We start from the raw sequence: 115,343 nt of genomic DNA, 5'->3' as shown, positions 1-115,343 counted from the left end.
GGGAAAGGCGTGCGTGAGCACCGACCAGGTGCCGTGGTCGATGCCCCAGGAGTCGACGTCCGCGCCGACCCAGGTGGGGTGGACGACATCGCTGATCTCCTCGGCCAGTTCGGGCAGGCCGGGCGCCGGGTAGCGGACGTCGAACAGCTCCTGCGGGAAGCCGTAGAAGTCGTGGATCGTCTTCGGTCGGGGCATCGCCGTGACGGCGGTGGCGCCGATGTACCAGTGGGCCGACACCACCAGGATCGCGCGGGGACGCGGCACCGACCGGCCGAAGGCGCGCCACGCGGACGTGTACCGGTTCAGCTCCAGGGCGTTCATCGGGCTGCCGTGCCCGAAGAACGCCGCCGGCATCACCGTGGGGACCGTCTGGCTGCTCATGCTGCTCCCCCGACCTTGACGACGACCCGAGCGTAACCAGCCACCGGCGGGGGTGGGCGGGTCAACGCCCACCATGACCCGGTGGCGTCACAACGGGGTCGACCCTCGCCGACGTCGACCTCGGCCCCGGTGCGCCGGCTGGGTCGGCGCCCGTCAGGCGGACACCTCACGCCAGGCGGGATGGTTGCCCCGCCAGGCGCCGGCGAGGATGACCGCCGATGCCCGGCCCGGGCATTCCTGCACCCGGGACCGGCCGGAGGCGCCGCCGATCTGCACCTGCACGTCCCAGCGCTGCCCGTCCGTGCGGATGTACACGTCGCGGCGCCCGCGCTGGGACGTGTCGCCGTTCCACCAGTGCTCTTCGATCCTCACCTGGCGACCGTATAGCACTCGGCCGGTGGACGGCACGGGGGCACCGGAGCGGCTCGGCCGACCACCGGCCAGGGCGCCCGCTCCCGGGTCGAGGACGGCACGCAGGCGAGGAGACGGCCGCTCAGGCGGACTCCCCCGGCGCCAGGAAGCGGTAGCCGGGCACGGTCTCGGTGAACCAGCCGTTCACGCTGGCCAGCCCCCGGTCGTTGAGCTGGGCGTCGTGAATCGGGAACACCCGCTCCGCCCCGGCGGTCAGGGCGAAGTCGATCGCCTCGGTCAGTTTCAGCCAGGACGCCTGCGCCGGGACGAGCAGGGTCCGCACGGGCCGGTCCGGCGGGTACAGGGAGTCTCCCGGGTGGTAGACCTCGTCGCCGACCAGGTAGCCCAGGTTGGCGCAGTCGGGCTGACCGCCGTGGATGGCGGCGTGCCGGCCGCCGAGCGCGGTCACGGTGAGGCCGGCGGCGGTGAACCGCTCCCCGGCGCGCACCCGGGTCACGGGCAGTGGGACCAGATCGGGCAGCGCCGCGCCCTCGGGCGCGAAGACCGGCACCCCGAGGCCGGCCAGCCGGAGCACGTCCACGTGGTCGGTGTGCTCGTGGGTGACCAGCACGGCGTCCGCGCCGGCCAGGGCGCGCGGCTCGCTCCACGTGCCCGGGTCGATGACCAGCACGCCGCCGTCGTGCTCCAGCCGGACGCAGGCGTGGGTGAACTTGGTGATCCGCACCCGCCCGACCGTACGCCGTCGGCCCGCGACCGTCAGCCCTCCCGGCCCTCCCCCACGATCCGGTCGAACTCGGCGGGGCCGATCTCGCCCTCGCGCAGCCGCCGGGCGTTGGCGGCGAACCGGCCGATCGCCCGGCCCCGCGCCGCCGTAGCCGGGTCCGGCACGCCGTCCGGGTCGAGGCCGACGCACTCGTCGGCCACCTGCCGGGGGTCGCCGGAATCCGGGGACTCGCCGTGCAGCCGGCGCAGCGCCGCGCGCAGCTGCGCGTCGGCGGCCTCGCTCGTGCCCCAGGCGCGCGCCAGCTCGACCGTGCGCCCCAGGGTGTCCTCGCCGACCTTCTCCTCGCGCAGGGTGGCCCGCATCATCCGGAGGAACCGTACGGTGGTGGCGTCCGCGTCGTCCATGATCATGCCGGCAGGGTAACGAGCGGGTGCGACAGACTCAGTCGTGCCCGGCCTGGGCGCCGGGCCGGGGTGGGGTACCGGCGCGCTGGCCCGGTTCCACCACCACGAACTGGCCCATCATGCCGGCGTCCTCGTGGTAGAGCAGGTGGCAGTGGAACAGGTACGGCACGTCCGGGTCACCGTGGTCGGTGAAGCGCAGGATCAGCCGGACGGGCCGCTGGGGCGCGAGGTAGACGGTGTCCTTCCAGCCGCCCAGCGCGGGCGGCGGGGCTTGACCGCCGACCGAGAGCACCTGGAACTGCACGTCGTGCACGTGGAAGTTGTGCGGGGCGCCGTCCTGGTTGACCACCTCCCAGACCTCGGTGGCGTCCTTCGTGGCGGCGAAGTCGATCCGGTCCATCTCCATCGAGCGGCCGTTGATGCTACGGCCGGTGAGGGTGAACCGCCGGGTCTCGCCGGCGGACGCAGGGTCCAGCCGGTCGATCGGGACGAGGGTGTCGGGCACCGGCGGCGACGCCGCGAGGGTGCCGGCGGCGCGCAGTTGCAGCACGTCGAAGCGGTCCGCGCCGCCGGCGAACCGGTCGGCCAGCACGCCGGCGCCGAGGTCGGGCGGAGTGCTGCGCAGGGTCACCCGCTCCCCCGGGCGGACGTCCACCACGATCTCGGCGCGCTCGCCCGGGGAGAGCTGTACCCGGTTCACCCGGGCGGTGCGCGGCAGCAGCCCGCCGTCGCTGCCGATCAGCGCGAACGGCCGGTCGTCGGCCAGGCCGAAGTCGTACGTGCGGGCGGTGGAGCCGTTGAGCAGGCGCAGCCGGACGCGCTCGGTGGTCACGTCCAGGTACGGCCCGACGGTGCCGTTGACCAGCAGGGTGTCGCCGAGCACCCCGATGCCCGCGATCGCGTTTCGGGTCTTCTTGAACTCGCCGCTGCGGGAGAAGTTGCGGTCCTGCACGATCACCGGCACGTCGTCCACGCCGTAGCGGCGGGGCAGCGGCAGGGCCGCCTCCCGGTCGTCGTCGAGGATGAACATGCCGGCGAGCCCGCGGTAGACGTGTTCCTCGGTCGCGCCGTGCGGGTGCGGGTGGTACCAGAGAGTGGCGGCCGGCTGGTCGACCGTCCACGTCGGCGACCAGGTGGCGCCGGGCCGGATCGGCTGGTGCGGGCCGCCGTCCATCCGGGCCGGCAGGTGCATGCCGTGCCAGTGCACGCTGGTCTCCTCGGCGAGCCGGTTCACCACGTTCACCACCACCCGCTCGCCGCGCTTGGCGCGCAGGGTCGGCCCGAGGAAGTCGCCGTCGAACCCGGCGGTGCGGGTCAGCCGGCCGTCGCCGCGGAAGTCGCGCCGGCCGTCGCGGGCGAGCAGGTCGAACACCCGCCGCCCCTGGCCGTCGACCCGCGACGTCGCCAGCGGCGGCACGGCCAGAGGGCGGACGAAGTCGACCTGCCCGACCGTGTCGGTGCCGCCGCGCGCCAGGGCCCAGCCGCCCACGGCCGCCCCGCCGCAGCAGAGCACGAGCATCACGGCGAGCACGCCGACGAGCACGCGGCCCAGGGATCGTCGTCGGGTCGGCACGGCGGCACCTCCAGTAGATTGGGTACCTGTAGCCTTCCTTCCTATCGGGGTGCCGGCCAGCGGCTACGGCGGATCTCCGGGGCGGCTCCGGGACTTCCCCGACCGCAACGGCGGTGCGCGCGGCGGCGCGTCGGGGTCGAGCACACGGCGGGGCCCGGACGGCGTACACCGCCCGGGCCCTCGCCCACGACGCCCGCAGGAAACGCCGCGCGACCGCCTAGCGGCCGACGGAGGAGGCGGCGGCGGCCGCCACGATGGCGTCCTGTTCGGCGTCGTCCAGCACGCCGGATCCCACGAGCCCGTCGGTGACCGAGGCGACGTGCGCGACGAACGCGCCGTGGCTGCCCCAGTCGGCCTCGTCGCGGATCAGGTCGTTGACCGTGCACCCGCCGTCGGCGTACCGGTTCGGCACGGCGGTCGCGCCGCCCGCGTACACCTGACGGCGCAGGTCGGAGCGCGGGCAGGCGTCCGCCTCGGGCACGTACCGCAGCAGGTGCGAGCCGTACTGGACCGCCCGGTTGGGCGCCTTGACCCCGTTGCGGAACCACAGGTTGCCCTGGCCGTCCTGGGTCAGCCGGTAGGTCTCCGCGTCCCGGATCACCCGCACCGCCTTCGACAGCGGGTCGATCTTCAGCAGGTAGCCGTCGAGCGAGGCGTAGACGTGCTCGTCGGCGGAGCTGACGAGCAGTTCGTCGGCCACCCCGGAGTAGCCGCCGGGCATGTCGACGCGGTGGGTCACCGCGCCGGTCGCCGGGTCGAGCACGAACACCTCGCCGTCGGCGAGTCCCCAGATCATGCCGTCCGGCCCGGCGACGACCGAGGTGATCGCGTCGGCGCCCGGCACCGGGGTGTACTCGGCCGTCTTCTCGCCGGTCACCAGGTCGGCGGTGAACAGTTTCGCCTCCGTGGCGCGCGGCACGGTGCCCCCGCCGCCGCTGACCGTCGTGCCGGCCCAGAGCCGGTCGCCGACCACGGCCAGGCTGATCACGCCCTGGTCGGCGACGATGTCCCGGCGGGTGGTGCGGGCGCCGGTCGCGGTGTCGTACACGGTCAGCGCGCCGCCCCAGAGGCCGTAGTCGGGCGTGCTGCCGACGTAGACCCGGCTGCCGGCCGAGGCGAAGGCGATCGGGCGGTTCTGGCCCTCGGGTTGCAGCCGGAACAGCTCGCGCGGATTGGTGCCGAGGCGGTACGGCTGGGTGGGGTCGTAGACGAGTACCCCGCCGTACGGGTAGACGCCCTGGTACATCTTCCCGTCGTGCCAGCCGAAGCCGTCGGCCTGCCCGAGCCGGCCCACGTTCGTCGCGGCGCCGGTGGCCGGGTCGAGCACGGCGAGGTTGCCGTTGATGTAGAGGTTCGTCCAGATCCGGCCGTCCGGGCCGGCGGTGATGTTGTTGATGTCCAGCGCCTGCGGCGGGAACGGCAGCCGGTAGCGCTCGCTGGCGCCGGTCGCCGGGTCGTACCGCAGCGCCTGCCCGGCGTAGTTGCCGATAACGGCGTAGAGCTGGCCGTCGAGAAAGCCGAAGCCGATGCCCGCCCCGTCGCTGCGCACCGGCGCGCCCGCGGCGTCGCGCACCGGCCCGGCGGCGTCGGTCGGCAGGTCGTAGCGCCAGAGGTCGGTGCCGGAGGTGAAGTAGACCGACCGGCCGTCGGGGGCGAGCGGCGAGGTGCCCCGGGAGCCCATGGTGAAGCCGTCGGCCAGGACGGCGCCGGTGTCCGGGTCGAGCACGAGCGCCTGGAGCTTGCTGCGCTTGACGAAGAGCTTCCCGCCGACCAGGTTGATGTCGTACGGGTGGTTCGGGTCGCCGCGCAGCGCCTCCGGCCAGATGTCCCGCTTCTCCCCCGTGGTCAGGTCGAGGCGGATCAGGTGGCCGCCCGTGCCGACCGCCGCCCACAGCACGTTCCGCGCGGCGTCGACCGCCACGTCGATCACGTACTGCTCGCCGGGGTGCATCCGGCCGTGGTCACGGAACCCCTCCCCGGGCGCGTACGAGAAGACGTGCGCCCCGGGGTAGGTGCCGCCGTAGACCCGGCCGTCGGCACCGGGGCGCAGGCCGTAGAGAACGGTCTGCCCCGGCACGGGCGCGCCGAGGTCGACGGTGGCCCGGGTGTCCGGGTCGTACGAGTAGAGGTGGGCGTTGGGGTAGCTGCCCGCGTAGACGGTGCCGTCGCCGGCCTGCGTGATGCCCCAGGCGCCGGAGGAGTCGGGCAGGTAGGCGGTGTCGAGCAGTTCCCGGGTCACCGGGTCGGCCACGCTGAGCACCCCGGGCGAGCCCATCTGGACCCCGTAGACGACGGGCCGGCCGGCGGCGCCGGTGCCGTAGTGGCCCTCGAAGACGGTGAGGGCGGTCTGCTGGACCCCGAAGTCGGTGACCGCGCCGGGGGCGGGGGCGGCCGGCACGGCCGTGGCGGGGGCGGTGGGCAGCAGGGCGGCGGCGAGCGCCAGGACGACGGCGGGCACAAGGGGACGACGTAACGGCGACACGACGCGACCTCCACGTTCGACGATGCCCGGCACCCTATTACGGTGGCGTCCGGAACTCTAGAGGCACCGATGAATGCCTGCGCCCATCCGGCGCGGAGTCCGCGCCGAGGGCTCGACACGACACCATCCGCGTGGTGGGCTGTGACGGTTAGAGCCCGGACCGAAACCTGAGACTCTGGAGGTCGTGTTGCGACGTACCGCGCTCACCGCGGCCCTGCTGCTGGCCGCCGCCACCCTGGCGGTCCCGGCGGGGCCCGCCCACGCCCAGGCGTCCCCGCCCGGCACCGTCACCGACCTCGGGCCCGCCTCCGAGGTCACCTCGGTCAACGGCTCCGAGCTGATCGACGGGACGATCTACACCGCGACCGGCGGCGTGAACCCGGTCGTGGTGGGCGGCTACGACCTGGCCGCGCAGACGGTCGACCAGCGCTACGAGCTGCCGACCGGCGGCGGCGCCTGGGCCACCACCTCGGTCGGCACCGACCTGTACGTGGGCACCTACGAGCCGGGCGACCTGTACCGGGTGGACACCACCGGCACCGGGGTCACCAAGGTCGCCGACGTCTCCCCCGACCGGTACATCTGGGCCCTGGACACCGCGCCCGACGGCGTCGTCTACGGCGGCACCTACCCCGGCGGGCGGGTCTTCTCCTACGACCCCGCCACCGGCGCCACCCGCGACTACGGCGTCGCGGTGCCCGGCGAGCAGTACGTGCGCAGCATCGCCGTCGACGCGACGACCATCTACGCCGGCGTCGGGGCGCACGCCCACCTGATCGCGATCGACCGGGCCACCGGCGCGAAGCGGGAACTCCTGCCGCCCGAGTTCGCCGACCGCACCTTCGTCGGCACCCTCGCCCTGGAGAACGGCCTCCTCGCCGCGGCCCTCTCCCCCACCGGCACCATGCTGCTGATCGACACCGCGAACCCGTCGCGGTACGAGGTGGTGCAGACGCCGGACAGCTTCATCACCGCCATCGCCGTCGACCCGGCACGCAACGACGTCTACCTCGGCACCCGCCCCTCGGGCACGCTGCGCAGGTACGACCGGGACACCGGGCAGCTCAGCACCCTCGCCGTGCCCTACGACGGCGCCTCCTTCGGCCGGATCTTCGTCACCGGCGACCAGTTGCGCGGCGTCGTCACCAACACCGTGGTCACCTACGACCTGAACACCGGGGAGCTGACCGGCGTCGACCTCACCCAGGCCGGCATGCCGCCGGCGCCGGAACTGGCCATGGCGATCGCCACCGACGGCCCCCGGGTGTACGTCTCCGGCAAGGCCGGCGTGCAGGTGCACGACCTGGCGGCGGGCACCTCCACCCGGCGGTTCCTGCCCGGCGAGGCCAAGGCCATGACGCCCGTCGCGGGCGAGATCTGGATGTCGGTCTACACGCTGGCGTACCTGTTCCGGATGGCGCCCGACGGCGACCCGCGCCGGGTCGCCGCGATCGGCGCGGAACAGACCCGGCCGCTCGACGCCACCTGGTCCCCCGCCGACAGGCTGCTCGTCGTCGGCACCGAACCGGACTACGGCCGGTACGGCGGCGCGGTCAGCCTCTACGACCCCCGCACCGGGGCCCTGGACGTGCACCGCGACGTCGTCGCCGACCAGTCGATCCGGTCGGTGGCGGTGAAGCACGGCACCGCCTTCCTCGGCAGCAGCGTCAACGGCGGCTTCGGCACCACCCCGCGCGCCACCGAGGCCCGGCTCGCCGGCTTCGACCTCGCCAGCCGGACGAAGACCTGGGAGATCACCCCGGTTCCCGGCGCGAAGCAGATCGTCGACCTCGTGGCCACCGGCGACCGCGTCATCGGCCTCACCGAGACCGGCGTGCTCTTCGCCGTCGACCGGCGCACCCGCCAGGTCGTGTCGACCGCCGCCGTCGCCTCGGGTCAGAGCACCCTGGTGCAGGTCGGCGCGACGGTCTACGGCACCAACGGCAGGGACGTGTGGCAGCTCGACCCGGCGACGATGACGGTCACCCCGTTCGTCACCGGCCTGAACGCGCAGTGGTACGGCGGCGGGGCGCTGCTCACCGCCGCCCCGGACGGCTCGGCGCTCTACGCGCTGCGCGGCCGCAACCTGGTCCGCATCCAGCTCTAGGCACCGGCACGACGGCAGGCGGGCCGGCGATCGGAGGAGGTCGCCGGCCCACCGGCCGCGTCGGGGGTCAGCCCGTCACGGTGATCCGGTGCAGGTGCTCGCCGGCGCCGACGAAGAGCCGCCCGTCCGGGTGCACGGCGAGGAACTCCGCCGGCTGGTCCAGCAGTTGCCGCGTCGCGCCGGTGGCGAGGTCCACCTGGACCAGCAGCCGCCCGCGGACCAGCGCGTACAGCAGGTGGCGGGGTGCGTCGTAGCCGAGCTTGGCGCGGCTGTCGGCGACCCCCGGGGCGAGCTGGACGCGCTGGCTGACCGAGCGGGTGGCCAGGTCGACGGCGAAGAGCTGACCGCCGGCCAGCCCCCACAGCAGGCCGCTCCGGTCCACCGCCAGGGCGGGGATCGCCGTCGCGCCCGGCACCGGGACGAACTGGAACGCCTCGCTGTCGGTGGCGACGTCCCAGCCGAAGAGGCGCGCCTCGGTCTGGGTGGGCGCAGGGACGCTGTACCCGCCGGAGATCGAGGTGCCGCCCACGATCAGGCCGTTGACGTGGGTGAGGCTGACGATCGACTGGTCGGTCACGACCGGCCGGTGCACGCGCGCCGCTCCGGTGGCCTTCTCCACGACGGCCAGCGCCCCGCCGAGGGTGGTGTTGGGCATCGTGCCGTAGGCGACGCTGTCCCCGGCGTCGGTCAGCGCCCGCGCCCGCACCTGGTCGGCGGCCTTCAGGTCGAGCAGCTTCACCGGGTTGTCGGCGCTGCCGGGCAGGCCGGGCGAGTACTCGGGGCTGCTCCACGGCTTCGTCGGGTCGTACCGGTAGAGCCGCGAGTCCGGGTACGCCCCCAGCCACACCTGGCCGCCGCTCTCCAGCACGCTCTCCACCTGGGCGAAACGCTGGAACGTCGACACCCCGGTGTCCGGGTCGACGCGGGCGAGGCCGCCGTTGAGGTAGCCGCCGACCCAGACCGCGCCGGAGGCGCCGACGTGCAGCGCGGCGATCGGGATGGGCTCGCCGGGCACGTCCGTCTGCACCACGTCGGCGCGGCCGGTGACCGGGTTCCAGCGGAACATGTCGCCCCGCCAGAGCAGCCCGACCAGCGTGCGGCCCGGCCAGTCCCGGTCGGCGAGGGTGACCCAGCCGATGCCCCGGTTGTTGACCACCCGACCCGGGAAGACCAGCGGGGTGTCGGTGAACGTCCCGGTGCCCGGGTGGTAGCCGGTGAGCCGGCCGGCGCGGGTGAGGTAGACCAGGCCGCCGGGGCCGGGCGCGGAGACGTCCAGCCCGGCGACGTCGTCGATCAGGTCGGTCCACCGCCCCTGGGCGATGTCGTACACGCCGAGCCGGCCGTTGATGGCGGAGCCGAACCGGGCGTACACCCGCCCGTCGTGGGCGTTCAGGTCGTACACCGTCTGGCCGGTGCCAGCGCCGAGCCCGTCGGGCAGGGGCAGCTCCCGGATCTCGCCGCTGACCTTGTCGATCTCGAAGAGGTGGGCGTCCGGCTGGGTGCCGGCGTAGACCTTGTCGGCGGTGACGGCGAGGCTGCGGACGTACTGCGCGCCGGGGAGGACCTGGCCGTAGTCCCGGGTCGCTCCGGTGGCGGGGTCGTGGGCGAAGACCCGGGCGCCGGGGAAGGTGCCGCCGTACACGACGCCCGCGTCGTCCACGGCGATCCGCCAGATGTACGTCTCCGACGGCAGTGGCCGGCCGAGGTTCTCGACGGGACTGTCCGGGCCGGGCCGGCGGCGGTACAGGTCGCCGGTGCTGTACGCGCCGACGTAGACGGTGCCGTCGGGCGCGGCCGCCACCGCGTACGAGCCGGGTGCGCCGGTGAGTTCCTGGTCGGAGACCGTCCGGCCGGTCGCCGGGTCGATGGCGGCGAGCCGGGCCGGCTCGCCGGAGACGGCGGACCAGAGCACCGGCCTGCCGTCCGGGCCGGGTGCGACGGCCCCGCCGATGAGCAGGACGTCGCGCAGCGGGATGCCGAAGGGGTCGACGGTCACCCCGGCGGCCGGCTCGGCCGACGCGGGCGGCGCGGGCCAGGCGGCGGGGACGGCCGGGGCCACCGCGAGGGCGGCGGCGTAGCGGATCAACGTGCGGCGGTTCGTCATAAGCGCCTGCTCCTCTTCCCGCGACCGCCGGAGGCACCGGCGGTCGAGCCGTAACGGTCGGATCCGGAATTGCAGCGAAGGCACCCGGGCGATCTGACTGCCTCCCCGGAATCCGGGACCGACCCGTCGCGCGACGAGCACACGGCTCGGGGAGGGCACATAACGGTCCGGTCCGTTAAGGACCCTAGGAGGCCTATCCACCGGCGTCAACGCCCCGCCGCGGGGCAGCCCTCCGCCGGGCCACCGGGGCCCCTGCCCGGCCCCCGCCCCGCCCCGCCCCGCCCCGCCCTCGGGATCGTCGGTCGGGGGCGGGCGACGTCCGCGCCCGGCATACCATCTGCCGTGCGGCTCGGCGCAGCCGCGGGACAGGGGGACGAGGCGGACATGGGCGACTACGGGCACCCGTTGACCTTCGGGTCGTTCCTGACACCCGCCAACGCCGACCCAGGCCGGGTGGTGGGCCTCGCCGTGCTGGCCGAGCAGGTCGGGTTCGACCTGGTCACCTTCCAGGACCACCCGTACCAGCCGGCGTTCCTGGACACGTGGACGCTGATGAGCTTCGTGGCGGCCCGGACCCGCACCGTCCGGCTGGCCGCGAACGTGACGAACCTGCCGCTGCGCCCGCCGGCCGTCCTGGCCCGCAGCGTGGCGAGCCTCGACCTGCTCACCGGCGGCCGGATCGAGCTGGGCCTGGGCGCCGGCGCGTTCTGGGAGGCCATCGAGGCCATGGGCGGGCGTCGGCTCTCCGCCGGGCAGGGCGTGCGGGCCCTGGAGGAGGCGATCGAGGTCATCCGTCAGGTCTGGGACGTCGACGCGCGCGGCGGCGTCCGGGTCGACGGCGAGTTCCACCGGGTGGTCGGGGCGAAGCGCGGCCCCGCACCCGCCCACGACGTGGGCATCTGGCTCGGCGCGTACAAGCCGCGCATGCTGGCCCTGACCGGGCGCCGGGCCGACGGGTGGCTGCCGTCGCTGGGTTACCTCCAGCCCGGCGACCTCGCCCGGGGCAACGCCGCCATCGACGAGGCGGCCCGGGAGGCGGGCCGGTCCCCCGGCGACGTCCGCCGGCTGCTCAACGTGACCGGCCGCTTCACCCCGGTCGGCCGCGGCCTGTTGCAGGGCCCGCCCGAGCAGTGGGCGGAGGAACTCGCCGACCTCGCGCTCGGCGACGGGATCAGCACCTTCATCCTCGGCAGCGACGACCCCGAGGACCTGCGGCGCTTCGCCGCCGAGGTCGCCCCCGCCGTACGCGACCTCGTGGCCGCCGAGCGCACCGCCGCCACCGCGCCCGACACGCCGGAACCGGTGCCGGTGACCGCCCCGACGGAGCCGCCGGTCGAACGCCCGCCCGCCGGGACGGGAGCCTTCGCGGTCGTCCCGACGCCCGACGACGGCGTCCGCCGCAGCGCGATCCGGGTCTGGGACGAGACCACCCGGCCGACCGGCCCCGCGCCGGACCCCACCCGCACCTACACCCCGCACGACCAGGCCAGCGCCCAGCACCTCGTCGACGTGCACGACGGGCTGCGGGCGGAACTCGCCCGCCTGTACGACCTCGTCGAGCAGGTGGGCGCCGGGCTGCTCGACGCGGGCACGGCCCGCTCGCACATCAACACCATGACGATCCGGCAGAACAAGTGGACGCTGGGCACCTACTGCGAGTCGTACTGCCGGGTGGTCACCACCCACCACACCCTGGAGGACCGGGGGATCTTCCCGCACCTGCGCGCCGGCGACCCCCGCCTCGCACCGGTCATCGACCGGCTGGAGCAGGAGCACCACGCCATCCACGACGTCCTGGAGCGGGTCGACCGCGCCCTCGTCGCGTTCGTCTCCGTCTCCGACGGGATGGCCGAACTCCGCGCGGCCGTCGACCTGCTCAGCGACACGCTGCTGTCCCACCTCGCCTACGAGGAACGCGAACTCGTCGAGCCCATCGCCCGCCTCGGCCTGCACTGAGCCCGCCCCGGCCTGCGCCGAGCCCGCCCCGGCCTGCGCCGAGCCCGCCCCGGCCTGCGCCGAGCCCGCCCCGGCCTGCGTCGAGCCCGCCCCGGCCTGCGTCGAGCCCGCCCCGGCCTGCGTCGACCGGCCCGCGCGCGGCGGCCCGGTGACGGATGATCGAAGCATGGAGCGACGACCCGAGCGCGGGCACCGCTGCGTGCCGCACACCGCCGACGTCCGCATCGAGGCGTGGGCGCCGACCCGGGAGGAGTGCGTGGCCGAGGCGGTCGCCGCGCAGGTCGGGACGTTCGTCGACCCCGCCGGGGCGGCACCGGGCGGCGAGCGGGAGTTCCGTGCGCCGGCCGGCGACGACGAGGACCTGCTGGTGGCCGTACTCGACGAGGTGATCTTCCGGATGGAGACGGAGGGCGAGCTGCCGCTGCACACCGAGGTGGCCGACGACGGCGCCGGCGGCCTGACGGTGCGCTGGCGCACGGCGGGCACCGACGCCGTCGAGCTGGTCGGCGCGGTGCCGAAGGCCGTCTCCCTGCACGAGCTGCGCTTCGGCCGCGACGGCGGGGGCTGGTCCTGCGCGGTGACCCTCGACGTGTGAGCCGCCGGCTCAGCCCTTCACCACGCCGAGCGGCACCAGCCGGGCCACCTTCCGGCACAGCCCGGCACCCTCGGCCGCCGCCACCACCGCCGAGACGTCCTTGTACGCCGACGGCATCTCCTCGGCCAGGCCACGCCGGGACGCGCCGCGCACCGCGATGTCCTGCGCCTCCAACTGGCCGCGCGGGTCCTGGCCGCGCTCGGCCTTCACGGCCTGCTTGCGGCTCTGCACCCGCCCGGCCCCGTGGCAGGTGGAGGCGAACGCCGGCGCCCCCGGCACGCCGGTGAGCACGAACGAGCCGGTGCCCATCGAGCCGGGGATCAGCACCGGCTGGCCGACGTCGCGCAGGTCGTCGGGCAGGTCGGCGTGCCCCGGGGGCAGCGCGCGCGTGGCGCCCTTACGGTGCACGCAGAGCGCGCGCCGCTCGCCGTCGACGTCGTGGTCCTCGATCTTGGCGAGGTTGTGCGAGATGTCGTAGACCAGGTCCAGCCGGCTGCCGGTCACCCGGGCGAAGACCTTCCGGGCGGCATCGGCCAGCAGTTGCCGGTTCGCGCGGGCGTAGTTGGCGGCGGCGGCCATCGCGCCCAGGTAGGCGCGGCCCTCGTGGGAGGAGACCGGGGCGCAGGCGAGCTGCCGGTCCGGCACGTGGATGTTGTGCCGGGCCATCACCTTCTCCATCGCGCGGACGTAGTCGGTGCAGATCTGGTGGCCCAGCCCCCGCGACCCGCAGTGGATCATCACGCAGACCTGGCCGCGGCGCAGCCCGAAGGCGGTGGCGGCGGTGTCGTCGTACACCTCCTCGACGGCCTGCACCTCGAGGAAGTGGTTGCCGGAGCCGAGGCTGCCGACCTGGCGCGCGCCGCGCTCGATCGCCCGCTCGCTGACCTCGGCCGGATTGGCGTCGCCGACGGCGCCGTAGTCCTCGCAGCGGTGCAGGTCCCGCTCGACGCCGAAGCCGCGCTCGACCGCGTACCGGGAGCCGCCGCGCAGCACCGCGTCGAGTTCCTGACGCGAGGACAGGTGCCACACCGCACCCTTGCCCATCCCGCGCGGGGTGGCCTCACCCAGCCCGTCCATCAGCGCGTCGAGCCGGGGCCGCAGCCCGTCGCGGTCCAGGTCGGCGGCGAGCAGCCGGACCCCGCAGGAGATGTCGAAGCCCACCCCGCCGGGCGAGACCACGCCGCCGTGCGCGACGTCGGTGGCGGCCACCCCGCCGATCGGGAACCCGTAGCCCCAGTGCACGTCCGGCATGGCGTACGAGGCGTCGACGATGCCGGGCAGCGTGGCGACGTTCGCGACCTGCTCCAGCGACTTGTCCGCCCCGGCGTCGGGCAGCAACGACCGGGACGCGAACACCACTCCCGGCACCCGCATCGGGTCGTGCCGATCGATCCGGAAACGGTACGGCGACTCCTCGACCAGCTCCATTCCCGGCGGCTACCCGGGCGAGCGCCCCTTACACCCGCGTCCCGGTGTCGGCCCGCCCGGCCGGCCGGCGCATCGCCCACACACGGGGACCGCCGTCAGGCACCTCGACCTGCCCGGTCACGGCGAAACCGAGCCGCTGGTAGAACCGCACGTTCGGCTCCGACGAGGTCTCCAGCACCGCCGGCAGGCCGGCACGGTCGGCCTCGGCCAGGCCCGGCCGCAGCACCCGGGCACCCAGCCCCCGGCCCTGGTCGACCCGACGCACGCCGACGGTGGCGAGCAGGAACGCCGGCTCGGCCGACCGCAGCGAGGCACAGGCCGCGTCGGCGGCGCGCAGCGCCGCGTGCCGATCGCCGGCCAGCTCGGCGTTGCGCGCCGCGACGCCGGCCCAGACCTCGTCCGGCACCGGCCGGTCCGGGCGCAGCCAGACTGCCACCGCCGCGGGCCGGCCGGCGGGGTCCACCGCCGCCCAGACGTCGCCGTACGGCAGCCCGACCGCGTCGACGGTGCCGGCGAACATCGCCTCCAGCCGCTCCCGGTGCCGGTCGGCCGCCACCGTCCAGGCCATCCAGGGGTACCCGTCGAAGGCGTCGGCGAGCACGGCAGCCGCCTCGGCGGTCGACTCCGGCCCGATCCGGCGTACCTCGAACTCCATGCCGACCTCCTCGCGCACCGCCAACCGGTCGGCGCAGTGCGCGATCATGTCACGGCGTCCGGGGCCGGCGCCCGGGATTTTCGGGCCCGCGCCGGGTCCTCAGAGGCGGTAGAACGCGCGGTAGCGGCGGATGAGCCGCCACTGCACCAGCACCGCCGCCACGGTCAGCAGCATCATCACCAGGGTCGCGGCGGCCGCGTAGCCGTAGCGCAGGTACTCGAAGCCGGTGCGGTAGACGAACAGCGACAGGTAGGTGGTGGCATAAGGGGGCGGGCCGCCGTCGGTGACCACGAACGCCGGCACGAACGTGAAGTGCAGACTCTGGATGGCGTCGCGCACCGCCAGCAGCCCGAGCACCGGCGCCATCAGCGGCAGGGTGACCCGGCGGAACACGTCCCAGCCGGTGGCGTCCTCGATCGCGGCCATCTCGTAGACGTCGCGGGGCAGCGCGCGGCGGGCGGCCAGCAGCACCACGAACGTCTCCCCCATGGTGAACAGGCTCATCAGGATGATCGCGGCCCGGGCGTCGGTCGGGTCGGTGAGCCACTGCGGCGGGGTGCGGCCCAGCGCGGTCAGGCCGTTCTCCCCGCCGGTGCGCAGGAGCTGGTTGATCGGGCCGTAGAGCGGGTTGAGCAGCCACAGCCAGAGCAGCCCGTAGGCGATCTCGGGCACCGCCGTCGGCAGCACCGCCGCCGTGCGGGCGGGACCGACCCCGAGCGCCCGGCGGTGCAGCAGCAGCGCCAGGCCGAGCGCGAAGAGCACCCGCAGCGGTACGGCCACCAGCGCGAAGACCAGCGAGTTGGTCAGCGCCACCCGGAACACCGGATCGTCGACCAGCGCGGTGAGGTTGGCCAGCCCCACCCAGCGTGGCGGGCGCAGCAGGTCGTACTCGGTGAAGGCCAGCGCCAGGGTGACCGCCGCGGGCAGCAGCACCAGCCCGACCAGGCCCACCAGGTACGGCGCCAGCATCAGCGCCAACTGCCGGCGGGAGCGGCGGTCCGTGGTCGTCACGGGGCGTACCGGCGGCCGGAGTCGGCGTGGAAGACGTGCACGTCGGCCCAGCGCACGCCGACGCGTACCGCCGCGCCGCGCTCGGGCCGGCGGGGCGCGGGCACCCGGGCGACGACCCGGTGCCCGCCGGCGAGGGTCAGGTACGCGTACGCGTCCTCGCCGACCACCTCGACCCGGTCGACGGTGGCGTCCGCTCCGTCGGCGGCGTCGAGGGTGACCGCCTCGGGCCGGAAGCCGATCTCCAGCTCCTCGGCGGCCGGGACGGGCGCGCTGCCCGACGGCACGAGCGCCCCCGCGGCCGGGAGCAGGTTCATCGCCGGGGAGCCGACGAAGCGGGCGACGAAGCTGCTGGCCGGGGTGTGCCAGATCTCGTCGGGCGTGCCGACCTGCTCGATCCGCCCGTCGCGCAGCACGGCGATCCGGTCGGCGAGCACCAGGGCCTCGGTCTGGTCGTGGGTGACGTGGACCATGGTGGCGCCCAGCCGGTCGTGCAGGGCGCGCAGCTCGGCGCGCATCTCCACCCGCAGCGCCAGGTCGAGGTTGGACAGCGGCTCGTCGAGCAGGAACACGTCGGGCTCGCGGACCAGTGCCCGGGCCAGCGCCACCCGCTGCCGCTCCCCGCCGGAGAGCTGCCCGGGCCGCCGGTCCAGCAGAGCGGCGCAGCCGACGGTCTCGGCGGCCGCGCGGGCCCGGTCCCGGGCGACCGCGCGGGGGGTGTCGCGCACCTCGAGGCCGAAGGCGATGTTCTCGGCGACGGTCAGGTGGGGGAAGAGCGCGTACGACTGGAACACCATCGACACGTTGCGCCGGCCGGGACGGTCGGCGGTGACGTCCCGGCCGGCGATGCGGACCCGGCCGGCGGTGACCGGTTCCAGGCCGGCGACCACCCGCAGCACGGTCGACTTGCCGGCCCCCGACGGGCCGAGCACCACCAGCAGTTCCCCCCGGGCGACGGTCAGGTCCACCTCGTGCAGCACCGTCGAGCCGCGGTAGGCGGCGGAGACGCCTGCCAGGGCGAGGCCGGGGTCGCTCACCCGTGCTCGCCGCGGGCGAACAGGGGGCGGGTCTGCTGGTCGAGGTCGCGGATCACGTCGTCGAGCCGGTCGCCCCGGTGCATGGCGTTCTCCAGGATGCCGTACGTCACGTCCTCGATCTCGGGCCAGGTGGAGACGGTGGGCAGCGCCCGGACGGTGGGGATGGCGTCGAGGAAGACCTTCGCGCTGCGCGGCGGCTGGGCCGGGCCGAGGAACGCCGGCGACTGCGACACCCCGATGTGGGACGGTACGGTGCGGCCGGTGGCGGCGATGATGCGCTGGCCCTCCTCGGCGATGGCGAACTCCAGGAACCGCCACGCGGCGTCCTTGCGCTTCGCGCCCCGGGTCATGCAGTACGCGTCCGAGTGCAGCACCCCGACCTGCTCCTTGTAGACGGGCAGCGGGGCGACGTCCCACTCGAAGCCGGTGATGGAGCGGAACGTGGTGGTGGAGCGGCGGGAGCTCATCAGCATGGCGAGCCGGCCGTTGGCGAACCGCGACTCGTCGTCCTCGGCCTCCACCTCCTCGTCGGTGGGCACCACCCCGTACGCCAGCCGCAGGTCGACCAGGTTCTTCAGCGCCTCCCGGGCGGGCGGGGTGTCCAGGGTCAGGCGCGTCGGCCTCGCCGGGTCGTCGACGAGCTGGCCGCCGTTGGACCAGACGAACGGGGCGAGCCGGATGATCGACGGCTCGACGCCGAGGCCGTGCACGGCGGGCCGCAGCGCCGCGCCCTCGCTCTCGGTGGCCTTGACGACCACGCCGCGGGAGTCGCGGGTCATCGCGGACGCGGTGGTGAGCAGGTCGTTCCAGGTCCAGCCGGCCTTCGGCTCGGGCACGCCGTACTTCGCGAAGAGGGTGCGGTTGTAGTAGACGGCGAGGCTGGAGACGTTCTGCGGCAGGCAGAGCTGCCGGCCCTTCCACCGGAACGCGTTCCACGCCACGGGGTAGTAGTCGGCCGGGTCGACGGCGTCGGAGGCGGCGAGCCGGTCGTCCAGCGGTTCGATGACGTCCTTGGCGGCGAACTGGCCGTAGAAGCGGTAGTTCATCAGGAACAGGTCCGGCGGGGCGCCGCCGGCCACCGAGGTGGCCAGCCGGGCCAGCAGGTCCTTGCGGTCGCTGGCCTCGACGAGCTGCACGTCGGCCCCGGGACGCGCCTTCTCGTACGCCTCGACGAGGGTGCGGTAGGCGGCGAGTTCCTCCGGCGCGCCGAAGACCAGCAGCCGCACCGGGCCGTCGTCGGACGACCCGGAGCCGGAACCGCAGCCGGAGGCGGCCAGCACGGCGGCGAGCAGCAGGGCGAGCAGCGCCTTCGGTCTCATCGTCGGTTCTCTCTCCGGTCGCATCGTCAGTCTCGTCCCGTCGGGTCGTCGTGGTGGAGGAAGCGCCGCTGGGCGAGCACGAAGACGGCCAGGGCCGGCACCGTGGCCAGCACCGCGCCGGCCAGGAACACCGGGAAGTTCGTCGGGTCCAGCACCGACAGGGAGCGCAGTGCCAGCGGCAGGGTGAACAGGTCGCGGTCGTAGACGTAGACCAGCGGGTCGAGGAAGTTCGACCAGGTGAGCACGAAGGTGAGCGCGGTGAGGCCGGCGGTGACCGGGCGGACCAGCGGGAGGGCGACCCGCCACCAGGTGCGCATCGGCGAGAGGTCCTCCACCAGGCAGGCGTCGTAGAGGTCCGCCGGCAGCGCCCGGAAGGCCAGGTAGTAGACCAGGACGTAGAGCGGCGAGGTGCCCAGCAACGCCGGGGCGATCAACGGCACCAGGGTATCGGTCAGGCCGAGCATCCGGAAGATCGCGAAGCGGGGCACCAGCAGCGCCGTGGCCGGCACCATCAGCGCGACCAGGGAGGCCGCCACGACGACGCCGGTGGTGCGCGGGGCGAGCCGGGCCAGCGCGAAGCCGGCCAGCGCGGCGACGAGCACGCTCAGCGGCACCGCGACGACCGCGACCAGGACCGAGTTGAGCGAGGCCCGCAGCAGCCCGCCCCACTCGACGGCCTGCTGGTAGCCGACGGTGGAGACCGGCTCCGGCACCAGCCGCGGCGTGGGCGGCGGGGGCAGGCCGGGCTCGGTGAGCGAGCCGGAGACCAGCAGCAGCAGCGGCGGGACGAAGACGAGCAGGACGAACGCCGCGCCGAGGGTGCGCCAGGCCCGGCCGGCCGCCTCGGGCAGCGGTGAGGGGCCGCTCGCGCGGCCCCTCACCCTGTCGTTGCCGATGGTCGACTTCCTCAGAGCGCGAGCTGCCAGGCGCCCAGGCCGTGCGAGGCGGCGTAGAGCACCCGCTTGCCGGGCACGACGGTCAGCCCGGCGACCTCGACGTTCGGCATGCCGCGGGCCGCCTTCACCCAGGTCGTGCTGCCCCTGGCCAGCCGCAGGACACCGAAGTCGGTGGCCGCGTAGAGGTCGCCGGTGACGTCGTCGCGGACCAGGTCGGTGATCGGCTGGTCGCCGAAGTCGTACGACCGGTCGGCCCAGGTCGCGCCGGCGCCGGCCAGTTTCACCTCGAACGCGTGGCCGAGGGTGGCCGGGGTGTTCGAGTTGAAGCCGCTGTAGGAGATCCATGCCCGGGCCGGGTCGGCCGGGTCGACGTGGATGCTGGTGACGAAGCGGTTGGGCGTGGCGGCGGTGTCGATCCGCGTCCAGGTGACCGCGGAGGCCGGCTCGGCGTCGACGTTGCGGGACACGAACACCCGCCCGGTGCTGGTGGCCGCGTACGCGGTGGACGAGTCGGTGGCGACCCGCTCGACCACCGAGACGGCGCCGCCGGCCCGGTCGCCCCACGCGGCGTCGGTCAGGTTGACCGTGCCCAGCGGCGCGAAGTCGCCGCACTGCGCCTCGAAGGTGCCGGTCCAGGTGTTGCAGATCCGGTCGGCCTCCGCCAGGCTCCGGTCGCCCAGGCCGAACGTCTTGGTCCGGTAGACGGTGCGGGAGGTGCCGGCGAACATCGTGCCGCTGACCTTCGGGTCGCTGATCACCGGGGCGTAGAACAGGGTGCCCGGGTGCCCGAAGATCGGGTCGGAGATCGAGATCCAGCCGCCCACGTCCCCGTTGTCGAAGTTCACCTCGGGCGAGGCGTCGTAGAAGGTGTGGAAGCGGAACTCCGGCTTGCCGACGTCGAAGCCCGACGCGCCGCCGTCACCGATCATCGTGTTGACCCAGCGGTTGCGCTGGCCCTTGTTCTCCCAGGTGCCGTTGTCCTGGGTGCCGCCCTGCAGCAGCGTGTGGTCGTGCGGGCTGGCCGACAGGCTGATGAACTGCAGCGTGTTCATGCCCTTGTTGATGCCGTCCAGCTTCGACGGGATCCGCGACAGCATCTGCTTGCAGCGGTCCTTCTGCGCCTGCGTGGCCAGGTTGCGGTCCGGGTTGTCGCACCAGGCCGACCGGTCCACGAACTGGCCGCTGGAGCGCATCACGCCGCCGTCGTTGGCCTCGAAGAACTGGTACGGGTTGCGCGGGTTGGTGACCAGCGCGTGCTGGTCGGGGTGCAGGCCGTTGGGGTGCAGTTCGTCGGTGCCGTCGTAGGTCATGTCGGTGCCGCTGACCCCCGCGTCGGTGGACAGCACCACCGCCCGCTTGTGGGCGACGGTCTCGCCGTAGACGTAGGCGCCGCCGGTGTAGACGATGTCCGGATGCCCGGCCGGGGTGTGCACGAAGACGTCGTACCAGCACTGGCCGGTGCACTGGTTGTAGGTCGCGAAGCCCGGGTCGGCCGGGTTGGCGCTGGTCAGGTCGGTGAACGCGGGGGCGCCGCCGGCCACGTCGTCGCTGCGGAACAGCCGCGAGTACGGGTTGCCGATGTTGCCCTCGTAGACGTACATCCGGGTCTTGCCGTTCGGCAGGGCGGTCACGTCGATCGCGGCCCGGGTCTGGAAGACGGCCGGGTTCAGCGACGGCTTGATCTGCGTCCAGGTGGCGCCGGCGTCCGCCGAGCGCCACACGCCCCGGGCGTACGAGGAGGCGTAGACGACGTTCGCGTCGCGCGGGTCGAGCTTGACGTAGCGCACCCCGCGCGGCGAGCAGGCGGCGGTGTTGTTGTACTCCGCGGCGTTGCCGGTGCACTGGGTGGCGTCGGCCGAGCCGTTGTGGATGAACCTCCAGCTCGCGCCGCCGTCGGTGGACTTGTAGAGGCCCCACTTCTCGGCGTCGGGCACCGGCCGCGTGACGCCGGTGCAGCAGGAGCCGGACATGCCCCGCAGCGCCGTGGTGGTGGCGACGTAGAGGGTCCTCGGGTCGCCGGGCTTGATCGTGATCTCGCCGATCCCCTTGCCGGCCAGGGCGTCCTTGCCCAGCGGGCCCTTCCAGGTGACCCCGCCGTTGGTGGACTTGTAGAGGCCGACGCCGGCGACGCAGCCGGAGGCGCAGGTGTTCGCCTCGCCCGTGCCGACGTAGATGGTCAGGCCGGTCCTGTCGTTACGGTCGATCTTGACCGAGCCGGCGGCGTTGATGCCGAGCGGCCCGCCCAGGTAGAACCACTTCGGCTCGGGCGCGAGGACGTTCAGGGTGCCCCAGACGCCGCCGCCGGCCGGCGTGACGTACGCCCGGCAGAGCAGGGCGCTGCAGTCCGGCGCGATGTCGATCGAGGTGACCCGGCCGCCCGCGACGTACGCGTTCGGCACGTAGTTGCCGGCGTTGCGGAACTCGGTGAACGGGTAGAGGGCCTCGTTCGGGCCGACGTTGACCCAGCCCCGGCTGCCGCCGGCGCGCCCCTCCGCGGCCGAGTACGCCGCCTTCGACCGGTCCATCTGGGCGATGCTGATCGTGTTGGCCGGGTACGCGCGCTCCAGGAACTCCTGCTGCGCGGCGTTGCCCGGGCCGTCCGGCGACATGCCGTCGTTGCCCGGCACGGCCTGGCGCAGCCGTTCCATGTGGGCGCCGAGCGCGCCGGGCATCTCCCCGTCGCCGGACGCGGCGGCGGGAGCCGGCACCTGGGCGCCGGCGAAGTGGATTCCGACGAGACCGGTCGATGCCACCAGGGCACCGACCGCCAGTCCCACGAGCAGGTGGCGACGTCTGCGCTTCACGAGGGTCCCTCCGGCGGATAGGGGCCGCCGCACGGTCCTCCGGATTGGCGACCGTCGCTGGCAGCGTCCACGGTGGAGGATGGCAGAGCGCATCGACGTGGGCAATCCCCCGCATGGACCGGGATCATCGTATGGTTGTCCGTGGTGGCGCTGCTCGCCTCGCCCGCCGCCGCGTACGTCACCGGCGCGTCCTGGCCCGTCGACGGCGGCATGTTGCTGATGGGACCGCAGGCCAACGCGCTCACCTCCCACGACTGGCGGTCGGTGCGAAAGTGACGTGACGGCCGTCGACCGGACTGTCCAATCCCGAATCCTCTTGTAGGGTCTCCCGAGCTAGATCAACTACACGGGGAGATGTCGTGCGGGCAGTCAGCAGGAGGACGTTCGGAAAGCTCGTCGGCGCGGCCGGCGCCGGTGCCGCCGGTGCCGGCACACTGCTCCACGGGCCGGCGCGGGCGGCGGACGGGTGGGTCGCCACCGGCACCGCGGTTGCTGGGCTGAGCAGCTTCGACGACGCCATGAAGTCGTTCATGCAGGCGCGCGGTGTCAGCGCCGGGCAGCTCGCGGTGGCGTACAACGGCCGGCTCGTGCTGGCCCGGGGCTACGGCAACAACTCGGCGGAGACGATCCAGCCGACGTCACTGTTCCGCATCGCGAGCCTCAGCAAGTCGCTCACCGCGGCGGCGGTGCTCCGACTGGCGCAGGACGGCCTGGTCGGCCTCGACGACCCGGTGACCTCGGTGCTGGACTTCATCCCGCCGACCGGGCAGTCCGTCGACCCGAGGCTGCCGCAGGTGACCCTGCGGCGGCTGCTGCAGCACCTCGGCGGCTGGGACCGGGACCTCACCTTCGATCCCCTGCACGGCCGGGACCACGTCATCGCGCAGGCGCTGGGCGTGCCGCTGGAGCTGCGCAAGGAGGACGTCCTGCGCTACATGGCCGGCCAGCCGCTGCAACACAACCCGGGCAGCACCGTGGCGTACAGCAACTACGGCTACTTCCTCGCCGGCCGCGTCGTCGAGAAGGTCACCGGCCTGTCCTACGAGGCGTACGTCAAGCAGAAGCTCCTCGCGCCGTTGGGCATCACTCGGATGGCGCACGGGAAGGCCCTGACGCGGTTCGCCGGCGAGGTCAGCTACCGGTCGCAGTACACCGGGCGCACCGTGCTGGACGACTCGGGCACCATCGTGCCGGCCCCGTACGGCACCTTCAGCATGAGCCTGCGCGACGCCAACGGCGGGTGGGTCGCCTCGGCGGTGGACATGGTCCGCTGGGCCACCATGCTCGACGGGGCCGGTGGCGTGCTCGACGGCGCCTCGCTGGCCAAGGTCACCGCGGTGCCTTCGACCGGCGTGAACGGCAACGGCTGGTACTACGGCCTCGGCTGGGCCGTGCGCCCCTTCGCCACCAGCGGCGGGACGAAGTACAACATCTGGCACACCGGCAGCCTGGCCGGCACCTACACCCTGCTGGTCAAGAGCTACCAGGGCATGAGCTGGGCGGCGCTGTTCAACCAGCGCGACGATCCCTCCGGCCTCAACTACGGCGACATCGACGGCGCGCTGTGGGCCGCCTCCCGCCAGGTGACCAGCTGGCCGACGCACAACCTCTGGTCGACGTACTTCAGCCCGTGGAGCACGGTGGTGGACAACACCACGGCCGGGCGCTTCACCGCCAGCAGCAACTGGGCCGTCTCGTCCAGCCTCACCGGCCGGTACGGCACCAGCTACCGTCGGGCCGTCCCGGTCGCCGCCAGCGACGTCGCCTGGTACAAGGTCGACGTCCCCGAGACCGGTACCTACCGGGTCGACGTCTGGTACCCGGCGTCCACCGGCAACAGCGCCGCCACCCCCTACATCGTGGCCACCTCGACGGGCAACAAGACGGTGCACGTCGACCAGCGGAGCAACGGCGGGAAGTGGTCCTCGCTGGGCACCTTCACCCTCGCCCGGGGCGACGGCAACAAGGTGGGTGTGAGCCGGTGGACCTCGGGCACCGGCTACGTGGTCGCGGACGCCGTACGCGTCACCCGGGTCTGAGCGTTTCGTGGCGGGGCGGGCGGGGCCCGACGCGCGCTCTGCGCTGGTGGCCCGGCCCGCCGGGCGGGCCACCAGCGCCGCGCGGGACAATGGGAGGTCCGCCCGCGTCCCGGCGAGCGGAAGGGTCACGATCGGCAGGAGAACGGTCAGCGTGTCGGAAACACCCCGGTCGTCATCGTCGGCGGCGGACGACCTGCGCGCGGACTGCGCCCGGTGCTTCGGGCTCTGCTGCGTCGCGCCGGCCTTCTCCGCGTCGGCCGACTTCGCCGTCGACAAGCCGGCCGGGCGCCCCTGCCCGAACCTGGGGTCCGACTCGCGCTGCGGCATCCACGCCGACCTGCGCGAGCGGGGCTTCCCCGGCTGCACGGTTTTCGACTGCTTCGGCGCGGGGCAGCGGGTGGCCCAGCACACCTTCGGCGGGCGGGACTGGCACGACGCGCCGGAGACCGCGGCGAGCATGTTCGACACGTTCGCGGTGATGCGGCCCCTGCACGAGCTGCTCTGGTACCTGACCGAGGCGCTCGCGCTGCGCCCGCCGCAGCCGCTGCGCGACGAGCTGGCCGGGGCGCTCGCCGAGACCGAGCGGCTGACCCGGGAGCCCCCGGAGACGCTGCGGGCGCTCGACGTGGACGCGTACCGGGGGCGGGTCAACCCGCTGCTGTCCCGCGCCGGGGACGCGGCCCGGGCACGGGGCGGCCGGGCCGGCGCGGACCGGCGGGGCGCCCAGCTGTTCGGCGTCGACCTGCGCCGGGCCGACCTGCGCCGGGCGAACCTGCGCGGGGCGCTGCTGATCGGGGCGGACCTGCGCGGCGTCGACCTCGGCCTGGCCGACCTGACGGGCGCCGACCTGCGCGGGGCGGACCTGCGCGGCGCGGACCTGTCCGGCAGCCTGTTCCTGCACCAGTCGCAGCTCGACGCCGCCCGGGGCGACCAGCACACCGCGCTGCCACCCGGCCGGACGCGCCCCGGGCACTGGTCGCCGCTGGCGCTCACCCCGGTACGCCGCGCACCGCGCTCCCCCGGGCGGCCCGGCCGTCCCACCCGGCGGCGCTGACCCCGCTCCCGCCCACCGCCCGGTGCCGCTGCGGGACGACGTTTCACCCCGTCGCCGCCGGGTAGCCGGGGCCGGAACGGCACCGGCGACGGGGAGGCAGCGGTGGGGTATCGGGCACGCGACGGCGAGCTGCCGGTCGACCCGGCGCACGCCGAGGACGAGGCCGGCCAGCGCCGGCTGGTCCAGGTGGAGGCGGACACCGACGTCCCGGCGCCGGACGACACGACGGCGAAGCCCGACCTGGTCACCGAGGACGACGGGTCCGGCGTGGCGGGCGGCGCGTCGGGCAGCTCCAGCGGCGGATCCGGCATGCCGGGTCACCCGGACGCGGCGCGTTGAGCCCGGGACCGGGCGTTTGCGATCACCTCACGGGGGCAGGAGTGCGGGCATGACCGAACAGAACCGTACCGACCGGGCCGCCACCGACGAGCCGGACGGCGCGACCGCCATGCAGGCGTCGCTGCGGCCGCCGGGTGAGTCCCTGAGCAGCACCGACGACACCGGCGACGACTTCGCGGACCTGCCGGCCGAGGACCGGCGCTCGGCCCGGGAGGTCAGCCGCGCAGGCTACGACGTGGCGGACGTCTCCGGCACCGTCGACCCGAACCGCGAGTAGTCGCCAACGCCGGCCGGCCGCCGGGGTGACCGGGTCAGCGGCCGACCGGGACCGCGGTGGCGCGGGCCTCGGTCATGCCGCGGTTGGCCAGCGCGTCGGCGCGCTCGTTCTCCGGGTGGCCGTTGTGCCCCTTCACCCACAGCCAGGTGACCCGGTGCCGGGCGCACGCGGCCTCCAGCCGCTGCCACAGGTCGGCGTTCTTGACCGGCTGCTTCGCGGCGGTCCGCCAGCCGTTGCGCTTCCACGAGGCGAGCCAGCTGGTGATGCCGTTGCGCACGTACGTGCTGTCGGTGTGCAGCTCGACGGTGACCGGCCGGGTCAGGCTCTCCAGGGCCTGGATGGCGGCCATCAGCTCCATCCGGTTGTTGGTGGTCGGGGTCGCCTCGCCGCCGCAGAGCTCCCGCTCGTGCGCGCCGTAGCGCAGCACCACGCCCCACCCTCCGGGGCCGGGGTTGCCGCTGCACGCCCCGTCGGTCCAGATCTGCACGACCCTGCCGGTCGTCTCGTCCGCCATGTCGGCAACCTACCGAATCCCGACCGGCTCTCCCGCCGTCGGGGCAGCCGACCCGGCGCCGCGGCCGTCGATCCTCGGACGGGAGGGCCGGCCCGCCGCCACGCCTACGATGACAACCGCACGCCCGCCGTCAGCCGTCGGCGTCGGTCCGGCCGCCGCGCACCGGCGGCGGGACCGTCCACGTCGCCGACCGGCGAGCCGGGTCGAGGCGGTCCCGGAGCCGGGCGACGACGTCGCCGGCAGCGGCGGCGACCATCGGCAGCAGCCGGGTGGAGCTCATCACCGCCAGTTCCTCCGCCGGGGTGGTGGCGCCGTCGAGGAACCGCAGCACGCGCTCGGCCGGGTTGCGGTCGAAGAGCCGGTCGAAGAAGTCCGGCCCGCCGACGCCGCCGGCGTCCAGCGCCCGGAGCGCGACCGCGTCCATCCAGCGGTGGCGACGGGGGTACGCGGGCCCGGGTACCGGCGGCCGGCCGGCCACGAGGGCAGCGGCGACCTGCTCGGCCTGGCGGCGCATGGCGGAGAAGGTGAAGCCGGTGGAGGGCCGGGTGGCGCCGCCCGCCGTGCCGAGGCGGACCACCCGGGGCGAGGGCCGGGCGTCGAACGGGCCGTCGGTCATGGGAATCACGCCGTTCTCCACCTCCCGCACCCGCAGCCGCGCCGGGTCGAGGCCGAGCAGGTCGCGGTAGCCGGCCAGCGCGGCGTCGTACCCGGCGTCGCTGAGCAGGTCGGGTGAGAACTCCGTGTACTCGACCAGGGCGTACCGGTCGCTGACCGGCAGGACGTAACCGAACGACACGCCCCGGGCGGGCTGCGGGGTGCGGAAGTCCATCAGGACGGCCCGGGCCGGGTCGAAGACCGGCGCGTCGGACTCCAGCCACCAGCCCCGGAAGTGCTGGAGCCAGTTGGTGCGGCCGGGCCGGCGGGGCGGCCGGGGCCGGGAGTCCAGCACCCACGACGCGCGGAGCGCCGGCCGGCCCCCGCCGACGTGCACCGTGACGTGCCCGCCGTCGTCGTACAGGGCGTCGACGGGCGCGACGATCCGCCGTACGCCGAGCCGCCGCTCGGCCTCGGCAGCCCGGTCGTAGACCGGGCCCGAGCGCACCATGGCGTACCGCAGCGGGGCGAGGTCCAGGACGCGGCGGCCGGCGGGCGTCGCGACCTCGACCTGTTGCCAGCTCGCGGCCAACAGCGGGTCCAGGTCGTTGCCGGGGTGGTCCCAGAACGCCCAGGTGCGGTCCTGGCCGCGCCGGTGGACCGGGTCGACGACGGCGACCCGCAGGTCACGCACACCGTGCCGGTCCAGGGCGGCGAGCACCAGCGACGCGGCACCGCCGCCGCCGACCAGGGCCAGGTCGACGTCCAGCGGTGCGGAGGTGGTCACGCCGACCACGCTGCCACACCTTTCCCGACGACCGGCCACCGGCCGGCCGGGCCGGCGGTCGCGGGCACCCGCCGGGCGCCGGACGGCGGTAGGGTGCCGGCGGTCGCCCCGCCGGGCGACGGGCACCGTCGCCACCACCCGGAGGGTCCGGACCGCATGAGCACCACGGCCGCCAACGCGCTCACCGCCCGCTGGGCGTCCACGCTGGACGGGGAGCAGACCGTCCTGTCCGGCGCGGGCGTGTACCCGCTGCTGGCGCTGCTCGCCCCCTACGCCGCCGGGCCGGCCCGCGACGAGCTGCTCGCGGTCGCCCCCGATCCGGCCCGGTTCGACCTGGACCGCTCCCCCACCACCCGGCTCGCGCTCGCCACCTGGGCGCGGCGGGATCTCCGGCTGACCGACCGGTGGCTGCGGGAGGTGCCGGCGGCCATGCGCGGGGAGTTGACCGGCGACGAGGCGCAGGACCAGCGGGCCCTCGACGAGTGGGCCGCCACCCACACCGACGGTCTGGTCCCCCGGATGCCGGTGCCGGTCACCCCGGACACCGCGATGGTCCTGGCCAGCGCGCTGTCGCTGCTGACCGAGTGGGCCGAGCCGTTCCGGGACGCCCGATGCGAGCCGGCCGACGGGCCGTGGCGGGGCCGCCGACTCGCCGGGCTGGGCCGGCTGAGCCACGACCTCGACGCGCTCCGGGTCGCCGACACCGCCGCCGGCCCGCTGAGCCTGCTGACCGTGCGCGGCACCGAGGACGTCGACGTGGTGCTCGCCCTGGGCGCGCCCGGGCGCACGGCGGCGGAGGTGCTGCCCGCCGCGATCGGCGGCCTCGGCGCGCCGGCCGCGCTGCCCGCCGCCGCCGGCCCCGGGGTCACCGAACAGGTCGTGGACGCGTACGACGACCGGCCGGAGCTGTACGTCTCCACGGTCGGCTTCACGGTCACCGCCGACCACGACCTGCTGAAGCGGCCGGCGACGTTCGGCCTGGCGACCGCGACCGGGGACGGCGACCACTTCCCCGGCATCGCCCGGCTCCTGTCCGTCTCGCAGGCGCGGCAGAGCGCGACGGCCACCTTCAGCGCGACGGGCTTCCGCGCCGCCGTGGTCACCGCCCTCTCCACGCGGGCGGGTTCCGCCCCGCCGCGACTCACCGCGCGCAGGCGGCGGGTGCGCCTCGACGTCGACCGCCCCTTCGGGTTCCTCGCCGTGCACCGGTTCACCGGGTTGGTGCTGCTCGCCGGCTGGGTGACCGATCCCACCGTGCGGGCCTGACGCCGGGCGGGCCTGGGACACCGACGCCAGGATCGGGACCACGGGGGCCGCTGCATGGCCGCTGTCGAGCTGCCCGCACAGATGGGGCACACCGTGCCGCGCAGCCCGACCGGAGCGTGCTGCGACGGGGTGTGGTCCTACAGGCGGGGCAGCTCGACAGCGCCCGTGGCACGCCACCAACCCATCGGGCAGAGCTGTCGAAGCGGTCGCCGCCCGACCGCCTCACCCGTCGCCGTCGACGCCGGCGGGCGCTGGTCTACGGTGCAGCCATGGCGCACGCCGACCCCGATCTGGCCATCGCCGCGGCGGAGGCCGGCGCGGCCGTCGTACGGGCCCGCTACGGCGGCACGCTGGACCGGTTCGACAAGGGCCCCGGCGACTTCGCCACCGTGGCCGACCTGGAGTCGGAGCAGGCCATCCTCGACGTCCTGTGCGGTGCGCGGCCGGACGACGCCGTGCTGGGGGAAGAGAGCGGGCACAGCGGCTCCCGCTCGGCGGCCCGGACCTGGCTGGTCGATCCGCTCTGCGGCACGCTGAACTACGCGGCACGGACCCCGCTCGCCGCAGTGAACGTGGCGTTGCGGGTCGACGCGGAGATCACCGCCGCGGCGACCGCCGACCCGCTCGCCGGGGAGTTGTTCTGGGTCGGGGACGGCCGCGCCCACGTGCGCCGCGACGGCGTCGACGAGGCCCTGGTGCCGTCGGCCCGGTCGCGGCTGGTGGACGTCGACCTCGACCCGCCGTTCCCGAACGCGCCCGTGTTCGACGCGCTGCGGCTGCTCGCCGATCCGGAGTTCGCCGCGCGGTTCCGCCCCCGGGTGCTCTCCACGACGCTGGCCCTGGCGTGGGTGGCCGCCGGGCGGCGGGCCGCGTACGTCACCGACCGGGACGTCCGGGACAGCGTGCACTTCGCCAGCGGCATCGCCCTGTGCCAGGCCGCGGGGTGCGTGGTGACCGGCCTGAGGGGGCAGCCCCTGCACACCGGCGTCGGCGGGCTGCTCGTCGCGGCGGACGCGGAGACGCACGCCGCCCTGCTGGCCCTGGTCGACCGGCAGTTCCGCGCGGCACAGGAGCGGACGGCTGTCCTGCCCTGACCGGCACGCCGGCCGACCGGGCAGCGCGTCAGGTGCTCAGCGGTCCCCCGCCCGGGTGCGGTAGACGACCAGCCGGCGCAGCGGGCCGGACTCGACGTCCGGGTCGTCGAAGTCGTCGGCCGGGTCGGTGGTCATGCCGAGGCGGCGCATGACCGCCTGGGAGCGTACGTTCGTCGCGGTGGTGATCGCCAGGATCTCCGGCAGCCCGACGGTGTCGAAGCCGTACCGCACGACGGCCCGGGCCGCCTCGGTGGCGTAGCCGTGGCCCCAGGCGGAGCGGGCGAGCCGCCACCCGGCCTCCACCCCGCTGACCGGGAGCCCGTCGTCGACGCGGTCCAGGCCGGCGAAGCCGATGAACCGGCCACCGTCGCGGACCTCGACGGCCCAGAAGCCGTAGCCGAGCGTGTCGATGTCGGCCTGGAACGACCGCGCCGAGGCGGCGGCCTGCTCGGCGCTGAGCAGCGGGCCGAGGTGCTCGCGCACCTCGGGGTCGGCGTTCATCGCCGCCCACGGGGCGAGGTCGGAATCCCGCCAGCTCCGCAGCAGCAGCCGTTCGGTCCTGATCTCCGTCACCGGGCGACCCTATCGGCCCCGCCGACATCCGGCACGCGGGATTCGCCCCGACACTGGCGCGCAGCCATTGACAACAATTAGTTACATATGTCACCTTAAATGCGTACTGCCGCGGGGCGGTACGCACGGGGAGGTCTATTACATGTTGAAGAGAGTCGTCGCCTCAGCCGCGGTTGTCGCCTCATCGTTGGTCGCCGGCGCACTGGTGGCTCCAATGGCCGCGCAGGCCAGCACTCGTTACGGGTGCACCTATCCGCGCGTGTGCTTCTACCTCACCCCCAGCGACTGGACGGCGCAGCGGCCGACTGCGGCGTACCAGGACGTTACCAGCACCTGGCAGACTCTCGGCTCGTCAAGCCGTGGCTCCGCCTACGCCTTCAACTCCCGCAACGACGACGTCGCCTACTTCCACTTCACCAACGGCAGGCAGATCTGCCTCCGCCCGGACAGCCCGCTCTACCTGTCCCAGTACGGCACCGTTGACAAGATCCGGATTTCCAGTTCGTCAACCTGTTAGCCTCGACGTTTTTCTGAGGGCCGCCCGGCCGGTAGGCCGGGAACGCGAAAGTGCCTTCCGGGCTGGCACGACGAGACATCCCAAGGTCTCGTCCGCCTGTTCCGGAGGGCACTTTTCCGTGCAGGTGGAACACCTCGCCACCGGTTCGGTGCGCACACGGCGACGGCGGCGACGCGGACGAGGCCGCCCGCCCCGCGGCATCGTCCCCGCAACGGGCCGGGACCGACCCAGGCCCAGACAGCCCGGCACTGACGGCATCGACCCCGGCCAACCCTCGCGGGCGGGCCGTGCCGGCATTTCCGCTGCTCCCTCCGCCTCCGGGGTGGACACGTGACGGCAACGAGGATTTCTCATTTTCACCGGATCGGGGGTCCAACCCTCCTAGGGTTGGTCACACCGGTGCTAGTCACGGAGTTGGCCACCCGAACGACGTCCCACGCAGTCAGCGGACGAAAAGTGAGGGAAGACGCGTATGAAGGTCACAACAGTTCTCGTATCGGCGGCGGTCGGCGTGGGCCTCAGCACGCTCCTGCTCCCGGGCGCCGCGCTGGCCGACACCGTCGTGTCACCTGCCACCACTCCGGTCGGCGGGACGGTCGTGCTCACCGCGACGACGTGCAACCCCAAGTCCGGCGACGCGATCTTCCACGTCACCGGTCCCGACCGCGACCAGAACGTCCGGTCCACCACGGCGGCGGCCGGCGGCGGTCTGAGCGCGGAACTCTTCACCGCCGGGTTCACCCTGGGCACCTACACGGTGACCGCAACCTGCGGCGACGGCAGCGCGGCCGGCAGCGCGACGTTCACCGTCACCCCGATCGGCGGCGCCCAGGCCGGCGGCCGCGACGACACCGACGGGGCCGGCGCGCTCGCCGCCGGTGGCGTCCTGCTCGGCTCCGCCGCCGGAGGCGCCCTGATCCTGGCCCGCCGCCGACGCCACATGGCCGGCGCCACGCTCTGACCGACGGCCGAGCCGTCCATCCCTGCGACGGGTGCCCGCACCGGTGAACGCCGGAGCGGGCACCCGGGCGAACGCGTACGGAGGTGGGAACGTGTCCTGGCGCAGGCCCGGATGGGCGGTAGCGGTCGTCGCCCTGCTCGGCACCACCGGGCTCGGCCTGGTCACCGCCGGGGTGGCGACGACCCCGCCGCGCCCGCCCCGGCCCGGGGCCGCCGACGCGCCGCCCGGGGCCCGTCCCGCGCCGCCGGTGCCGCCACTGGGCCGGGCCGAACCGGTGGACGTGCGGATCCCGGCCATCGACGTGCGGGCCCCGATCGTCCCGGTGGGCGCCGACGCCGACGGGCGCCTGGAGGTGCCACCGCTGGACCGGCCCACCCTCGCCGGCTGGTACCGGCACGGAGTCAGCCCCGGCGAGACCGGCAACGCGGTGATCGTCGGGCACGTGGACTCCGCCGCCGGGCCGGCCGTCTTCTTCGACCTCGGCCGGCTCCGGGCCGGCGACACGGTGCGGATCACCCGCGCCGACGCCAGCGTCGCGACCTTCGCCGTCGACGGTGTCGCGTCGTACCCGAAGGACCGCTTCCCCACCGACCTGGTCTACGGCCCCAGCGGGGCGGCCGGCCTGCGCCTGATCACCTGCGGCGGCCGGTTCGACCGGCGCGTCGGCGGTTACGTCGACAACGTCGTCGTCTTCGCCACCCGGGTGCCGTGACCCAGGATTCGCCGGGCCCGAGTACGGTGTCCGCGCGGATGCCGGCGACGCGGAGGTGGACGGGTGGCGCAGCGGGTGAGGGAGCGGCTGCGGTTGTCGGCCGTGTTCGACCGGCTGCTCGGCCGGCCGGTCCCCGGGCAGCGCGAGCGGGAGCCGCGACGGTCCAACCCGGACGCCGTGGTGGACTGCGCCGTCTACGTCGACGGACGGCGCGAGCCGGGCCGCCCGCACTACGCCGACGCGTACGCCCGCAGTCGCCGCAGCCGCGGCGCCTTCGTCTGGTTGGGTCTGCATGAGCCGGACCCGGCGGTGATGGCGGCGGTCGGCCGCACGTTCGGGCTGGACGACCTGACGGTCGAGCAGGCGCTCGCCGACGGCCACCGCCCCACGGTGCGGCGCGACGGCGGCGTGACCCTGCTGGTGCTGCGCACCGCCGGGTACGTGGAGCACGCCGAGCTGACCGACACCTCGGAGGTGATCGACACCGGGGACGTGATGGTGCTGCTCGGCGACCGTTTCGTCATCACCGTGCGGCACGGCGCCGCTGGCGCGCTCGCCCCGGTCCGCGCCGACATCGAGCGCCGCCCGGCAGTGCTCGCGGAGGGCCCGTGGGCGGTGGCGTACGCGGTCTGCGGCCGGATGGTCGACCTCTACATGGAGGTCGCCGGGCACGTGGAGCGGGACCTGGAACGGGTCGAGGAGACGGTCTTCGCGCGCGACAGGTCCGCCGACATCCAGCACATCTACCAGCTCAAGCGGGAGATCGTGGAGTTCAAGCGGGCGGTGCAGCCGTTGCAGGCGCCGCTGCGGTCGCTGCTCGACGAGCGCCCCGACAACCCGCCGCGCGGCCTGCGCCGCCGGTTCGTCGACGTGGACGCCCGGCTGACCCGGGCGGTGGACCGGGTCGCCGCCTACGACGACCTGCTCAACTCGATCCTGCAGTCCCGGTTGGCGCAGCTCGCGGTGGACCAGAACAACGACATGCGCAAGATCGCCGCCTGGGCCGCCATCGCCGCCACCCAGACCGGGATCGCCGGGATCTACGGCATGAACTTCGCCAACATGCCGGGGCTGGGCTGGCGCTACGGCTTCGCCGCCACGCTCGGCCTGATGGCGCTGGTCGCGATCGTCCTGCACCGCCTCTTCCGCCGCTCCGGCTGGCTCTGACCGGAGGTCGCCACCCGCCCGGTCAGGCCGAGCCGGAGGTTTCCCGGCAGCGGCCCCGCGAGTTGGCCTGACCGTCGGCCGCTACCCTCGCCCACGTGATGTGGCAGCGGTACGTGGCGGTGGGCGACAGCACCACCGAGGGGCTCGACGACCCCGACGGCGCCGGCGGCTACCGGGGCTGGGCCGACCGGTTCGCCCTCGCGGTGGCCCACGCGCAGGGCGGCCTGGAGTACGCCAACCTGGCAATCCGGGGACGCACCACTGCCCGCATCCGCGCCGAGCAGCTGCAACCCGCCCTCGACCTCGCGCCGGACCTCGCCACCGTGGTGGCCGGTATGAACGACGTGCTGCGCCCCTCCTTCGACGCCGACCGGGTCGCCGAGGACGTCGGGGCCATGCAGCGGGCGCTGGTCGGGCAGGGCGCCACGGTGCTGACCTTCACCCTGCCCGACCCGGTGCCGGTGATGCCGCTGGCGCGCCCGCTGCGCGGCCGGATGCTCGCGCTGAACGCCGCGCTGCGCGCCGTGACCGCCGAGACCGGGGCCACCCTGCTGGACCTCGGCGCCCACCCGGTCGCCTCGGACCCTCGGCTGTGGAGCGACGACCGGCTACACGCCAACAGCGCCGGCCACGAGCGGATCGCCGCCGCGCTCGCGCACACCGTCGGGCTGCCGGAAACCGACGACGGTTGGACGCGCCCGCTGGAGACCGCACCGCGCCGTCGGCGCCACGAGGTGCTCCGCGCCGAGCTGGCCTGGACCCGCCGGCACCTGCTGCCCTGGCTGGTCCGGCACGCGCGCGGGCGGTCCTCCGGCGACGACCGGGTCGCCAAGCGACCCGTGCCGCTGCCGGTCGAGCTGCCCCGATAGCGATGACCGAGAACACAGCAACTGAGGAGTCGCACCATGCCGGGTGACCTAGACACGTTTCACGGCCTACCGGTCGTCGACTTCACCACTGACGGTGACCTGCAGGAAGCAGCGTCGGTGGCCTGGCGCGTGAGTGGTGGCGGGTGCGACAGCGACCCGAGCTTCGCGGAGACGTGGCAGCGGTTCCTCCAGGCGGTCGACCTCGCCGGGGTACGAGCCCTGGTATTCGGCGGCTGGGCGGACGCATATGAGTTCGACCCCGCGCCCATTCTCGACCTGGCCGTCGCCGCAGCGGACCGACTGACCGGCCTGCGAGCCTTCCACTTCGGGGACATCCCCTACGAGGATTGCGACATCTCCTGGATCCGGCAGACCGATGTGACCCCCCTGCTGAGCGCCTACCCTCTGCTGGAGCGGTTCGAAGCGCGCGGCGGGCCAGGCATGGCCGTCTCACCGCTGCGCCACGCTTCGCTGCAGTACCTGGAGTTCGAGAGCGCTGGCCTTCCGGCCCAGGTGGCGCGCGGACTCTGCGCCTCCGAGTTGCCCGCGCTGAAGGAACTGGAGCTGTGGCTCGGAGTCCGGGATCGCGGGGGCGACACCACCGTTGCCGACCTGGCAGCGCTGCTCTCCGGCGAACGCTTCCCTGCGCTGCGTCACCTGGGACTGCTCAACAGCATGCTGCAGGACGAGATTGCTGCGGCGGTCGCCGAGGCTCCCGTCGTCGCACAGTTGCGGTCCCTGGCCCTGTCCATGGGCGCCCTGTCGGACACCGGCGCCGCGGCGCTTCTCAACGGCCGGCCGCTCACTCACCTGAGGTGGCTCGACCTCCAGCACCACTACCTCAGCGCGGCCATGATGCGTCGGCTGCGGGATGCCCTGGAGCCTTCCGGGGTCGAAATCGACCTCAGCGACGGTAGGGAGGACCCGGGCGACAGCAAGTGGCGCTACGTCGCGCTCTCCAGATGACATGTCGGCGGCTATCCGGCCCGCGCCACGCGCCCGCGTGTACCGGCCGGCCGGACGCCCAGCACCTGCCGGCGTTTGACCGCCGGGGCCGGGGGGAAGACGGTGCGCCCAGGGCCGATTCCCGAGGAGCGACGATGGCGGACGCAGGACGGGCCAGGAAGGCCACCGGGGCGCGCAAGGCCCCGATGAAGCGGACGGCGGCGGCGAAGAAGGTGGCGACGGCCACGAAACGGGCCACCGGAACGACCGCGGCCAAGACCCCGGGTGGGAAGCCGACGTCGACGACGCCCCGGGTGGCCCGGAAGAAGGCCACCTCCGCCACGGCGGCCCCCGCCCGCGCCCGGAAGGCGCCGGCCACGAGCGCGCCGGCGAAGAAGGCGCCCGCGAAGAAGACGGCGAAGGCCGCCGCGACCCGTGCCGCCGCGACCACGAAGGCACCGGCCCGCAAGGCGACGACCATGGAGTCCTTCGGCAACCGGCGGACAGCCCGGACGAGCGGCCGCTGACCCGGCCCGCGCGACGGGTGCTCCGGCGGCGGACCGCACCGTCGGCGGGCGGCGCCGGGTCGGACGCCCGCGTGCCGGGTCCGGACGCCGGTCGCGGCGGACCGTCGGCCAGAATGGGCCCGTGGCGACCAGACCCCGCCGGAGCGCGGCCGACGACCCCGACCGGACCTGCCCGTGCGGGTCCGCCCAGCCGTACGCGCAGTGCTGCGGGCGACTGCACCGGGGCGAGGCCGACGCGGCGACCGCCGAGGCACTGATGCGCTCGCGGTACAGCGCCTTCGCCGTCGGCGACACGGCGTACCTGCTGCGCAGTTGGCACTCGTCGACCCGGCCACGCCGGCTCGACCTGGATCCGGGCCAGCGCTGGACGGGGTTGGAGATCGTCGACGCCGACCGGGGCGGGCTGTTCGACACTGCGGGCGTCGTCGAGTTCCGCGCCCACTACCGCGCGGGAGGTCGGCCTGGGACGCAGACCGAGCGCAGCCGGTTCGTCCGCGAGGACGGCCGCTGGGTCTACGTCGACGAGTTGCCCGGCTGACACCGGCCCGGCAGCCGCGCCGGGCCGGTGCGCCGCGGCTACCCGCCGGTGGCGACGCCGGTGCGCAGGCCGAGACCGTCGACGGCCGCCGAGACGAGTTCGTCCGGCGCCAGCGAGACGTCGAGCACCAGCACCGACTCGTCCGGGTGGGGCTGCTCCAGGGTCGCCAGTTGCGACTCCAGCAGGCTCGCCGGCATGTAGTGCCCGGCGCGCTGGGCCATCCGGTCGCGGATCACCTCGGCAGACCCGTCGAGGTGGACGAACTCGACGCTCGGCGGCCCCTGGCGCAGCACGTCGCGGTAGGAGCGCTTCAGCGCCGAGCAGGCCAGCACCGTCGACACGCCCTCGGCGGAGCGGGCGGCCATCCACGCGGCCAGGTCGCGCAGCCAGGGCAGGCGCGCGGCGTCGTCCAGCGGCACGCCGGCCCGCATCTGCGCCACGTTGGCCGGCGGGTGGAACTCGTCCGCCTCGGCGAAGGTCAGGCCGGTACGGGCGCTGATGCCGCGGGCCACGGTCGTCTTGCCGGCCCCGGACACCCCCATCACGACCACGTGCCGGGTCGCGGCGGGAGTGCCCGGGCGGCTCTCACCAGTCATGGACGGTCCCGTCCTTGAGCCGGTTGAACGGCAGGTAGGCCGGCACGTACGGGAACTTCGCGGCGGCTTCCTCGTCGAGTTCCACGCCGAGCCCCGGCTGCTCCCCCGGGTGCAGGTAGCCGTCGGTGAAGGTGAACGACTGCCGGAAGACCTCGTTGGTGAGCGGCCCGTGCTGCATGTACTCCTGGATGCCGAAGTTGTGGATGGCGAGGTCCAGGTGCAGCGCGGCGGCCATGCCGACCGGCGAGATGTCGGTCGGGCCGTGGATGCCGGACTTGATCTGGTACTGGGCGGCGAAGTCGAGCAGCTTGCGCATGGCCGTGATGCCGCCGGTGTGGGTGACGGCGGACCGGACGTAGTCGATCAGCTGCTCGCGGATGAGGGTCTGGTAGTCCCACACCGTGTTGAAGATCTCGCCGATGGCCAGCGGGGTGGTGGTGTGGTGGCGGACCAGCCGCAGCGCCTCCTGGTTCTCCGCCGGGGTGCAGTCCTCCAGCCAGAACAGGTCGTACGGCTCCAGGGCCTTGCCCAGCTTCGCGGCCTGGATCGGGGTCATCCGGTGGTGGCCGTCGTGCAGCAGCGGCAGCTCCGGGCCGAACTCGTTGCGGACCGCCTCGAAGACGCCGGGCAGGTGGCGCAGGTAGGCGCGGGTGTCCCAGTCCTCCTCTGCCGGCAGCGGGGTGCGCTGCGCCGGCTCGTAGTCGTACCGCTTGCCGTCGGCGCTGGGCTGGGCGGCGACGCCGTACACGGCGTTGATGCCCGGCACGGAGGTCTGCACGCGGATCGACCGGAAGCCGAGCTCCAGGTGCCGGCGGATCGAGTCGAACAGCTCCGGGATGTCGCGGCCGGAGGCGTGGCCGTAGGCCATGATGCCGGTGCGGGAGGCCCCGCCCAGCAGCTGGTACAGCGGCATGCCGGCGGCCTTGGCCTTGATGTCCCACAGCGCCACGTCGACCGCCGCGATGGCCGCCATGGTGACCGGCCCGCGCCGCCAGTACGCCGAGCGGTACAGGAACTGCCAGGTGTCCTCGATGCGGTGCGGGTCGCGGCCGATCAGCAGCGGGACGACGTGGTCGCGCAGGTACGAGGCGACCGACAGTTCGCGGCCGTTGAGGGTGCCGTCGCCCAGGCCGGTGATCCCGTCGTCGGTGGTGATCTTCAGGGTGACGAAGTTGCGGTCGGGGCTGGAGACGATGACGTCAGCGGCGACGATCTTCACGGGATGCCTTTCTTCTACAGGTGCGCGGGGCGGCTAACGGAGAACGCTGCCCGTCTCGTGGCCGTCGAGAAGGGACAGTTCGGCGCGGCGGGGCAGCCCTTCGCAGTCGCCTCGGCTGGAGACCGCGAAGGCGCCGAGGGTGGCCGCGCGGCGCAGGCGGCCGGCCAGGTCGAGCCCGTCGAACCAGCCGGACAGGTAGCCCGCGGTGAAGGCGTCCCCGGCGCCGACGGGGTCGACGGCGGTCACGGTCAGCGCCCCGACGTGCTGGACGCCGTCCGGGGTGTGCGCCCGGGCCCCGTCGGCGCCCAGCTTGACCAGGACGGTGTCCACGCCCCGCCCGAACAGGTCCGCCACGACCGTGGACTCGTCGGCCCCCGGGTCGCCGACGAGGTCGAGTTCGTCGGCGGAGGCGATGACGATCGAGGCGTACGCCGCCAGCAGGGTGAGCACCTCGCGGGCGGCGTCCCGGGACCAGAGGCGGGCGCGGTAGTTGACGTCGAGGCAGACGGGGACGCCCGCCTCGGCCGCGGCCTCGGCGGCCCAGCGGGTGGCCGCGCGGGCGGTGTCGGACAGCGCCGGGGTGATCCCGGTCAGGTGCAGCATTCCGGCGCCGGCGGCCAGCGGCGCCCGCAGGTCGTCGACACGCAGCGCCGACCCGGCCGATCCGGCCCGGTGGTACTGCACCCGGGTCAGGTCGGCGGTGCGCTGCTCCAGGAACATCAGGCCGGTCGGCCGGTCCGGGTCGCGGGTCACGCCGTCGACACCGACGCCCTCGGCGCGCAACTGCCGCAGCGTGTACTCGCCGAACTCGTCGGTGCTCACCCGGCCGGCCCAGGCGGCCCGGTGGCCCAGCCGGGCCACCCCCACCGCCACGTTGGACTCGGCGCCGGCCAGGTGCATGGTCAGCGGTCCGCCGGCGGCGAGCGGGCCGGCGGAGCGCAGCGACACCATGGTCTCGCCGAAGGTGAGCAGGTCGGGTGCGGTCATGACGCGGCCGGCGCCCGCACGGCGGCGAGGTAGGTGCGGGCCCGGGTCCGCAGCGCGTCCAGGTCACCGCCGGAGGCGGCGTCGCCGACCAGCGGCCCGCCGACGCCGACCGCGATCGCGCCGGCCTTCAGGTAGCCGGGCACGTCGGCCAGGCCCACGCCGCCGACCGCGACGAACGGGATGTCCGGGAAGGGGTCGCGCACCGCCCTGAGGTACGCCGGGCCCCCGACCGACACCGGGAACAGCTTGATCGCCGACGCCCCCATCCGCATGGCGGTGTACGCCTCGGTCGGGGTGAACGCGCCGGCGGCGACCGGAATGCCCCGGCGGGCCGCCTCGGGGATCGACTCGACCACGGCCGGCGTCACCACGAACTGGGCGCCCGCGGCGGCCACGTCGGCCACGTCGGCGGCGGTGAGCACGGTGCCGGCCCCGACCAGGGAGCCGGCGGGGGCGACCCCGCGCAGCGCCTCGACGGCCCGCAGCGCGTCCGGCGTGGTGAGGGCCACCTCGACGAGGCGTACGCCCTCCTCCAGCAGGGCGGTGCCGGCGGCGATCGCGCCGGCGGTGTCGGTGCCCCGGATGACCGCGAGGATGCGGGCGTCGGTGAGTTCGGCGGTGAGGTCGAGGGTCATGTGATCACCATTCCGCGTAGGAGCCGTCACGGTGCCGCCACGTGGGGCTGCGCCACGCGTGGCCGCGCTTGTCCGCCGTTCGCACGGCGTGTTCGTCGATCTCGATGCCGAGTCCGGGTGCCGTGAGCCGCTCGACGTACCCGTCGACGAACGTCAGCGGGGTCTTGTCGAGGCAGTAGTCGAGCACCTCGGCACCGAGGTTGTAGTGGATGCCGATGCTCTGTTCCTGGATCAGGTAGTTCGGCGTGGCGAAGCCGACCTGCAGGCAGGCCGCGAGGGCGATCGGCCCGAGCGGGCAGTGCGGGGCGAGCTGCACGTCGTACACCTCGGCCAGCGCGGCGATCTTGCGGACCTCGGTGATGCCGCCGGCGTGCGACAGGTCCGGCTGGGCGACCGCGATGCCGGCCTGCAGCACCGGCAGGAACTCCTGCCGGCTGTAGAGCCGCTCCCCCGTCGACACCGGCGTGGTGGTGGAGCGGACGAACTCGCCGATGAGGTGCGAGTTCTCCGGGACCACCGGTTCCTCCAGGAAGAACGGCCGGTACGGCTCGAGCAGCGGGGCGACCCGGCGGGCGGTGGCGAGGGTGAACCGGCCGTGGAAGTCGACCGCCACGTCCCGCTCGTCGCCGAGCACCTCGCGGGCGGCTGCCACCCGCTGGACCACGCCGTCGAGTTCGGCGACCGAGGCGACCGGGCTCATCTTTCCGGAGGCGTTCATCTTCACCGCGGTCAGGCCGGTCTCGACGGCGGCGGCGATCTGGTCGCGGACCTCGGCGGGCTCGTCGCCGCCGACCCAGCCGTAGACCCGGATCCGGTCCCGGACCGGGCCGCCGAGCAGCTGGTGCACCGGGGCGCCGAAGTGCTTGCCGGCGATGTCCCACAGCGCCTGGTCGAGCCCGGACACGGCGCTGGCCAGGATCGGCCCGCCCCGGTAGAACGAGCCCTTGGTCATGACCTGCCAGTGGTCCTCGATGCGCAGCGCGTCCTGGCCGATGAGCAGTTCGCTGAGCTGCTCGACGGCGGTGCGGACGGTCTCGGAGCGGCCCTCGCAGGTCGCCTCGCCCCAGCCGACGACGCCGGAGGAGGTCTGCACCCGGACGAACAGCCAGCGCGGGGCGACGAGGAAGGTCTCGACCTTTTCGATTGTCGTCATGGCGTCCTCAGCCCTTCGTGGCGCCGGCGGTGAGGCCGGAGACGATGTACTTCTGCACGAACAGGGCGATCACCATGATCGGCACGGTGACCACGGTGGCCGCCGCCATCAGTCCGCCCCAGTCGATGCTGGCGTAGCCGACGAAGTCGAAGATCGCCACGGGAAGCGTCTTGGTGTCGGCGCCGGAGAGCACGAGGGCGAACATGAAGTTGTTCCAGGAGAAGATGAAGGACAGGATCCCCGCAGTGGCGATGCCGGGCACCGACAGCGGCAGGGTGATCCGCCGGAACGCGCCGATGTGGGTCAGCCCGTCGACGAGCGCCGCCTCCTCGAGTTCGGCGGGCAGGCCGTCGAAGTAGCCCATCATGATGTAGACGATCAACGGCAGCGACACGAACATGTGGCTGAGGATCAGCACGGTGAACCCGCCGACCATCTGCAGGTTCGAGAAGACGTAGTACCAGGGCACCAGCAGCGAGACGCCGGGGATGACCCGGGCCATGAGCACGACGAGCGCGGACTTCTTCATGTTGAAGCGGCTCATCGAGTACGCGGCGGGCACGCCGAGCAGGAGCGACAGCACGGTCGCCGCGAACGCCACCCAGAGGCTGTTGCCGATGAACTGGACGTAGTTCGCCTGCTCCAGCACGGTGCCGTAGTTGTCCAGCGTGGGCGAGAAGGAGAACGCCTTGTCGGTGTCGTAGATGTCGACGTTGGTCTTCAGCGAGGCGAGGATCATCCAGAGCAACGGCGCCATCAGCGAGAACACCACGACGACCAGGGCCACCGCCCGGAAGACCTTGAACGGCCTGCTCGGCTTCATCGGTCCAGCCCCTTCTTGCGGTAGGTCAGGGCCCACATCACCCCGATGATGATCAGGAAGAAGATGATGAGGACCGTCGACGAGACGCCGTAGTCGTTGTAGTCGAAGCTGAGACCGTAGGCGTAGACGTTGAGGGTCTCCACCTCGTGGAACGACCCGCCGCCGCGCCCCTTGGTGGCGTAGAGGATGTCGAAGGTCTTCAGGGCGTCGATGCCGCGCAGCAGGACCGCGACGATCACGGTGGGCATCAGCAGCGGCAGGGTGACGTGCCGGAAGCGCTGCCAGGTGCTGGCGCCGTCGATCAGCGCCGCCTCCTGCGGCTCGTCGGACAGCGACGTCAGGCCGGCGAGCAGGATCAGCACGACCATCGGCGTCCACTGCCAGATGTCGATGAACATCGTCGTGGGCAGGGCCGAGCTCTGCCCGGACAGCCAGGGCTGGGGGCCGATCCCGACCCAGCCGAGCACCTGGTTCGCCATGCCGATGTTGGGGTCGAAGATCAGCCGCCACATCATGCCGACCGCGACCGGGGTGGCGACCAGCGGCAGCAGGATCGCGACGCGGACCCACTTCTCACCGCGGAACGGCCGCCACAGCAGCAGGGCGATCGCCATGCCGAGCACGACCTCGAAGAGGAGCACGACGCCGGTGAAGAGGGCGGTGCGCCACACGGCCGGCCAGAAGCGGTCGGTGTCGGTGAGCACGTCGAGGTAGTTCTGGAAGCCGATGAACTCGCTCTCGGCGCGTACCGAGCCCTCGGCGTCGGTCAGGCTGAGGTACCCGGTCCAGGCCACCGGGAAGACGATCAGCAGGGCGACGAACGCCATGGCGGGTGCCGCGAAGAGCCACTTGCGGTGCTCGTTGGCCCAGCGCGACCAGGCTGAGGTCTCCGGGGACGCCGGACGCGCCTCGGTCGATCTTTTGACTGGTGTGGTGACGGCTGACATGAGGTCTCCGGGTGGGGGTCAGGGCCAGCGTCCCGACGCGGGGTGGCGGAGCCGGTCGGCTCCGCCACCTGCGCTTCGGGCTACTTCGCCTCGTCGTCGAGGAACTTCTGGAACGCCTCGTTGGCCGCGTCCGCCGAGGCGGCCGCGTCCTTGCCGGTGATCGCGTCGACGATCGGCTGGCCGACGATCTCCCGCGCCTGGGCGACCTTCACGACCAGCGGGCGGTCGTGGCCCACGCCGTTGGCGGTGCTGACCGTGGTGGCCTCGGCGAGGTCCTTCGGGTAGCTGGCCGAGCCCTCCGGGTTCTCCCAGACGGACGTGCGGGCGCTGGGGACGCCGGCCTTCTGCTGCGCCAGCGCCTGCTCCTTGCCGGCCGCCCACTGGATGAACTTCCAGGCGTTGTCCTGGTTCTTGGACGTCTCGTTGACGCCGAGCGCCCACGAGGGGATGTTGTACGGCTTCGAGCCGGCCGGGCCGGCCGGGAAGGCGGCGAACCCGACGGTCTCGGAGACCTTCGACTTGGCCGGGTCGGTGGCGTTCTTGTAGAGCGAGTTGGCCTCGGTGTAGAAGGCCGCCTTGCCCTGGGTGAAGATCGCCATCGCCTCGGACCAGCTCATGTCGGTGCTGATGTTCTCCGGGCCGTGCTCGCGCAGCAGCCCGCCGTAGTAGGCGTACGCCTGCTTGGCCTGGTCGGTGTTGACCGACGCCTTGCCGTTGGCGTCGACGAAGTCGCCGCCGAAGCTGTAGAGGAAGCTGGAGAACTGCGTGACGGCGGCCGCCTTGCCGGTGCGGGACACGAAGCCCGCCACGCCCGGGTTGTCCGCCTCGACCTTGGCCGCCTGCGCCTTGAGCTCGTCGAGGGTCTTCGGCGGGGCGGTGAAGCCGGACTTCTCCAGCAGGTCCTTGCGGTAGTAGAGGACCTCCTGCTCGGTGATGATCGGCACCCCGACCAGCTTGTCCTCGTAGCTGGTGGCCTGCACCGGCCCGGTCTGGAAGTCGCCGAACTCGAACGCGCTGTCCGACTTTGCCTTGTCCGTCAGGTCGGCCAGGTACTTGTTCTTGGCGAACAGCTTCCCCTCCTGGAGGGGCCGGTACATCATCACGTCGATGTCGCTGGATCCGGCGTTCAGCTTGACGTTGTACTGGTCGGAGAGCTGGTCCTCGCCGAGCTGGGTCACCTCGACCTTGAGGCCCGTCTGCTTCTCGAACTCCGGCAGCGCCTTCTTGATGTTGTCCGTCCAGACGTGGTTCACCAGCGTCACGCGCACGGTGTCCGAGCCGCCGGCGTCGTCCCCGCCACCGCAGGCGGACAGGCCGAGGGCGACGACCATCGCCAGGGAAGTCCCGATAACTGATCGACGTCTCACGTCCATCACTCCTTATGCCGTGGCCGTGGCCTGGCCCGAGGGTGGGGCCGCCACCTCCCTGTTTACATCCGCTTAACGCCGGGATGCTAGGCCGAAAAAGCAGATTTATTCAAGAGGTAGACCCAACTGATATGATCCGCCGTGTGAAACCGTCCTCCCCAGGGGTCGCAGTCGCCCCGATCGCCCCTGTCGAGGCCGGGCTGCACGCACGCGTCCTCGACCACCTCGGCACGGCCATCTGCGGTGGCGAGCTGGCCGCCGGGGCCGTCCTCAACATCGACGAGCTGGTCGAGCGGTACGCCGTGTCCCGCTCGGTCGTCCGCGAGGTCCTGCGGGTGCTCGCCTCGATCGGGTTCATCGAGACCCGCCGACGGGTCGGCGTCATGATCCGCCCGACGGACGCCTGGAACGTCTTCGACCCGCAGGTGATCCGCTGGCGGCTCGCCTCGTCCGGCCGCATCACCCAGCTCCGCTCGATCACCGAGCTGCGCACCGCCGTCGAGCCGCACGCCGCCCTGCTCGCGGCCAGCCGGGTCGGTCACGACGAGGCGAGCGACCTCGTCGGCCTCGCGGCGAAGATGTGGGCCGCCGGCAAGGCCGGCGACGAGGAGCGCTTCCTGCGGCTCGACATCGAGTTCCACCGGCGGGTGCTGGTCGCCTCCGGAAACGAGATGTTCGTCCGGCTGCAGGAGCTGGTCGCCGAGGTGCTCACCGGCCGGCACCAGCACCACCTCATGCCCCACCACCCGCACGAGCAGGCCCTCCAACTGCACGCGGAGGTGGCCCAGGCGATCCAGCGACGCGACGGCGAGCGCGCCCGGCAGGCCATGGTGCAGCTCATGGAGCAGGCCTTCGACGAGATGAGTTCGATCTGGGAGCAGACCGGCGAGACCGCCGGCCCCTGACCGCTGCCCCCGATCCCGCCCCACTCCCGCCGCCCCTTCGCCCGGCGTATGCTGGTGGCGGCGCCGTCCCGCGCCTCACCTCCTTACCGGTGCTCACGCCACCGGCGTCGCGGAGGCAAAGGGAGCCTCGCGTTCTCGGGATGCCGTGCCACATGCCCTGATCCGGCGCGGTCGACGGGAGCGTGAGTCCCTGCGACCCGCGCCGTCGACGAGGGAGCATGTGATGACGCGTGACAGGTCGTTCAAGACCCGGGTCCGGGCCCGGATGGACAAGACCGGCGAGAGCTACACGACCGCCCGCCGGCAACTCGTCGCCCGGTCGACCGCCGCCGAGCCCGCAGCCGCGCCGCCCGAGCCGACGGAGCCCGCTCCGGGCGCGACGTCGTCGGGCACTGCGGTGCAGACCGAGCGGATCTCCGACGCGCTCCTGCGGGAGCGCACCGGCCGCGGCTGGGACGAGTGGTTCGTCCTGCTCGACGCCTGGGACGCCACCGGGCGTACGCACACCGAGATCGCCCGCTGGCTGGTCACCACGCACGAGGTGCCGGGCTGGTGGGCGCAGACCCTCACCGTCGGGTACGAACAGACGCGCGGCCTGCGCGCCCCCGGGCAGCGGCGCGGGGGCGGCTTCCTTGCCACCGGCAGCCGCACGGTGGCCGTCCCGGTGCGGCGGCTCTTCGACGCCTTCGCCGACGACGCGCTGCGCCGCCGGTGGCTGCCCGACGCGGAGGTCCGGGTCCGCACCGCCACCGCGCCCCGGACGTTCCGCGCCGACTGGGGCGACGGGTCGACCCGGCTCGTGGTGGGCTTCGCCGCCGTGGGCGAGACGAAGTCCCGGGTGTCCGTCCAGCACGAGAAACTGACCGGGGCGCAACAGGCGGCCGAGCTGAAGGCGTACTGGCGGGACCGGCTGGCCGCGCTCAAGCACCTCCTGGAAGGCGCGGGCCGATGAGCACGCGCCCGTCGCCGGCACGACCCCTCCGATCCGGCCAGCAGCGGTCGGACCGGCACGTCGACGGCTGACGGCGGGCCGGCCCGGCGGCGGTCACGCCGACCGCCGCCGGGCCCTCCGTCAGCCGGCGCGACCGGCGGCCACCCGACCCGGCCCGCCTCGGGCCCGCCGGCCGCGCGTCACCAGGAGCAGCGCGACGACCAGGTACGGCACGGCGGCCACCGCGAAGGCGACCCCGTTTCCGGCCCCGGCGGCGAGCAGCCCGTACCCGCCGTAGACGGCGATGACCGTCACGTCGGTGGCCATCCCGGCGAGCGAGGTGACCGTGGCCCGGCTGTTGCCGGTGATCCGGGCCTGCAAGCGGGCGTCGGCGAGCACGGTGGCGAGTTGGAAGCCGCAGAACGCGGCCGCGACCAGCACGAACCCGACGGGCCGGGCGAGCAGCGCCCCGGCGGCCAGGGCCACGCCCGACACCGCCAGCAGCCCGGCGTACCCGCGGGTGGTCAGCCGCTCCCCCGCCGGGGCGAGCAAGCCGCCGACGCTCACCCCGGCCCAGATGAGCAGGAGCAGCAGCGGCACGGTCGCCTCGGCGACGCCGGTGTCCCGCGCCAGCAGCGGCGTGTACTCCTCGAGGGCCCCCCAGACCGCCGCGACCGCCGCGACCAGCAGCACCGCCGCGCGGACGGCCCGGTCGGCGTGCGCCTCGGCGAGCCCGGCGCGCAGGCTCGCCCACCAGCCGAGGTCGTCGTCGCCGTCCTCGTCGTCCGCGTCCCGTCCCGCCTCGGCGGCCCGGCCGGTCCGCTCCTGGGCGGCGGCGGCTGCCGATACCGGCCGGGCGGCGGTGGCTGCCGATACCGGTCCGGCGGTGTCGGGGGCCGCTACCGGCCCGGACGCGCCGGCGGCGGGGACGGCAGCGGCCACCGGGGCGGCGCGTCGCCGGTGTTCGGGGAAGCGGGTGGCGACGGCGGCGGCGAGCAGGCAGGCGAGCACGCTGGCCACGCCCACCGCCGGGTAGCCGCCGACGGCGAACACCGGGCCGGCCAGGACGATCGAGGCGAGCACGCCGAGCGTCTCGGCCGTCCGGGCCCGGCCGATGACGCGGGCGTACCGGCCGGCGGCGTCGAGCCGGTCGAGTTCGCTGAAGACCAGCGCCTCCAGCGCACCCGAGGCGAGCGCACCGCCGGCACCCCACAGCACGAACCCGACGGCGAAGGCCGGGTACGAGGGGACGAGCACCCAGAGCGCGAAGCCGGCGGCGGTGACGAGCGGGGCGAGGGCGAGCAGCAGCCGCCGGGAGACCGCGTCGGCGAAGGCGCCGGAGGGCACCTCCAGCAGGATGCCGCTGGCCGACCAGATCACGAACAGCGAGGAGATCTGCCAGACCGACAGGCCGGTGTCGCTGAACAGCAGCGCGTACAGCGGATAGAGCAGAACGAGTTCACCGAGGAACGCGTACCCGTAGAGGATGGCCGCCAGCCGGCGGACACGCGGATCGGGCACGCGCACAGTGTGGACAGTCATGAGGCCTTCCCGTGGAGACGAAGCGGACACCGGACGTACGGCGTCCGCGGCGGCCCACGGGGGCGACCGTCAGCGGTGCATCAACATCGCCACGTCATGCCGGCGATGGTAGACGGCGGCGACCGTGACGGCCATGCCTTACCGCGACACGCGTCGGGGTGGGACCCGCGCGGATCCCACCCCGGAACGCGGCGGCGCGTTCAGCGGCGGAGCTTCTCCTGACCCATCGGCGGGATGATCATGGTGGCCTCGGCGTCCTGGCCGGTCGGCTGTGCCGGGGCCGTGGCGCCGGTCGATGTGACCTGGGTGGCGTCCGGGTCGGCGTGGGGCGTGGCCGGGCCGGCGGGGCGCGGCACGACCTGGGTGGCGGCGGCGTCCACGGCCGGGCCGGCGGGTTCACCGGCGCGGACGACCTGGGTGGCCTCGGCGTCGGCGGCCGGGCCGGTCAGGTGGGTCTCGGTGTCGCGGCGGCCGGCCTGGTAGGCGCGGGCGTGCGTGGCGATCAGGTGCGACTCCTGCTCGGCGCGGGTCAGCCAGGACTCCCAGCGGCTCTGCATCGGACGGACCAGACCGCCGCCGACCCCGACGACGAGGATGCCACCGACGGTGGCGAGCACGGCGACCAGCACCGGGGTGGTCACGGCGGTGGCCACGCCGATCTGGTTGAGGGCGGCGATGACGCCGAGGCCGAGGACGAACACCGAGGCGATGGTGGCCAGGATGCGGCCGTACGACAGCCCGCCCAGGGCGCCGCTGATGATGTCCTTGACGGCGTTGCCGATCGCGGCGGCGACCACGACGATGACGATCGCGACGAAGGCACGGGGCAGCCAGGCGATCACGCCGGCGATCAGGTCCGAGACGGGGTTCGGGCCCCAGATGCCGAACGCGAGCTGGAGGGTCACCAGCAGCACGCCGTAGTAGGCGAGCTTGGCGACGATGTCGCTGGCGTCGTACCGGGACCGGGCCAGGGCCCGGCGGATCCCGCCGCGCTCCACCGCGCGGTCGAAGCCCACCCGCTCCAGCACCTTGTCGACGATCTTGAGCACGGCCTTGGCGATCAGCCAGCCGACCAGCAGGATCGCCACGAAGGCCACGGCCTTGGGCAGGAACAGCAGCACCGAGCGGAGGGCGTCCCCCACCGCGTCGCCGAAGTCGTCTCTCATGAAAATCCTCCACACGGGTGTCCGTCTCGTCGCGCCCGACCTACCCTCGGCGCCGGCCGGGGAAACACCGGTCGGCGCCGGGCGGCGGCGCGTCGACGTGACCGTGCCGGCGGGCGGCGCGCGCCCGCTCGGCCGGGAGGATCAGCGGCGTCGGCAGTCGTAGGCGACCGGGGCCTGGGCCTGCACCGGGGACGGCGAGGTGATGTTGACCGTGGCCGTCTCGGTCGTGGTGCCCACGCCGCTGAAGGCCCAACGCAGCGTCAACTCGACGGTGCGCTGGCCGCGGCCGACCCGCTCGGTCAGCAGGCTGCCGGGGGCGCTGCCACTGCGCAGCCACTGGTAGCGGATCTCCCCCGCCCGGCCGTTGGTCGACACGGTGGCCACCACGTCGACGGTGACGTCGCACCGGTCGCCGGCCGGCCGCGGCACCGCCACCGTGACCCCGGAGACCTCCAGCGGGCTGATCCGCTGCCAGAGATAGAGGCCGACGACGACGAGCAGCGCGACGGTGAGCACGGTGGAGAGCACCGAGGTGACGGTCCGCCACGCCGACCGCCGCCGGCGCGGGGGCGTCGGCACGGGCCAGGCAGGCGCGACCGGCGGGACGGCCGGCACGCCCGGCCCGAACCGCACCTCCCCGCCCGCGGGCACGGGCGACGCTCCCGTACGGCCGCCGAAGACCGTCCCCGGCCCGGCCCCGGTGGTACGCCCCGTCCCGACCGCGGTCACCGGGCCCGTCGGCTCCTGCCCGCTCGGCTGCGCCGTCGTCCACGGCCCGGACCGCACACCCGGATCGACCGGCAGCCGGCCGGGGTCCACGCGCGGGGACGGCACGGGACCGCCGGGCGGGGCAGGCACAGGGCCGGCGGGCGGGGCGACCCGCCACCCCGGCGCGAGGTGCGCCGTCGGTTCTCCCCCGCCGAGGTGCCCGGTGGCGCCCCCAAGGTTCAGGTGCGCCGTCGCTTCCCCCTGGGCCAGGTGCGCCGTGCCGTCTCCGGCGGCCGGGTGCCGTATCGTCGGCGCGCCGCCGGGCAGGGGCCCGGTCGGCTCGCCGGAGCCCAGATACGTCGTCGGCTCGCCGGAGCCCAGATATGCCGTGGACTCGCCGGAGCCCAGGTACGCCGTCGGCTCACCAGAGGCCAGGTACGCCGTCGGCCCGCCGGCACTCACGTGCGCGGTGGGTTCGTCGGGGGCGGGGTGTGCGGTGGGGCCGGTCGGGTGCGGCAGGCCGTCGAGCCGGGCGGTCGCCGCGCCGTCTACGGGCAGCCGGTGGGTGGGCAGCGCCTCGGTCTGGTCGTTCGGCTGGGTCACGGCGGCCCGCCCTCCGTCATCGTGGTCGACATCCGGGTCACCGATCAGCCCGGGGTGCAGAACGGGTGGAGTGTCACGTGGACCGGCGAGCTCTCGGGCGAGGCGTTGCCGGCCTCGTCGACCGCGACGACCCGGACCGGGATCTGGGTCCTGTCGCCCGGTCGGGGCAGGTCGCGCAGGACGCCACGGAACACTCCACGACGGTCGGCCGTCATGGGCACCTCCGTGGTGCGGCCGTCCAGGGTGTACCGGAAGCTGACCCGCAGTCTCCCGGCCGTCGTACGGTCGTCGGAGACGACGGCCGAGACGGTGCTGGACGTGGGCCCGTACGGACAGCCCTTGGGGTCGAGCTCGGTCGGGCTTGCCGCGACCTGCCCGACGGAGGGCGCGACGGTGTCCGCCGGCGGTGGCGGGCTGGTGCTGGCCGGCGAGGCGGAGGCGGACGGGGACGACGACGCGCTCGTGCCGGTTGGCGCCGGGGCGGCCGTCGTCGCGGTCGGCGCGGCGGGCGTGGCGGTGGTCGCGGGGACGGGGGTCGCCGCCACCGTCGGCGTGGGCGGCGCGGCGGCCGGGGCGGGGGCCTCGGCGGTCGGGCCCGCGGTCGCCTGCGGGGCAGCCGCCGCCGGCACCGTCTCGTCGCGGCTGGCGTAGCTCAGCCCCGCCCCGCCGACCAGCAGCGCGGCGACCAACCCGCCGCCGACCAGCGCAGCGCGGGCCCGGCCCGCGCGCAGCCAGGTCCACCGGCCGGTGCCTTCGCCCAGCGCGGTGCTGGCCAGGCTGGTGGCCCCGCCGGTGCCGTCGGGGAACGGGAAGAGGGCGGCGAGCAGGGCCGCCCGGCGGGCCAGCTCGCGCAGGCCGCGCTCCTCCCACTCCGCTCCGTACGCGCCGGCCGCCACCTGTTCCAGCACGGCGAGGAAGACCTGCGCGGGTTGCGGTCGCTCGGCCGGCTGCTTGGCCATGCCGTGCCGCAGCAGGTCGTGCACCGGCTCGGGAGCCGGGTCGGTGGGGATCGGCGCCCGGGCGTGCTGCTGGTGCAGGGTGAACAGGTCCCGCCCGTCGTAGGGCGGCCGACCGGTGAGGCACTCGTAGAAGGTGGCGGTGGCCGCGTAGATGTCGCAGGCCGGGCTGGCCGGGGCGCCCCTCCACTGCTCGGGGGCCATGTAGCGGGGGGTGCCGGTGACGCTGACCCCGGAGGTCTCCCCGGCCGGCATCGCGATGCCGAAGTCGGCCAGCTTGCTGGTGCCCTCGGCGGTGACCAGCACGTTCTCCGGCTTGTAGTCGCGGTGTACCACGCCCCTGGCGTGCGCGGCGCCGAGCCCGGCGAGCGATCCCTTGAGGACGCACAGCGCCGACTCCGGGGTGGTGGGGCCGTGCGCGCGCAGCATCTGCCGCAGCGATACGCCGTTGACCAGTTCCATGACGATCGCCGCGCCGGCGGGCGACTCGACGTACTCGTAGAGCCGGGAGACGTGCGGGTCGTCGATCTCGGCCAGCAGCCGGGCCTCGTCCCGGAACGCGGTGCGGAACGAGGGGTCGTCACCGATGCCGCCGGTGAGGTACTTGATGGCGACGGGGGTCCCGGTCGCGTCGTGCACGGCGAGATCCACCCGGCCGGACGCGCCGGCGCCGAGCTGCCGAACCGGGCGGTAGCCCGAGACCTGCCAGCCGGTCACGCGCCCACCTCCCCGCCCTGGAACGGACAGCCACCGTGGCTGCCTCGGTGGCCATTGTGGTCGCGCCGGGCGGTGGATCCATCGGCGCAACGGCTGCTTCCGGGCTCCGGACGTCCCGCGCGGCGCGGCGGGGTGGCGGCATGGTCGGTAACGGACACCCGCTACTCGTAGCACCCTCTGGCAAGCGTCCTCGCCGAGCGGGCCGCCACCCGTCGGCTCGGCCGACGTGCGGGCGGTGGTCGTACCCGGGCAGCCGGGCGCACCGGCGACGGAGGCGGCGGCGCGCCAAGGTCGGCACGCGCGCCGACGAGGGGTCAGGCCGAGGGTCGGCGGCGGCCGTCGCCGGGCGCGGCGGTGGGTGCCGGTGCGGCACGCTCCGCCGCGGGGGGCTGCGCCGCCGGCGGCTCGGCTTCGCGCGTGGGCGCGGCGGCGTGGGTGAACTTGTCGAAGAAGCGCAGCAGCTCGACCGGGAACGGCATCACCAGGGTGCTGTTCTTCTCCGCCGCAACGTCCACGACGGTCTGCAGCAGCCGGAGCTGGTACGCCCCGGGGGTGGCCGCCATCGCCCGGGACGCGTCGGCGAGCCGGCGGGACGCCTGGTACTCGCCGTCGGCGGCGATCACCCGGGCGCGGCGCTCGCGTTCCGCCTCGGCCTGGCGGGACATCGACCGCTTCATCCCCTCGGGCAGCGCGACGTCCTTGACCTCGACCCGCTCGATGAGCAGCCCCCACGGCTTCTCGGTCGGCGCGTCGATGACAGCCTTCAGCTCGGTGTTGATCCGCTCCCGGTCGCCGAGCAGGGTGTCCAGGTCGGCCTTGCCGATCACCGACCGCAGCGCGGTCTGCGCCACCTGAAGCACGGCCGCGGGGTAGTCGCGGACGTTGACCAGCGCCTTCACCGGGTCGACGACCCGGTAGTAGACGACCGCGTCGACGGTGAGGGTGACGTTGTCCCGGGTGATGGCGCCCTGCGGGGGCACGCCGATCACGGTCGTCTGCATGCTGACGCGGACCATCCGGTCGGCGATCGGGACGATGAGGCGCAGGCCGGGCTCGCGGACCGGTTGCAGCACGCGGCCGAAGCGGAAGACGATGCCGCGCTGGTACTGCTGCACAAGCCGGACGCTCAGGGCGCCGACGAGCGCGAGGACCACGATCACGATCACCGCGCCGATCAAGACGGCTTCCACGGCACCCCCGATCCATTCGGCTCCCCGGGGCCCCTTTCCCGCTCCGTCGCCGGATAGTCCTGCCTCCCCCGGCAGCCCTCCGGTCGGCCGCCGACGCCCCTCGGGGCAGATCGGTGGTTGCCGGACGCCGGGCCGATTTCCTGGCTACGGTACGGGGAGCAGGCCGGCGGGGGCTGCCCGGCCGTGGGCCGGGCGGTCCGGCAGCACCGGGCCGAGGAAGGCCGATCGCTGGAGGCGATGCCGGTGACGATGGAAGCAGAGCGCACTCTCCGCGCCGACGAGATCACCGAGCTGGGCGAGCTCGCCGCGCAGTTGCGGGTGGACGCGATCCGGTGCAGCACCCGGGCCGGGTCCGGTCACCCGACCTCCAGCCTGTCCGCCGCGGACCTGCTCGCCGTGCTGATCACCCGGCACCTGCACTACGACTGGTCGGATCCGGGCGGTCGCGCCAACGACCACCTGATCTTCTCCAAGGGCCACGCCTCGCCGCTGCTGTACGCGGTCTTCAAGGCGGTCGGGGTGATCAGCGACGAGGAGCTGGTGCAGACCTACCGCCAGTTCGGCTCGCGCCTGCAGGGGCACCCGACGCCGGCGCTGCCCTGGGTCGACGTGGCCACGGGCGCGCTCGGCCAGGGGCTGCCCGTCGGTGTCGGGATCGCGCTGGCCGGCCGGTACCTCGACCGGCTGCCCTACCACGTCTGGGTGTTGTGCGGGGACAGCGAGACGGCCGAGGGCTCCATCTGGGAGGCGCTGGACAAGGCGAGCCACTACGGGCTCGGCAACCTGACGGCGATCGTGGACGTGAACCGGTTCGGGCAGCGGGGGCCGACCGAGTTGGAATGGGACCTGGACACCTACCGGCGGCGGGTCGAGGCGTTCGGCTGCCGTGCGGTCGTCGTCGACGGCCACGACCTCGCCGCCATCGACGAGGCGCTGGGCAGTGCCCGGCAGGCGACGGGCCCGACCGTGGTGCTCGCCCGGACCGTGAAGGGCAAGGGCGTGCCCGAGGTCGAGAACAAGCCGGGCTGGCACGGCAAGCCGTTCAAGCCCGACCTGGCCGACCGCGCCGTCGACGCGCTCGGCGGCGTACGCCAGATCCGCGTCGCCGGCCCACGCCCCGAGGCCGCTCCGCCGCCCGCCGCTCCCGCCGGCGCGCCACCGGAGATGCCCCGGTACGACCGGGGGGCGAAGGTCGCCACCCGCAACGCGTACGGCGACGCGCTGCGCGCGTTGGGGGCCCGGCCGGACGTGGTCGCGCTGGACGGCGAGGTCAGCGACTCGACGCGCGCCGACCGGTTCGCCGGGGAGTATCCCGACCGGTTCTTCGAGATGTTCATCGCCGAACAGCAGCTGGTCGCCGCGGCGGTCGGGTTGCAGGTACGCGGGTACCGTCCCTTCGCCTCGACCTTCGCGGCCTTCTTCTCCCGCGCCTACGACTTCATCCGGATGGCCGGCATCTCCGGGGCCGACATCGCCCTGTCCGGCTCGCACGCGGGGGTGGAGGTGGGGGCGGACGGCCCCTCGCAGATGGGGCTGGAGGACCTGGCGGCGATGCGCGCCGTCCACGGGTCGACCCTCCTCTACCCCAGCGACGCCGTGTCCTGCGCGGCCCTGGTGCGGGAGATGGTCGACTGCGGGGGCATCGCCTACCTGCGGACGACCCGGGGCGCGTACCCCGTCCTGTACGGCAACGACGAGGCCTTCCCGGTGGGCGGCAGCAAGCTGCTGCGCGGCGGCGACGACGACCGGGTCGCGCTGGTCGGGGCCGGGGTGACGGTGCACAACTGCCTCGCCGCCGCGGACCGGCTGGCGGGCGAGGGCGTCGCGGCCCGGGTGATCGACCTGTACTCGGTGAAGCCGCTGGACCGGCAGCGGTTGCTGGACGCCGTCCGGGTCACCGGCGGCCGGCTGGTGGTGGTGGAGGACCACTACCCGGAGGGTGGCCTCGGCTCGGCCGTGCTGGAGTCGCTGGCCGACCTCGCCGAGCCGGTGCGGGTGACGCACCTGGCCGTCCGGGGCCTGCCCACCTCCGGGACGTCGAGCCAGCTCATGGACCAGGCGGGGATCGGGGTGGAGGCGATCGTCGCGGCGTCGCGCGCCACGCTGTCCGGAGACTGAGCGGGCGAGCAGCGGGTAGACCGACGCACCGGTCGCACGGGCGGCGACGAGGTTCCTCGCCGTCACCTACGCTGTCGCGACATGAGCGTGCACCGACTCGATCGCACGGAGGCGCGGCGGATCGCCGTCCGCGCCCAGCTCCTGGACACTCCGCGGCCCGCCGACCTGATGACGGTGGTGCGCCACCTGACGCTCCTGCAGATCGACCCGACGGCCGCCGTCGCGCCGAACGCGGACCTGGTCGCCTGGAGTCGCCTCAGGTCGTCGTACGAACCGGCCCACCTTCAGCAGGCCCTGGAACGGGACCGGACGCTCTTCGAGCACCAGGCGATGGTGCGGCCGATGGACGACCTGCGCCTCTACCTCGCGGTCATGGCGACCCTGCCCGCCGGCGAGCGGCAGCGGGAATGGCTGCGGCGCAACGACCGGTTCCGTCGCGACGTCCTGGACCTGCTCGGCGCCGCCGGGCCGTTGCTGTCCCGCGACATCCCGGACACCAGCGTGGTGGCGTGGCCGTCGACCGGGTGGACCAACAACCGCAACGTGACCCAGATGCTGGAGTTCCTGGTGATGCGCGGCGAGGTCGCGATCGCCGGCCGCCGCGGGCGGCAGCGCCTGTGGGACCTGGCCGAGCGGGTCTACCCCGCCGGCACCCCCGTCGTCCCGCTCGACGAGGCGCGCCGGATCCGCGACGAACGGCTCCTGCGGTCGCTCGGCATCGTGCGCGCGACGGCCCTGTCGGGCGGCGACGCGAGCGGCGTCGGCGAGCCCGCGACCGTCGAGGGCCTGCCGGGAACCTGGCGGGTGGACCCCGCCGCCGTCGGGCGGCCCTTCACCGGGCGTACGGCGTTGCTGTCGCCGTTCGACCGCCTCGTGCACGACCGGGTGCGGCTCGCGGAACTCTTCGACTTCGAGTACGTGCTGGAGATGTACAAGCCGAAGGCCAGGCGCCGGTGGGGCTACTTCGCGTTGCCGATCCTGCACGACGACCGGCTCGTCGGGAAGGTGGACGCCACGGCGGACCGCAGAAGCGGGACCTTCCTGGTGCACGCCGTCCACAGGGATGCCCCCTTCACCGGGGCGATGACGGAGGCGGTACGGGCCGAGGTGCGGGACCTCGCGTCCTGGCTGCGCCTGACCGCGACGATGGCGGCAGGCGCCGACCGGACCGGCTGATCAGGGCACCGCCCCGCGGCGTGCCTCCGCGGTCAGGCCACGGCCGGCCCGGCGAACAGGGCGCCGACGAGTGCCTCCGGTGCGATGGTCACCGGCCGGTCGCTGACCTGCCCGTCGCCGAGTTCGACGATCCGCCACACCCCGTCGGCGCGCAGGGCCAGGTCGACGGTCACGAAGGGCAGCCGCAGCGCCGCGATCGACGGGCCCAACAGACGTGGGTCGACGTTCTCCGGCGGGGTGTCGTGCGGACTGTCCGGGTGCGCGCCGACCAGGACGCAGCCGCCATCGACCCACCACGTGCGGACCTCGGCGGTGACGAACCGCTCGAACCGGCGCAGCACGAAGCCACCGACGACGTCGTCCCCGCGCAGGTCGAGGAACCGGCTCGCGACCGCCCAGGCGGCGTCACCGTCCCCGAGGTCCGGGATGAGCGCCGCCTCGTGCCAGTGGTGCTTCATGGACTTGGCGAAGTCGCGCAGCACCGCCGGCCCGCCGCCGAGGTCGCACCGCGCCCGGTCGAAGTCGGCGCGCCGCGTCCCGACCGTCCACGTCGTACGCGGCGTGAGGTCGGCCAGGTCGGGATACCAACCGGGCAGTTCGTGGGCGCGCCGGTACTGCTCGCCGTTCGTCCGCAGCGTGACGCCACGGCCGGCCAGCGCCGCGGCGAAGGCCGCGTACCGCTCGCTGCGCAGCATCCAGCCGCGGTAGACCGCGTCGCCCTCCGCCGTCACCCGGGACACCGCCCGCGGCACGTCGTCGCCACGGGCCAACGCGTCATGGTCGACGACGGCGACCGAGACGCCGAGGTCCCGGGCAGCGTGTGCTTCCGGCGCGAAGTGGTCATCCGGCCGACGCGGTCGCAGCGGGTCCCCGGGAACGATCAACAGCACCCGGTGGATGCTGCCCGATCGGCCGGTACGACGCGACCGCGTTCCTGCCGGCGGTGGTGGCCGGCGCGACTCGCACCGGCGGACCGGCACCGACGGTCGTCGGGCTCCGCGGGGCCGCACCCGAGGACAACCGATCGGCGAGCGACTGCGTCCTTAGTCCGAGCAGTCGGATAGGGCGGTGTGGAGGTTCGATGGACGAGGTTGCCGAGGACGCGTTCCGGGGGTTTGTCGCCGCGCGTTCGGCGGCGTTGCTGCGCAGCGCGTACCTGCTGGTCGGCGACCGCGACAGGGCCGAGGACCTGCTGCAGACGGTGCTCGTCAAGACGTACGTCAGGTGGTCGCGCATCCGGGACCCCGCCGCCGTCGAGGGGTACGTGCGGCGGGCGCTGGTCACCACCGCGACGTCGTGGTGGCGGAGCCGGGCGTACCGGGAGCGACCGGTCGACACGGTGCCGGACCGCGGCGGTGTGGACGAGACGGACGCGCGACTGGAGCACGACGCGATGTGGCAGCGCCTGCTGACGCTGCCGCCGAAGCAGCGGGCCGTGCTGGTGCTGCGCTACTACGAGGGCATGGCCGAGGCGGAGATCGCCGAGGTGCTGGACATCTCGCGGGGCACGGTGAAGAGCCACGCGTCACGGGGCCTCGCCGCGCTACGGCGGCAACTAGAGGAACAGGATGCGGAGAAGGGGGCGGTGACGCCATGAACGACCGACCGGACCGGGGACTCGCCGACGCACTCGAGCGGCGGGCCAACTCGATCGCGCCGGGGCCTCGGTTCTCCGCCGAGGAGATCGTGCAGGCGGGACGCCGAGCGGCCCGACGACGGACCACGCGGATCCGGGTGTCCGCGGCGGCAACGGTCACCGCGCTGGCGGTCGTGGCCGCACCCGCCGTGACCGCCGCCGTACGGCGTCCGACCCCGCCGGCGCCGGCCGCGTCGGAGCCGCCGCGCAGCCTGCCCACGACCTGCCCGGTCGAGCGGCTACCGGTGCCGGACCGCAGCATCATGAACATGGTGATCGGCATGGATCCGACCGGGCGCTACATCGTGGGCCGGACGAACCCCGGACGCGGTGGCACCGGCCTCGACATGTTGATCTGGGACAACGGCCGCCTTCAGGTGATCCCCGTGCCGGGCGACCAGCAACTGCCCACCGACATCAACTCCCGCGGCGTAGCGGTCGGCGTCAGCGGCGTCCTCAATGAACAAGCGTGGATCTACCGCGACGGCACCGTGACGCACCTGCCCGGGCAGCCGTCCATCCGGGCGAACGCGATCAACGACAGCGGGGTCGTGGTCGGCGCGAACATACTCGGACAGCCCCTGGTCTGGCGAACCCCGACGGACCAACCGACGGTGCTGCCGATGCCGGACGGCGACTGGGAGGGCGAGGCCAGAGACATCTCCACCGACGGCACGATCGTCGGCACGCTCAACCGCCAGCGCACGACTCTGTTCCAGGCGTACGCCTGGTTGCCCGACGGCACGCTGCGGGAACTGCCGCCACCGGTCGTTGACGGCGAGAGGGCCGTCGCCACGCGCGCGATGGCGATCTCCGAGGACTGGGTGGCCGGCACCGCGGAAGGGCCGCGCGGTGACGTCCCGACGCGGTGGAACCTGCGCACCGGCGAGGTCCAGACCTTCCCCGAGATGAGGATCGGCGGTCGCAGCGTCAGCGCCGACGGTTGGCTCGTCGGCAACCGGGAGGGGCAGGGACTGCTCGCCAGCCACCAGGGCATGGTGACGCTGCCGGACCTGCACGACCACGACACGAGCTCGTCCAACAACGCCGTGGCGATCAGCCGGGACGGTCGCCTCATCGCGGGTGGCGGGTCGGTCGGCGGTCCCCGGGCTGTCCCGGTGGTGTGGCGCTGCCGGTGACACTCCGACTCCGGTAGGCGCGGCCGGGCCGAGGCTGCCGTCGCGACGACCGTCGACGGCAGCCTCGGCCCGGCCGCCGCGAGAGTTCGCGGTCCTATGCTGAGTCGATGGACGTGGAGTTCAGCGGCGAGCTGTTCTTCTGGAGGGGCCCCGCGCCCTGGCACTTCGTCACCGTGCCGGAAGACGACTCCCGCGAGCTGAACGCGACCTGCGCGTCCGTGAGCTACGGCTGGGGCATGATCCCGGTGACGGCCCGGATCGGGGGCACCGGGTGGCGGACGTCGCTGTTTCCCAAGGACGGGCGTTACCTCGTGCCGGTCAAGGCCGGGGTGCGCGAGGCCGAGGGGATCACGGTCGGAGACACCGTCACGGTGCGCCTGGTCGTCGACGTCTGACCAGGGTGACCGGGTCGGGCCGGAGGCATCCGGGTCGGTTTCCTACAGCGCTCCGCCCCAGTTGTCGGTGGTGAGTCGGCCGGTGGTGTCGTCGATGAAGCGGTGTTCGAGGGTGCCGTTCGTTGTCCGGTAGAACACGTGATGCTGGTTCGGAGTCGACAGGCCCGCCGGGTCGTCGGTCACCACGCCACGAGCACCCCAGTCGTCGACGCCCGGGTTGATGCCCGGCCACCAGTACCAGTGGACCAGGTCCCCCGAAGCCGTACGGGCGAAGATGTGCTGCTGATCCCGGTGCACGAACGCGTGCGGATTCCCGACGAACCCACCACCCAGCCACACACCACCGTTGAGCGTGCCGGACGGATCGTCGAAGAACCGGTGCTGCAACCTGCCGTCGCCGTTACGGAAGAACACGTGGTGCTGGTTGCCGCCGTAGGAGAACCCCGTCGGATCTGACGCCACACCCGAGGTGACACCCCAGTTGTCCGTAGCGGGGTTGATGCCCGGCCACCAGTACCAGTGGATGAGGCCACCCGAGGCGGTGCGGGCGAAGATGTGCTGCTGGTCCCGGTGCACGAAGGCGTACGGATTGCCGACGAACTCACCGCCGGGCCAGACACCGCCGGCGATCTGACCCGTGTTCAGGTCGTAGAAACGGTGCTCCAGGTTCCCCTCCGGATTGCGGTAGAACACGTGCTGCTGACTGCCGTACGCGAAGCCGGTCGGATTCGACATCACCCGCCCGACCGTGTTCCAGTCGTCCAGGCCAGGAGAGGCCATGCCCGGCCCGAACCACCAGTGTCGCAACGTGTTGTCGCTCCCCCGCGCGAAAACGTGCTGCTGACTGGCGTGCGAATACCCGACCGCCTTACCCGTCAGCGGGCCCCCGCCCCAGTCCGCCCGCACCAACCCCGCACCCGGCGACCAGGACAGGTTCGCCAACGTCCCCGCCGCACCCACCGCCACGACGTGCTGCCCGTCGCCGAAACCGAACGCCCGACCGGCGACGGGCTCGGCGGGGCGACCGCAGTTGTCGCTGGTGAGGTACCGCTGGTGGTAGGAGCCCGGATACGGCGCGAGGGAGATGCCGTTGATGACGATGGTCTGCCCGACGCCGTTGTACAGCTGCTCGTAGTGGATGTGCGCGCCGGAGGAGTTGCCGGTGTTGCCGGTCAGCCCGATCTGCTGGCCCTGGGCGACTGTCGCGCCGTTGGCCACCGAGTAGGCGGCGAGGTGGAAGTAGTAGGTCTTCCATCCGCCGCCGTGCTCGATGGCGATGTAGTTGCCCGCGCCGCTGGGCTGCGAGTAGCGGTAGGCGGTGCCGGCTGCCGAGGCGAGCACGGGGGTGCCGCTGGTGACCCCGCCGTCGGCCCGGACGAAGTCCAGCGCCTGGCGGACCTCGCTGCTGTGGTGGCTGTAGGTCCACCGTTGCCCGCACGGGAACGGGGCCTTGAAGGTGGGCGCGGCGGCGCCGGCGGGCGCGCCGGCCGCCACGGCCAGCGCCGCCCACGTCACCACGGCGGCCACGAGCGCCACGCCCAGTCGGCGGACGATGCCTACGGTACGCACGGACGGCTCCTCGCTGCGGTGGTGGTGGCTGCGGGGACGGGCTGCGCGATCTGCGGTCGCGCCGGCCCGCCGGTCGGTCGGGACGGTGCTCGGAGAGCGGGCGATCGGGGCTCCGATGGCCGCGAGTCTGGAGAAGCGCGGTGACGCCTGTCAATGGGTTGACGAAAGTTTCCGGCAGGGTGTCACTAGCGCCCCGCAAACATCCTTCGGCGGTGGAGCACGCTTGACTCCGCCGGACGGTGGCCGTAACTTCCAGCCTTGCATCGATAAGAGTCGCTTGATCGGACTGGCGTCCGCTCCGGCGCCGCAGTTCTCCGCCCTGCCCGCCGCACGCTCGCGACAAGGACGGTCATGACGATCAACCGCCGCTCACTGCTCGGAAAGGTCGCCGTGGTCGGCGCGGCCGCCGCGGTCGCACCGACCCTGGCCCCCGGCGCGGCCCAGGCCGCCTACTGGAAGAAGCGCCTCACCGGCGCCGACCTGGACACCAACCACCGGTGGCAGGTCGCCGGCACCGACCTCGGCATACCGTACGTGCTGGAGAACGGCTCCATCGGCTACCTGTTCGGCGACACCTTCAACACGCCGTGGCCGGAGGGCCCACCACTGCCCAACGACTGGCGCTCACCGGTGATGCTGCGCTCCTACGTCCATCCCGGGGCGAGCGGTGGGATCGTCTTCGACAGCGCCGCCCGGGTCGCCGGCAACGGGCGGGCTCCCGAGCTGATGCACAACGGCCACAACGGTGTCGGTATCGACGGCCTCTGGGAGGTGACCGTCATCCCCAACGACGGCATCAGCTTCCCCGAGACGGGCCGCCAGCTCATCTCGTACATGAGCATCGAGAACTGGAACTCCGCCGGGCCCGCCGGGCCGCACTGGAAGTCGCGCTACGCGGGGCTGGCCTACAGCGACAACGGCAACGACTTCGTCCGTACGCCGCTGAAGTGGTGGAACGACGGCGCCAACACGGATCCCTTCCAGATGTGGACGATGCAGCGCGACGGAGACTGGGTGTACGTCTTCTCGGTGCGCTCGGGCCGGCAGGACGGCCCGATGATGCTGCGCCGCGTCCGTTGGGACCGGCTCTTCTATCCCGAGTCCTACGAGGGCTGGGGCTGGAACGGCAGCAGTTGGGGCTGGGGCCGCCCGTGCACGCCGATCCTCACCGGCCGGTTCGGCGAGCCGTCGGTGCGGCGGCTCGCCGACGGCACCTGGGTGATGTCCTATCTCAACTGCGCCACCGGCTGCATCGTCACCCGCACGTCGGGCGGGCCGGACCAGGTCTGGACGGCGGAGAAGGTCCAGGTCACGCCGTGGCAGGAGCCCGGGCTCTACGGCGGGTTCATCCACCCGTGGTCCAGCCGCCGGGCCAACGACCTGCACCTGATGGTGTCGAAGTGGACCAGGACGCCCGACAACCGGAGCACCGCGTACCACGTCAGTCAGTTCGTCGCGTCGGCGTGAGCCCGCCGGACGGAGGCGGGCGCGCACCGGTCGTCACGCCGGCCGACCTCGTCGACGTTCCCGCCGCGCCACCCGAGCCGTGGCGCGGCGGGAACCTCGTCGCAGGCTGCGCGGTGAGCGGGATCCGCGCGCCGGCGGGCACTCACCGCGGCTCGGCGGGCTGCCGGTCGGAATCGTCGGGCGCGGTGATGGTGACGTCGAAGACGTCGAGGAGGCCGAGCAGGCCCGCGAGGGCGACGGCTTCGTCGCGTTTGAGGATGATGCTGCGGGTGGCGTCGGGGTCGTCGCCGTCGTGGTAGACCAGCTCACGCCGGCCGCCGGCGTAGTGGGTCACCACCCCGACGCGGCATCCGGCGTCGGTGGTGAACATGCGGCGAAAACCGATGCCGGGCAGCGGTGTCAGTTCGACGTCCATCGGAACTCCAGGTGGTGAGGGAACCGCAGCGGTGGGCGCGGTGCGGTGACGGCCGGACGAGGGCACGTCCGGCTGCGGCGGCGGCAACGGCGGACACGGCGCAGCCGTCGGCTCGCCGTGCGGGGACCGTCGCCCGGGTCAGCCGGTGAGCAGCAGGCGCAGGCCGGCGAGCGTGGCCAGGTGCGGGTCCGGGGGCATCGTGACGGTGCGGCCGGTCAGGGCGGCCAGCCGGGCCGCGAGCCCCGGATGCGCCGCCCCGCCACCGGTGATCAGCAGTCGGCGTCGCCCCGGGCCGGCCGGGCGGGCGCCGACGCGGCGCACGGCGGCCGCGATGAACGGCACCTGGTCGACGGCGTTGGGCACGTCGACGTGCTCGGCGGCGGCGACCGCGCGGTCGGCGATGCGGGCGATCTCGGTGCGGCCGTGGCCGATGTCGACGGCGACGACGTCGTCGCGGTCCAGGTCGGCCTGGCAGGCCAGGGCGGCCGCCAACGGCTCCTCCACGGTGGCGACGCGCCCGCCGAGCGCCCGGCGGACCACCGCGACCAGGAGGTTCTTCTGCTGCAACGTGGCGGTGGCCGGCACGCCGACGACGACCGGTGAGACGTCGTCGCCCGGCCGCCCGGCGGCCGCCGCCACCACCCGCAACAGGTGTACGCAGGCGAAGAAGTCCTCCACCACGCCGTGCCGCACCGGCCACAGCAGCTTCGCGCCGCTGGTGGCGCGCAGGTCCATTGCGGCGCGCCCGACGGCATGACCGCCGGAGGGTATCCGCGCGACGACGGCGGGTTCGGTGACGACCTCCCCGTGCACCGGGGTCCACACACGCACCGCCGACGTGCCGAGGTCGAGGGCGACGGGATGCCGTACGCCGAGGCGGGCGTACACGCCGGGAGCCAGCATGCTCATCGTCCCCGTGCCGGAGTGTGCGCGGCGGCGCACGTCATCGGTCGGGGCGGTCCGTCACCGACGGACAGGAAGCGGGGGCGCGTGTCGTGACGCAGGGTCGGCATGGTGCTCCAAGCCACGGGCCGGCGCCGTAGGGCGCCGGGAGGCGAACAGGCTTCAGACGGCGAACGTCAGCCCGGGCGGAGCACGGTCCGCCGACCACGCCGGCACGCACCCCGGGACGGCCCGCCGCGTGCACCGGAACACGATGCACAGCCCGACGGCCCGCGCCGCCGACAGCACCATGACCAGCACGGCCAGCATCAGCAGCGCCGGCAGCGAGACGCGCTTGCCGACGCGGCGGAGACCGTGCCGATCCTGCATGGCCGACACCATAGCCGGGCGACCGGCCGCTCGGCCACGGCGTTGGACCGGGCGCACCCGGCCACCGGGCTCCGCAAGCCCTGGCGCCCAGATGGGTAGCTGACTAAAGTCAGGCTTTATGACCTCGGATCAGCTCGTCGCCGCGGTGCGGCGGTTCAACCGGACGGTGACCCAGCGGGTGGGCGCCCTCGACGATGCCTACATGGCGCGCGGGCGTCCCCTCGCGCAGGCGCGGGTGCTGTGGGAGATCGGTCCCGGTGGCAGCGAGGTCGCGGCGCTCAGGGCCCGGCTCGGGCTGGACTCGGGTCACCTCAGCCGGCTCCTGCGGGCCTTGGAGCACGACGGGCTGGTCACCGTCGGGCCGTCCGACCAGGTCGGGGGCGACGGGCGGGTCCGGGTCGCCACGTTGACCGACGCCGGCCGGGCGGAGTGGTCCGAACTCGACAGGCGCTCCGACGAGTTCGCCTCGTCGATCCTCTCGCCGCTGTCCGCGCGGCGCCGGGAGCGGCTCGTCGCGGCGATGGCCGAGGTCGAGCGGCTGCTCGTCGCGTCGATGGTGGTCATCGCGCCCTGCCCGCCCGGCGACCCGCGGGCCCGGGCGTGCACGCGGGCCTACGCCCGGGAGGTCGCCCGACGCTTCGACGACGGGTTCGATCCGAGCCGGAGCAACCCGGTGCACGACGAGGACCTCGTCCCGCCGGCCGGCCTGTTCCTGCTCGCCACCCTCAACGGCGAGGCCGTCGGGTGCGGCGCGGTCAAGCTCCACCACGACGCGCCCGCCGAGATCAAGCGGGTCTGGGTGGCGGACACCGTACGCGGGCTCGGGGTCGGGCGGCGGATGCTCGGCGAGCTGGAACGGCACGCCGCCGCACGGGGCTGGACCGCCGTCCGGCTGGACACCAACCGCAACCTCACCGAGGCGATCGCGATGTACCGCGCGGCCGGCTACCGGGAGATCGAGCCCTACAACACCGAGCACTACGCGCACCACTGGTTCGAGAAGCGCCTGACGCCGTGACGTGTCGACCGCCGCCCCGCCGTCCGCCCGGCGAGCCCCGGGCGGGCGGGTGGCCGGGCGGCGGGGCGGAACGACGCCAGCAGGGGCGACGGGAATGGCGAATCAATTGACGCCGGCCCTCATTCGCACATTCTGCCCCGACCGTCATGGGCCGGGGCGCCATTCCGGGCAGTTTCTCCGTGTGGCCCACCGCCATTGCCGTGTGACGAGGACGACGGTGGGGAATTGCCGTTTCCGACGTACCGCATGACGGGGCTCGCATTTCTTCCGGGTCGGCTCAGCGGGCGCGGACCCAATGCAGAGCGTCGACGCGGGTGGTCACGACGCGACGGTTTCCGGCCGCGCCGGCCTCGGCGGTCGGCGGTCGGCGGGCAGGCGGCGCCCGGTCAGGGCCGGTGCGGTTCGGACGATTCCGGGACCAGCGGGTCGTGCGCGGCGTGCCGCAGTTGGCGGGTGCTGACGGCCTCGGCGAGCGCGAACGCGCTCAGGGCGCCGGCGAGGATCGCCAGACCCGCCAGCCGGGACACCGTGGTGGTCACCGCCGTCAGCCCGACCAGCGCCACGATCGCAACGAGCCGGAGGCCACGGACCCGGTGCTGGATGCGCCACCAGAAGGCCTGGTCGGCGAGGAGGAAGAGGATCACCCCGCCGTAGAGGGTGAGGTGGGACATGTCCCACCACCCGACGGGTCCGGCGACCCGCTCGACCTCCGCCACCGTCTTGCGCAGCCCGAGCGCGACCAGCACGACCCCGGCGATCATCGGCAGGTGCGAGTACGTGTACGCCTCGAGTGCGAGGCGGCTGCGCCGGCCGTCGTGCAGGCTCTGCACGCCTCGCTGCCCCGCGGTGGCGTCGACGTCGAAGTACGCCCACCAGAGCGTCGCGACCACCACCAGGCTCAGCACGGCGGCGACGACCACGGGCACGGAGACCGCGCGGTTGCTCACCGACGCGCCGGTCGAGACGATCGCGCCGCCGAGCGCGACGAGGATGATCAGGCCGAACCGGTCGGCCCAGTGTTCGGCGGAGCGCACCGGCCAGTGCCGGGCGTTGAGCAGGTAGCCGCTGCCCAGGTCGACGACGACGGCCGCCGCCCACAGGGCGACACGGACGGGCTGGAACGCCTGCGGGTCGTCCGACGGCGGCGGCACGGAGGCGGCGGCGTAGAGCAGCGCGAGCGCCACGGCGGCCGACACCGCGAGCCGCACCAACTGGCCGCGGAACAGCCGGTCCTTCCGGGCGACCGTCCAGAACGCGACGAAGTTCAGGGCGCGCACGAGGCCGTAACACGTCGCGAAGACCAGCGGTCCCGGCAGACCGCCGGGCAGGTTGATGAAGACCACGGGCACGGCGATGGCGATCACCAGGACGCTCGCCGCGGCGCCGAGGAGCAGGAGCCGGGCGATGGCGTTCTCCGTGCGGAACGAGCTGCCGAGCCAGGCGTAGCTGCACCACGCCCACCAGAGCAGCACGAGCACCGCCAGCCCCTGGAGCAGCCCGCGTCCGCCGGGTTGCGCGGTCATCAGCTCGGTGACCTGGATGAAGGCGTAGACGAAGACCAGGTCGAGGAAGAGTTCCTTGGGCGTGACCCCGGTGGAGCGCTCGCTGACCGGCTCGATCGCCCGGTGCAGTGCCCGGTGCCGCATCCGGAAGACGGTGCGGTCGAGCAGGACCAGGCTGGCGACTGCGGCGGCGAGCAGCCCCAGCTGGGCGACCACCGGCGCCCGCGCCGCCACCGGGGCGAGCGCCAGCACCAGGACGAGGCCGACGAGCGGCCCGCGGCCCCAGATACCGATCGTCCGGCGCTCGAAGGCGATCAGGGCGAGCAGGTACAGCGCCACCCCTCCGTACAGGGCGAAGAGGCCGAGCGCCGGCTCCGACCGCACCGACTGGAACGCCACGTTGTTGAACGTGTGCTTGAGCCCGAGCGAGAGCAGGATCAGCCCGACGATCATCGGCAGGTGCAGGAACGTGTACGCGTCCCGGGCGAGCCGCGAGCGGGCGACACCGGTGGCCTGTTCCAGCGCGTCCTCAGCGGAGAACCTGGCGATGTCGAAGTACGTCCACCAGAGCACGCCCACCAGCAGCATGCTGAGCACGGCGCCCCCGACCACCCCCCAGGTGACCGGGCTGGCCCAGCCGACACCCTGGCCCGTGCCGGCCGAGATGATGATCTCGCCGAACGCCACCAGGACGATCAGATGGAACCGCTCGGTCCAGTGCTTGACGGACTGGACGTGCCACCAGCTCACGCCGATGATCGTTATTCCGAGGTACTCGACGAGGAAGGCGGCCAGCAGCAGCGCGAAGCGGGTCCACTCCCGGGCTTCGCCGTCGGCACCGAACGTGCCGATGGGCAGGAGGCCCGCGGCCAGCAGCAACGGCGCGGCGGCGAGCAGGGGCAGCCAGACACGCGGGTACGTGCGACGGGCGGCGGGATCCCGCCAGACGGCGACGGTGGCCACCAGCAGCGCGCCGGACCGGACGACCAGGTAGCAGACCACGACGACCAGCGGCCCGTGCAGGCCGCCCGGCTTGTCGGAGAACGTTTCGTTGAGGGTCACCCCCACGACCAGGATCAGCGCCGCCAGGCCGAAGATGACCACCGGCATGACGCCCCGGTCCACCCGGACGACGTTGCCGAGCCAGGCGTACGACAGCCAGCAGGTCCACAGCAGGACCAGCAGCACCACGCCGTGCAGCAGGCTCGTGACGGTCAGGTCGGCCGCGACCGTGCTGGACACGGTGATGAGGGCGAAGACGAAGATCAGGTCGAGGAAGAGCTCCAGCCGGCTGACCGCGCTGGACTCCCCGACCAGCTGGATCCGGCCGGCCGCCACCGTCGGCCCCTTCTCGGTCACGCCCCCACTCTGCCAAGGGCCGGCGGGGTGGACAGCGGATCCGGGAAGCGGGCCCGGGGGCCGTCGTCGCCCGGCCGGCCCACCCGGGTTTTGCAGTCGTCCACCGAAATCGTCGCGGGCGAGCCGTCGGCCGCCGCCGCATTGGCGGCGGCTCACGGCGGAGTCAAGAAGACGAAAGTCACGCTTTCTCGAATTTCCCCGCGGCCCGTCCTTTTGTAGGCTCTGTGGGCCGGTTTCCCGGCCCGTTCGGCACGTGATTTCCGACGCCGAGGCACTACCCGCCACCCGTCTCCGCCCATTTCGAAGGGGCGGCGCCGTCGGCTGCGGTGACGCGTGTCCGGGCGTGCCTGGGCGCCGGCAGCCCATCGACGACACGACACGGGAGCACGACACATGCAGGGGACAACCGCAGCACGCCGCCGGGCGACGCCGGCCCGACGGCGCCTTCTCACCGCACTGCTCGCCGCCACGGTGAGCGTCGTCGCGGCGGCGCCCCCCGCCCGGGCCGCGGACAGCGGCTACGTGTCGGCGACCTCGGTGGAGGCCCTCGGCGGCAACCTGTCCACGGTCAGCCCCACGGTGCAGACCACCTATCCCGGCGACCCGCTGCGCCCCGCCGACTACCTCAAGCCCATGGGCCCGCTGGGCCACTACGGGCTGATCGGCCCCTGGGGGCCGCTCGGCGTCGCCGGTCCGATCGGCGTCGAGCCGTGGCACCCGTCAAGCTGGATCACCGGGACGGCCTGGGACGACTGGGCCGGCATGCTCGGCTGGTACGGCGGGCCGATGAGCGAGTGGGGCCCGCTCGGCCCCGACGGCCCGCTGTCCCCGGAGGCGTACCACGAGACGCTGCCCAGCCTCGGTGACTTCAGCAAGCAGGTCCAGGCCGGCGGCGTGTGGGGCGTGCTGGGCCCCGTCGGGCCGCTCGGCCCGCTCGGCCCGTTGGGTCCGCTCGGCCCGGCCGGCGCGCACGGGCTCGGACGCACGGCCGACGGCGCGTACGTCACCAGCGGCGGCGCGGTGCGCCGTACCGCGACCGTGCCGTACGGGACCGCCACCCGCAGCTACGAGCTGTACGAGCACTACCGCGACGAGTACGCTCGCGGTCTCGGCTACGGCAACGACACCTCGTTCATGGTGGAGCGCAGCACGCTGTCGCCCGGCAGTTCCGTCGACTACCGGTTCACCTCCCAGCACACCCAGTGGGTCACCGTCAACGTCGTCCCGAACTGGATGCGCTACGACCTCGCCACCCTGTCGGGGTACGTGACCAGCGCCGCGAACAACCAGCTGGACTACCCGAGCGGCGCGGCGCGTGGCACGGCACTCGTCGACGACTTCGACCTGCGGCTGACCGACGACACGGGGCGGGTGCTCGCCGTGTCGAACTCCGTCGAGCTGGCCGACACGATCCAGGTCAAGGTTGCCGCCGGCACGCGGCTGACCCTGCGGGTCACCCACCACCAGCGTGGCTCCTACCTCGGCTACCACGACGGCTACCGGCTCTTCGTCACCGGCTCCACGCCGCACATCGCCGGCACCGACATCACCGGCGCCCACCAGCGCCCGGTCGGGACGGTGTGATCCCGCCCGGAGGCCGTCCCGCCTGATGCGCGGGCCGCACCCGGTGGCGCCGTCGGTCCGTCCGGCGCGCCACCGGGTACATCCGGCGCCCTGAGCGGCGGCTCTCGGCCCGGGCCTAAGGCGGCTGCGGCCCGGGCCGACGAGCGTCAGCCGGCGCAGTTGTAGTTCTGCACCGGCTGGGTCAGCTTCTCCTGGCTGCCGAACTTCGCGTAGACCCGCAGGTAACACGGCAGGTCGACGTCGCCGTAGTAGCTCTGGACCTTGTTGTCGTAGTACGTGGTGCCGCTCTGCGCGACCTGCCAGCCACCCGCGTCGCCCGACTGGATCTCCCAGTAGACGTCGCCCGAACAGCCCTGCAGCCCCTGGGACCACGCGATCATGTTGGCGCCGTTGTAGATCTCGGACTGCACGAGGGTGCAGCTCGCCGCCTGCGCCGGGGCGGCGCCGGCCAACAACCCCACGGTCAGCAGGGCCCCCGCTCCGACCGCTGACATCAGCTTGCGCATGACCAGTCTCCTCCACGATGGACGGTAGGTGGTCCACAGGAGGGTAGTCGCTCTGGAGATAAGTTCCAAGAGGATCATCGATGGAGACGAAAACTTTTATCGAGACGTCCCGCCGCCAGCGAACACGAGGTCGAGGTGGGCGTCCAGCGCGGCGAGCGCCTGCTCGGCGGTGTAGTGGCCGCCGAGCAGGTGGACACCCAGCCCCTCCATCAGCGCCAGCACGCCGGCCGCGTATTCGTCCCGCCGGGGACCCGGGATGAGACCGGCGACGAAGGCGCGCAGCTGGTCGGTGTCCTCGCGCATGCCGGCGGCGACGTCCGGCCGCACCGCCGCGTACGCGAGGAACGCCAGGGCGACCCGCCCGTCGGCGAGCGACTCCTCGGACAGCGGGAGCAGCGCGGCGACCATCGTGCGGAGCAGCAGCCGGGGGGCCGGATCCTCGCCGAGCCGGGCGATCGCGTCGGTCACCCGGGCCTGGCTGCGCTCCCGCACGACGGTCATGGCGAAGGCCATCATCTCGTCCTTGGTGCGGAAATAGTGCTGGACCATGCCGGCCGAGACGCCGGCCTCGGCCGCCACGTGACGCAGGCTCACGGCCTCCACACCCTGACGGGCGGCCACGCGCATCAGGGCGGCCGCGATCAGCGTGCGCCGTTCGTGGCGGTCGACCTTCTTCGGCATGGCCTCATGCTGTCACGACGCGCACGCCTCGCCGATCACCGACGGCTCCACGGCCCCTGGGGCGGGATGCAGGGTCACCGTGCCCGCGGCGGCGTCCACCGTGACGAGTTGGCCGGTCCGGATCCTGCGGGTGGCGTCGGGGACGCAGATGACGGCGGGGATGCCGTACTCCCGGGCGACCGTCGGGCCGTGCGCCATCACCGCCCCCGTCTCGGTGACCAGCGCGGCGGCGGTGAGGAACAGGGGCGTCCAGCCGGGGTCGGTGGTGGCAGCGACCAGCACGTCGCCGGGTTCGACGTGGGCGGTGGCCGGGTCGTGGACCACCCGGGCCGGGCCGGTCGCCCGGCCGGCCGCCGCGCCCACCCCCCGCAGGGCGCCGTCCGGGGCCGGCGGCGGCGCGAGGACGGCCTCGACGTCGGTGCCGTCGGAGAGCAGGGCCACCGGCACCGCCTGGCGGCGCAGTTCCCGCCGGTACGTCGCGCGGCGCGCGGCGACCGTCGAGCGGTGGTCGGCGCCGTCGTGCACGGCCGCGTGCGTCTCGTCGAGGGTGAGGAACATGATGTCGTCGGGCCGCCCCAGCAGCCCCCGCTCCGCCAGCTCGGCGCCGACGAGCAGCAGTTGGCGGCGCATCTCCCGTAGGCGGTAGAGGCCGGCGAACTTGCCGGCCTCCCGCAGGCCGGCCAGCATCCGTGCCCGGCGCAGGAGGAATCCGGCGATCCGGCCGCGGACCGGTCGGCGCCGGCGCGCCCGGGCGACGAGGTCCGCGCACGCCGCCTCGGCGGCCTCGGCGGCGCGGGCGAAGCGCCGGTCCGGGGCCTGCTCCGGGTCGGTGACGCGCAGGTAGTTGGCGATCATCGCGAAGACCGGGGTCGGGTCCTCGTCCCAGCGCGGCACCCCGAGGTCGACCTCGGCGGCGGCGCGGTGGCCGTAGCGGTCCAGGAACGCCGCCAGGCCGATGTCGGGCAGCGCTCCCCGGACGTACGCCGTGGCCAGGTCGTGCGGCGGGGTGGTGAGCAGCAGGTGGCGGTGCGCGGTGGCCTGCTGGCTCAGCCGCCACAACGCCAGGTCCATCTCGATGGTGACGTTGTGCGGCATGCCGCCCAGCACCGTGTCGATCTCGCCGGGGCCGGCCACGCCCCGCAGCAGCGAGGCCGGCAGCGTGGCGGCGAGCATCCCGGCGACGATCGGCCAGACGATGTCGTCGGGGCTGGCCGACGGGTCCTCGTCGCGCACGTACCGCAGCCGGTCGACGGCGGTGTCCAGCCCGGCGGGCGCGGCCGAGCCGACCCGGAGACGTTCGACCTCCCGGAACAGCCGGGCCCGGGCGGCCTCCGGGCGGGCCAGCGCCCGCACGACCCCGGTCGCCGCGCGGGCGGCGGTCCGCAGCGCCGGGCCGGTGGCCGTACGCCCCGGACCGGAAGCTGGCAGCGGCGCGAAGCGCGGGTCGGCGAGCACGTGCTCCATCACCGCCTGGGCCCGCGGCCCGAAGTCCACCGCCATCAGCTTGACCAGCCGTTTGCGGGTCGACGGGTGCCGCGCAAGGTCGGTCAGGTCGCCGTACAGGCGCCCGCCGATGTCGGTGATCTCCACGGTCAGGCCGAACGACGCCAGCATCGCCGCCACCAGCGACTTCAGGGTGGACATGCCCATCGGGGTGGCGGGTTGCCGCATACCCTGCACGTGGCCGAACTCCAGGTAGACCCGGGGAGCCGGCCGCCCGGTCTCCGGCGGCAGCGGGAACAGCGTGGTGATCGGCCGCGACTGGAGCAGCCAGAGCACGCCCTGCCGGTCGTAGGCCCACTCGACGTCCTGCGGGCAGCCGAACCGGTCCTGGAGGCGGCGACCCGAGTCCCGCAGCTCGTCCAGCCGCTCGGCCGTGAGCAGGCCGGCGCCGGCCGGGGGCGAGCCGTCGAGGATGTACCGCTCCACGGTGGCGCTGCCGTCCACGACGGCCGTGCCGAGCCCCTCGGCCGCCTCCACCATCATCTCGGTGCGGCAGCCGGTGAGCGGGTTGGCGGTGAACAGCACCCCCGCGGTCACCGGGTCGACCATGCGCTGCACCAGGACGGCCATCCGCGCCGACGCGTGGTCGATCCCGTGGGCGTCGCGGTAGGCGACGGCGCGGGGGTCGTGCAGCGAGCGCTGACATCCCTCGATCGCCGTCAGGAGATCGGCGATCCCGCTGACGGCGAGGAAGGTGTCCTGCTGCCCGGCGAAGCTGGCGTCCGGGAGGTCCTCCGCGGTCGCGCTGGAGCGCACCGCCACCGGTCCCCCGCCGAGCCGCTCGTACGCCTGCGCGACCTCGGCCCGCGGCACCACGCCCCGCTCGTGGGCGGCGGTGGTGACGCAGAAGCCGTCCGGCACCCGCTCGCCCGATCGCGCCAGCTCCGCCAGCCGGGCGGCCTTGCCGCCCACCAGCTCGGTCATGTCCCCGGTCACCTCGGACAACGCGATCACCCGCATACCGGCCCCCTTTTTACAATACGCCTGCATTGCCATCACCGTACGTCGTTCGCAATGCAGGTGCAATGCCATACCTCCGGCGACCCTCCCGGCAGGATGCAAATGGAAACCGTTATCGTTTCAGCGAGCTCGTACGCCACTCCCCTCCCTCCGGAAGGACCGCCAACATGGCCCTCTCGCCCACCGCCACGCCGAGGCTGACCCGCCGCGGTCTGCTCGGCGCCGCCGCCCTCTCCGCCGCCGCGTCAACCGGTGTCGCGCTGACCGGCTGCGGCGTCCACACCGGCCCGTCCGCCGCCCCGGCCGGCCGGCCCCGGCGCGGCGGACGGCTGCGGGCGGCGTTCGCCGGCGGCGGCGCCAACGAGACCCTCGACCCCCACCTGGCGAACCTGTTCAACGAGGCGTCGCGGGCCAAGGCCATGTTCGACAAGCTCGCCGACTACGGCCCCGACGTCTCCATCCGGCCCCGCCTCGCCGAAGGCTGGGAACCCAGCGCCGACCTCACCCGGTGGCGGATCACCCTGCGCCAGGCCACCTTCCACGACGGCCGGCCGGTACGCGCCGCCGACGTCCTGTACAGCTACGCACGCATCACCGACCCGAAGCGGGCCTTCCGCGCCAGGGCGAGCCTGGACATGATCGACCTGGCCGCGAGCAGGGCGGTCGGCGACCGCGTCGTGGAACTGGTCCTCAAGCGACCCTTCGCCGAGTTCCCCAACGCCCTCGCGGCCTTCGGCGCCTACATCGTCCCCGAGGGCACGGAGACCTTCGACCGTCCCGTCGGTTCCGGTCCGTTCACGTTCGACACCTGGCGGCCGGGCCGGTCGCTGCTGCTGCGGCGCTACGCCGACCACTGGGACGGCGCGGCCCACCTCGACGAGCTGGAGTACCTGACCAGCAACGAGGAGTCCGCCCGGGTCAACGCCCTGCTCGCCGGCCAGGTGGACTACGCGCACGACGTCACCCCGACCACCGCCCGCACGTACGCCGGCGACCGCCGGATGACCGTCACGCGGATGCCGAACAGCACCATGCAGTCCTTCGCGATGAAGGTGGACCGGCCCCCGTTCGACGACCGCGACCTGCGCGAGGCCATGTTCCTGCTGACCGACCGGCGGCAGCTCGTCGACACCGTGCTCGCCGGCGCCGGGCAGATCGGCAACGACCTGTTCGGCAAGGGCTACCAGTACTACGCCGACGACATCGCCCAGCGCTCCCACGACCTCGACCGGGCCCGGTTCCTCGTCGACCGGGCCGGTGCCCGCGGCCTGCGGATCCCGCTCGACACCGCGCCGGTGGCCAGCGGCTTCGTCGAGGCCGCCAGCGTCTTCGCCGAGCAGGCCAGGAAGGCCGGCCTCGTCGTCGAACCGAGGATCGGCGACAAGGACACCTACTGGAGGGACATCCTCGGCTCGGGCGTGCTGGCGTCGTACCGCTCCGGCGCCATGCCCATCGAGACGCACATCTCCCAGCGGCTGCTCACCCGCTCCACCACCAACGCCACCAGGTGGGCCCGGCCCGACTTCGACGCCCGCTACGCCAGGGCCGTCTCCAGCGCCGACGAGCAGGCCCGGCGGCAGGCGTACGGCGACATGCAGCGCATGCTGCACGCCGAGGGCGGCTTCCTGATCTGGGGCTTCGCCGACTTCCTCGTCGCCACCAGCCCACGGGTCGGCGGCGTCTCGGCCGACGCCCCCGCCAACACCCTCGACTGGGCCCGCTTCGACAAGGTCTGGCTGGGGTGAGCCTGCCCCGCTACGCCGCCCGGCGGCTGCTGCTCGGCGTCGGGCAGGTCGCCGGCGTCGCCACCGTCGTCTTCGTGCTCACCGAGGCGCTGCCCGGTGACGCCGCCGTGGTGATCGCCGGTGACCAGCCCGATCCGGCCCGCATCGCCCTGATCCGCGCGCACCTGCACCTGGACCAGCCGGCCTGGCAGCGCTACCTCGACTGGCTGACCGGCCTCCTCCGGGGCGACCTCGGCGTCTCGCTGGTCTCCCAGCGGCCGGTCGCCGAGCGGCTCGCCGACAGCGCCGGCGCCACCGTGCTGCTGGCGGCCCTCACCCTGACGGTGCTGGTGCCGCTGGCCGTGGGCGTCGGCATGCTCGCCGCCCGGCGCGAAGGGGGCCGGCTCGACCGGGCGCTGTCCGCCGGGTCCGTCGCCCTGTACGCCGTGCCGGAGTTCGCCCTGGCGATCCTGCTCGTCGCCGGGTTCGGCGTACAGCTCGGCTGGTTGCCGCCCACGGCGTTCGGCGCCGACCTGTCGGCGCGGCCGGCAGTCCTCGTCCTTCCCCTGCTCGTCCTGCTGGCCCGGCCCGTCTGCACGATCAGCCGGCTCACCCGGGCCGGCATGGTGGACGCGCTGCGCGCCGACCACGTCGGGCACGCCCGGCGTCTCGGCATCACCGGCGGTCGGCTCTGGCTGCGCCACGCGCTGCCCCACGCCCTGGCCCCGGTGGCCCAGCAGCTCGCCCGTACCACCGACTGGCTGCTCGGCGGCGTCATCGTCGTCGAGGCGGTGTTCGTGGTACCCGGTCTCGGCACCGCCCTCGTCGACGCCGTCTCCACCCGGGACGTCCCCACGGTCCAGGCGCTGTGCGTGCTCGTCGCCGTCACCGCCGTGGCCGTGAACCTGACCGCCGACCTGGTGGCGTTCCGGCTCGCGCCGCGTACCGGAGCCGTCCGGTGAGGCCCCCGCTGCGTACGCTCGGCGCGAGCCTGCTGCTCGGCGTGCCGCTCGGCCTCGCCGTGCTCGGCCCCGCCCTGACCGGCGACGCCACGTCCCGCGGTCTGCCGTTCGCCCCCGACGGGCCGCTCGGCACCGACTTCGTCGGCCGGGACGTCCTACACCAGGTGCTGCTCGGTGGCCGGTCCGTGGTCCTGGTGGCCGTCGCCGCCACCCTGCTGGCCTACCTCGTCGGGGTCCCCGTCGGCCTGCTCGCCGCGACGACCCGCCGCCGGTGGGTCGACGAGATCCTCATGCGCCCGCTGGACCTGGTCCTCGCCGTGCCGTCCCTGCTGCTGCTGATCCTGGTGGCCGCCGTCGCACGGCCCGGGCCGGCCACCCTCGTCGGCGTCGTGGCGCTCATCGCCCTTCCCGAGATCGCCCGGGTCACCCGGGCCGCCGCCCTGCCGCTCGCCCACGGACCGGCGATGGAGGCGATGCGCCTGCACCGGGAGACGTGGTGGCGCCGGGCCGGCGGATACGTGGGGCGCGGCGTCCGCCGGCTCCTGCTCGCCGACGCCGGGGTCCGGTTCGTCGGCGCGGTCTACCTGGTCGCCACGGCCAGCTTCCTCGGCGTCGGCGTCGCCCCCGACGCCGCGGACTGGGCCGTGATGGTCGACCGCAACCGCACCGGGCTGTTCCTGCAACCGTGGGCCGTCGTCGTACCGGCCGCGCTGGTCGTCGCCCTGGCGGTGGGCGTCAACCTGGTCGCCGACCAGGTGCTGGCCGCCCGCGCCGACCCGGGGACGCCGCCCGGGGACGCGGGGCCGCCCGCCCGGGGCGCCCGCCCGCCCCGCCGGGACCGCCGCCCCGGCCCGCAGGCTCCCGAAGCGGATCGGCGACCACCGCCCGGCGGGCCGCTCCTGCGGGTGCGGCGGCTGACCGCCACGGCCGGGCAGCGGCGGCTCGTCGACGGGGTGTCCTTCGACCTCGCCGCCGGGGAGATCCTCGCCATCGTCGGCGCGTCGGGCAGCGGCAAGACCACCACCGGCCGGGCGTTGCTCGGCGAAACCACGCCGGGCGTCCGCCTCACCGGCGGGATCGCGCTGGCGGGCTCGGCCGCCGCCGCCGGCGCGCCGCCCCCGGCCGGCACCGTCGGGTACGTCCCCCAGCAGCCCGCCGTGGCGCTCCACCCCCTCCGCCGCGTCGGCGCCGTGCTCGGCGAGATCGCCCGGCGCCACCCGCCCGGCCGGACCCGCCGCGCCCGGCGACAGGCGGTGGCCGAGGTGCTCGACCGGATGGCCCTGCCCACCGACCGCCGGTTCCTACGGCGTTTCCCCCACCAGCTCTCCGGCGGGCAGCAACAGCGGCTGGTCATCGCCCACGCCCTGCTCTCGCGGGCGGTCCTCCTCGTCGCCGACGAACCCACCACCGGGCAGGACGCGCTCACCCGCCGCGACGTCGCCCGCGAACTGACGGCGCTCGCCCGCCACGGCATGGCAGTGGTCCTGCTGAGCCACGACCTGCCCCTCGTCCGCGCCGTCGCGGACCGGGTCCTGGTGCTGCGCCACGGGACGGCCGTCGCGCAGGGCCCGACGGCCGAGGTCCTGGCCGCGCGGGACCACCACGACCGGAAAAGGGCACCCGTCCCGCCGACCCGGGGCCCGGCCGCCGACAGCCGCCGGGCCGGCTCGACCCGCTGCTCGCCCGGCCGGGACGTCCCGCCGCTGCTCGCCGTCGCCGGCCTCGTGGCCACCCACCGCCACGGGGGTCGCCGGCGCACCGTCCTCCGCGACGTCGGCGCGACGGCCGCCGCCGGGGAGTGCCTCGCCGTGGTCGGCCGGTCCGGCAGCGGCAAGACCACGCTGGCGCGCTGCGTCGCCGGGCTGCACCCGCCCACCGGCGGCCGGGTCGCGCTCGCCGGCCGACGCCTCGACCCGCACCTCGACCGGCGGGACCGGCGCGACCTCGCGGCCGTCCAGTACGTGTTCCAGGACGCCCGGGCGAGCTTCGACGCGTACCGCCCGGTCCTCGACCAGGTCGCCCGCGCCGCCCGGCGCCTGCGGGACGCCACCGACGCCGAGGCCCGGCGCACCGCCCTGCGCCTGCTCGACCAGGTGGGCCTCGCCGAACACACCGTGGCCGGCACGCCCGACCGGCTCTCCGGCGGGGAGTTGCACCGCGCGGCGCTGGCCCGCGCCCTCGCCGGCGAGCCCCGCGTGCTGATCTGCGACGAGATCACCGCCGGCCTGGACGGCGACGCCCGGGAGCGCGTCCTCGCGCTGCTGGACGACCTGCGTCGACGCCGCGACCTGGCGCTGGTCGTGATCAGTCACGACCGCGACGTCGTGGCCCGCCTCGCCGACCGGATCGTCGTGCTCGACGGCGGACGCGTCGTCGAGCAGGGACGGGCCGAGGCCCTGCTCGGCGCGGCCCGGCATCCGCTGACCCGCGCGCTGCTGCCCGCCGCCCCGGAGCGTCGGGAACGGGACGACGAGGAGCGGCGGGCGGATCCGACGGCGGCGACACGATGAGGGAGAGACCATGCGGCAGTACCGACACGGCATGGGCGCGTACGAGGTGCGGATGGCCGACGGCCGGCACCTCGACGGGGCCCGCAGCGTCATGCTCGACACGTTCTACCGGGAGTTCGGGCACGGCTACCGTGCCGACTGGCACCACGACGTCATCGACCTGGCCGGCACCTACCTGACGCCGCAACCGCACGCCCTGTTCGTCGCGACCCGGGGCGACGAGGTCGTCGGCACCACGGCGGTCCGCGCCGCGGCGCCGAAGAGTCCACCGCACCCGCGCTCCCTCGCGGAGCGCTTTCCGGAGGAGTCCACCGCGCAGCTCTTCCGGGTCTACGTCCGGCCCGAGCACCGCCGCCGGGGGCTCGCCCGCGCCCTCGTCGGTCTCGCCGTCGACTTCGTCGGCCGGCAACCCGGCTACCGGGACCTGTACCTGCACACCGACACCCGTATCGACGGCGCCGAACGGTTCTGGCGGGCGGTGGCCGAGCCGGTGCACGACGCGCGCGACGGCCGGACCGACACCCACCAGACCGTCCACTTCCGGATCCCGCTGGCCGGCCGCCGACGATGGACGTAGGAATCCTTCCGGCCATCCATTGACTTCGATGATTTATGCCACAACAATCACCTTTCATATCGATGAACTTCGCTGTTGATCGGATCTGGAGGGGAGGTACCCGTGGTTGCTCTGAGAGGCGAGGTGTCGTGGTTCTGCTGCGGCAACGCCTGGGGTCCCTGCGGCTCGGCCGGTGGTGGTGCCTGCGGCACCTGTTCGTCCGGCAACTACCAGCACGCCTGGCCGAACACCTCGGACGCGTGCCTGGCCATCACCCGCCCGCACGTGTGCGGAATCAGCGGGATGAGCCGCCGCGGCTGCGGCTTCCGGCACTACACCACCAACCTCTGCAACGGTGCCCGGGTCGGCACCGCCATCGCCGACTGCGGCCCGCAGACCGACCTGTTCTGCGGCGAGCGCACCTGCTGCGGCTCGGCCTGCGGCAGCAACCGGATCATCGACCTGACGCCCGCGGCGTACAGCGCGATCGCCAGTCTCTCCACCGGGCTGCGGCCCTGCTCGGTCGACAGCGTCTGAACGGGAGGACCCCATGGACCAGACCCTGAGGCGCCGCCGGCTGCTCGCCACCGCCGCGCTCGGCGGCGTGGTCGGCGCCACCGGGCTCGGCTCGCTCGCCCCCGAGGCGGCGTTCGCCGCCGACGCCGCGACCGTCGAACCCGGCACGCCGGACCCGAACTTCGCCGAGGGCCGGATCAGCACGATCTCCGGCAACATGCTGCTGGTCACCGGCTCGGACACCGTGCTCCACTCGATCCGGATCACCGACGGCACGAGCATCTGGAAGCTGCACCCGACCACGTTCGACCGGGTCGCCGTCGGCGACGGGCTCTACGCCCGCGGCGTCCGCCTGCCCGACGGCACGCTCGCCGCGGACGCCGTGTGGGTCAACATCGTCAACCTGCACGGGCACATCGCGGCGGTCGGCCGCAACGTGCTGCACCTCGACCACAAGGGCCGTCGGATCGTCGCGCACGTCGTGCCGGACCGGTCCGCCGCCGTCTACAACGGCACCCCGGCCGTCAGCGACATGTCCCTGCTGCGGGTCGGCCGGCACGTTCAGGTGCTCGGCGCCTGGCACCCGGACACCAACGAGATCGACATCGCCACCGTCTACGCCGCCGCCTGACGGCGCGGCCTCCGGGCGGTCCGCGGCCGCGGACCGCCCGGAGGCCGCCCGTCGGACCAGCCGATGGAGAACACATGATCGACATGATCGCGGCGCTGCAACCACTGGTCGTCGGTGCGGTGCTGATCTGGTCCGCCCGCGTGAAGCTCTTCAGCCGGCACGCCGCCGCGGCGGCCGGCCGGTCGGCGCTCGCCCGTCTGCTCGGGCAACACCGGGCGCTGCCCGCGTACCGGCTGCTCGGCGGTGTCGAGCTGGCCCTCGGCGCGCTGCTCCTGCTGCCGCCCGCGCTGCCTCTGGAGGCGGTCGGCGCGACCGTCCTGACGGCCGGGTTCCTCGCCTACCTGACGTACGCCCGGCGCGCCGCCCCCACCTCCTCCTGCGGGTGCCTGAGCGCCCGGCCGACCCCGGTCTCCGGCCGCGGCCTGGTCCGGGCCGGGCTGCTGCTGGCGGCGGCCGGCCTGGCGGGGCTGGCCGACGGCGGCTGGGCGGGCGCACTCGCCGGGCGGCCGGTGGCCGGCGGCGCCGTGCTGGTCGCCGAACTGGCGGCGGTGGTGGCGCTCTCGCCGGAGCTGGACGCGGCCTGGCTGCTGCCGCTGCGCCGGCTGCGCGCCCGGCTGACCCATCCGCTGCGCGGCGGCACCGGCGTACCGCTGCTGGCCACCGTGCAGCAGCTCCAGCTCAGCGACGCCTACCGGCGGGTGGCCCCGCTGCTCCGCTCGGACGTGCGGGAACACTGGGACGACGGCGACTGGCGCTTCGTCGGGCACGCCGCGCGCTACCGGGGCCGCCCGGCGACCGCGGTGTTCGCCGTGCCGCTGGCCGACCGGGAGCCCGACGCCGTGCGGGTCGCCGTGGTCGACGACGCCACCGGGCACACGCTGCTCAGCCTGGCCGCCGCGCCGCCGCCCGCCGGCCCCCGGCTCTCCGTCGCGCCGGTCTGACGCCCCCCGTCACCCGCCGGCGACCGGCGTCAGGGCTGGAACCCGGTGCCCCATGCCGGGTTCGGTGAGCAGGTGGCGTGGACGGGCCGGGTCGTCCTCCACCGTGCGGCGCGGTTGGGCCTGACCGGCCACTCAGTCGGCGGTCAGCCAGGCGCGGATCTCGTCGCCGTGCTCGTCGAGGCGGGGCGGGGGCAGGTCGTACCGGGGCGGCGTGGCGGAGAAGCCGATCGGGTTGCGGACGCCCGGCACCCCGCCGACGGTGGCCACCGGGTCGAGCCCGAGGTCCCGGGCCAGGGCGACGCCGCCGTCGACCGTGTTGATCGGGGCGCACGGCACGCCCGCCGCGCGCAGGTCCCGGAACCACTCGTCGCGGGTGCGCCGGACCAGCCGCTCTACCAGCAGCGGGCGCAGGACGTCGCGGTTCGCGGTCCGGTCGGGGTTGCGCCGGAACCGGGGGTCGTCGGGCAGCCCGGGCAGGCCGAGCACCTCGCACAGCTTCCGGAACTGGCCGTCGTTGCCGGCGATGACGACGAGGTCGCCGTCGGCGGCCGGCAGCGGCTCGTACGGGAACAGGCTCGGGTGGGCGTTGCCCATCCGGAACGGCGCGGCGCCGCCGGCGACGTGGCCGCTGGTGTGGTTGACCAGGCCGGACAGCGCCGAGGAGAGCAGGTTCACCTCGACGTGCTGGCCGACGCCGGTGTGGGCGCGGTGGTGCAGGGCGGCGAGGATGCCGAGGGCCGCGTGCAGACCCGCCATCACGTCGAACACGGCGACACCGGCCTTGTACGGCGGGCCGTCCGGCTCGCCGGTGAGGCTCATCAGGCCCGACGCCGCCTGGACCATGAGGTCGTAGCCGGGCAGGTCCGCTCCCGCGCTGGTGCCGAAGCCGCTGATCGAGGCGTAGACGATCCGTTCGTTGTCGGCGGCGACGCCGTCGTAGTCGAGGCCGAAGCGCTTCAGCCCGCCGGGGCGGAAGTTCTGGATCATGACGTCGGCCCGCCGGACGAGTCGCCGGGCGACGTCGAGGTCGTCGGGGTCGGCGAGGTCGAGAACCACCGAGCGTTTGTTGCGGTTGACGCCGAGGTAGTAGGTGGACGTCCCCTCCCGGACCGGCGGCATCCAGGCGCGGGTGTCGTCCCCGCCGGGCCCCTCCACCTTGACCACCTCGGCGCCGAGGTCGGCGAGCAGCATGGTCGCGTACGGCCCGGCCAGGATCCGCGAGAAGTCCGCGACGAGGATGCCGCTCAGCGGCCCGGCCTGCTGCTCCGCCATCGCCCCTCCCCTTACCCCGCTGCCGCCGCGGGCGCGCGCCGTCGGGTCGTTGCGCCGTCCGCACCCGACGGTCCCGGATGGAAGGACAACGATGGCACAGCCGGCGCGCCGGGCGTCGTCCGCCCCGAGGGATCCACGCCGGACGGGCCGGCGCGACGAACGCCCGCATCGCGTCGCGGGGTCGTCGCGCCGGCCCACCGGGTCACCGCCGGTGGTGGTCCGGTCTCGTGATCCGGTACCGGGCCAGGTTCCCCTCGGTGGCCCATCGATGGAAGCCCGCCTTCTCCAGCACCCGGACGGATGACGGGTTCGACAGCTCCACGTCGGCGGTCACGGCGTGGACCGCCGACGCGGTGAGGGCGAACTCCGCCAGGGCGCGGGTGGCCTCGGGGGCGTAGCCCCGGCCGCGGCGGGACGGCACGACGCCGTATCCGATTTCGAGGATGCCCTCGCTGGGTGGCCAGAACAGGCCTATCGAGCCCACCGTCAGGCCGCTGTCGCGCTCGACGATCAGGCGGTGGCCGTACGCGCCCAGCCAGGCGGGGTGCTGGTCGAAGAGGCCCGCGACGACGCGGTCGCCGTCGGCGGGGAAGTCGTCCGCCCAGTGCGCGGACCTGGTGTCGCCGAGGACCGCGGTGGCCTCGGCGGTGGTCCAGGGCCGGAGCACCAGGCGGTCGGTGGTCAGGTCGGTCCGGGATGATGAGGAAGAGGAAGACACGTGTCACTCCTGGTCGTGGGAACGACCCGGACCGCGCGCTACCGTCGCGCGGGCCGGACAAGGGCATGCTGATGAAGGCCGACGGCGGCCATATTCATCAACCTCCCTGTCCCGTCATCACGCGCCTCTCGCGCTGACGCGACGTTAGCAGCCCGCCGGCCGGCAGGCAGCCGCCCCTTCGCGCCGGCGGGGTCGCGGCGCGACCCGCGCGCCGCGCGCCGCTCGCCCCGCCGGCGTCAGCGCCTCACCGGACGTGCTGGCACTCCGGCAGGCTGTCCAGGTTGTTCGGCGACGCGTCGTCGGCGACGGTACGCAGGTAGGGCCGGCCGCGCTTGGGCCGGACCACCCGGATGGCCGTACGTTCCGTGCCGGGCTCCTGCACGAAGAACGCGAACCGGCCGCTGCCCATCAGCTCGATCGCCTCCGGCACCGGGATGAGGAAGTGACTGCCGTCGCCGTTGTGCCCGCCCAGGGCGACGGTCGTGCCACTCGAGGTGCGCACGCAGCTCACCCGCACCGGCACGGCCGTGTCGTGGTACTCGGTGTCGGCGACCAGCGCCACCTGCAACCAGCCCTCGCTGGCCGTCGACGGCTCGTTCGGCAGCAACGCGTCCGGGGTGCTCGGCACCACCACGTCCGTCCGCCACGTGCCCGGCTCGGCGCGCCGGTGCCAGTGCCACGAGCCGCGTACGTCCTGCGGCAGCGGCAGGCGGGTCGTCTCCAGGTCGTGCAGGACCGGGCCGTAGCGCAGGGCGGGCGACAGCCGGGACAGTGCCGAGGACGTCCACTCCCGCAGCAGCCCCACCGACTTCTGCGGCACCAGCCCCGCGGTGACGTGCACGTCGGAGCCGGGCACCATCAGCAGGGTCAGCGGCACCGGCACCCCCGGGTTGACCGTGAACACCCCGGAGGTGTCCACGTACGGCGAGGTGATCGGGTCCGCGCCCGGCAGCGCGGCCGCCCCGCTGGCGTCGGGCAGCCCCGGCGCGAGCAGTGCCACCGCCGGGTCCACGATGTGCAGCCGGTCCATGTCGTCACCGACGCAGTACGCCAGCAGCCCGTCCTGCGCCCGTGACAGCGTGCCCAGCCGCACCGGGACGCCGGTGCGCGCGTTCTCCGGGGGCTGCCGCGGATCCTCCACCTCCACCTTCAGGTACGCCCGCACCACCGCGACCGGCCGGCCGAGCAGCAGCGCCAGGTGCTCGTCGCCGGCCCGGCCGGTCACGTCCACCGTCCACCGGGTGGTGTCCAGCACCCGCAGCAGCGACTCCAGGGCGCTCTGCGCGCCGCCGGCCGGATGGCCGCCCGCCCGGGCGGTGGCCAGCGCGTGGTCGGCGGCCAGCATGCGGTCGGCGAACCGGGCCAGCAGCGGGTTCGGCAGGAACCGGCTCGGCGGCGCGCCCAGCGTCGCCGGGCGGCCCGGATCCTCCTCCCACGCGGTCACCGTCTCCGGGTCGGGGCGCAGCCGCCCGTAGCCGTTGCCCTTGTCGTCGAAGAACTCCAGCGTGCGGTCCACCGACGACGGCACCAGGTAGCCGCACACCGGGCTGACGCCCGCGTCCGCGTCGCGCGGCGCGCCGAGCGCGTCGGCGAAGCGCAGCAGCACCCGGGCCGGGGCGGTGAAGCGCGGCCGCAGGGCGGCCAGGTCCGGATGGCCCGGCACGGCGAGCGTCACCCCGTGCGTCACCGGCGCGGGCGTCGCCACGTCCGGGCCGAGCACCTCCAGGAACCGGCCGTAGCCGTCGACCAGGCGGGCCCGGTCCAGCCGCAGGAACCCGGCCCGCAGGGCCACGAAGTCCGCGGCGCGGGGGGTCTGTGGCGGCTGTGCGGCGTCGGTGGCGTTCGGGGCGTCCACCACCAGGCCGGTGGCGTCGCGGCGCAACTGCTCGGCGATCCCGACGAGTTCGCCGGAGAGCAGGTCGCGTTCGGCGTCCTGCGGGTCGACCGTGCCGTCGAGCAGCGCCGCCGCCGACGCCGACAGCATCACCCGCCCGCGCAGCGTACGGCCCGTCTCCGGCGCCGGCTCGGTCACGGCGGGCGGCAGGTCGTGGTCGACCTCGCCCAGCGGCCAGTCGTGCGCACCGCGCGGCGTCGGCAGGTAGGTGGCCGACCACTCCAGCAGCAGCGGGTTCCACGGCCGGCTCGGCGGGGTCACCCCGACCGGGCTGGGCAACTGCCCGTCGACCACGGCGCCCGTCGGCGGTCGCGTCGGGTCCCCCACGCCCGGGTCGAACGTCGCCCACCACGCCGCCCGCGCGGCGGCCAGCGGCGACGGCTGGGTGTCGGTGGCCAGCGCCAGGTCGGGGGCGGATCCCGGGTCGATGCTGGCCAGCTCGACGAGCAGGTCCGTGGCCACCGCCGGCACGCCGTACTGCGGCAGCAGCCCGGCCAGCGGGGTGGGCGGCAGCACCGCCGCGCCGGGACCGGCGTCGCCGCCGGCCACGCCGAAGCCGCGTACGGTCTGCCCGTCCACCCGGCACAGCAGGTTGCCCAGCTCGGAGTAGCGGCCGTCGGCGCCGTGCTTCGGGCTGCGTCCGCCACCGGCCACCACCAGCGCCGGCTCCAACGCGTGCCAGACCCGCGGCCGGGTCCGTTCCACCTGCACGAACGACCCGCCGCCGGAGCCGGCCGCCGGCTGCCAGATGTACTCGTTGCCCGCCGCCGCCGGGGCCGAGCCGAACCGGCTCTGGTGCAGCGAGGCGTCCAGCCGGGCGGGCCCGTCGGCGCTGGTCACGTCGGACAGCGCGCCCTGCAGCAGCGCCTCGACCATGCGGGCCGCGTCGGCGGGGTCGTCCGGTTCGGCGGCGAGCGCCGCGAGGGCCTCGGCGAGGGTCTCCCCCAGCGCCACCGCCACCGCGTCCGGCGCGGGACGGTAGTCGGTCTCCCGACCGAGCAGCCCGCCGTCGCCGGGCCAGTTCGGCTGCGGCCAGCCGATGGACACCGCCGCCGCGTGGTAGACCGACCGGTCCGGCACCGGCTGGTCGTCGCGGCGCGGCGGGTGGACCTCCCAGCCGAGGTCCTCCATCCGCTCGGTGTACGCCGTCTCCCCGGCCACGTGCAGCGGGTCGCGGACGGGGTCGGTGTACCAGCCGAGCACCAGGTACGCCACCGGCCCGGTCACCCCGGCCAGCTCGTCGTGCAGGGCGAACCGGTGGGTCACGTTGTCGTAGTAGCCGGCCCAGCCGAGGTCGCCGTGGCCGAGCGCGGTCAGCGGAGACCTCGGCGCGGCGCCGGGGGCCGGCAGGGTCGGACCGGTCAACGCCCGGTCCACCCGGACGGGTTCGACCGCGCCCGCGTACGGCAGCAGCCACGCCTCCACCGCCCGGGGACCGGGCGTCGCCGGGCCGGAGATCCGCACGACCAGCCACCGGTCGGGCACCGGCGGGAACGTGGTCGCGCCGGTGTCGTCGGCGACGCCGCGGGTCAGCCCGTCGGGCAGCCCCCAGTGCAGGTGCGCGCCGGGCGGCCGGGCGGTCTGCCGCGCGCTGAACGGTTCGGGCAGCACGTCCTGCTGCACCCGGCCGCTGGCCGGCGGGGTGGGCCGGGTCAGCGCCGTACGCGCCCAGTCGGAGGCGGCGCCGGGCTCCCGCACGACCAGGACGTCGAGCGCGACCGGGACGAGGACAGTTGTCACGACAAGGGGCTCCCTCTGTTCGGGGCGGGCCTGTGACCGCGGTCGGGCCCGGCGGTGGGTCGGCGACGCCGAGGATCAGGTCGGCGGGGTGGAGGCGCCGAACCGCTGCCGCGACGGTGCCTGGAGCAGGGACAGCGCCACGGCGGCGCCGCCGCGCGGCCGGGGCAGGGGGCGGGCCTGGTCGAGGTTGCGGGCCAGGCCGGCGACGTCGACGACGCCGGGCACCGGGCCGGGCCGCATCGGCACGGCGACGCTGCCCAGGTCCGGTCCCGCGCCGTCGCGGATCGGCGCCCGCCAGCCCGTCCCGTCGGCTTCCAGGCCGAACTGCACGCTCTGCGGCGGTTCCTCCAGCCACACTAGGCGGGGGGCACCGCGGAACAACGCCACCAGCACCGACGGCGACAGCCGCTCCAGGCGCAGCAGCTCCACCACCAGGTCGGGTCGGGTGCGGGCCAGCTCGTCCGGGTCGACGCCCGGCCGCACCACGGCCTGGTCGTCGCTGGTCCAGGCGCGTACCTCCATGCCGGGCCAGCCGCTGACCAGGGACGAGCGGAGCAGGAACCCGGTGACCGGGACCGGCCCGGCCGCGGCGGTGAGGTCGCCTGCGGCCCGTGCCTCGGCGAGCAGGTCGGCGGCGACCGGTATCGACATGCGGGTGCGCTGCACCTCCCGCACCAGCGGCAGCTGCTCGGTCACTGCGGCGGTGACCTGCGGCAGCAACGTCTGGGTGCCGGCGCGTTCCCGGCTGCCGTCGCCACCGACGGCGAGCGCCCCCGCCCGCAGCCGCTCCAGCCAGCCGCCGTCGAGGCGGAAGAACCGGATGGACTCCGGCGGCAACAGGCGCGCGTCGGGCACGAGGTAGCGGAACGGCAGGTCGTGCAGCAGGCTCCAGCGGGCCAGCACGTGCTCGACGTACGGGGGCAGCGGCGGCGCGTCGGCGGTCGTCGCCGCGACGGGCCCGGCGACCGCGGTGGCGGCACGCGCGGCGGCGGCCAGGGTGCGGGCCCGCGGCGCGGCGGGGTCGGCGGGCGGGCCGACCAGCGCGCCGAGCCGCTCGGCGAGCAGCCGGCCGCCGGCGGACAGGTGGGTCGTCACGTCGGTTCTCCTTCCGGGCGCAACTGGCGCGGGATGACGCTGGAGCCACCCGGGTGCGCCTGCCACAGGTCGGCGCGGGCGGTGCGGGACAGCAGCCGCTGCGCGAACGTCTCACCGAGGGCGGCGAGGGGGTCGGCGCCGTCGGCGCCCACCGTGGCGGCACGCCGCAGGTCGGGCCCGCCGGCGGCCACCGTGGCGCGGCGCACGGCGGTGCCGGAGGCGGCGTACGAGCGGGCGCTGTCCTCGCGCAGGCCCGCCGCGCTGCCGGCTCGGGCCGCGTCGTCGGCGGCGCGGTGCCAGGCGACCACCTCGCGGATGAACCGGCCGTCGGCGGCGGCGAGGAGCCGGCCCAGCTCGAACGCGGCGGCGCCCGTCACGTCGGCCGGCCCGGCGGGCAGCGGGTCGGGCGCCGCACCGAGCAGCGGCGGGCGGTAGCCCATGGTGGCCGGCGTGCCGTCGCGGCGGGTGGCGGCCAGCGCGAGCGCCCCGTCGGCGTCCACCAGCGGGGGCTGCCCGGCCGGCGGGGCGCCGAACCCGCCGAGGTCGAGGTGCGCGGCGACGTGCTCGAAGGTGCCGCCGGCGGTGCTCGTCACGAACGGCCAGGACGCCAGCACGAGCAACGTGGGCACGCTGGTCAGGTTGGTCGCCCAGACGTCGTCACGGGCCTCCAGCGACACCAGGCAGGCCGTGTACGGCGTGGGCGTGGCCCCGCCCAGCGGCAGCCGGTTGGCGGTGACCACGGCGAACCAGCCGTCGTCGTCGCTGCCGGCCAGCGCGGTGTCCGCGACGTTGACCTGACGGACGTGGGTGAGCAGCCCGATGTCGGTGCGGCTGGGCAGCAGCGCCCGGAACGTGGCCAGGTCCTTCGCCCGCAGCCCGACGACGGCCCGGTTGCCGTCGACCGGCTCGATGCCATTGAGGCGGGTGAACACCGCCTCGCCGACGACCGAACGCAGCGTCCCGGTCGTCAGGCTCGCCTCGTCGGACCGGACGACCAGCAGCGCCAGCCAGGGGGTGCCGTCGCCGAGCCGCCGCTCCCACGGCAGGGCCCGGCGGCCGAGGACCACGTGCGGCAGTCGGTCGCCGAACGCGCCCACCGCGTCCCGGGGCGGGTGCTGCCCGGCGACCTCGGTGGCGTCGAGGGCGAGCCGCGGCGCGCCGACCTGCACGTGGGTGGCGTGCTCGGGTGGCGATGTCTTCGGGGTGCCCCGGTCCGTCACCTCCAGCCTGCTCGTGAACCGGTAGAGGCCGGCGGTGAGCGACGGCGTCACCGTGTCGTGCAGCCGGATCGAGCCTGGCGCGACGGGGGTCTCCGTCATCATGCCTCCGTTTCGTCGTCGAAGGCGACGAACGCCGCCGCTGGTGCCGGGGCCGCCGGCTCGGTTGCCTCGGCGACCGCGGTACGCGCCGCCGACGGGGCGGCGACACCCGGGCGGCGGGGCACCGTCGCGGGTCTGGTGACCCGGGCGAGTTCCCGCCGGGCGGCGGTGCAGTCGGTGTCGACGGCGTGGTCCGGGGTGCCGATCACGGCGGCGACCCGCCAGCCGTCCCCCGCCACGACCTGCACCGAGATCGCCTCGGCGCCCCGCTCCGCGTCGACCGTCAGGAGGATGCGGTGGGGTTGGTCGTCGTCGGGGGCGTCCTCCCGGCTGCTCACCCGTACCCCGTCGAGTTCGATGCGGACGTCGGCGAGGCTGGCGGCGGCGGACACCGGTTCCAGGGACACCACGACCGCGCGGGTCGTGGCGGGCAGGGTGGTGACCAGGCCGTCGACGGCGGCGGAGAGGAGCGCCGCGGGCACCGGCACGTGCTCGCCGGCCTGGCGGTAGCGGGCCGGCGGATGCCACGGGTGCGGCAGCAGGACGGTGGCGCCCGGGGCGACGAGCACGCCGTCGGTGACGGGGACCAGCGGCGTGTCGGCGGCCCAGCCGGCGGCGGTGTCGGCCGCCGGGGTCACCACCGCGCGGGCGGCGTCGGCGGGCACCCGGGCGCCCGCCCGGGCCGGGCCGTCGCTGAGCGGCGCGCCGGTGCCGGTGAAGGTGACCAGCCGCAGCGGCGTGGGCCCCTCGTCGAGGCGCAGCCGCAGCCCGCCGGCGCCCGTGGTGTCCCAGACCTGGGTGCCGCCCACCGGCAGGGCCGCGCCGCTGTCGTGCCCGGCGCGGGCCCGGGCGGCGGCGCGGAACTCCGCCCGTGCCGCGCCCCGGTGCTGGTCGGCGGAGACGGTCGCGCGCAGCCTCGGCCCGGCCGGCGCCGCCACGGCGTGGCGGGCCGCGGTCACGGCGGTCTCGGACGAGTCGGTGGTGCGCCGCAGGCGCAGCACCGACGGCGCCGGCGCGGCGGCGACGGGGACCGACAGCGGCAGGTGTCGCTGTGTCTCCTCCTCGATCATCGTGGCCAGGGCCACGTCCGGCAGCACGCCGGTGGCCTCGGAGACGGTGACCGGGGCGGCCAGGCCCACCGACGACAGGGCCCGGACCATGGTGGGGGTGGCGCCGCCGTTCGCCGTGCCGGCGAGGGCGCTGTCCCACAGGCCGGCCGGGAATCCGGTGCTGGCGGTGGACGGCCGCAGCGACCGGATCTGGGCGGTGGGCACGGCGACCCAGGTGGTGCCGACGCGCTGTTCGACCGTGACGACCATGGTCGCGCGGGTTCTGCCCATGTTCCTTCCGGCGGGGACGACGTCGACCTCCCGCCCGTCGGTGCGGTCGTCGGCGCGACCGCTGCCGGTCAGCCGCCATCCGTACAGCGGCATCAGCGACTCCACCCGGACCGCGAACTCCGGCGCCACGGACCACGGGCGTTCGAGGGTGCCGTCGGGGCGGCTGCCCACCGCCGGCGGCAGGGTGCCGGCGGTGACGGTGCCGCTGGTCGCCGGGCGGGCCGCGTCACCGCCGCCGAGGTACTTGACGGTGACCTGGTTCCAGTCGAGGAACGGCTGCTGCTGCGCCCTGCCGAACTTGACGGTGACCGAGGCGATGGCCAGGTCGACCGTGACGGTGCCGTGCAGCGGCGGGCCCTGGATGCGTACCCGGGCGCCGAGGGAGACGCTGACGTTGATCCGCGCGCAGGCGAAGAAGCACACCTTGATGGTGAAGCGCGCGCCGACGCTGACGCTGGCGGTGATGTCGTAGGTCAGCGGGTCCCACCGCAGGTACACGTCGAGGGCGGCGACGAACCAGACCCGCACCGGTGAGCGGTCGTACGAGGCCTCCAGGCGACCGCCGAGCATCACCGCCGACGGGGTGAGGGTGAAGTACGCCTCGCCCTTGACCACCACGCCGCCGCCGACGGACCAGTGGAACCCGACCCGGGGCACGTCCGGGTAGTGCGCCGGCTTGTTGAACCGGGGGTGGTAGCCGCCGATGGAGAGCAGCACCTCCGGCCGGTCGAACCACACCACGAAGGCGAACCCGCCGGTGACCTGGCAGTCGCGGCTGAGCAGCCACGAGTTGCGGGTCAGCGCCGCCCGGACGGACAGCACCTTGTCCACGGTGCTGTACCGGGCGGCCAGGGCCAGCTCCAGGTTGACCACCGCGGCCTGCGCGTCGGGCAGCGCCATCCGCATGAGGCCGAGCAGGCCGACCTCCAGTCCCCGGTCGGCGGAGACGTAGGCCAGGGCGGTGGTGTGCAGCAGTTGGAAGGTGGAGAACTTCACCCCGGCGGCGAGCCAGAACGCGCCCCGGGCCGGCGGGATGTCCCTGGACATCCGCGCCAGTGCGCCCATCGGGCCGCCGGAGCCCCCGAAGCCGCCCTCGTCGATGGCCTTCACCAGGGGGAAGGCGGGCACGCCCTGCGGGTCGCGGGGCACCATCAGCCGGCGGTTGTAGCCGGCGCCGCCGGCGAGGCCCAGGACGTACAGGTAGGGCGGGCCGCCGAGCGGGAACCCGACGGAGAGGAACACGAACAGCGAGGTGTACTCGCCGAGGTCGTCGCGGGGTCGGGCGTACGAGCCGACCGCGGTCAGGCCGCGCCCGGCCAGGTCGACCGAGAGCATGCCGTCGTACTGCACGCCGTTGGCGCCGGTGACCTTGACCAGCCCGCCCGCGACCGACACCCCGGGCGAGGTGAACGACACCGACAGGCCGGCCAGGTCCACCTCCCAGGCGCTGAGGTCGGTGGGGTTGCGCAGCGGCACCAGCAGCGACAGGTCGTCGACGTCAAGGGTGAGCCCGGCGACGGCGACCCCGCCGTCGACGGACACCCCGACCTTGCCCGGCCCCGAGGTGGCCGCCTTGTACAGCAGCGCCAGCTCCGCGATGTGCAGCGGACCGTAGCTCCGGTTGATCTCGAACCGGGCCTCGGCCTTCCCGCCGAACAGCACCAGCCACCGGCCGCCGCCGCGGGCGACCAGCACGTCCAGGGGCGGGTTCGCCGGGGCGGCGTCGCCGCCGCCGCCGGTCTGCAGCAGCGACGCCGCGACCGGGTTGGACCCGCCCCCGCCGGGGGCCATCGGGAACCCCAGCCCGTCGAGCATGACGGCCCCGTCGACCACGGTCGGCCGGTCCAGTGCCGCCGGGCCGGTCAGCGGCAGGTCGGCGCGGACGTGGGCGCCGACGGCGCCGAGGCGGAATCCGCCGGTCTCGACCAGCGCCCTGCCGGACGCGGCGGCGGCCACCCGGATGCCCAGCCCGCCCAGCCGCAGCACCGGCCGCAGCTGCGGCGCGGCGGGGGTGGTGAGGTCGAGCAGCAGCAGGCCGACGCCCCGGCCGGCCTGCCCCCACCCGGCGTCGACGGTGTCGGGCAGCCCGAAGCGCAGCTGCACGGCGGTGTCGCCGGCGGGCAGGGCCAGCTCGCCGCGCAGCACGAGGCCGTAGCGGGCGCCGTCGGTGACCACGGACAGGGTCAGCCCGCCCGGCACCGGCACGGGCACCCCGGTGACGGCGTCGAGGGCGCCGCGCAGCAGCCCGACCGGGGCGGGCAGGGCGGGAGCCATCCGCATCCCGTCCGGGGAGTCCACGGCCACGCCGGCGCTCGTGAGGATCTGCGCGGCGGTGCGCCCGCCGGACCACAGGGGCCGGCGCAGCCACGGCTCGGCCGCGCGCAGGGCGAGGGTGCCGGCCATCGGCACGACCAGCCGCTGCGCGAGCTGCGCCAGCTCGGCCGGCCCGGGCAGCCGCACCACCGGCGCGAGCTGGACGCCCAGCTCACCGGTGCCGGCGTCGTCGCTGCCGAGCAGGCCGAGCCGCACGGCCAGCCCCGCCGCCGTGGCCTGCGCCGACAGCCGGGCGCGCAGGGTCACCCCGAGCCCCGTGTCGACGTACGCGCGGGCGGCCAGCGACGCGGTCACGGTGGAGTCGGCGTAGCCGACGGCGATGTCGGCGGTGACCGCGCCGGCGGTGAGGCCCTGCACGGACAGGCCGAGTTCCGGCCGATCGGCGGCCAGGTCGGTACGCAGTTCGACGGTGCCGTCGAGCACCGCGACCCGGACCAGCACCTCTCCCGGGGTGGCCGGTCGCGGCACCTGGGCGTCACCCAGGACGCGGCGCAGCAGCGCCACGACGGCGGGCGCGGCGACCGTGCCGGCGCTGGCGAGGGCCCCGGTGGACAGGTCCCGTACGAGGTCGGCGAGCGCGCCGGTGCGGGCGGCGAACCCGTGCGGCGCCGCCTCCGGGTCGTAGACGCCGAGCGCCGTGGCGACGTCGAGCACGTCGTCGAGGACGGCGGGGTGCGGGTCGCGGGCGCCGATGCCGTCGACGAGCCGGTCGAGGATCTCCGGCAGCAGCCGCGCCCCGGCGGCCTCCACCAGCGTGTCCAGGCCGCTCACCGCCGGCAGCAGGGTGACCGTGGCGCCCAGCGCGGCCGGGGTGACGGCCACGGACAGGCCCGAGGCGTCGGCGCCCAGCCGCAGGTCGAGCGCGCCCCAGTCGCCGGGCAGCGGCAGGTGCAGGGTCAGCTCGCCGCCCGGCTGCACCTGCCGGGCGGCGTCGACGTCCAGCCGCAGCGCGAGGTCCAGGGTGGCCGTGCCGGCGTCGTCGGTCCACAGCACGATCGGGTCGGCGGCGCCGACCAGCAGCCGCAGCGCCCGGTCCTCGGCGGTGCCGACGTCGAGCAGGTCGACGGTGACGCCGCCGGGCAGGGTGAGGGCGTGCGCGGGGTCGGCGGCCAGGCCCAGCGGGGCCGCGGCCAGGCGCAGCAGGCCGGCCAGCGGCGCGGCCTGCGGCGGCGCGCCGGGCGTACCGGCGAAGGTGCGCTGCAGCCAGGCGGCCGGGTCGGTCAGCAGCCCGTCGAGGGAGGCCACCCGCAGGTCCTCGCCGGTCAGCTGTTCGAGCAGGACGCCGAGCGCCCCGCCGCCGAGCAGCCGCGGCAGCAGCGGCGCGAGCCGGGCGGGCAGGTCCGGGGCCGCCGGCGACAACCCGACCGGCCCGGGCAGCCACGGCGCGGTCAGCGACACCGCGCCGGCGGTCCGGGTGAGGGTGACGCCGCCGACCGCGAGCGCGGCCTGCATCCGCGGGGTGGGGTCGGCCAGCGCCACGGTCGAGGAGCCGGTGAGGGTGACGCCGTGGCCGAGCCGCAGCCCGGTGCCGGTGGTGCGGGCGGTGAGCCGCCACGGCTGGGCCTCCAGCACCAGCTCGACCGGCAGCCCGGCGAGGCGGCGCCGCCAGGGACCGCCGCCGGCGGCGGTGTCCCGGACCAGGCCGAGGAGCCCGGCGGCCCGGTCGACCAACGCGGGCAGCCGGGGCGCCAGCCAACCGGTGGCGTCGGTGCGCAGCGCGGCGACCGCGTCGGCGAGCACGGCGGCCGGCCGGCCGGGCGCGGCGCGGTGGATGACGCCGAGGGCGGCGAGTTCGTTCAGCAGCCGGGTCAGCCGGCCGTTGGCGGCGGCCACCCGGTCGAGTTCCTGCACCAGGGCGTCGAGCAGCTCCGGCGACCGGGGGTCGGCCAGGTCGACGGCGGCGGCCGACTCGCCGCGCAGGGCGGCGTCGTGCAGCACCACGTCGACGCCGGTGACGGGGCCGGCGGCGCCGGCCCGCACGGTGGCGCGGACGGTGAGGGCGCGGACCCGGGCGGGCCTCGGGGCGCCGGTGCCGGGCCCGCCGAGCAGCCACCCGTCGGGGCGGGCGACGCGGACGCGTACCTGCGCCGACGAGAGGTCGGCCGGCGCCCCCGGGTCCAGCGCCACCGTGCCGAGCCCGAGGCGTACGTCGACGTCGACGTCGGGGTCGCCGGCCGCCGGGGCGCCCAGGTCGAGGGCGAGCCGCAGGGCGGCGACCGCGTGGGTGGGCGGTGCGGCCGGTCCGGCCTCCTCGACGGTGTGCGTGGTCAGCGCGGCGACGAGCGCCGCCCGCAGGTCACCCGCTCCCCCACTGCCGTCGACGTCGCCGAGGCTGCCGTGCAGCGCGAGCGCGGGCACACCGCGCAGGTCGACGGGTGTGCCGAGCCAGCGGGCGAACGCGGCGGCGGGCAGCGGGCAGGGGCGGGCCTGCGCGCCGGGCTCCCCGGCGGCGTACCCGTCGAGCAGGCGGCGCTGGAGGCGCAGGGCGGCGTCGAGCAGTGGCGCGGACGGCAGGCCGGTCGGGGCCAGCACGCCGGCCAGCCGCACCCCCTCGGCCACCGTCGGGGCGTCCAGCGGCAGCAGGGCGCCGTCGAACGTGGTGCCGACGGTGACGAGGCCGAGCACCTGCGTGGGGACGGTCGCGGCGAGTTGCCGGGCGACCAGGCCCAGGTAGGAGTGTCCGACCAGGATCGTGCGTACGCCGGGCCGCACCGTCCGCACCGAGTCCTGGACGTGCCGCAGCGCGGCGAGCGCGGTGGCGGCGGGGAGGGTGCCGTCGTCGGCGAGGTCCACCACGTACCAGTGGGCGGCGGGCAGCGTGCCGAGGTCTACCAGGTCGGGTGGGGTGCCGGGGACCCGCAGGTCCACGGTGGCGACCTGGTCGGGCGCGACGTCGCCGAGCAGGTCGGCCCAGGGCCGTGGCCCGGCCAGCGGCGGCGCGAGCAGCAGCACCGCCCAGTCGTCGCCGGCGGCGGCCGTGCGGGCGGCGATCTCGTCGCGGAGCTGGGCGACTGCCGCCGGCGCGGTGGTGAGGGTGTCGTGGGTGGCGGCGACCGGGGTGCCGGTGCGCCAGCCGGTCTCGGCCGGCAGGGCGGTGCCGGCGGGGACCAGTCCGTCGCCCTCGGTGAGCACGCCGGCCAGCGCTCCGAGCGCCGCCGCGGCGCGGGTGGCGTCGACGCCGTCGAGCACGTCGGCGATCTCCGGCAGGTACGCCCCGGCGGCCTCGGCCGCCGCGATCACGTCGGCGCCGGTGACCGGGATCGGGTCGGCTTCCTCCGAAGCGTCGTCGTCGGCGTCAGCGCCGGCGAACCGGTCGACCAGCGGCGCGATCGCCCACTGCGCGGGCGGGCCCTGCGGCTCCAGCCAGGCGAGGACCTCCACCGCGTCGTCGCCGGCGCGGTGGACCGGCACCCGCCAGGGCGCCGCCTCGGTGCCGCCGCCGGAGACGGGCAGGTCGACCTGTGGCAGGTCCTGGCCGGGCAGGGTGGGCAGCCGGTCGGTCAGCGCGGCCTGCAGCAGCCGCAGCAGCGCCACCAGGTACGGCGTCCCGTCGTCGGTGCGGGCGTCCTCGTCGCGGGCCAGGTCGGCGAGCCACCGGCGCAGCGCGGCGGCGGGGTCGGCCAGCAGCGACGACAGGTCGGCCGGGTCCGGGGGCAGCAGCGGCGGCATCCCGGCCAGCGGGCCGGTGGTGCCCGGCCCGGCGATGCCGACCAGCGCCAGCAGGTCGCGGGCGGTGGGACCGGCCCACGACTCGGCGACCCGGGCGAGCAGGCCACGGGCGGCGCCCCACAGCGCGGCGGGGTCGACGCCGAGGCCGAGGTCGGGCAGGGCGGGGTCGATCGGGCCGGCGGGCGGCAGGGTGAGGTCGCCCAGCAGGTGGGGCACCCTGTCGACGGTGACGGCGAGGTCGTCGACGGTCGCGGTGACCGCCACCGGCGACCCGAGCGACCAGGCCACGTCGAGGCGGACGCCGCCGGTGGAGACGCGTACCGGCGCGCCGACGGCCAGGGCCGGCGGGTCGAAGACGGCGGTGGCGGTGACCCCGCCGAGCCAGGCCGGACCGGTCGCCCCGTCGAGCGGGATCGAGGCCACCGCCGCGCGGACGTCCACCCGCCAGGGCAGGGTCGCGTCGAGGTGGGCGCCGCCGCGCAGGGCGAGCCCGAGCTCGACGACGGGCGCGGCGGCGGTGCCGGAGTCCCACAGGACGAGGTCCAGCGCCACGGGGGCGCCCGGCGCGGCGGCGAGCGCGTCCACCGGGACCCGCCACGGGTCGGCCGGGGTGCCGGCGCCGGTCACCACCGGCGTGGCGGTGCCCGCGAGCCGGGCGACGTCGCGCAGCACGCCGGGCCAGCCGTCGGGTGTCCGGCGCAGCTGCCGGTAGTAGGCGGCCAGCGCGCGGGTCGGCGCGGTGGTGAGCAGTCCGAGGTCGACCCCGGGGGTGGTGCCCAGCCCGAGCAGGCGCCGCAGCGCGGCGACCGGGCCGGCGGCGGGGCCGAGCCCGGTCTCGATGGCCTCCTCCAGCAGCGACTGCGCGGCGGAGGTCAGCGACCGGGCGTCGGTCAGGTCGACCAGGTCGAGGTGGTGCGGGTCGTCGCCGATGGCGACGGTGACGTCGCGCAGTTCCAGCAGCGGGGTGATCGTGCCGCTGGCCGCCCGGTAGCGCAGGCCCGCGCGCAGCCCGCCGACCTGCACGGCACCGGCCGGCTCGCCGGCGGCCGGGTAGAGCCGACCGCCGTGGGCGGGCGCGGCGACGAGCACGTCGAGGCGTTCGAAGAGCGTGACCGGGGCCGACCCCGTCAACGGCACCACCAGCAGGACGGCGTCGCCGCGTACGGCCGCGTCGAGCGTGCCGTCGCCGGTGTAGGTGACCCGGGCGCCGACCACGAGGGCGCCGGCGCCGGTGGCGGGGTCGGTGCGGACGGCCACGGTGAGGTCGACCGACGGCGGGCCGGCCAGCACCGGGATCAGCAGCGGGTCGGCGTCGGTGGGCAGGTCGGTGCGCTTGGACTCGTCGGCGCCGAGCAGGCCGGCGACCGAGTCGAGCCAGCCGACCAGGCCGGGCGCGCCGTCCGGGGTCCGCGCGGCGACCAGCGCGGCCAACCAGGACCGGAAGGCCGCCGGGTCGGTGGCGAGGTCGCCCAGGGGCAGCGGCACCAGGCCCGGGGCCAGGCCCAGCAGGCCGGGCAGGTTGGCCGCAACCAGTCGCACCGGTGCGGGCACGCCGTCGCCCACCTCGGCCAGGACGTAGCGCAGCAGCGCGGTGACGAGCAGGGCCAGCTGCGAGCTGCCGGCGGCCGGGTCCAGCACGAGCGGCTCGGTGGCGCCGGGCAGGCCCCGGACGGTGACGGTGACGCGGCTCAGCGCCTCGTCGGGCGGGGCGACCAGCAGGACGGCCGCCTCCACGCTGGCGCCGGTGTCGCCGAGGGGCGCCCGCGCGCGCAGCCGGATCGGGTGTTCCCTGCTGGCGGCGACGGGGGTGACGGTGCCGGCGGACGCCACGAGCAGGTCGAGCCGCGCGGTGACGGCGGGGCCGCCGGCGACCGGCCCGGCCTCGGCCTCGATCGCCAGGGTCAGCGGGGCGGACGCCGCCAGCCCGGCGCGCTCGACGACCAGGTAGACCTGGCCCTTGCCGTCCTGCTCCAGCAGTGGCACGTGCCGGGCGACCCGGTCGGGCCGGCCGGCGGCCTCGGTCGCGAAGCGCGGCCGGGCCGAGGGCAGCAGCCCGTCGATCGCGCGCACCAGCGCGGCGCGCTGCACGTCGCTGGCGACCAGCTTGCCGACCCGCGTCCACGGGTCGGCGAAGAACTCCTCGACCAGCCGGACGCCGCCGCCGGACGGGGCGAGCAGCCCGAGCGCGATGCCGAGGTCCTCGACCTCGGCGGGAATGCCGTCAACGTTGATCATGGGCCCACCCACCCCATTTGTCCCCCCTTGGTTCCCGCCCTCCTCAGTAGATTCGGCGCGGGAGTTCCCGGAGGCTACGGAGGAGCGACCCCGAAACTCTGTCGCCCTTCGGACGTTGCCGACCGTGCCGTCGCCGAGACGGTCCGAAGCGTCAGGCCGCGCTCGCCCGTTGCGGCACGCGGCTTCCCCGCCCGGCCGACCGGGTCAACGACTCGGTCGGCCGGCGGCTGACCGATCGATCAGTCACACGCGTTCCCCGGCACTGGAACGCCTGGCCGGAGTGGACACGTTCGACGACCGTCGACCGTCGTCCGGCGGCGGTGACCGACCGGTCGGTCAGTCGTGATGCCAATAGGCGACTCTCCCCTTGCCGGCCCGCCGCCGCGATCCCGAAGGTTGCCCACGAGAACGTCAGTCACCCGCCGTCGACCCGTGGCGGCGACGCCCGTGCCGCGCACCGCGACGCGCGACGCGGCCGGGCCAACCGGATCCGGCCGGCAGGGTGACGATTCGGAAGAGGGGGGACCACTGGTGGACACCGCCAGCATCGACGCCGAGTACCTGGTGGCCACGTTCGAGGAGGACGACGACCCGGAGCAGCTGATCGGCGACGCCGTCGACTACGACCTGCTCGCGGCGCTGGCAGAGGAGGAGTGACGATGGGCGTGCACCTGGCCCCGACGCTGCGCGTGCTGCGTGAGGAGATCAACACCCGCTGGCCGCACCGGGACAAGGCCTCCGACGGCTGGATCGGCGACGCGGCCCACCAGGCCCGCAAGTCCGACCACAACCCGGACGCCGACGACCGCTCGGTCAACGCGGCGGACTTCGACATCGACGGGATCGACCCGTTGCTGGTCGTCCGGCACTGCATCGAGCACCCGTCCACCCAGTACGTGATCTACAACCGGCTGATCTGGAGCCGTACCCGCGACTTCCGGCCCGCGCGCTACACCGGATCCAACCCGCACACCAAGCACCTGCACGTCAGCGTCAGCCACGCCCGGGCCCTGGAGGACAGCCTGCGCCCGTGGGGCGTCGCCACGGCCCGGGCCGCCAAGCTCGGCGACCGGGTCCTGCGGGCGGGCTGCAAGGGCAGCGACGTGCGGGAGTTGCAGACCCTCGCCAACCGGCTGGGCGCCCGCCTCACCGCCGACGGCGTGTTCGGGCCGAAGACCACCGCCTGGGTCCGGACCTTCCAGAAGTCGAAGAAGCTGACGGTCGACGCCGTCGTCGGACCGAAGACACTGACCGCTCTCCGCAGCGCCACCAGGCCACCCGCGCCGCAGCCGGCAGGCCGGGCCCCGGGGTCGCGCACCGTCCGGGTCGGCAGCACCGGCGAGGACGTGGCGTACGTCAAGCGGTTCGTCGGCGCGCGGCGGTGCGGACCACCGGGCACCCGCTTCGACGCGAAGACCGAGGCGGGGGTCCGCTGGTACCAGCGGATGCGGGGGCTCACCGACGACGGCATCGTCGGCCGGCTCACCTGGGCCGAGATGGGCGTACGCGTCACCTACTGATTCGCGGCGCGGGACCGGGTCGCCCCGGTCCCGCGCCCGTACCGAGCCGCCCCGGGTCGTGCCGACGACCCGGGGCGCGCAATCGATGACCGGAATGTCCGTGGTGTGGCGCGGTCGCCGCGCCGGCGGGGCGGGGGAGTCCATGACCCAGAGCTTGAGCGAAGAGGGCGTACGCGGGGCCGTCCTGGCGACCGTGGGCACGCGGCGGCCGGCCCCGGTGGCCGTCACCCAGAGCCCGACCAGCCGCGTGCCGCACGACCTGCTGCTCGCGGAGCTGCACGACGCCGTCGACGACCTCGTCCCGTACGCGCAGGAGCTGAAGCCGGCGCGCCGCCGGCTGTGGGCCATGCTGAATCCGGCGGCCGGCGCGCCGGCGCCCACCGCGCGGGCGATGGCGCGCCGGGTCCGGGGCGTGGAGATGGCCTGGGCGGTGACCGTGGCGCTCGGCCCGGCCCTGCGCCAACTGGCCGACCTCGCCCGGCCGGGCCAGTACCTCCCCCCGTTCGAGCCACGGCTGCGCGGCTACCTCCACAAGGCCCGCGAGGCGTACTGCGCCGCGATCACCGAGGCGCTCGACGCCGCGCCGCCGTACCGGGTCGAGGCCCGGCAGAACGAGGGCGACCGGCTGGTCGGGGAGTTCTCGAAGACGATGCCGCTGCTCTACCTGACCGACCGCATGGGTCTGGAGGCCGTGATCGGGCAGCTCGCCGACCAGGTCACCGGCCTCGTCGCCCTGCGGGCGGAGCGGGAGGACGACGCCCTTCCCGGACGGGCCGCGGACGCCGAGACCGGCGTCGCCATGACCTCCCCCGGGCAGGAGTGGTTCCTGCGCCGCCGCCTCCTGGCCGACCTGTACGCGGTACGCGCCTACCCCTTCCGCGACTACCTGCAGCCGTACCTGCGGTTCAGCCAGAGGTTGCGCACCATCAGCCTGACGGTGCAGATCCTGGCCACCCGGGAACGGCTGTCGTGGCTCGCCGACCAACCGGTGCTGCCCAGCGCGGCGACGGAACGGGTGGACGGGTACGTGGTCGAACTCGCGGCGGCCCTCACCCATGTGGAACAGAGCTTCCTGCTGCACAAGAACGGCGCGTACGTCGAGGCGGCGGAACGGCACCGGCTCGCCGTCGCGGTACTGGCCACCGTCACCGGCCGACCCGGGTTCAAGGCCGACCTCGACGACATCGCCGACACCATCGAACTGCAGAAGACCGTCAAGGCGATCGCGGCCGGGGTGGCGATCGGCGTGGCCACGGCGATCACCGCAGGGGCGGCCGGCGCCGCCGCCGGCGCGGTGCTGGAGACCGTCATCGGCAGCGGCACGGTGCTCGGCTCGATCGCCGTCTCGGCGGGCGTGGTCGCCACCCGGCTGATGTGGGAGACGCTCGTCGCCCGTGGCGCGTCCGAGCTGCTGCTGGGGCCGGAGTCCATCACGGCGACGTCGTTCCAGGAGGACCTCGCGTGGCAGGCGTTGCAGGCCGCCGTCGTCCGTGTCGTGCTCTGCGGCTCCGGGGACATCTTCAAGGCGGTGGCCCGGTCCGGTGACCGGGCCGAGCAGGTCGCCCGGCTCGTGGTCGAGCAGATCACCACCTTCGGGTTCGGCGAGGCGCAGCACCTGATCCGCACCGGGGAGCTGCGCGGCCTGCGCGACAGCGTGGTGGCCGCGGTGCAGCAGGCCGCCACCACGGGCGCCGTCATGGTCGGCGGGCTGATGGCGAGGTCGTTCCTCGACCGGCTCGGCGCGGCCCGCGGGGCGCTCACCGTCGACGGCGAGCGCCGGCTGCAGGAGCTGGAGGCCGAGCGCGCGCAGGTCGCCCAGGACTTCGAGGCCGTCCGCAACGGCACGGCCGGCCCGGAACAGTTCCGGGCGTGGGCGACCCGCGCGGCGCAGGCCTGGAACGGGCTGGTCGCCCTCGTCGACGGGCTGCCGCCCGGGGCGGAACGCGACGCGGCGCTGCTCCGGCTCACCGCCGCCAAGGGCGAGATCGAGCTGCGCCTCGCCGAGGCCGGGATCAGCGTCTCGCTGACCTGGCCGGACGCCGTACCGACCTTCGAGGGACTGCTGCCGGGCCTGGTGGTCTTCAGCGACGACGCCCGGCCGGTGCTCGACGCCGCCTACCCGCCCGGCACCCGGCGGCCCACCGACCTCCCCGACGCCGTGCTCGTGTCCGGCTCCGGCGGCCGGCGCCTGCTCCTGCTGCCCGAGGGCGACCTGCCGGCGCGGGCCGCGACGCCGGAACGGCTGGTCCACGTGCCCGAGGCGAGCATGCGGCCCGGGCCGTCACCCGAGCCGGTGGTGCTGCCCGGCGCGGCGACCGTGGGCCTGGAGCGCCTCCAGGCCGCCTTCGGCCCCGACAAGGTGGCGAAGATCCTCGCGCAGGCGGCCAAGGGACGGGAGTCGTTCCTGCGTCTGCTCGCGCACCCGGACCTGGCCGGTGTCGGCGCCGTCCAGTCCCGCTCGACCGCCCTGTACGGGCTCGCGTCGCATCCCGCGTCGATCGCGTTCGGGCGGCAGTGGGGTCCGCTGCTGGTGCTGCGGCTGCGCAAGCGGCTCGGCACGGCGCAGGTCGACGACGGGCTCGGCCGGGCCGGCACCCTGCTGGAGCAGGCCCCGGCGGGTGACCGCCCGGCGCTCGTCGCCCGGCTGATGTCGCTGACCAGCCAGCAGCTGCGCCGGGAACTGGCACTCGCTCCCCCGCTGCGCCCGCCACGCCGCAAGATCACGCCGGAGAACCTGGGCGTCGACCGGGCCCACCCCAGTTGGCGGGTCCTGGCCGACGAGGTGGCCCGGGACTTCCCCGCGCTCACCCCGGACCAGCGCCGGGCGATGACCGACTGCCTGCAGGTCATCGAGGTCGCCGAGGCCGGCGAGTTCGACGCGTACCGGCCGCAGACCAGGATCGCGCTCGTCGACTCGTTCGAGAAGATGATGGTCGACGGGCAGATCCGGGTGCCGGATCTGACCATCGTCGCCAACCGCATGCGCGGCCGGCTCGCCGAGCACGTCTTCCTCGGTCCGCTGCCCGTCCTGCAGCAGACGATGTGGTTCCTCGGCGCGCGGATCGACACCTGGCTGACCGGCCGGTCCAACCTGGACGGGCACTGGGTGGCCGGCGACGTGCCGGGGTTCCTCGAGCTGAAGTCCGACGCGATCCACCTCCAGAGCGCCGCGGAGCAGCAGGCGACGGCCCGGCAGTACCTGCGCGACGCGCTCGGGGACTTCGAGAACATCCCGGCGGGCTCGCAGTACCACCTCTGGTTCATCCGGGACCCGGGGCCGGACGGGCGGCGGCGGATGCTCGACATCCTCCTGCCGCCGGGCGGCCCGATCGCGGGGGTGCACTTCGGGCCGGAGCCGCCGCCGGGCGTGCCGCAGCGGTGACCGCCGCAGCGCGACACCACGGCCGCCGATCCGACCGGAGCGTCAGCGACCGGGATCGACACCCGGACTCCCGGCCCGGGCGATCCCCCCGACGAGGTCGTTGACGCGGGCGGGGCCAGGCGCCTCGGCACCGCCGGCGACTGCGGCCCCTGGCCGGACGGCGAGCGTCTGATCGCGCCGCGGCCGTCGGGTGACCCGGTCCCGGGCCCTCGCACGCCTTCGCACCTTGTCCGGCGACGTACTCGACGAGTGGGACGCCACCCTCGACCGATGACGAAAAAACAGGCGTGTCGGCACGGCAAGTCCTTCACATCCGCGTGGAATCAGCAGGAAACGCGGAAATTCTTTCATCTATACATTCGAATGCATCGCCGTCTAGCATCACCTCCGACCAGATCGACATTCCCGGATCTCTGCATCACCCCCCGCACGGGATCCGGCGTCAGGAGAGGGACGACCGATGACACTCCCCCGCCTGTCCAGGCGCCACTGGCGTCTGGGCGTCGCAACAGCCGCGGTCACCGCCGCGGTGGCGTTCGGCACCCCAGCGACCGCCGCTCCCGCCGAGGGGCAGATCCTCCAGGCCGGCGGCGCCACCGCGGTCTCCGGCTCGTACATCGTGGTGTTCAAGGACACCGCGGTGACCCGGGCCGAGGTCACGGGCAACGCCCGCGCCCTGGCCGGCCGGCACGACGGCACCGTCGCCCGGACCTTCCAGCACACGGTGCGCGGGTTCGAGGCCCGGATGTCCGCCGCGCAGGCCCGGCGGTTGGCCGCCGACCCGTCGGTGAAGTACGTCCAGCAGAACCACGTCGTGCGGATCTCCGGCACGCAGAGCCCCACCCCGTCATGGGGCCTGGACCGCAGTGACCAGCGCGACCTGCCGTTGAACAACTCCTACACCTACCCGAACGGCGGCTCCGGCGTCCGGGCGTACATCATCGACACCGGCATCCGGTTCTCGCACAGCGACTTCGGTGGCCGCGCGGTCACCGGTTTCGACTCGGTCGACGGCGGCTCGGCCGACGACTGCAACGGCCACGGCACCCACGTCGCGGGCACCGTGGGCGGCACCGCGTACGGCATGGCCAAGAACGCCACCCTGGTCGGCGTCCGGGTCCTCGACTGCGGGGGCAGTGGCACGTACGCCGGGGTGATCGCCGGCATCGACTGGGTCACCGGCGACCACGACCCCGGCGAGCTGGCGGTGGCCAACATGAGCCTCGGCGGCGGCAAGGACCAGGCCGTCAACGACGCGGTGACCGCCTCCATCGCCGACGGCGTCAGCTACGCCATCGCGGCCGGCAACGACTACTCCGCCGACGCCTGCGGTGTCTCGCCGGCCAGCACCCCCAACGCGATCACCGTGGGGGCGACGACCAGCACCGACGCCCGGGCCGACTACTCCAACATCGGCACCTGCCTGGACATCTTCGCCCCGGGCTCGTCGATCACCTCGGCGTGGCACACCGGCGACAGCGCCACCAACACCATCAGCGGCACGTCGATGGCCACCCCGCACGTGGCCGGCGCGGCCGCGTTGGTCCTCGCCGCCAACCCGTCGTACACCCCGCAGCAGGTCCGCGACAAGCTCGTCAACGACGCGACCAACGGCAAGGTCACCAACCCGGGCACCGGCTCACCGAACAAGCTGCTCTACATCGGCAACATCAGCACGCCGACGCAGGACTTCGCCATGTCGGTGTCGCCGACCTCCGGAACGGTCAACCCGGGCAGCTCGGTCACCGCGACCGTCGGCACCACCACCACGGTCGGCGGCGCGCAGAACGTGACGTTCTCCGCCAGCGGCCTGCCCGCCGGGGCCACGGCGAGCTTCAGCCCGTCGTCGGTCACCTCCGGCAACTCCGCCACGATGACCATCTCCACCACCGGCACCACCGCGCCGGGCACCTACGCGGTCACCGTCACCGGCACCGGCACGGTCACCACCCAGACCGCGTCGTACACGTTGACGGTCAACGGGCCGCCCGGCTGCTCGCAGACCAACGGCACCGACGTCAGCATCGGCGACAACACCACGGTGGAAAGCTCGATCACCATCAGCGGCTGCTCCGGCAACGCCTCCGCCACCAGCACCGTCGCCGTGAACATCGTCCACACCTACATCGGTGACCTCGTCGTCAGCCTCATCGCCCCCGACGGCACCGCCTACACCCTGCACAACCGCACCGGCAGCTCGACCGACAACATCAACCAGACCTACACCGTCAACCTCTCCAGCGAGGCCGCCAACGGCACCTGGAAGCTGCGGGTGCAGGACGCCGCCTCCGGCGACACCGGCTACCTCAACACCTGGACGCTCAACCTGGTCGGCGGGACGCCCCCGGGCTGCACCGGCACGAACGGCACCGATGTCAACATCGGCGACAACACCACGGTGGAAAGCTCGATCACCATCAGCGGCTGCTCCGGCAACGCCTCCGCCACCAGCACCGTCGCCGTGAACATCGTCCACACCTACATCGGTGACCTCGTCGTCAGCCTCATCGCCCCCGACGGCACCGCCTACACCCTGCACAACCGCACCGGCGGCTCGACCGACAACATCAACCAGACCTACACCGTCGACCTCTCCTCCGAGGCCCGTAACGGCACCTGGAAGCTGCGGGTGCGGGACGCCGCCTCCGGCGACACCGGCTACCTCAACACCTGGACGCTGACGCTCTAGCGGCAACGGCGCCACCAGCGCACCCCCACACCGGGGCCCCGGCTGAACTCCAGCCGGGGCCCCGACATCCGTTGCCGACCCGCGCGGCATGGCCTTCGCCGGCGCCAGGCGCTCGCCCTTCCGGCCGCCGTCGGCCGGGCCAGCGGGTCCGGATTGGACCTGGCCGCCGCGCGGGCCGGCTCTCCTACGATGACCGTCCACGCCTCGGACACCGCCGGGAGGACCCCATGCCGGAGCGTTTCGCCGACCTCTCCACGCCGCTGATCGCCGACGCCTGCGTACGGCTGGGCGTGCCACCGCGCGCGGCGCCGGCCGGGATCCGGGCGGTCGTCCCCGGCCACCGCCTCGCCGGGCGGGTGCTGCCGGTGCGCCACCACGGCAGCGTCGACGTGTTCCTGGAGGCGTACGCGGGCGCGGCCCCGGGGGACGTGCTGGTGATCGACAACGGCGGCCGGTCGGACGAGGCGTGCGTCGGCGACCTGGTGGTGCTGGAGGGGGCCGCGGCCGGCGTCGCCGGAGTCGTGGTGTGGGGCCTGCACCGGGACACGCCCGAGCTGGTGGAGATCGGCCTGCCCGTGTTCAGCTATGGCAGCCTGCCGCTGGGCCCGGACCGCCTCGACGAGCGGGAGCCGGAGACGCTCGCCAGCGCCCGGATCGGGCCGCACCTGGTGAGCGCCGACGACCTCGTCATCGCCGACGACGACGGCGTGCTCTTCGTCCCCGCCGCGAACGCCGCGGAGGTGTTGGCGGCGGCGCAGCGGATCCGGGACGTCGAGCGGGTCCAGGCGCGGCGGATCCGCGCCGGCGAGACGCTGCGCGAGCAGACCGGGTTCGCCGACTACCTCGCCTGCCGCGCCACCGACCCCGGCTACACCTTCCGGCAGCACCTGCGGCGCGTGGGCGGCGCGATCGAGGAGTGACCGCCCGGAACCGGGCCCGCAGGTGCGGCCCGGGTTGGGCGCGGGTTCGCCACCGGGCTCGGCGTCGGGGGCGGCCTCGGTTCGCCCCCGGGTCGCCGCCTGGGTCGGCACCGTCTCCGCTCGCGCCGGGCGGCGCCACGTGAGGGTGGTCATAGCGGCTGGACGCGCCACCACCGGGAGCTGCTAGCCTCGTCGGCAGGTCATGAGCGCCAGCGTCAAGCCCCGGCTCGCTGGCCGGCAACCCTCGTCCGCGCAGGGGTGCCCCGGGTGAAGACCAGGCACCGGAGCAGCTTCGGTGCAAGCGTGGCCTGGTTCCCAGGTCAGCAACGACCGAGGAGAGCCATGTCCTTCCGCATCTGCGTACCGACGGTCCCCGCCGCGGCCCCGCCGCCGTTGACCCGGCGCCGCCACGTCGACATGATGCGGGTCTGCAGCGCCTCGTGTCGCCCCGGCGACCCGCGCTAGCCACGCACCAGACCCCCTTCCCAGGACCACCCCAGCGGTACGCCCACCGGGCGCACCGCCGGCGACGCACGCCCGTGCCCGCCGCCGGAGACCCTTTCGGAGACACCTGTGCGATTCCTTCCCGCCCTCACCCGCGCCGCCGCCCTCGGCGTCGCCGCCGTCCTCGCCGCCACCGCCCTGACCGCCTGCGGCGACGACGCGTCCGAGGCGACCGACAACCCGTACAACCTGCTCCAGCCGGGGGTGCTGCGCACCGGCACGCTCACCGACGCCCCGCCGAACGTCTACCTCAAGGACGGCAAGTTCACCGGCTTCGACAACGACCTGCTCACTGCGGTCGCCGCGAAGGTCGGCCTGAAGGTCGAGTTCGTCGGGACGGACTTCTCCGCGCTGCTCTCGCAGGTCAACAACCGCAAGTTCGACGTCGGCAGCTCCTCGATCACCATCACCGAGGCCCGCAAGAAGACCGTCGACTTCGGCAACGGCTACGATTTCGGCTACTTCGGGCTCGACGTGCCGGCCAATTCGTCGATCACCGGTTTCGACCAGCTCGCCGGCAAGCGGGTCGTGGTCGTGCAGGGCACCGTCCAGGACGACTACGCCACCGGCGAGGGCCTCGACCCGGTCCGGGTGCCCGACTACAACGGCGCGATCAACCAGCTCAAGGCCGGCACCGCCGACGCCTGGATCGCGCCCGCCGAGATCGGCGACAAGTCGGCCGCCGACAGCAACGGCAAGATCAAGGTGGCGGGGAAGCTGCTCAGCCCGGCCCCGACGGCGTACGCGTTCGCCAAGGGCAACGACAAGCTGCGCGAGGCGCTGAACAAGGGCCTCGACGAGGTGATCGCCGACGGCACGTGGAGCCGCCTGCAGGCCCAGTACTACCCGGGCCGCCCGATCCCCGCCGACTTCAAGCCGGGCAGCGGCACGGTCGCGGTGCCGTCCGCGCCGGCGGCGTCGGCTTCGGCCGCTTCCTGACACGTACGGACGACGAGCGAGCGGGACGGTAGGAGAACACGATGGATCCGTTGAGCACCCTGTGGGAGACCTTCTTCGACTGGGACTCCATGCGCGAGGCGCTGCCCGAGATGCTGACGGTCGGGCTGCCCAACACGCTGATCCTCGCGATCTCCGCCGCCCTGCTCGGCTCGGTGCTGGGTATGGGGCTGGCCGTCGCCGGCATTTCGCGTACCCGATGGTTGCGCTGGCCGGCGCGGGTCTACACCGACGTGTTCCGCGGCCTGCCGGCCGCGGCGACCATCCTGCTCATCGGCGTCGGTCTGGCGCCGCTGGGCATGGAGGTGTGGGGCCCCAACCCGTATCCCCTGGGCATCCTGGCGCTGTCGCTGATCGCGGCGGCCTACATCGGCGAGATCTTCCGCTCCGGCATCCAGTCGGTGGAGGCCGCCCAGCTCGAGGGGGCCCGGGCGCTGGGCCTGTCCTGGGGCGAGGCGATGCGCCTGGTGATCGTGCCGCAGGGCATCCGCCGGGTGCTGCCGGCCTGGGTGAACCAGCTGATCGCGCTGATCAAGGACTCCAGCCTGGTCTACTTCCTCGGCCTGCTGGCCAGCCAGCGGGAGCTGTTCCGGATCGGGCAGGACTACGCGGCGAACACCGGCAACCAGTCGGCGCTGCTGCTGGCCGGCCTGTTCTACCTGGCGCTGACCGTGCCGCTGACCCACGTCGTGAACTGGATCGACCGGCGGCTGCGGCACGGCCGGCAGGCCGCCGCGCCCGCCGACGCCGACGACGACCTCGACCTGGCGCTGCCGGGCGCGGCGGGAGGAAACCAGCGATGAGCATCGACACGACGACCTCGGTGAGCCTGAGCGTCCGCGACGTGCACCTGGCCTTCGGGTCGCACCGGGTGCTGCGCGGCGTGGACCTGGACGTCGCGCGGGGCGCGACGGCCTGCGTGATCGGCCCGTCCGGCTCGGGCAAGTCCACGCTTCTGCGCGCCATCAACCGGCTCATCGAGCCCGACCGGGGCGACGTGCTGCTCGACGGGCGCAGCGTGCTGGGCGACGACCCGGATGCCCTGCGGCAGCGGGTCGGCATGGTCTTCCAGCAGTTCAACCTCTTCCCGCACATGAGCGTGCTGCGCAACATCACCCTCGCGCTGCGCCGGATCAGGAAGCTTGGTGAGGACGAGGCGGTGGCGGTCGCCCGCGACCACCTGGAGCTGGTGGGGCTCGCGGCCAAGGCCGACGCCCGGCCGGCGCACCTGTCGGGCGGGCAGCAGCAGCGGGTCGCGATCGCCCGCGCGCTGGCGTTGCGGCCGCAGGTGATGCTCTTCGACGAGGCGACCTCGGCTCTGGACCCGGAGCTGGTCAAGGGGGTGCTGGGGCTGATGGCCGAGCTGTCCGCCGGCGGCATGACGATGGTGGTGGTCACCCACGAGATGGGCTTCGCCCGCGAGGTCGCCGACACCGTCGCGTTCATGGATCGCGGCGTGGTGCTGGAGGCCGGCGAGCCGGCCGCGATCTTCGAGGGGGCGGAGCACCCCCGGCTGCGCCGCTTCCTCTCCCAGGTGCTCTGACCCCGCAACAGCCGCCCGGGGCACAGCTGTTTCAACCTGACTGGTGCGGCTCTTCGACGAGTGGAACGACAAGGTCGCGGAGGCGGGGAGGCTGTAGTTGGGAGGGGCCCGGCTCTCAAGCGGGCGTGCCGAACTGCAGCCAGACGCGGACCCGCTCGGTGACCTGGTCGCGCCCTCCGAGGGCGTCGCGGACCTCGGCGGCGAACGCGGACCGGCCCTGTGTAGAGGGCAGCCGGTCGGCCGACAAGGCGGAGTGCCCGAGCAGCCGCTCCAGACATTCGCGCAGTGCCCCAGACCATTCGGCGTCCTGCAACCACAGCGGCGCGCCATTGGTGACCACGGCTACGCCGCCGCCGGCACGCAGCAGCGGCCGGGCGGCCCTGAACAGCGTGTCGCGGTCCATGAGATGGATAGCGACAGCGACGGTCAGCGCGCCGATCGTCCGTTCGCCGAGTAGCCGGCCCAGCGCGGGCAGGTCACTGTCAGCACCGAGCAGCCACGTGGCGTTGGCTCGTGCAACGTTGAGAGCGGCCTGGCGGGCCAAGGTCAGCATGTCCGGCTCCGGGTCCACGCCGATGACGGCCCCCACCCGGGCGGCGAGCGGGAGGCTCAACTGACCGGTGCCGCGACCGAGGTCGACCACCGTGTCTGCGGCGCCGAGGCCGAACGCCCCGACGAGGGCGTCGAGCACCTCGGGCGGGTAACCGCGCCGGTGCCTCGCGTATTACGTCGCTACCTCACCGCTAAAGCCCGTTCCCACTCCGACAGCCTGCCCACAGCAGATGGCGGAAAGCGAGCGATTCTGCTCAGGGCATGGACCACGTCACCTACCAGAAGCTTCGCCTATCTTCGACGATCAAGCACGCCACCGATCGAGCGGTTGTCCTTCCCGCCCGCTCAGGTTGAAAACAGCTCCGTGCCACATCGGACGCTGGTCCACGCCGCCGACGGGCCCCTACCGGTCTCCGTTCCCGGTGACGCCACGTGGCAGTCCCCCGCTCCCGGCGGTCCGAGCAGCCGGCTCGTCCACCGGCCGGACCTCCGCTGCCGGAAACCCGACGACCCACGGCCACCTGCGCGTCGCTGCCCGTGATTCCCACCTCGGCACGGGCCGTCTCTCCGGACGACCGGTCGACTCCTTATTGACCTGCGGCGGAGGTCTGGGCAATATCTTCCACAACACAGGCGGCCACTGGAGTTTCCTTTCACGCACCCCCTTCCCACCCCCGACCCGGCCGCACAGGAGATGCCATGCACCTCGACCACTCCGAACTGGACCGTCGGACCCTGCTGCGGGCCGGCCTCGGCGCCGCCACGGTCGCGGTCGTCGGAAGCGAACTCGCCTTCCCGGCCGCCGCGCAGGCGGACCCCGGCGCCGACCTGGACTGGATCTACAGCTGCGACGAGTGGGGCGCGCGTCCGCCGGCGGACCCGCTGTCGGTCAGCGCCATCCCCACCAACAAGATCATCGTGCACCACATGGCGTTCCCGAACGTCACCGACTACTCCGAGGCGCAGGCGATCAAGCTGGCCCGCGACTGCCAGAACCTGCACATGGACGGCAACCGCTGGTCCGACACCGGCCAGCACTTCACCGTCAGCCGCGGTGGATACGTCATGGAGGGACGCCGGGGCAGCCTGGAGCGGCTGCAGGCCGGCGACCGGCAGATGATCTCGGCGCACTGCCCGGGCGAGAACGGCCGGGCGATCGGCATCGAGAACGAGGGCACGTACGTCACCGAGACGCCGCCGGAGGCGTTGCTGGACTCGCTGGTCAAGCTCTGCACGACCATCTGCCGGCAGTACGGCCTGCACGCCCACGACATCTTCGGGCACTGGGACTTCCGCACCACGCTGTGCCCCGGCGCGGCCTTCTACCGGCAGTTCCCCGTCCTGCGCCGCCGGGTGTTCGAGGCGCTCGGCACCGACCTGGCGGACGTGCCGGCCCGCCGCTGGCCGGACCTGTGGCGGTTCGTCGGCTCGCCGTCGGTGCGGGTCGTGCAGTACCTGCTGGCCCACCGCGGCTACACCGTGCCGGTCAACAGCGTCTTCGACGCCGCCACCGTCGCGGCCGTGCAGGACTGGCAGTACCGCAACGGCATCCCGGTCGACGTCGACGCCACCCTCACCGCGCCGACCTGGGAGACGCTGGCGCCGGAGCTCGACAAGGACGCCACCGGCATCCCGGTCAGCGCCGCCCAGTTCATGCTCAACTTCAAGGGGTGGGCGGACGTCGCCGTCACCGGCGAGTACGACCACGCCACCAAGAAGGCCGTCCAGGACCTCCAGGCGCTGCACGGCCTGCCCCGCAACGGCAAGCTGACCACCAACACGTGGTGCGTCCTCGTCGGCGGCGTCGTGCGCCACTCCTTCCGGCACTGACCGCCCGCGGCCCGTGGGACGGCCTCCCGCTCCCACGGGCCGCGGAACGCGGGCGCGCCTCGCCCACACCCGGCCCCTGATCTGCGACGATGACGCCTTCACGACCGGAGGAGGGTGCTGTGGCGTCTCGGCTCAACCCGTACATCAGCTTCCCGGGCACGGCACGGGAGGCGATGGAGTTCTACCACCGCGTGTTCGGCGGCTCGCTGTCGATGAGCACCTTCGGCGAGTTCGGCACCGACGATCCCGCGCTGGCCGACAAGATCATGCACGCGATGTTGCAGACCGACCGGGGCTACACCCTGATGGCCTCGGACACCGCGCCGGGGATGGAGCACAACCCGGGCAACAACGTCGCCGTCAGCCTCAGCGGCGACGACGCCGACGAGCTGCGCGGCTACTGGGAGAAGCTGACCGACGGCGGCACGGTCACCATGCCGATGGAGAAGCAGATGTGGGGCGACGAGTTCGGCATGTGCGTCGACCGCTTCGGCACCAGTTGGATGGTGGACATCGGCCAGCCCCAGCGCTGACCGCGGGAGCGCTTCCGCGGCCCGGCGGGCCGGCCGGAGGTGTACCGGCGACGCGACCGGGTACCGACCGCTGTCCGACGGGTCCGCGGCGCGCCGCACCGGCGCGCCCGGGCCCGCAGCCGCCGGTCAGGGGGTGCACCGATGCCGTCGACGCCGCCGAGCGCGCCTGCCGCCGGGACCCCTGCCAGCCGCGCGACGCCGCCGCACCCGCCTGCCGCCCGCTTCGCCGGGACCCCCTCCGTCCGCGGGAGGTCGCGCCGGCGGCGGCCGCCCCGGACACCGAGGCCACGCCGGCCGCCGGGCCGATGAGCGGCGTCCGGAACCTGCGGGTCCGACCGGATCTGCTCTACGTGGCGAGCGGCTGGAGCACGCTGGTCACCGACGTGCGCGGCCGGATCACCGGCGCCGGCCCGCAGGGCTTCTTCGCGCGCAACACCCGGGTGCTCAGCACGGAGCGCCTCGCCGTGGACGGCCGCGAGCCGGTGCCGTTCAGCACGGCCAACGTGGCCGGCCACGCCCAGCTCTCGTACGCCGCGCTCGGCGACGGTGAGACACTGCCCTCCCGCGCGGCCTACCTCCTGGTGGAGCGCTTCGTCGGCGAGGGGCTGCGTACCCGGCTGACCGTGGTCAGCTACGCCCCGGTGCCGCTGGAACTGGAACTGCGGATCGATCTCGCCGCCGACTTCGCCGACACCAGCGAGGCCGAGACCGGCCGCCGGGTGCAGTCGGGCGCGGTCGACGCGAGCTGGTACCCCGACGCCCGCGAGCTGCGCCTGACCTACCGGTGCGACGGCCTCGACCGGGCGGTGGCGATCGTCGTACACGCGGATGCGCCCGTCCGGTACGTGGACGGCGCCGTCCTGGTCGCGGTCGCGGTGCCGCCCCGGGGGTTGGGCCGGGTGGAACTCGTGGTCGAGCCGGTCTTCGAGGGACGGCGTCTCGCCGCGCCGCCGCCGACCTTCGCCGAGCCGGACGACGACGCGGCCCGCGCCCGCGCCCGCCTCGCCCGGGAACTGACCCGGCTGAGCAGCAGCAACTTCGACGTCACGGCGGCCTGGCGGTGCGCGGTCGACGACCTGGCGGTGCTGCCGCTGGGTGAGCCGGCCGGGCCGACGGCGCCGATGGCCGGCCTGCCGATCTACCAGGAGATCTTCGGCCGCGACACGATGACCGCGTCGTGGCAGGCCCTGCTCGCCGGGCCGACGATGCTGGCGGACAGCCTGCGGCTCAACGCCGGCCACCTCGGGCGGCGCATCGACGACTGGCGCGACGAGGAGCCCGGCAAGCCGTTGCACGAGGCCCGCCGGGGCCCCGTGTCCGCGCTCGGGCTCGACCCGTTCAGCGGCTACTACGGCGACTGGTCGACCGCGCCGGACCTGCTGATCTTCCTCGGGCAGTACTTCGCGTGGACGGGGGATCTCGACACGGTGCGGGACCTGCTGCCGGTCGCGCGCCGCGCCCTGGGCTGGATCGACCGGTACGGCGACCCCGACCGGGACGGCTTCCTCGAATACCACTGCCGGTCCCGGGCCGGGCTGAAGAACCAGGGCTGGAAGGACTCCGACACCGCGATCGTCGACGAGCGCGGCGAGGTGGTGCCCAACCCGATCGCGACCAGCGAGCTGCAGGCGTACTGGTACGCCGCGCTGCGGCACGCTGCCGTGGTGTTCGCCGCGACCGGTCACCCCGCGCTCGGCGCCCGGCTGGTCAGCCGGGCCACGGTCCTTCGTCGCCGCTTCCACCGCGCCTACTGGATGCCCGAGCGGGGCTGTCACGCCATGGCGCTCGACCCGGACAAGCGGCAGGTGCGTTCGGTCAACTCCAACGACGGTCACCTGCTCGCCACCGGGATCGTGCCGGCCCGGCTCGCTCCCCTGGTCGCCGACCGGCTGCTGGCCGACGACATGTTCAGCGGCTGGGGGGTGCGCACCCTGTCGTCGGCGCACCCGGCGTACAACCCGTTCAGTTACCACCGGGGCAGCGTCTGGCCGGTGGAGGCGGGCACGATCGGCCTCGGGCTGGCCCGGTACGGCTGCTGGGAGCACCTGCACCGGCTCGCCGAGGGGATGTTCGCCGCCGCGGCGCTCTTCACCG

Annotated in this window: 92 protein-coding genes and 1 riboswitch (2 of these 93 cut by a window edge); of the genes, 46 read left to right on the top strand and 46 right to left on the bottom strand. The window is 74.4% G+C overall.

Translation table 11 applies throughout. The features are described from left to right. The 6 genes from ygiD to ABT006_RS19755 form a co-directional block, all read right to left on the bottom strand. Window positions 1–381: the 5' end (the start) of a 4,5-DOPA-extradiol-dioxygenase gene (gene ygiD / locus ABT006_RS19780; RefSeq protein ID WP_350708284.1), read on the bottom strand. 489 nt of this gene lie to the left of the window's left edge; the window shows 381 of its 870 coding nt (coding positions 1–381); the start codon lies at window positions 379–381; its stop codon lies beyond the left edge, outside the window. A gap of 153 nt (window positions 382–534) precedes the next feature. Further along, window positions 535–753: a hypothetical protein gene (locus ABT006_RS19775; protein ID WP_350708282.1), complete on the bottom strand. Its 219-nt coding sequence runs from the start codon at window positions 751–753 to the stop codon at window positions 535–537. A gap of 121 nt (window positions 754–874) precedes the next feature. Further along, entirely contained in the window at window positions 875–1,477 is a 603-nt protein-coding gene (locus ABT006_RS19770; RefSeq protein WP_350708280.1) for an MBL fold metallo-hydrolase, read from the bottom strand. A 32-nt stretch (window positions 1,478–1,509) separates the two neighbouring features. Then, window positions 1,510–1,887 (bottom strand): hypothetical protein, encoded by a 378-nt coding sequence (locus tag ABT006_RS19765; RefSeq protein ID WP_350708278.1) that lies wholly within the window; start codon window positions 1,885–1,887, stop codon window positions 1,510–1,512. Window positions 1,888–1,918: 31 nt separating this feature from the next. After that, window positions 1,919–3,454, bottom strand: coding sequence for a multicopper oxidase family protein (locus ABT006_RS19760; protein WP_350708276.1), 1,536 nt, complete (start codon window positions 3,452–3,454; stop codon window positions 1,919–1,921). Between the two features lie 217 nt (window positions 3,455–3,671). Continuing rightward, window positions 3,672–5,936, bottom strand: coding sequence for a hypothetical protein (locus ABT006_RS19755; RefSeq protein ID WP_350708275.1), 2,265 nt, complete (start codon window positions 5,934–5,936; stop codon window positions 3,672–3,674). Window positions 5,937–6,120: 184 nt separating this feature from the next. Between ABT006_RS19755 and ABT006_RS19750 the strand changes: the two genes are divergently transcribed. Further along, on the top strand, window positions 6,121–8,043 hold the full coding sequence (locus ABT006_RS19750; protein WP_350708273.1) for a hypothetical protein: 1,923 nt from the start codon (window positions 6,121–6,123) through the stop codon (window positions 8,041–8,043). A 67-nt stretch (window positions 8,044–8,110) separates the two neighbouring features. Here ABT006_RS19750 and ABT006_RS19745 read toward each other — a convergent pair whose 3' ends face one another. Then, window positions 8,111–10,147 (bottom strand): ligand-binding sensor domain-containing protein, encoded by a 2,037-nt coding sequence (locus ABT006_RS19745; protein ID WP_350708271.1) that lies wholly within the window; start codon window positions 10,145–10,147, stop codon window positions 8,111–8,113. A 384-nt stretch (window positions 10,148–10,531) separates the two neighbouring features. Here ABT006_RS19745 and ABT006_RS19740 point away from each other — a divergent pair, with 384 nt between their 5' ends. Then, complete coding sequence (locus ABT006_RS19740) at window positions 10,532–12,103, top strand: LLM class flavin-dependent oxidoreductase (RefSeq protein WP_350708269.1); 1,572 nt, start codon at window positions 10,532–10,534, stop codon at window positions 12,101–12,103. Window positions 12,104–12,269: 166 nt separating this feature from the next. Next, entirely contained in the window at window positions 12,270–12,698 is a 429-nt protein-coding gene (locus tag ABT006_RS19735) for an archease (RefSeq protein ID WP_350708267.1), read from the top strand. 9 nt (window positions 12,699–12,707) lie between these two features. Here ABT006_RS19735 and ABT006_RS19730 read toward each other — a convergent pair whose 3' ends face one another. The 7 genes from ABT006_RS19730 to ABT006_RS19700 all read right to left on the bottom strand — a co-directional run bounded on the left by ABT006_RS19730 (window position 12,708) and on the right by ABT006_RS19700 (window position 21,845). After that, complete coding sequence (locus tag ABT006_RS19730) at window positions 12,708–14,126, bottom strand: RtcB family protein (protein WP_350708266.1); 1,419 nt, start codon at window positions 14,124–14,126, stop codon at window positions 12,708–12,710. Between the two features lie 28 nt (window positions 14,127–14,154). Further along, window positions 14,155–14,781, bottom strand: a complete 627-nt coding sequence (locus ABT006_RS19725) for a GNAT family N-acetyltransferase (RefSeq protein ID WP_350708368.1) — start codon at window positions 14,779–14,781, stop codon at window positions 14,155–14,157. Between the two features lie 99 nt (window positions 14,782–14,880). Continuing rightward, window positions 14,881–15,750 carry a carbohydrate ABC transporter permease gene (locus tag ABT006_RS19720; protein WP_350708366.1) on the bottom strand — a complete coding sequence of 290 codons (870 nt, stop codon included), beginning with the start codon at window positions 15,748–15,750 and terminating at the stop codon, window positions 14,881–14,883. Between the two features lie 38 nt (window positions 15,751–15,788). Further along, window positions 15,789–16,826, bottom strand: a complete 1,038-nt coding sequence (locus tag ABT006_RS19715) for an ABC transporter ATP-binding protein (protein ID WP_350708264.1) — start codon at window positions 16,824–16,826, stop codon at window positions 15,789–15,791. Next, window positions 16,823–18,145 carry an ABC transporter substrate-binding protein gene (locus ABT006_RS19710; RefSeq protein WP_350708263.1) on the bottom strand — a complete coding sequence of 441 codons (1,323 nt, stop codon included), beginning with the start codon at window positions 18,143–18,145 and terminating at the stop codon, window positions 16,823–16,825. The genes ABT006_RS19715 and ABT006_RS19710 overlap by 4 nt, the downstream gene beginning before the upstream one ends. 26 nt (window positions 18,146–18,171) lie before the next feature. Continuing rightward, on the bottom strand, window positions 18,172–19,026 hold the full coding sequence (locus ABT006_RS19705) for a carbohydrate ABC transporter permease (RefSeq protein WP_350708261.1): 855 nt from the start codon (window positions 19,024–19,026) through the stop codon (window positions 18,172–18,174). A gap of 26 nt (window positions 19,027–19,052) precedes the next feature. Then, a complete protein-coding gene (locus tag ABT006_RS19700) occupies window positions 19,053–21,845 on the bottom strand; it encodes a beta propeller repeat protein (RefSeq protein ID WP_350708259.1) in 2,793 nt (930 codons plus the stop codon). A 135-nt stretch (window positions 21,846–21,980) separates the two neighbouring features. Between ABT006_RS19700 and ABT006_RS19695 the strand changes: the two genes are divergently transcribed. The 5 genes from ABT006_RS19695 (at window position 21,981) to ABT006_RS19675 (ending at window position 25,554) form a co-directional block, all read left to right on the top strand. Further along, window positions 21,981–22,121, top strand: coding sequence for a hypothetical protein (locus ABT006_RS19695; RefSeq protein WP_350708257.1), 141 nt, complete (start codon window positions 21,981–21,983; stop codon window positions 22,119–22,121). An 83-nt stretch (window positions 22,122–22,204) separates the two neighbouring features. Further along, window positions 22,205–23,884, top strand: a complete 1,680-nt coding sequence (locus ABT006_RS19690; RefSeq protein ID WP_350708256.1) for a serine hydrolase — start codon at window positions 22,205–22,207, stop codon at window positions 23,882–23,884. A gap of 151 nt (window positions 23,885–24,035) precedes the next feature. Then, window positions 24,036–24,938: a pentapeptide repeat-containing protein gene (locus tag ABT006_RS19685; protein WP_350708254.1), complete on the top strand. Its 903-nt coding sequence runs from the start codon at window positions 24,036–24,038 to the stop codon at window positions 24,936–24,938. Between the two features lie 102 nt (window positions 24,939–25,040). Beyond that, on the top strand, window positions 25,041–25,277 hold the full coding sequence (locus ABT006_RS19680) for a preprotein translocase YidC (protein WP_350708252.1): 237 nt from the start codon (window positions 25,041–25,043) through the stop codon (window positions 25,275–25,277). Window positions 25,278–25,326: 49 nt separating this feature from the next. Next, window positions 25,327–25,554 (top strand): hypothetical protein, encoded by a 228-nt coding sequence (locus tag ABT006_RS19675; protein WP_350684980.1) that lies wholly within the window; start codon window positions 25,327–25,329, stop codon window positions 25,552–25,554. Window positions 25,555–25,588: 34 nt separating this feature from the next. Here ABT006_RS19675 and rnhA read toward each other — a convergent pair whose 3' ends face one another. Both rnhA and ABT006_RS19665 read right to left on the bottom strand, forming a co-directional pair. Next, window positions 25,589–26,068, bottom strand: a complete 480-nt coding sequence (gene rnhA / locus ABT006_RS19670) for a ribonuclease HI (protein WP_350708250.1) — start codon at window positions 26,066–26,068, stop codon at window positions 25,589–25,591. Between the two features lie 130 nt (window positions 26,069–26,198). Next, a complete protein-coding gene (locus tag ABT006_RS19665; RefSeq protein ID WP_350708248.1) occupies window positions 26,199–27,449 on the bottom strand; it encodes a lycopene cyclase family protein in 1,251 nt (416 codons plus the stop codon). 156 nt (window positions 27,450–27,605) lie between these two features. Here ABT006_RS19665 and ABT006_RS19660 point away from each other — a divergent pair, with 156 nt between their 5' ends. Together ABT006_RS19660 and ABT006_RS19655 are read left to right on the top strand one after the other, a co-directional pair. Then, window positions 27,606–28,715, top strand: a complete 1,110-nt coding sequence (locus tag ABT006_RS19660) for a hypothetical protein (RefSeq protein WP_350708246.1) — start codon at window positions 27,606–27,608, stop codon at window positions 28,713–28,715. A gap of 269 nt (window positions 28,716–28,984) precedes the next feature. Further along, the gene (locus ABT006_RS19655; RefSeq protein WP_350708245.1) at window positions 28,985–29,809 is read left to right on the top strand and encodes an inositol monophosphatase family protein; all 825 of its coding nucleotides are present in this window, start codon (window positions 28,985–28,987) and stop codon (window positions 29,807–29,809) included. 36 nt (window positions 29,810–29,845) lie between these two features. On the opposite strand, the gene ABT006_RS19650 is transcribed toward ABT006_RS19655, so the two are convergent. Beyond that, a complete protein-coding gene (locus ABT006_RS19650) occupies window positions 29,846–30,382 on the bottom strand; it encodes a GNAT family N-acetyltransferase (RefSeq protein WP_350708243.1) in 537 nt (178 codons plus the stop codon). A gap of 259 nt (window positions 30,383–30,641) precedes the next feature. Between ABT006_RS19650 and ABT006_RS19645 the strand changes: the two genes are divergently transcribed. The 8 genes from ABT006_RS19645 to ABT006_RS19610 all read left to right on the top strand — a co-directional run bounded on the left by ABT006_RS19645 (window position 30,642) and on the right by ABT006_RS19610 (window position 36,618). Next, complete coding sequence (locus tag ABT006_RS19645) at window positions 30,642–30,899, top strand: hypothetical protein (RefSeq protein WP_350708241.1); 258 nt, start codon at window positions 30,642–30,644, stop codon at window positions 30,897–30,899. A gap of 472 nt (window positions 30,900–31,371) precedes the next feature. Then, window positions 31,372–31,860, top strand: coding sequence for a hypothetical protein (locus tag ABT006_RS19640; RefSeq protein ID WP_350708239.1), 489 nt, complete (start codon window positions 31,372–31,374; stop codon window positions 31,858–31,860). A 91-nt stretch (window positions 31,861–31,951) separates the two neighbouring features. Further along, window positions 31,952–32,572, top strand: coding sequence for a class F sortase (locus ABT006_RS19635; RefSeq protein WP_350708237.1), 621 nt, complete (start codon window positions 31,952–31,954; stop codon window positions 32,570–32,572). 63 nt (window positions 32,573–32,635) lie between these two features. Continuing rightward, window positions 32,636–33,739, top strand: coding sequence for a magnesium and cobalt transport protein CorA (locus ABT006_RS19630; RefSeq protein ID WP_350708235.1), 1,104 nt, complete (start codon window positions 32,636–32,638; stop codon window positions 33,737–33,739). Window positions 33,740–33,837: 98 nt separating this feature from the next. Then, window positions 33,838–34,608, top strand: coding sequence for an SGNH/GDSL hydrolase family protein (locus tag ABT006_RS19625; RefSeq protein ID WP_350708364.1), 771 nt, complete (start codon window positions 33,838–33,840; stop codon window positions 34,606–34,608). A gap of 36 nt (window positions 34,609–34,644) precedes the next feature. After that, window positions 34,645–35,574: an STM4015 family protein gene (locus tag ABT006_RS19620; RefSeq protein WP_350708233.1), complete on the top strand. Its 930-nt coding sequence runs from the start codon at window positions 34,645–34,647 to the stop codon at window positions 35,572–35,574. Window positions 35,575–35,708: 134 nt separating this feature from the next. Then, window positions 35,709–36,080: a hypothetical protein gene (locus ABT006_RS19615; protein ID WP_350708231.1), complete on the top strand. Its 372-nt coding sequence runs from the start codon at window positions 35,709–35,711 to the stop codon at window positions 36,078–36,080. A gap of 121 nt (window positions 36,081–36,201) precedes the next feature. Further along, a complete protein-coding gene (locus ABT006_RS19610) occupies window positions 36,202–36,618 on the top strand; it encodes a YchJ family protein (protein WP_350708229.1) in 417 nt (138 codons plus the stop codon). 38 nt (window positions 36,619–36,656) lie between these two features. On the opposite strand, the gene ABT006_RS19605 is transcribed toward ABT006_RS19610, so the two are convergent. The 8 genes from ABT006_RS19605 to ABT006_RS19570 form a co-directional block, all read right to left on the bottom strand. After that, a complete protein-coding gene (locus tag ABT006_RS19605; protein WP_350708227.1) occupies window positions 36,657–37,214 on the bottom strand; it encodes a gluconokinase in 558 nt (185 codons plus the stop codon). Continuing rightward, window positions 37,204–38,433, bottom strand: coding sequence for a D-mannonate dehydratase ManD (gene manD, locus ABT006_RS19600; protein ID WP_350708225.1), 1,230 nt, complete (start codon window positions 38,431–38,433; stop codon window positions 37,204–37,206). The genes ABT006_RS19605 and manD overlap by 11 nt, the downstream gene beginning before the upstream one ends. Before the next feature lie 33 nt (window positions 38,434–38,466). Next, the gene (locus ABT006_RS19595) at window positions 38,467–39,420 is read right to left on the bottom strand and encodes a sugar kinase (protein WP_350708223.1); all 954 of its coding nucleotides are present in this window, start codon (window positions 39,418–39,420) and stop codon (window positions 38,467–38,469) included. Then, window positions 39,417–40,055, bottom strand: coding sequence for a bifunctional 4-hydroxy-2-oxoglutarate aldolase/2-dehydro-3-deoxy-phosphogluconate aldolase (locus ABT006_RS19590; RefSeq protein WP_350708221.1), 639 nt, complete (start codon window positions 40,053–40,055; stop codon window positions 39,417–39,419). Before ABT006_RS19590 ends, ABT006_RS19595 begins: the two co-directional genes overlap by 4 nt. 4 nt (window positions 40,056–40,059) lie before the next feature. Further along, on the bottom strand, window positions 40,060–41,208 hold the full coding sequence (gene dgoD / locus ABT006_RS19585) for a galactonate dehydratase (protein WP_350708219.1): 1,149 nt from the start codon (window positions 41,206–41,208) through the stop codon (window positions 40,060–40,062). 7 nt (window positions 41,209–41,215) lie between these two features. Then, complete coding sequence (locus tag ABT006_RS19580; RefSeq protein WP_350708217.1) at window positions 41,216–42,031, bottom strand: carbohydrate ABC transporter permease; 816 nt, start codon at window positions 42,029–42,031, stop codon at window positions 41,216–41,218. After that, a complete protein-coding gene (locus ABT006_RS19575) occupies window positions 42,028–42,978 on the bottom strand; it encodes a carbohydrate ABC transporter permease (protein WP_350708215.1) in 951 nt (316 codons plus the stop codon). The genes ABT006_RS19580 and ABT006_RS19575 overlap by 4 nt, the downstream gene beginning before the upstream one ends. An 80-nt stretch (window positions 42,979–43,058) precedes the next feature. Further along, window positions 43,059–44,345 (bottom strand): ABC transporter substrate-binding protein, encoded by a 1,287-nt coding sequence (locus ABT006_RS19570; protein ID WP_350708213.1) that lies wholly within the window; start codon window positions 44,343–44,345, stop codon window positions 43,059–43,061. 143 nt (window positions 44,346–44,488) lie between these two features. Between ABT006_RS19570 and ABT006_RS19565 the strand changes: the two genes are divergently transcribed. Continuing rightward, window positions 44,489–45,250 carry a FadR/GntR family transcriptional regulator gene (locus tag ABT006_RS19565; protein WP_350708211.1) on the top strand — a complete coding sequence of 254 codons (762 nt, stop codon included), beginning with the start codon at window positions 44,489–44,491 and terminating at the stop codon, window positions 45,248–45,250. 223 nt (window positions 45,251–45,473) lie between these two features. Beyond that, the gene (locus ABT006_RS19560) at window positions 45,474–46,202 is read left to right on the top strand and encodes a hypothetical protein (protein WP_350708209.1); all 729 of its coding nucleotides are present in this window, start codon (window positions 45,474–45,476) and stop codon (window positions 46,200–46,202) included. Between the two features lie 120 nt (window positions 46,203–46,322). On the opposite strand, the gene ABT006_RS19555 is transcribed toward ABT006_RS19560, so the two are convergent. From ABT006_RS19555 to ABT006_RS19535, 5 genes are all read right to left on the bottom strand, one after another. Then, a complete protein-coding gene (locus ABT006_RS19555) occupies window positions 46,323–47,723 on the bottom strand; it encodes an MFS transporter (protein WP_502891005.1) in 1,401 nt (466 codons plus the stop codon). 200 nt (window positions 47,724–47,923) lie between these two features. Continuing rightward, window positions 47,924–48,889, bottom strand: coding sequence for a mechanosensitive ion channel family protein (locus ABT006_RS19550; RefSeq protein ID WP_350708205.1), 966 nt, complete (start codon window positions 48,887–48,889; stop codon window positions 47,924–47,926). A gap of 141 nt (window positions 48,890–49,030) precedes the next feature. Next, window positions 49,031–50,200, bottom strand: a complete 1,170-nt coding sequence (locus ABT006_RS19545; RefSeq protein WP_350708203.1) for a hypothetical protein — start codon at window positions 50,198–50,200, stop codon at window positions 49,031–49,033. 44 nt (window positions 50,201–50,244) lie between these two features. Then, the gene (locus ABT006_RS19540) at window positions 50,245–51,873 is read right to left on the bottom strand and encodes a serine/threonine-protein kinase (RefSeq protein WP_350708201.1); all 1,629 of its coding nucleotides are present in this window, start codon (window positions 51,871–51,873) and stop codon (window positions 50,245–50,247) included. Window positions 51,874–52,187: 314 nt separating this feature from the next. Then, window positions 52,188–53,063 carry an SPFH domain-containing protein gene (locus ABT006_RS19535; RefSeq protein ID WP_350708200.1) on the bottom strand — a complete coding sequence of 292 codons (876 nt, stop codon included), beginning with the start codon at window positions 53,061–53,063 and terminating at the stop codon, window positions 52,188–52,190. Between the two features lie 249 nt (window positions 53,064–53,312). On the opposite strand from ABT006_RS19535, the gene ABT006_RS19530 reads away from it, so the two are divergent. After that, a complete protein-coding gene (locus ABT006_RS19530) occupies window positions 53,313–55,181 on the top strand; it encodes a transketolase (protein WP_350708362.1) in 1,869 nt (622 codons plus the stop codon). A gap of 81 nt (window positions 55,182–55,262) precedes the next feature. Continuing rightward, window positions 55,263–56,357: a DNA glycosylase AlkZ-like family protein gene (locus ABT006_RS19525; RefSeq protein ID WP_350708198.1), complete on the top strand. Its 1,095-nt coding sequence runs from the start codon at window positions 55,263–55,265 to the stop codon at window positions 56,355–56,357. Between the two features lie 32 nt (window positions 56,358–56,389). On the opposite strand, the gene ABT006_RS19520 is transcribed toward ABT006_RS19525, so the two are convergent. Next, window positions 56,390–57,247: an ATP-grasp domain-containing protein gene (locus tag ABT006_RS19520; protein ID WP_350708196.1), complete on the bottom strand. Its 858-nt coding sequence runs from the start codon at window positions 57,245–57,247 to the stop codon at window positions 56,390–56,392. 191 nt (window positions 57,248–57,438) lie between these two features. Between ABT006_RS19520 and ABT006_RS19515 the strand changes: the two genes are divergently transcribed. The 3 genes from ABT006_RS19515 to ABT006_RS19505 all read left to right on the top strand — a co-directional run bounded on the left by ABT006_RS19515 (window position 57,439) and on the right by ABT006_RS19505 (window position 59,527). Then, a complete protein-coding gene (locus tag ABT006_RS19515; RefSeq protein WP_350708194.1) occupies window positions 57,439–57,954 on the top strand; it encodes a SigE family RNA polymerase sigma factor in 516 nt (171 codons plus the stop codon). Beyond that, window positions 57,951–59,132, top strand: coding sequence for a hypothetical protein (locus ABT006_RS19510; RefSeq protein WP_350708192.1), 1,182 nt, complete (start codon window positions 57,951–57,953; stop codon window positions 59,130–59,132). Before ABT006_RS19515 ends, ABT006_RS19510 begins: the two co-directional genes overlap by 4 nt. Before the next feature lie 107 nt (window positions 59,133–59,239). Next, window positions 59,240–59,527, top strand: coding sequence for a DUF1905 domain-containing protein (locus ABT006_RS19505; RefSeq protein ID WP_350708190.1), 288 nt, complete (start codon window positions 59,240–59,242; stop codon window positions 59,525–59,527). 42 nt (window positions 59,528–59,569) lie between these two features. On the opposite strand, the gene ABT006_RS19500 is transcribed toward ABT006_RS19505, so the two are convergent. Next, entirely contained in the window at window positions 59,570–61,042 is a 1,473-nt protein-coding gene (locus tag ABT006_RS19500; protein ID WP_350708360.1) for a peptidoglycan DD-metalloendopeptidase family protein, read from the bottom strand. Between the two features lie 405 nt (window positions 61,043–61,447). Here ABT006_RS19500 and ABT006_RS19495 point away from each other — a divergent pair, with 405 nt between their 5' ends. Beyond that, window positions 61,448–62,563, top strand: a complete 1,116-nt coding sequence (locus tag ABT006_RS19495; RefSeq protein ID WP_350708188.1) for a glycoside hydrolase family 183 protein — start codon at window positions 61,448–61,450, stop codon at window positions 62,561–62,563. Between the two features lie 142 nt (window positions 62,564–62,705). Here the strand turns inward: ABT006_RS19495 and ABT006_RS19490 are convergent, their stop codons facing one another. The 3 genes from ABT006_RS19490 to ABT006_RS19480 form a co-directional block, all read right to left on the bottom strand. Then, window positions 62,706–62,978 (bottom strand): cation:proton antiporter regulatory subunit, encoded by a 273-nt coding sequence (locus tag ABT006_RS19490; RefSeq protein ID WP_350708186.1) that lies wholly within the window; start codon window positions 62,976–62,978, stop codon window positions 62,706–62,708. Window positions 62,979–63,116: 138 nt separating this feature from the next. Beyond that, window positions 63,117–63,887 carry a rod shape-determining protein gene (locus ABT006_RS19485; protein ID WP_350708184.1) on the bottom strand — a complete coding sequence of 257 codons (771 nt, stop codon included), beginning with the start codon at window positions 63,885–63,887 and terminating at the stop codon, window positions 63,117–63,119. A 156-nt stretch (window positions 63,888–64,043) separates the two neighbouring features. Further along, entirely contained in the window at window positions 64,044–64,250 is a 207-nt protein-coding gene (locus ABT006_RS19480; protein ID WP_350708182.1) for a hypothetical protein, read from the bottom strand. A 118-nt stretch (window positions 64,251–64,368) separates the two neighbouring features. Here ABT006_RS19480 and ABT006_RS19475 point away from each other — a divergent pair, with 118 nt between their 5' ends. After that, a complete protein-coding gene (locus ABT006_RS19475) occupies window positions 64,369–65,268 on the top strand; it encodes a bifunctional helix-turn-helix transcriptional regulator/GNAT family N-acetyltransferase (protein WP_350708181.1) in 900 nt (299 codons plus the stop codon). Window positions 65,269–65,654: 386 nt separating this feature from the next. On the opposite strand, the gene ABT006_RS19470 is transcribed toward ABT006_RS19475, so the two are convergent. Continuing rightward, window positions 65,655–68,129, bottom strand: a complete 2,475-nt coding sequence (locus tag ABT006_RS19470) for a low temperature requirement protein A (RefSeq protein WP_350708179.1) — start codon at window positions 68,127–68,129, stop codon at window positions 65,655–65,657. Between the two features lie 393 nt (window positions 68,130–68,522). On the opposite strand from ABT006_RS19470, the gene ABT006_RS19465 reads away from it, so the two are divergent. Beyond that, window positions 68,523–69,713 carry a hypothetical protein gene (locus ABT006_RS19465; protein WP_350708178.1) on the top strand — a complete coding sequence of 397 codons (1,191 nt, stop codon included), beginning with the start codon at window positions 68,523–68,525 and terminating at the stop codon, window positions 69,711–69,713. Window positions 69,714–69,859: 146 nt separating this feature from the next. On the opposite strand, the gene ABT006_RS19460 is transcribed toward ABT006_RS19465, so the two are convergent. The 3 genes from ABT006_RS19460 to ABT006_RS19450 form a co-directional block, all read right to left on the bottom strand. Then, window positions 69,860–70,219 carry a hypothetical protein gene (locus ABT006_RS19460; RefSeq protein ID WP_350708176.1) on the bottom strand — a complete coding sequence of 120 codons (360 nt, stop codon included), beginning with the start codon at window positions 70,217–70,219 and terminating at the stop codon, window positions 69,860–69,862. A 96-nt stretch (window positions 70,220–70,315) separates the two neighbouring features. Next, window positions 70,316–70,900 carry a TetR/AcrR family transcriptional regulator gene (locus ABT006_RS19455; protein WP_350708174.1) on the bottom strand — a complete coding sequence of 195 codons (585 nt, stop codon included), beginning with the start codon at window positions 70,898–70,900 and terminating at the stop codon, window positions 70,316–70,318. Window positions 70,901–70,912: 12 nt separating this feature from the next. Then, the gene (locus ABT006_RS19450; RefSeq protein WP_350708172.1) at window positions 70,913–73,399 is read right to left on the bottom strand and encodes a PEP/pyruvate-binding domain-containing protein; all 2,487 of its coding nucleotides are present in this window, start codon (window positions 73,397–73,399) and stop codon (window positions 70,913–70,915) included. Window positions 73,400–73,530: 131 nt separating this feature from the next. Here ABT006_RS19450 and ABT006_RS19445 point away from each other — a divergent pair, with 131 nt between their 5' ends. The 7 genes from ABT006_RS19445 to ABT006_RS19415 all read left to right on the top strand — a co-directional run bounded on the left by ABT006_RS19445 (window position 73,531) and on the right by ABT006_RS19415 (window position 81,203). Beyond that, window positions 73,531–75,108 (top strand): ABC transporter substrate-binding protein, encoded by a 1,578-nt coding sequence (locus tag ABT006_RS19445; RefSeq protein WP_350708170.1) that lies wholly within the window; start codon window positions 73,531–73,533, stop codon window positions 75,106–75,108. After that, complete coding sequence (locus tag ABT006_RS19440) at window positions 75,105–76,049, top strand: ABC transporter permease (RefSeq protein ID WP_350708168.1); 945 nt, start codon at window positions 75,105–75,107, stop codon at window positions 76,047–76,049. Before ABT006_RS19445 ends, ABT006_RS19440 begins: the two co-directional genes overlap by 4 nt. Further along, the gene (locus ABT006_RS19435; protein ID WP_350708167.1) at window positions 76,046–78,559 is read left to right on the top strand and encodes an ABC transporter ATP-binding protein/permease; all 2,514 of its coding nucleotides are present in this window, start codon (window positions 76,046–76,048) and stop codon (window positions 78,557–78,559) included. The genes ABT006_RS19440 and ABT006_RS19435 overlap by 4 nt, the downstream gene beginning before the upstream one ends. 10 nt (window positions 78,560–78,569) lie before the next feature. Beyond that, window positions 78,570–79,136 (top strand): GNAT family N-acetyltransferase, encoded by a 567-nt coding sequence (locus ABT006_RS19430; RefSeq protein ID WP_350708165.1) that lies wholly within the window; start codon window positions 78,570–78,572, stop codon window positions 79,134–79,136. A gap of 102 nt (window positions 79,137–79,238) precedes the next feature. After that, window positions 79,239–79,652, top strand: a complete 414-nt coding sequence (locus ABT006_RS19425) for an RlpA-like double-psi beta-barrel domain-containing protein (RefSeq protein ID WP_350708163.1) — start codon at window positions 79,239–79,241, stop codon at window positions 79,650–79,652. 13 nt (window positions 79,653–79,665) lie between these two features. Beyond that, window positions 79,666–80,262, top strand: a complete 597-nt coding sequence (locus tag ABT006_RS19420; protein ID WP_350685971.1) for a cell wall protein — start codon at window positions 79,666–79,668, stop codon at window positions 80,260–80,262. Between the two features lie 74 nt (window positions 80,263–80,336). Then, window positions 80,337–81,203, top strand: coding sequence for a MauE/DoxX family redox-associated membrane protein (locus tag ABT006_RS19415; protein ID WP_350708161.1), 867 nt, complete (start codon window positions 80,337–80,339; stop codon window positions 81,201–81,203). 132 nt (window positions 81,204–81,335) lie between these two features. On the opposite strand, the gene ABT006_RS19410 is transcribed toward ABT006_RS19415, so the two are convergent. From ABT006_RS19410 to ABT006_RS19385, 6 genes are all read right to left on the bottom strand, one after another. After that, window positions 81,336–82,475: a CaiB/BaiF CoA transferase family protein gene (locus ABT006_RS19410; RefSeq protein ID WP_350708159.1), complete on the bottom strand. Its 1,140-nt coding sequence runs from the start codon at window positions 82,473–82,475 to the stop codon at window positions 81,336–81,338. A 202-nt stretch (window positions 82,476–82,677) separates the two neighbouring features. Next, window positions 82,678–83,193: a GNAT family N-acetyltransferase gene (locus tag ABT006_RS19405; RefSeq protein WP_350708157.1), complete on the bottom strand. Its 516-nt coding sequence runs from the start codon at window positions 83,191–83,193 to the stop codon at window positions 82,678–82,680. A 244-nt stretch (window positions 83,194–83,437) separates the two neighbouring features. Next, a complete protein-coding gene (locus ABT006_RS19400; protein ID WP_350708155.1) occupies window positions 83,438–86,827 on the bottom strand; it encodes a DUF3892 domain-containing protein in 3,390 nt (1,129 codons plus the stop codon). 75 nt (window positions 86,828–86,902) lie between these two features. Further along, window positions 86,903–87,922: a hypothetical protein gene (locus ABT006_RS19395; protein WP_350708153.1), complete on the bottom strand. Its 1,020-nt coding sequence runs from the start codon at window positions 87,920–87,922 to the stop codon at window positions 86,903–86,905. Continuing rightward, complete coding sequence (locus ABT006_RS19390; protein WP_350708151.1) at window positions 87,919–89,241, bottom strand: hypothetical protein; 1,323 nt, start codon at window positions 89,239–89,241, stop codon at window positions 87,919–87,921. The genes ABT006_RS19395 and ABT006_RS19390 overlap by 4 nt, the downstream gene beginning before the upstream one ends. After that, window positions 89,241–98,819 (bottom strand): DUF6603 domain-containing protein, encoded by a 9,579-nt coding sequence (locus ABT006_RS19385; protein ID WP_350708149.1) that lies wholly within the window; start codon window positions 98,817–98,819, stop codon window positions 89,241–89,243. The genes ABT006_RS19390 and ABT006_RS19385 overlap by 1 nt, the downstream gene beginning before the upstream one ends. 531 nt (window positions 98,820–99,350) lie before the next feature. Here ABT006_RS19385 and ABT006_RS19380 point away from each other — a divergent pair. The 8 genes from ABT006_RS19380 (at window position 99,351) to ABT006_RS19345 (ending at window position 110,334) form a co-directional block, all read left to right on the top strand. Continuing rightward, window positions 99,351–99,476 (top strand): hypothetical protein, encoded by a 126-nt coding sequence (locus ABT006_RS19380; protein WP_350679578.1) that lies wholly within the window; start codon window positions 99,351–99,353, stop codon window positions 99,474–99,476. A 2-nt stretch (window positions 99,477–99,478) separates the two neighbouring features. After that, complete coding sequence (locus tag ABT006_RS19375; protein WP_350708147.1) at window positions 99,479–100,339, top strand: peptidoglycan-binding domain-containing protein; 861 nt, start codon at window positions 99,479–99,481, stop codon at window positions 100,337–100,339. 142 nt (window positions 100,340–100,481) lie between these two features. Then, complete coding sequence (locus tag ABT006_RS19370) at window positions 100,482–103,721, top strand: hypothetical protein (RefSeq protein WP_350708146.1); 3,240 nt, start codon at window positions 100,482–100,484, stop codon at window positions 103,719–103,721. Between the two features lie 460 nt (window positions 103,722–104,181). Further along, window positions 104,182–106,410, top strand: coding sequence for a proprotein convertase P-domain-containing protein (locus tag ABT006_RS19365; protein ID WP_350708144.1), 2,229 nt, complete (start codon window positions 104,182–104,184; stop codon window positions 106,408–106,410). Between the two features lie 227 nt (window positions 106,411–106,637). Continuing rightward, window positions 106,638–107,330 (top strand): RraA family protein, encoded by a 693-nt coding sequence (locus tag ABT006_RS19360; RefSeq protein ID WP_350708143.1) that lies wholly within the window; start codon window positions 106,638–106,640, stop codon window positions 107,328–107,330. Between the two features lie 198 nt (window positions 107,331–107,528). After that, window positions 107,529–107,640: riboswitch (SAM riboswitch) on the top strand. Between the two features lie 263 nt (window positions 107,641–107,903). Then, window positions 107,904–108,773: an ABC transporter substrate-binding protein gene (locus tag ABT006_RS19355; RefSeq protein ID WP_350708141.1), complete on the top strand. Its 870-nt coding sequence runs from the start codon at window positions 107,904–107,906 to the stop codon at window positions 108,771–108,773. 41 nt (window positions 108,774–108,814) lie between these two features. Next, on the top strand, window positions 108,815–109,594 hold the full coding sequence (locus ABT006_RS19350; RefSeq protein ID WP_350708139.1) for an amino acid ABC transporter permease: 780 nt from the start codon (window positions 108,815–108,817) through the stop codon (window positions 109,592–109,594). Window positions 109,595–109,596: 2 nt separating this feature from the next. After that, the gene (locus ABT006_RS19345) at window positions 109,597–110,334 is read left to right on the top strand and encodes an amino acid ABC transporter ATP-binding protein (RefSeq protein ID WP_350708358.1); all 738 of its coding nucleotides are present in this window, start codon (window positions 109,597–109,599) and stop codon (window positions 110,332–110,334) included. Window positions 110,335–110,449: 115 nt separating this feature from the next. Here ABT006_RS19345 and ABT006_RS19340 read toward each other — a convergent pair whose 3' ends face one another. After that, entirely contained in the window at window positions 110,450–111,025 is a 576-nt protein-coding gene (locus ABT006_RS19340) for a class I SAM-dependent methyltransferase (protein ID WP_350708137.1), read from the bottom strand. Window positions 111,026–111,585: 560 nt separating this feature from the next. Between ABT006_RS19340 and ABT006_RS19335 the strand changes: the two genes are divergently transcribed. The 3 genes from ABT006_RS19335 to ABT006_RS19325 form a co-directional block, all read left to right on the top strand. Next, window positions 111,586–112,716, top strand: a complete 1,131-nt coding sequence (locus ABT006_RS19335; protein ID WP_350708135.1) for a peptidoglycan recognition protein family protein — start codon at window positions 111,586–111,588, stop codon at window positions 112,714–112,716. 119 nt (window positions 112,717–112,835) lie between these two features. Further along, window positions 112,836–113,249 (top strand): VOC family protein, encoded by a 414-nt coding sequence (locus ABT006_RS19330; RefSeq protein WP_350708134.1) that lies wholly within the window; start codon window positions 112,836–112,838, stop codon window positions 113,247–113,249. Between the two features lie 305 nt (window positions 113,250–113,554). Continuing rightward, window positions 113,555–115,343, top strand: partial view of an amylo-alpha-1,6-glucosidase gene (locus ABT006_RS19325; RefSeq protein ID WP_350708132.1) — the 5' portion only. The gene runs 362 nt beyond the window's last position; the window shows 1,789 of its 2,151 coding nt (coding positions 1–1,789); the start codon lies at window positions 113,555–113,557; the stop codon falls past the right edge of the window.

The organism is Micromonospora sp. NPDC002717 (genome assembly GCF_040295705.1).
In the GTDB taxonomy this organism is placed as follows: domain Bacteria; phylum Actinomycetota; class Actinomycetes; order Mycobacteriales; family Micromonosporaceae; genus Micromonospora.
This window is presented reverse-complemented; position numbering and strand designations above follow the sequence as displayed.

Coding starts and splice junctions, on each gene's coding strand:
- ABT006_RS19480 (WP_350708182.1), bottom strand. CDS start 64,250: ATGCAGGATCGGCACGGTCTCCGCCGCGTCGGCAAGCGCGTCTCGCTG.
- ABT006_RS19735 (WP_350708267.1), top strand. CDS start 12,270: ATGGAGCGACGACCCGAGCGCGGGCACCGCTGCGTGCCGCACACCGCC.
- ABT006_RS19655 (WP_350708245.1), top strand. CDS start 28,985: ATGGCGCACGCCGACCCCGATCTGGCCATCGCCGCGGCGGAGGCCGGC.
- ABT006_RS19530 (WP_350708362.1), top strand. CDS start 53,313: ATGGAAGCAGAGCGCACTCTCCGCGCCGACGAGATCACCGAGCTGGGC.
- ABT006_RS19560 (WP_350708209.1), top strand. CDS start 45,474: ATGACGCGTGACAGGTCGTTCAAGACCCGGGTCCGGGCCCGGATGGAC.
- ABT006_RS19720 (WP_350708366.1), bottom strand. CDS start 15,750: ATGCTGGCGCCGTACCTGGTGGGCCTGGTCGGGCTGGTGCTGCTGCCC.
- ABT006_RS19590 (WP_350708221.1), bottom strand. CDS start 40,055: ATGACCCTCGACCTCACCGCCGAACTCACCGACGCCCGCATCCTCGCG.
- ABT006_RS19515 (WP_350708194.1), top strand. CDS start 57,439: ATGGACGAGGTTGCCGAGGACGCGTTCCGGGGGTTTGTCGCCGCGCGT.
- ABT006_RS19375 (WP_350708147.1), top strand. CDS start 99,479: ATGGGCGTGCACCTGGCCCCGACGCTGCGCGTGCTGCGTGAGGAGATC.
- ABT006_RS19475 (WP_350708181.1), top strand. CDS start 64,369: ATGACCTCGGATCAGCTCGTCGCCGCGGTGCGGCGGTTCAACCGGACG.
- ABT006_RS19445 (WP_350708170.1), top strand. CDS start 73,531: ATGGCCCTCTCGCCCACCGCCACGCCGAGGCTGACCCGCCGCGGTCTG.
- ABT006_RS19605 (WP_350708227.1), bottom strand. CDS start 37,214: ATGACTGGTGAGAGCCGCCCGGGCACTCCCGCCGCGACCCGGCACGTG.
- ABT006_RS19430 (WP_350708165.1), top strand. CDS start 78,570: ATGCGGCAGTACCGACACGGCATGGGCGCGTACGAGGTGCGGATGGCC.
- ABT006_RS19525 (WP_350708198.1), top strand. CDS start 55,263: ATGAGCGTGCACCGACTCGATCGCACGGAGGCGCGGCGGATCGCCGTC.
- ABT006_RS19415 (WP_350708161.1), top strand. CDS start 80,337: ATGATCGACATGATCGCGGCGCTGCAACCACTGGTCGTCGGTGCGGTG.
- ABT006_RS19495 (WP_350708188.1), top strand. CDS start 61,448: ATGACGATCAACCGCCGCTCACTGCTCGGAAAGGTCGCCGTGGTCGGC.
- ABT006_RS19360 (WP_350708143.1), top strand. CDS start 106,638: ATGCCGGAGCGTTTCGCCGACCTCTCCACGCCGCTGATCGCCGACGCC.
- ABT006_RS19730 (WP_350708266.1), bottom strand. CDS start 14,126: ATGGAGCTGGTCGAGGAGTCGCCGTACCGTTTCCGGATCGATCGGCAC.
- ABT006_RS19660 (WP_350708246.1), top strand. CDS start 27,606: ATGAGCACCACGGCCGCCAACGCGCTCACCGCCCGCTGGGCGTCCACG.
- ABT006_RS19385 (WP_350708149.1), bottom strand. CDS start 98,819: ATGATCAACGTTGACGGCATTCCCGCCGAGGTCGAGGACCTCGGCATC.
- ABT006_RS19510 (WP_350708192.1), top strand. CDS start 57,951: ATGAACGACCGACCGGACCGGGGACTCGCCGACGCACTCGAGCGGCGG.
- ABT006_RS19710 (WP_350708263.1), bottom strand. CDS start 18,145: ATGAGACCGAAGGCGCTGCTCGCCCTGCTGCTCGCCGCCGTGCTGGCC.
- ABT006_RS19460 (WP_350708176.1), bottom strand. CDS start 70,219: ATGCGCAAGCTGATGTCAGCGGTCGGAGCGGGGGCCCTGCTGACCGTG.
- ABT006_RS19615 (WP_350708231.1), top strand. CDS start 35,709: ATGGCGGACGCAGGACGGGCCAGGAAGGCCACCGGGGCGCGCAAGGCC.
- ABT006_RS19485 (WP_350708184.1), bottom strand. CDS start 63,887: ATGAGCATGCTGGCTCCCGGCGTGTACGCCCGCCTCGGCGTACGGCAT.
- ABT006_RS19465 (WP_350708178.1), top strand. CDS start 68,523: ATGCAGGGGACAACCGCAGCACGCCGCCGGGCGACGCCGGCCCGACGG.
- ABT006_RS19555 (WP_502891005.1), bottom strand. CDS start 47,723: ATGACTGTCCACACTGTGCGCGTGCCCGATCCGCGTGTCCGCCGGCTG.
- ABT006_RS19420 (WP_350685971.1), top strand. CDS start 79,666: ATGGACCAGACCCTGAGGCGCCGCCGGCTGCTCGCCACCGCCGCGCTC.
- ABT006_RS19765 (WP_350708278.1), bottom strand. CDS start 1,887: ATGATCATGGACGACGCGGACGCCACCACCGTACGGTTCCTCCGGATG.
- ABT006_RS19390 (WP_350708151.1), bottom strand. CDS start 89,241: ATGACGGAGACCCCCGTCGCGCCAGGCTCGATCCGGCTGCACGACACG.
- ABT006_RS19335 (WP_350708135.1), top strand. CDS start 111,586: ATGCACCTCGACCACTCCGAACTGGACCGTCGGACCCTGCTGCGGGCC.
- ABT006_RS19365 (WP_350708144.1), top strand. CDS start 104,182: ATGACACTCCCCCGCCTGTCCAGGCGCCACTGGCGTCTGGGCGTCGCA.
- ABT006_RS19410 (WP_350708159.1), bottom strand. CDS start 82,475: ATGGCGGAGCAGCAGGCCGGGCCGCTGAGCGGCATCCTCGTCGCGGAC.
- ABT006_RS19725 (WP_350708368.1), bottom strand. CDS start 14,781: ATGGAGTTCGAGGTACGCCGGATCGGGCCGGAGTCGACCGCCGAGGCG.
- ABT006_RS19675 (WP_350684980.1), top strand. CDS start 25,327: ATGACCGAACAGAACCGTACCGACCGGGCCGCCACCGACGAGCCGGAC.
- dgoD (WP_350708219.1), bottom strand. CDS start 41,208: ATGACGACAATCGAAAAGGTCGAGACCTTCCTCGTCGCCCCGCGCTGG.
- ABT006_RS19640 (WP_350708239.1), top strand. CDS start 31,372: ATGAAGGTCACAACAGTTCTCGTATCGGCGGCGGTCGGCGTGGGCCTC.
- ABT006_RS19595 (WP_350708223.1), bottom strand. CDS start 39,420: ATGACCGCACCCGACCTGCTCACCTTCGGCGAGACCATGGTGTCGCTG.
- ABT006_RS19625 (WP_350708364.1), top strand. CDS start 33,838: ATGTGGCAGCGGTACGTGGCGGTGGGCGACAGCACCACCGAGGGGCTC.
- ABT006_RS19620 (WP_350708233.1), top strand. CDS start 34,645: ATGCCGGGTGACCTAGACACGTTTCACGGCCTACCGGTCGTCGACTTC.
- ABT006_RS19450 (WP_350708172.1), bottom strand. CDS start 73,399: ATGGCAATGCAGGCGTATTGTAAAAAGGGGGCCGGTATGCGGGTGATC.
- ABT006_RS19350 (WP_350708139.1), top strand. CDS start 108,815: ATGGATCCGTTGAGCACCCTGTGGGAGACCTTCTTCGACTGGGACTCC.
- ABT006_RS19575 (WP_350708215.1), bottom strand. CDS start 42,978: ATGTCAGCCGTCACCACACCAGTCAAAAGATCGACCGAGGCGCGTCCG.
- ABT006_RS19745 (WP_350708271.1), bottom strand. CDS start 10,147: ATGACGAACCGCCGCACGTTGATCCGCTACGCCGCCGCCCTCGCGGTG.
- ABT006_RS19740 (WP_350708269.1), top strand. CDS start 10,532: ATGGGCGACTACGGGCACCCGTTGACCTTCGGGTCGTTCCTGACACCC.
- ABT006_RS19455 (WP_350708174.1), bottom strand. CDS start 70,900: ATGCCGAAGAAGGTCGACCGCCACGAACGGCGCACGCTGATCGCGGCC.
- ABT006_RS19580 (WP_350708217.1), bottom strand. CDS start 42,031: ATGAAGCCGAGCAGGCCGTTCAAGGTCTTCCGGGCGGTGGCCCTGGTC.
- ABT006_RS19550 (WP_350708205.1), bottom strand. CDS start 48,889: ATGAGAGACGACTTCGGCGACGCGGTGGGGGACGCCCTCCGCTCGGTG.
- ABT006_RS19490 (WP_350708186.1), bottom strand. CDS start 62,978: ATGGACGTCGAACTGACACCGCTGCCCGGCATCGGTTTTCGCCGCATG.
- ABT006_RS19370 (WP_350708146.1), top strand. CDS start 100,482: ATGACCCAGAGCTTGAGCGAAGAGGGCGTACGCGGGGCCGTCCTGGCG.
- rnhA (WP_350708250.1), bottom strand. CDS start 26,068: ATGGCGGACGAGACGACCGGCAGGGTCGTGCAGATCTGGACCGACGGG.
- ABT006_RS19505 (WP_350708190.1), top strand. CDS start 59,240: ATGGACGTGGAGTTCAGCGGCGAGCTGTTCTTCTGGAGGGGCCCCGCG.